Source organism: Colwellia sp. Bg11-28, from assembly GCF_002836245.1.
In the GTDB taxonomy this organism is placed as follows: Bacteria; Pseudomonadota; Gammaproteobacteria; order Enterobacterales; family Alteromonadaceae; genus Colwellia; species Colwellia psychrerythraea_A.
This window is the reverse complement of the sequence record NZ_PJBA01000004.1, coordinates 288,358-372,510: the sequence shown is the minus strand read 5'-3', so window position 1 is coordinate 372,510 and position 84,153 is coordinate 288,358. Positions and strand designations below refer to the sequence as shown.

The following is an 84,153-nucleotide window of genomic DNA, read 5'->3' as shown; positions in this document are numbered from 1 at the left end:
TCAAGATAAATCAAGAAGTAGATGAGAGTCGCATTCGCTCTTCACCTTAGCTACATTAAGTAGCGTTGTTCGTTGCTATTGCCCCGAACTGGATGCGTATAATACGCTTCCAAGTTTTGATGTCAACGTTTAATTTAATTTAATTTTAAAACTTATTTTCTAATTAAAAACTTCACGTTAAGTTAACTAATCGACCTTAATAAGGTAATAGGTAACTTATCAAAACGTCCTCTTGGTTAAGGTTTTTGCCTGAACCCCTTGGAACTGGAGCGCATTGTAGAGAGTTTTTAGTTTTGATCAAGTGTTTTTTCACGCAATTATCAACTTTTTGTTCGATCGATTAATTATCAAACAAAAGTATTCCCTAATGAGTCAAATCGGTCAATAAAAGCGCGTAGAAACACATTGTCTGCCTAAAATAAACGCTACATACAAAGGCCACCATCTATTTCTATGACGCGCCCAGTGAAGAATTCATTTTCGAAGATGTATTTTGCTGTGTGGGCAATTTCTTCTGCTTCACCTAAACGCCCAACGGGTTTCATTTTCTCTAACCTGTCTTTCATCTCAGGTTTCATTGCATCTGTCATTGCAGTTCGTATGACTCCTGGTGCAATAGCGCCAACACGAATACCATGTCGACCAAGCTCTCTTGCCCATGTTGTTGTCATTGCTACAACACCCGCTTTTGCAGCAGCATAATTGGTTTGACCTATATTGCCACCACGGGCAATTGAGGACATATTGATAATGACACCTGATTTACCACCTTCAATCATATGAACAGCTGCTTCTCTACCACATAAAAAAACACCTGTTAAATTGACATCAATGACAGATTGAAAGCTTTCTAACGACATTTTCTTACTGACAACACCATCTTTGGCTTTAACAAACATACCATCTCGTAATATTCCGGCATTATTAACTAAGCCATCAATACCGTTAAAGTCTTTATTAATTTGTTGGAACGTTTCTTCAACTTCAATCTCTTTGCTTACATTCGCAAGGTAATACGCTACTTTTATTCCTTCAACGCCAGCTAATTCAATTTGCTTTACGCTTTCTTGAAGTTGCTTTTCATTTAAATCGATCAGTGCGATATTCGCACCCGATTGTGCAAAGCTGGTGGCCATAGTTAAACCTAGGCCTTGACCACCACCGGTGATGACGATTGTTTTATCTTGTAATTTCATTATTATCTACTTTCTGTTTGTTAAATATATTTATGATTCTGTAGGAGTCTTCCTACCTTACACTTTGTTAGATACATTGTTAAAGAAGATTAGTAACTGTAGAAGTTTTCACTGCTGGTATTAAACCTTTAGCTATAAGCAAGCCTTTGGCTTTAATTCGAGTAATATAACTCAGGATAATTAAGTCAACTTGGCCAGCGGATGTTCTGATTCTGACCAAGTAGATTCAAAAAACCAATTAAGTACTTTACCATCAATTAACTCCACCGATGAATAACGCCATTTAGGGCTATTATCTTTATCGATTAATAAGGCTCTGACTCCCTCTAGGAACTCACCGAAATAACCACATTTCACGGCTAAATTTAGTTCCATACGAAAACAATCGGCCAATGACATGCCCTTCCCTTTGGCTAATTGCGAATAAGCTAACTGTGCACTTAAGGCGCTTCCATTTTTTAATGATTTTTGTGCGCGGCTAAGCCACTTATCTTCAGTCTCAACACTTAAAATTGCTGCTAAAACATCTGTTAACGCTTGTTTTTCAACAAACGTACTTATTAACGGTTGATGCTCTTTTAAAGGTGACATTGGCAACTTACTTGCCGAGCTTCGTTCAAACTCTTGTAACAGTTGTGAGGTTTTGTCATGATTTAATGGGATTGTCTCTCCCCAATTAATCATTTTAAGTTGGATTAGCAAATCATCTTTGTGTTGTTGCTCAACGAAATAATCGGCAAGTCGACAATATTTAGCATCTGCAGCGTTGATAGATGCTCCTGTTAACGCTAAGAACAAACCACAACCGGGTGGCATTTTATTTAAAAAGTAACTAGCACCCACATCAGGGAATAAACCAATACTGATTTCTGGCATCGCTATACGTGAATTTTCAGTTACCACTCGATGACTTCCAGCAACTAGCATACCTAGCCCACCACCCATAACAATACCGCTACCCCAAACAATAAAAGGTTTGTTAAAGGTATGAATTAAAAAATCTAATTGGTATTCTTGAGTAAAATAATCTTTAATTTCTGGTGCAAATTGACTGCCTGCATTTAAATTATCAACTGAATTTTCATTACTGCTATTACTTTTCATAGTACTGTTTTTCATAGCACTATATAGATGTACGATATCTCCGCCGGCACAAAATGCTTTCTCGCCTTCGCCTTGCAAAAATACTGCAGCGATATCTTGTTGCTGCTGCCATGTAATCAACTGTGGATAAAGCAGCGCTACCATATCGCCACTTAAAGCATTCAGTGATTTAGGAGAATTGAGGGTGATTAAGCCAACCTTTTTACCGTTGTCACAATCAAGTTCTTGAAAAATAACTACATCTGTCATGATTTTCCCTTTATTAATCCTGTTTACTTTTAAATGTCTAATGACGTATTTAGCCAAACAGGTTTACGCTTATTTAGAAAAGCGGTTACGTATTCTGATTTGTCTTCAGGGTTAAATAACTCAATAAAACCCTGAAGTGCGCTCACCACATAAGAGCATGCACTTAGTTCACGCTTTATGATGCTATTAAAAGAAAAAAGTACTCAATGATGATAATCAATGAGTACTTTTAATAGTTAAATTGAGCTATTGTGCAATCAAATGTGTAATTACAACATTTCTAATGCGATTGCTGTCGCTTCACCGCCACCAATACAAAGAGAAGCAACACCTTTTGATAAACCTTTATTCTTCAATGCATGAATAAGGGTTACCATAATGCGCGCTCCACTTGCTCCTAATGGATGACCTAAGGCACAAGCACCACCATTAACATTAACTTTATTGATATCTAAATCCATTTCTTTAACAGCAAGCATAGTGACCATAGCAAATGCTTCATTGATTTCGAATAAATCAACATCTCTTGCAGTCCAACCTGCTTTATCTAGTAATTTATTCATAGCGCCTACTGGTGCTGCGGTAAATTCTGCCGGTGCTTGTGCATGTGTAGCATGAGCTACAATTTTACAAAGTGGTGTTAAACCACGTTTTTCAGCTTCTGATAATTTCATCATCACAAGCGCTGCTGCGCCATCTGAAATTGAACTTGAATTAGCTGCGGTAATGGTGCCGTCTTTTTTGAATGCTGCGCGTAATGATGGGATCTTATCTGGACGAGCATTTCCTGGCTGTTCATCGGTATCAATAATCGTTTCTTTACGTCGATTAACTACCGTGACGGCTGCAATTTCATTTTTAAAAGCGCCCGAATCAATCGCTTGGTTTGCACGACTCAATGAACGAATCGCGAACTCATCCATCGCTTCACGAGTAAAGCTAGATTCATCGGCAGTATCTTGGGCAAAACACCCCATAGAAATTCCGTCATAGGCATTTTCTAAGCCGTCTTGCATCATATGATCTATAACTTGACCATGGCCCATGCGTAAACCTGTTCTTACTTTCGGCAAAATATATGGCGCATTACTCATGCTTTCCATACCACCAGCAACTGCAACATCGATAGATCCTGCAAGTAATGAGTCATGCGCCTGCATAGCCGCTTTCATTCCTGAGCCACATACTTTATTGATTGTGGTACACACAGTAGATAAAGATAATTCAGCAGCAATTGCTGCTTGTCTTGCTGGCGCTTGCTTTAAACCTGCAGGTAAGACACAGCCCATAATGAGTTCATCAACTTGATCATTGGCTAAATTTGCTCGAGTAATAGCGGCTTTTATTGCGGTAGCACCTAAATCTGGCGTAGTTACCGGCGACAAACAACCACCAAAACCACCCATAGGCGTTCTTACAGCGGAAACAATAACAATAGGATCTGATAATGACATTGAACTCTCCAGTTTCTAAATGATGATAAATATAAATAAATTCGAAAAAATTGATAGCTTAGCCTAACCTAACATTTAAGTTTACGTCAACGGAACTTTAGTCTTAGGTTTGGCTAACGTAGATTAGATTGCATAAGACTTGTTGATAGTAAGGAAAATTATATATTCTTTTAACCAAATAAATATAGTTGTAAAACTCTCCTTAAAACTTACCCTTTACGTTAACGTAAACTTCATATAAGATAAATCAATAAATAGTTTTCAAGATTAGATACACGAGTAGATAAATGACCCAAAAAATTAGCCAAGCAAAATACTCTATCAGTGACTTATCAAAAGAATTTGATATCACCACTCGCAGCATCCGTTTTTATGAAGATCAAGGGCTAATCTTTCCGGCACGTAAAGGACAAACAAGAGTTTACAATCAAAGGGATAAGGTTCGTCTGAAGTTAATTCTACGTGGTAAACGACTAGGATTTTCATTAGCAGAAACAGGTCGTTTGTTTGAGCTTTATGATGTTGATAAAACCAGTGCCACCCAATTAAATACCATTATGACTTTAATCAGTGATAAGAAAAAAGATTTAAAACAACAGCTTGAAGATATCAACGCGATATTAATTGAACTAGATGACTTAGAGGATAATTGTAAAACTACCCTCAAAGCACTTGAAAACGGTTAATAGCACCGTAAAGATTTATTAATAATATAAGTATAACTAAACCCATTTAATCGTTCTAACTCACCACTGCTAAGCGGGACTGAGTTTCACAAAAAGGATAAAGCATGATTTCAAAATACAGCTCACTTAACTATAACTTAGGCGAAACCGTGGATATGATCCGCGAGACTGTAAACGCTTTTGCCCGTGATGAAATTGCTCCACGCGCTGAACAAATTGATATTGATAATGAATTCCCAGCTGATTTATGGAAAAAATTTGGTGATATGGGTCTTTTAGGTATGACCGTTGAAGAAGAATATGGCGGTTCAGGTTTAGGCTATTTAGAACATATCGTTGCTATGCAAGAGATCAGCAGAGCTTCGGCATCTGTGGGTTTGAGTTATGGCGCGATGTCAAACTTATGTTTAAACCAGTTACGTAAAAATGGCTCTCATGAGCAAAAACTAAAATACTTACCAAAGCTTTGTACTGGTGAACATGTTGGTGCACTAGCAATGAGTGAGCCAAATGCCGGTTCAGATGTTGTAAGCATGAAGCTTCGCGCTGATAAAAAAGGTGATAAGTACATTCTTAATGGTAATAAAATGTGGATAACCAATGGTCCAGATGCTGATGTTTTTGTCATTTATGCCAAAACAGATACCAGTGCAGGTTCAAAAGGTATTACCGCCTTTATTGTTGAACGTGATTACCCTGGATTTTCTCGCCATCAGAAATTAGACAAGTTAGGTATGCGTGGTTCAAATACCTGTGAGTTAGTTTTTCAGGATTGTGAAGTACCAGCAGAAAACATTTTAGGTGCTGAAGGAAAAGGCGTCCGTGTATTAATGTCAGGACTAGATTACGAGCGTGTTGTTTTATCTGGTGGTTCTTTAGGCATCATGGATGCTTGTATGGATTTAGTCGTACCTTATATTCATGACAGAAAACAATTTGGCCAATCTATTGGTGAGTTTCAATTAGTACAAGGCAAAGTAGCCGATATGTACACTCAAATGAATGCAGCTAAATCTTATGCCTACATGGTTGCTCAAGCGTGTGACCGTGGTGAAACTACTCGAAAAGATTCAGCCGCTGTTATTCTTTATGCCGCTGAATTAGCGACTAAAATGGCACTTGATACCATTCAGTTACTTGGTGGTAATGGTTATATCAATGAATTCCCAGCAGGTCGTTTACTCCGTGACGCCAAATTGTATGAAATTGGTGCTGGAACCTCAGAGATTCGTCGCATGCTGATAGGTCGTGAATTATTCAACGAATCTAACTAGTCATTCATCTGGTTGCTGTACCGCCTAATTAATTCGTCAAAAGTACTCATTGATAACTTTTTTGAAAGTTATCAACTCCATGCTTTTTCCTTTTAATTAAACCCTACAGCTTAAAGTTGAATCACTACTACTTCAGTGACAAAAAAGTAACTTCTGTAATAAGTAATTAAACAAATATTGAGTTAACCAGTAATTGTTTAGTTTGCAGCGGTTTAATTCAAATACAAAGTAAAAAAGCAGAGTTGACGTTAGTCAATGAGCATTTTTAAACGCAGTAGTTGAGTTAAACCGCAATAAAATAAATGATTACTATCAAATAAAAGGCTCTCTCCCGTGGCAAAAATAATAAGTAAGATAAACACTCGCAGCCAAGAATTTCTTGATAATGCTGCTCATATGCAAACCCAAGTTGATGATTTACGAGAAAAACTCGGTGAAATAAAACTTGGCGGTGGCGAACGATCTCGAGAGCGACATATCGGACGTGGTAAGTTATTACCAAGAGATAGAGTTAATGCTTTACTAGACGATGGCTCAGCATTTTTAGAGTTCTCGCAACTTGCCGCTTACCAGGTTTATGATGATAACGTACCTAGTGCCGGTATTATCACAGGTATAGGCCGAGTGGCTGGACAAGAGTGTGTAATTGTTGCCAATGATGCCACGGTTAAAGGGGGTACTTATTACCCACTCACAGTAAAGAAACATCTTCGCGCACAATCTATTGCAAAAGAAAACAACCTACCTTGTATTTATTTAGTCGACTCTGGTGGCGCAAACTTACCAAACCAAGATGATGTGTTTCCAGATAAAGAGCACTTTGGTCGAATTTTCTTTAACCAAGCGAATATGTCAGCCAATAACATTCCTCAAATTGCTGTTGTTATGGGCTCTTGTACTGCGGGTGGTGCATATGTTCCTGCAATGGCTGATGAGTCAATTATTGTTAAAGAGCAAGGCACTATATTCCTAGCGGGACCTCCACTAGTTAAAGCAGCGACAGGTGAAGTTGTGAGCGCTGAAGATCTTGGTGGTGCGGATGTACATTGTCGTACTTCAGGTGTTACCGATCATTATGCACAAAACGATCACCATGCTCTTGAAATAGCACGTTCTGCTGTTAAAAACTTAAACCGAGTAAAACCGGTAACAATAGATTTCAAACAAGTTGTTGAACCCGAATATCCAACTGACGATATTTACGGCATTATTCCTAAAGATACCCGTCAGCCTTATGATATACGTGAAGTTATTGCTCGTATTGTTGATGGCAGTGAATTCGACGAATTTAAAGCCCTTTATGGCAATACCTTAGTTTGTGGTTTTGCCAATATTTATGGCTATCCTGTTGGTATTGTCGCAAATAATGGGGTGTTATTTGGTGAGTCTGCTGAAAAAGGTGCACATTTTATTCAACTATGTGCACAACGAAAAATTCCTCTAGTATTCCTACAAAACATCACTGGCTTCATGGTGGGTAAGCAGTACGAATCAGGCGGTATAGCTAAACATGGTGCCAAAATGGTTACCGCTGTAGCTACGGCACAAGTACCTAAGTTTACCATTTTAATTGGTGGTAGTTTTGGCGCAGGAAACTATGGCATGTGTGGTCGAGCTTATGATCCACGCTTCTTATTTATGTGGCCAAATTCACGTATATCTGTGATGGGTGGTGAGCAAGCCGCTGGCGTTATGGCGCAAGTAACACGTGATAAAAAAGAAAAACTCGGTGAAAGCTGGAGCGAAGCCGAAGAGCAAAGCTTTAAACAACCTATCATCGATAACTATGAACACCAAGGTCATCCTTATTACGCCTCGGCGCGTTTATGGGATGATGGCATTATCGACCCTGCTGACACTAGACAAGTTTTAGGTTTAGCTATTTCAGCCTCATTAAACAAAACAATTGAAGAGACCAAGTTTGGCATCTTCCGTATGTAACCGTACAGAATAAAGGTAGAGCGTACTTATTATGAATACCAATAACGACAAGGTTTTGTTAGAAGTTAATGAGCAAGGTATTGCCACAGTTACTTTGAACAATCCTGATAAACACAATGCTTTTGACGATGCCATCATTAAACAGCTAACTGAGATTTTTAACGACATCAGTAAACGCGATGACATTAGCGTTATGATTTTAGCCTCAAACGGCAAGAGTTTTAGTGCCGGTGCTGACTTAGGTTGGATGAAGCGCATGGCAAGTTATTCGTATGAAGATAACTTGAAAGATGCCAACGCTTTAGCGCAAATGTTAAAAGCGTTAAACTTTTTGCCACAAACAACTATTGCCAAAATTCAAGGCGCCGCTTTTGGCGGTGCTGTTGGTTTAGCGAGCTGTTGTGACATTGTTATCGCGAGCACCAAAGCAAGCTTTTGTTTAAGTGAAGTTAAATTGGGCTTAATACCCGCAACTATCAGCCCTTATGTAGTAGATGCCATTGGTTTAAAAGCGAGTCGCCGTTACTTTCAAACTGCCGAACGTTTTTTTAGCGATAAAGCACAGTCACTTGGTTTAGTAGATGAAGTCGTCTCGCCTGAGCTGCTAACTGATGAAGTCAATAGTATGGTCGCCAAGTTATTAGTTAATGGTAGTCAAGCGAGACGACAGGCAAAAAAACTTAGCCAAGATGTCGCCTTTCAACCAATTGATGAAAACTTACTCAGAGACACTAGTGAGCGTATAGCAGCTATTCGCGTATCAACTGAAGGACAAGAAGGTTTAACCGCCTTTTTTGAAAAACGAGCGCCTAATTGGTAAGAGTAAGCGTCAAGTTCTCAGTTGCTAGTGATATTAAGTGATACTAAAAGAATAAAAGGATAAAAAAATGTTCAGTAAAATTTTAATTGCCAACCGTGGTGAAATTGCCTGCCGCATTATTAAAACAGCCAAGAAAATGGGTGTATTAACCGTTGCCGTTTATTCAGATGCCGATAAAGATGCTTTGCATGTTCATATGGCCGATGAAGCCGTTTACATAGGCCCTTCGCCATCACGCGAAAGTTACTTGTTAGGTGATAAAGTTATCGCTGCCGCCAAAAAGACAGGCGCTCAAGCAATTCATCCTGGTTACGGATTTTTGTCTGAAAATGCTGGTTTTTGTCGTAACTGTGCCGCTGAGAACATCACTTTTATCGGCCCTCCTGTCGCCGCCATTGAAGCGATGGGTTCAAAGTCTGCCGCTAAAAACATTATGGAAAAAGCCGATGTGCCATTAGTGCCCGGCTATCATGGTGACGATCAGTCACGTGATATTATCAAAAAAGCCGCTGACGACATGGGCTATCCGGTACTACTAAAAGCCACAGCAGGTGGTGGTGGTAAAGGCATGCGCCAAGTGTGGAGCGAAGCAGAATTCGATGAAGGTTTAGCCGCTGCAAAACGTGAAGCGATGTCATCATTTGGTGACGACACTATGTTGGTTGAAAAATACCTAACACAGCCTCGCCATGTTGAGATCCAGGTATTTTGTGATAATCATGAAAATGCTGTTTATTTATTTGAACGTGATTGTTCAGTACAGCGTCGCCATCAAAAAGTCATTGAAGAAGCCCCTGCTTTTAGCATGAGCGAAGAATTACGCGCTCAAATGGGCGAATCAGCAATTAAATCTGCTCAGGCGATAGGCTATCAAGGTGCAGGTACCGTTGAATTTTTACTTGATATCGACGGCTCTTTCTATTTTATGGAAATGAACACCCGCTTACAGGTTGAACACCCAGTTACTGAAATGATCAGTGGACAAGATTTAGTTGAATGGCAATTACGTGTAGCCGCTGGTGAATTACTGCCTAAAACACAAGAGCAACTTGTGCTCAATGGTCATGCTTTTGAAGCGCGAATTTATGCAGAAGATGCTAATAACGACTTTTTACCTGCAACAGGAAAGTTAAGTTTATTAAAAACACCTATTGAGAGCGAACATGTTCGTATAGATACCGGTGTTCGTCAGGGCGATGACGTCAGTGTCTATTATGATCCTATGATTGCTAAATTAATTGTATGGGATGAAAATCGTGAAAAGGCACTACAGCGCTTAGCAAAAGCATTGAGTGAGTACCGTATTAATGGTGTCACGACTAATATTGATTTTCTTTATAATTTAGCAACATCTGCTCCTTTTAAAGCCGCAGATATTGATACAGGTTTCATTGAAAAAAATCATGACCTGATTTTTCATAACGACGAAAAACCATTAGTCAATGAATTGCCTATAGCCGCTTTATTCCTTGTTCTATCTAAAGAAAGCAAGGCAAAACAGCAAGCGCAGCAAAGTAACGACCCACATTCTCCTTGGTACAATGCCAATGCATGGCGCCTAAATGAAGCTAATTTACATACGTTAGTGCTAGCGCACAATGATACCGAGCACACGGTGACAGTTGAACAAAAGCGTCAGGGTAATGATGCCTATTATTCAATTAATATCAATGGTGAAAAGTTTGATTGTCAAGGCGAAATTTTAACTACGCCACACAATGATGACACTATCGTAGCGACTGTTAACGGACATCGTAGCCAAACAACCTTTAATCATTTTGAAAATAACATAAGTCTATATAGGACTAATGGCGTATTTAACTTTACTCATATTCTGCCAGACTGTGGTCAGCATAACGAAGATGATAATCATGGCGGTTTAATCGCGCCAATGAACGGCACTATGGTGAGTGTTTTGGTTAAATCTGGCGAACAGGTTAGTAAAGACCAACCTTTATTGATCATGGAAGCGATGAAAATGGAACATACTATCAAAGCGCCAAGCAACGGTACTATTGATGAGATATTTTTCCAAGTCGGCGACATGGTAGATGGCGGTGCTGAGTTATTAGCGTTCACGGAACAAGAAAGTAGCAGTGAAGAGTCGGAGTAATCATGTTATCAAGCAAATTACCACAGCAGGTTAAAGTTGTTGAAGTTGGTCCTAGAGATGGTCTGCAAAATGAAGCAACGCCCATTGGTGCTAGCGATAAAATTCAGCTGATAGAAAAACTCAGCGATGCTGGCGTTAGTTATATTGAAAGTGGCAGCTTTGTTTCACCTAAATGGGTGCCACAAATGGCAACCTCTACTGAAGTGTTTGAAAAACTCAATCGCAATCAGAAGGTAACCTATGCAGCATTAACACCTAATATGCGTGGTTTTGAAGCAGCAATGGCAGTCAATGCTAATGAAGTCGCTATCTTTGGCGCTGCTTCAGAAAGCTTTAGCCAAAAAAACATAAACTGCTCTATTGAAGAGAGTCTTGAGCGCTTTGCACCTATTATGGAAGCGGCTAAAAAAGCGAATATCAAAGTCCGTGGTTATGTTTCTTGTGTATTGGGTTGTCCTTATGAAGGTGATATAGATCCAGAGCAAGTCGCTTTAGTCGCAGAAAAACTCTTTGCTATGGGTTGTTATGAAATTTCATTAGGTGACACTGTAGGTGTCGGTAATCCAGCAAGCGTAACAAAGATGATACAAGCCGTTAGTGCCCGTGTACCAACAGATAAACTAGCGGTTCACTTTCATGATACTTATGGGCAAGCGTTAACTAATATTTACGCTGCATTACAAATGGGTGTCAAGGTAGTCGATAGTGCTATTGCTGGTTTAGGCGGTTGTCCTTATGCTAAAGGAGCTTCAGGTAATGTAGCGACTGAAGATGTAGTTTACATGCTTAATGGTTTAGGTATAGCGACAAACATCGATTTCAAAAAGTTACTGCAAGCAGGTTGGTTTATTAGTGATAAGTTAGGTAAAGCACCTATATCTAAAGTATCAAATGCTTATTTAGCACAAGAGAAAGTTTCAGAAGAATAGCAATTTCTTCGCACAGAGAGAATGAAGGTAAAGCAGATTAATATAATGATGAATTATTTTATTTATTCTTTCTCTCTGTTAAATATATATAAAATATCAAACCAAATGAGGAGAATAAAATGGCAGGATTCGACAAAGTAGTGTCAAGCTATGAGGAAGCCATGGCTGGGCTAACAGATAACATGACCATTATCGCAGGTGGTTTTGGTTTATGTGGTATCCCTGAAAACTTAATCAGTGAAATCAAGCGCAAAGGGACTAAAGGTTTGACCTTAGTTTCAAATAATTGTGGTGTTGATGATTTTGGCTTAGGTGTTTTATTAGCTGATCGACAAATAAAAAAAATTGTTGCCTCTTATGTGGGTGAGAATGCTGAATTTGAACGCCAAATGATGGCGGGAGAACTCGAAGTTGAATTAACACCACAAGGTACGCTTGCAGAAAAGATGCGTGCTGGTGGTGCAGGTATTCCAGCTTTTTACACGGCAACAGGTGTTGGTACGCCTGTAGCTGAGGGCAAAGATGAACGAACATTTAATGGCCGTGAGTATATTTTAGAAGAAGCTATTACCGGTGATTTTGCGATTGTCAAAGCATGGAAAGCCGATAGATACGGTAATTTAGTTTTTAGAAAAACGGCTCGAAACTTTAACCCTATGGCAGCAACTGCTGGCAAGATTACCGTTGTTGAAGTAGAAGAAATAGTTGAAGTGGGTGAGTTAGATCCAGACCAAATCCATACACCTGGTATTTATGTTGATCGCTTAATTCAAGGCACTTTCGAAAAACGCATTGAACAACGTACTGTTCGTCCATCTTCAGCACAAGGAGCAAAATAATGGCGTTATCAAGAGAACAAATAGCTCAACGTGTTGCCCAAGAACTAAAAGATGGTTATTACGTTAATTTAGGCATAGGTATCCCTACCCTAGTTGCAAACTATGTTCCGCAAGATATTGAAGTGATGTTGCAATCAGAAAATGGTTTACTTGGCATGGGGCAATTTCCAACGGAAGAAGAAATTGACGCCGATCTAATTAATGCCGGTAAGCAAACTGTCACTATGGCAACTGGCGCATCTGTCTTTGACTCTGCAGAGTCTTTTGCGATGATACGAGGTGGCCATGTAGATTTAACTGTTCTGGGCGCCTTTGAAGTCGATGTTAACGGTAATATTGCTTCCTATATGATACCCGGTAAATTGATCAAGGGCATGGGCGGCGCAATGGACTTAGTGGCTGGGGCAGATAATATTATCGTTACCATGACACATGCTTCTAAGCATGGTGTTTCAAAACTACTTAAAAGCTGTTCTTTGCCATTAACGGGTAAAGGTTGCATTAAGAAAGTATTAACTGATTTAGCGTTTATTGAAATTAAAGAAGGTAAGTTTCATTTGCTTGAACGTGCCCCTGGTGTTTCTATTGAAGAAATAATTAAGTTAACTGAAGGCGAACTTGTTGTGACTGGTGACATACCAGAGATGAAGTTTTAATTCTATAGTACTTTGTAACTAAGAAAGACCTTATTTCGTAGTAAAAGCAAAGAGATACCTTTCTCTGAAACATTCAAATAAAGGTAATAGTTATCAAACTATTACCTTTATTCTTTACATGTTTAGTCTCGTATTATTTCCATTCTCATTTTCACTAACTGTTCTCTCGCGCCCATTTAGCTTGCACTTTGGTAACAATTACGTGATACTTATTTTTGACAAAGAAAAGGCAAAGCACGCGAAAACGTGTTACGCAAAACCACCGGTCTAAGGGTAAAGTTTAATTATTTATCTATGACAGCGGAGTCACCTCGTTAACAGGTACATCCCGTGGTTTTTTCTTTTATTAACTCCATTATTAAGGTTTATAAAATGAAAAAATTATTAATAGCTTCCACCATCACAGTTTTAACATTAGCGTCTGCTGTAACAACACCAAAGGCACAAGCTGCTGACATTGCGACAAGTATATGTGAGTACGTAGCGGCCGATGACAAGAAACGCATGCGTTCATTTTTAAAGACAAATAAACTTAAGATTCGTCGTATCTTCGACAATATTCAGTGTAATGGTAAGAACTTATTAGAGTTTGCATCAACCTCTGGCTCAGTAAAAACTGGTTCTTTGATGATTTCAAAATTACCAAAGAAAGTAGTTTCGGCTAACCTAGAGATGCTTCAAACTGGATCGCAACCATTGATAGACGCTGCCAACGCTCGCGTTAGCAGTTAAAAATTATTTAAAGTAGATGTTAATACCTTTTAGCAATAAAAACGGATGAGTAAAAGCTATACTATTTAATAATTCTATGTCATTTTAAAAAATCCAGCTTTGCTGGTTTTTTTTTGTCCTAAATAAAGTAATTAATGAGTTAAGTAGCTAGCGAAGTAAATCAAAAGCACATACACTTAAGTCATTGAAGTCGAGTAATAAATAGATACAATTCTGACGGTTTAAAAATAAAAAAATCATTCTCTATGACACTAAAAAGAAACTATCTGAATAATAAAAACGCTCTGGTGCTAACTGGTGGTGGTGCCCGTGCAGCCTATCAAGTTGGTGTTTTGTCCGCCATTTCAAAGTTCATCCCTAGAAACCATGGTATCCCCTTTTCAATCCTTTCAGGTACTTCTGCTGGAGCTATCAATACCACCTCATTAGCTTGTTATGCATCCTGTTTTCAATTAGGGGTAAAGAAACTGGAATGGGCCTGGAAAAACTTCAATATATCAAGTATCTACCATAGTAGTCCGATCAACGTATTTAGTCATATAAGCCAAGGTATGCTCGCTAGTTTCCAAGCTGATTATGCGAATAAAAATCCTCGTAGTTTACTTAACAACGCCCCTCTTAGAGCATTACTTAACCAAATCCTCGACTTTAATCGCATTGATAATAATATAGCGCGCGGATACTTATCAGCCGTATCAATTACAGCATCAAGTTATAGCAATGGTGACTCTATTAGCTTTTATCAATCCGATGGTTTAGCACTACCTTGGTCTCGCGTTAAAAGACGTGGAGAATTATGCCAGTTAAATACAGAACACTTAATGGCTTCAGCTGCAATTCCAATGGTTTTTCCTTCGGTTAAAATTAAGAACCAACACTTTGGAGATGGTTCAGTACATCAACTTTCTCCATTGAGTCCAGCGATACATTTAGGCGCAAAAAAAATATTTGTGATTGGAGTAGATCAGCCAAAGGAGCCTATGCATACAAGAGAAAACACACCACATCCGCCAAGCTCGGCAACTATTGCGGGTCATCTACTCGATTCCATTTTTTCAGATACCATGCATAGCGATCTTGAACGCATGGCACGAATAAACGAAACGCTTAAATTGATTTCAGCTCAAAATAGAAAAGAAAACGAAGGATTACAGCACATAGATAGTTTTGTTATTAATCCTAGTCATGATTTTAATGAGATTGCTGCTCAGTATTATTATGACCTACCTTTATCTATTCGCTTGTTATTGCGTAGCGCAGGCATAGGAAATGATTCTGAGTCGAGTATTATCAGTTATTTATTATTTGAGAAAAATTTTTGTGGTGAATTAATAAGGTTAGGTTTTGCTGATGCCATGGAGCAAGAACAGGCCATTAGAAGTTTTCTTGATATATGACCATCCTTGATAGATTGTGGAGTGGAGGTTTAACTATTAGCCTAAGAGCATCACCTTAGGGCCTATCTTTTTTAAACAACTCACTTTAGAGCTAACCATTTTAAGAGCAACTCTCACTTATTAAAAGATAGCGCTCTTATTCAGAATATAGTGTCTTTGCAAAGGAAAGCCCTAATTATTCTATTAAAAAACTACTTACCCTCTTGTACATAATGATCTGCTTTTTCAACTCCCCTAGGCTTTCCGCGAATAATCAATGTATCTTGTGCTTGTAAGACAGTGTCTTTCCCAGGTGATTCACATTCAATATCACCTCGGCGTAAAGCAACAACGTTCACTCGCATTTTACCGAGATTTAATGATTCAATGCTTTTACCACAACTAAAAGAATTATCATTTATTAAAATAGCGTGAGCAAATTCAATTCTATCTATAGCTTGTGGGCTCATATCAGTGTGCTCTCCCTGAAAGAAGCCGTGTAAATGGTTATAGTGGTTTTTACGCTCTCTTTGCACACGGCGCATAATGCGAGAAAATGGCACGCCCGTAAGCGATAGCACTTGCGAAACTAACATTAAACTACCCTCTAAGCTTTCCGGTACAACCTCATTAGCGCCCGCAGCTTGTAAAGCATCAAGTTGGTCATCATTACGAGTTCTTACCAGAATAGGAACTTTTTCATTCATACTTCTAACTTTTTGAATCACCTCAAGTGATTGCTTATCATCACCAAAAGCAATGACAACTAACTTAGCTTCAGATAAGTGAGCCGCATTAAGAACTTCAGTTTGCCTAGATGAACCAAAGAGTACTTTCTCACCTGCTTCTCTCGCTTTTTGAGTGCGAAGTGGATCAACATCAATGGCAACAAAATCAATTTCGTCTTGTTTTAAAAATCGACTGACTGTCTGCCCTACTCGGCCAAAACCGCAGATGACAACATGATTCTCTAAAACTTTATTTTCAGGTAATTGTGATAAATCAAGCGATTCTGGTGATTTTTCTTGACTCAAAAATAGTGCCCAAGATCTGGCGTTGTTGATCATAAAAGGAGTAATCGCCATACTGATAACACCTGCGCCAAGCAGCATTGAAGCAACATCTAGTGGCAATATTTGACTTTGGTTTGCTAACGCTATTAGTACAAAACCAAACTCCCCCATTTGCGCCAGCATTAAACCCGATGCCCAAGCATCTTTACTTGATTCTCCCGCTTTAACCGCAAGGATTTTGATTACCATAATTTTGACTAGCATAAAACAGAGCATCAAGCCTAATAAACTAAATGGTGATGATATTAATAAACTCACGTCGAGTTTCATACCAACAGTGATAAAAAATAAGCCGAGTAAAATATCTCGATAAGGCCGAATATCGGCTTCAAGTTGATGCTTATACTCACTCTCACTTAACATCATACCAGCAAGAAAAGCACCTAATGCCATTGATAAACCGAACCATTGGGTGAAAGCTGCGGCTAATAAAGTCACTAATAATGTGGTTAATACAAAGAGTTCATCAGTACGTACTTGCGCAATAATGTTAAATACTTTTGGGAGCAACCACTTACCAATTAATAATAATAATGCGACAACCACGACCCCTTTCACCATAGCTAGCATTAACGCCCAGACCATAGAACTTTGGCTATCCATAGCCAACATAGGAATAATGATTAATAACGGCACAACAGCGACATCTTGAAACAGTAAAATAGCGACCGATAACTGCCCCGATTTTCGTTTCATGGCACCCGTTTCACTCAGTTGCCTGATAACAATAGCGGTAGAAGAGAGTGCGAGTATACTACCAACAACAAAAGCTTCAGAAAAACTTAAACCAAAAAACAGTCCCGCAATTATAAAGACAAGTAGCGAAATACCGACTTGTAAGCTACCAACAGAGACCACTAAATGGCGCATCGCCATTAATCGCGGTAATGAGAATTCTAGCCCTAAAGTAAAGAGTAAAAATACAATACCCAACTCGGCAAAGTGATCATAATCAACTTGGTCCTGAACTAGATTTAAACCGTGTTGACCAACAAGCATGCCTGCAACTAAGTAAGCTAAAATCGCCGGTAAATTTAGCCGACGAAATAGCCATACCACAAATACAGCACAGGTTAATATCGCAAGTATTTCAAAATAACCGCTCACATAACTTCCTTTCGTTTGCTTTGATAATTTTTAGAGGTGGTCAATAACAGAACTAAGATTTAGGCTTATTTGCCAAGCGGCAAAATATTGCCGCCAACATTATGACTCAAGAGAAAAACTGATAATCTATTCATAGTTTACCTAGCCTTAAAGTATATTAACAACAAAAATAAATCACATTGCACTCAATGAATATATTTCATTTAAAATTAGTAACATTAACCTGAAAACAAACAAATTATAACTAAGTGGTACGTTTATTGCTTTTATCTTAATAGTTAAAAAATAGCGTCAAAATATGCTCTTAGAGCGATCATATTTATCAATTGACGTTATAAGATAAAGTTAATGAGGTTGTTGTATGCAAACACTAAACGTACTTGATAATAGGTTTTCTCCCTTTAATACCTATAGTACATTAAGCACTGATGCACTTGTTGCTGAAACTTTTACTAATACTATTTTTGATAAACGTCAGATCCTAGCGCTGATGACGCAGCTACAAACTACACTTGATATTGATGAACTATTAAGTATTTTTGCGGTAGAAGCTACCAGATATGTTGATTTTTCTGGGCTGTACTTTAAAAGTCAGAATTTGAATACTGTACTTTTTGGCAGCAGAAAAGCTAAAAAAGAACAATGTTTTGAATTAAAGATTGAAGATAATTTTATTGGTACACTCAGCTATGGTATCAATAGCCCTATCAGCTTAACTAACTTTAAAGTGTTAGAACAACTTCACCTATGCCTGTTACACCCGATTAAAAATGCCATTGCGTATCATACAGCAATGCAACTTGCTATGCAGGACGGTTTAACTGGATTAGGTAATCGCCGATATTTTGACGAACAATTAAAACGTTCAATGCATAACGCTAACCGACATCATAGCTTGGTTGGTTTAGTCTTAGGTGACTTAAATAAATTTAAGGCTATAAATGATACTCATGGCCACATTGCTGGAGATACCGTCTTACAAGAGTTTGCCAATGTACTACGCTTATGTACTCGTGACTCAGATAGCTTATTTAGATTTGGTGGTGATGAATTTGCCATAATCGTCGAAAATGCTAACGATAGTGCTTTAGCTATCATTGAAAACCGAATAAACCTAGCTTTAGCTAGTAATGTACAATTAAATAAATACCAACTAGGTTGCAGTATAGGTTCAACGTTTATGAACAGAGCCGATAATGAACTCAGCTTTTTTGAGCGTGCAGACGAAATACTTTACCGTCGTAAGATGCAAGTATCTTCGCACTTAAGTGTTGTCTAGGCTTCTATAGTTCGCAAGTAATCGAGAAGTAATCACTTACTTTTAGCGACTAGCGCCTTAAAAGCGATTTTACGCTCGTTTGCGCTAGCATTAACTAATAACCGACAAAAACGGACCGCTTGGGCAAATGATTTCTCATCAATACCACTATTGCCCAAGTGTTGTAAAACCGCGGTAACATAGTGTTCATCTAGTAAAAATATTTTTGCATAATGCGCAATAGCATCAGATAAAGAGGGGTACAAAACACCATCAAAGTTAAAGGTTTCGACTTGTAAATCCTCAAGATCAACCTCCTCAAGTTCAATACCATTAGCCACCAACGGCCAACCTAAATAACTTACCCTCGCCTTTGCTACTTCATACATAAACCAGGCACTTCGAGCAAAACCAGCAAAATTTCCTTGCTCAAATTCACTGGTTGCCAACTCTTGCTCTGTCCAATTAACACCGATAGCAAGATCTTTAGCATAGCGCTTTAATAGCTTTTGCTTTACATAACCTTTGACTGCCAAAATTGTATTTTCTTTGGCTTTATTCGCAAATTGTTGACACTCTCGGCAACTAGGAAGAGAGATTAATGGATGGGAACTAGAGAGTGATAAGTATTTATCACTCTCATAAGCAAAGGCGGAACTATAAGAAGGGAAAATAAAAACAACATGGCTAGGCTCACCACAAAACCAGCAACAATGCCTTTTATCAAAAGGCGTTTCTGTTATAACTATAGGTGCTATCACTGGTTTTGTTAACTTATTATTACCGAGTTTTTCAGACAAACTTTAACGTTTTTTCTGAATTTTATTATTGTATTTACTGTTCGTTCTTGCCGTTTTATTTTTACTTAAACTTTTAATTTTCACATCTTTTTTCGCTAAATTTTGATTCTTTTCTTGGGCTGCACGATACCTGTTTTTACTGTCGCGCTTTACCGTTGCTTCTTGGTATTCACTAGCTTCTAGGCGGTTAAACTCATAACCAGGAGCTACAATACGTTCAAACTTACGTTCAATTAATTGCTCTATGTTTTCTAAAAAGCGCTCATCTTTAGGGCTTACTAAAGAAATTGCCGTACCTGATTTACCCGCTCTACCCGTACGACCAACACGGTGGACATAATCTTCAGGTAAAAATGGTAAGTGAAAATTAACGACAAAAGCAAGATCGGGTATATCGAGTCCTCGAGCTGCAACGTCTGTTGCAACTAATACGCGCACTTTACCTTCACTAAACTGCTCTAATGCTTTATTTCTTGCGCCTTGAGTTTTATCGCCGTGACATAACGCCGCTTTTATTCCGTCAAGCTTTAATTCTTTTGCTAACGTATTTGCACTTTCTTTTGTTCCGGCAAACACCAGTACTTGCTGCCAATTATTAACACCAATAAGCTCTGAAAGTAATTCTCGCTTACGTTCTTCGGTAACCCAATAAACGGCTTGCTTTATTTTACCCGAAGTCGTGTTTTCTTTAGAAACACTGATTGTTTTTGGTGATTTCAATAACTGATTTGCTAACGACTTTACGCGGTCTGAAAAAGTTGCAGAAAACATCAACGTTTGATGCTTATGTTTAACAGCTAGCAATAATTTTTCAATATCCGTTAAAAATCCCATGTCTAACATGCGATCAGCTTCATCAAGTACAAGAAATTTCACTTGTGATAAATCAACATTGCGTAGAGCTAAGTGCTCTAATAAACGACCCGGTGTTGATACTAACACATCAAGGCCTTGTTTTAGCATCTTTGTTTGTGATGCCATTTTACCGCCACCATAAACCACACCACTTTTTATCGGTAGGTATTGGCTAAACTGTTTGATGTTATCAGCTACTTGATTGGCAAGTTCACGAGTAGGCGTCAATATTAACGCTCGAATTGCTTGTCCTGATGCACTTTTTTCTTCTGCAGAGTTTTCATCTGTAGAAGTAGTCGAACTCTTGGCGGCATGATTGGCTTTAGCAATTGCATCTAAAATAGGTAAGCTAAAAGCAGCTGTTTTACCTGTACCTGTTTGTGCGCTTGCTAAAAGGTCAACGCCTTGGCGAATAACTGGAATTGCTTCTTGTTGAATAGGGGTTAAATTCTTATAACCACACGCCTTAACCGCTTTTAATAAATCTGCTGATAAGCCAATTGAATCAACACTCATATGTCACCTGAACCCTAAATAAACTTGTAAAATACTGAAATAGCATAATTGGCGCGGATTATAATACAAATTGTCGTTAAAAGCAGAACTAGTCTTGAAAAAAATTAGTTTAGATATTTGCTAAGAGGAGTGATTTTCTGGGTGGATAAGTATGAATTATGGCAAAAAACATACTTCAATCTATTTAAGGGATTATTTACTGCATTGGCTTTATCAAAATAGAGCGACTACTTAATCTAAGTTTTCGCACTAAGTGCGAATGAATAAGGTAAGTAATACCAATTCTATTAAATTTATTCCCAACTCAGAGCTATCATTAGCGAGCTTAGAACAAGTGAAATTGATTAAATATAGTTATTTTATACTTCACCAATTTCGTGATGTTATCAGTTTGCTAATGAGCTCCCGATGGGCGAGTTTAAAAGGCTTATATACTGTGTTATTGATTTTGATAAGGGAATAACCATTCTCTTCTATCAACGCCTTGCTTCTATGCCTTTTAATTCTCGCTGAGCGGGAAATAACTTAATAGACTTGGTATAATGCGCCATTCTTATCAATTCTTTCACAATGAATTGATAATAAGTTTATTGTTATTTTTTGCTGTTTAAAATAAAAGCATCAAACTAGAGATAATGGTTCGGTTTTAGTAATTGGCGCACCAACCCCTGCAGCAACATAAGGAATAACTCGCTCAATAACACCCGCTATATCTAACTTATTGTCGAAATCATTTTGAGCAATATCAATCAAAGCTTCACTTGATGACATGGTAAAAACTATAGTGCCCATAGTAAAATGCAATCGCCAAAATATTTCTTCTGCACTTAATTCAGGGTAAGCAATGTTAACGGCTTTGGTAAAGTTAGTAAAAACATCAGGATATTGAGTTGTTAAAAACCAACGTAAAAAGCCTTGGCTGTCGGTATAACCGCGCCCTAATAATTGCAAAAAGGTACTGGTACCGTTTTCTTTAAATTCATTAAGGTGTAAAAGTGGCCCTATAAAAGCAGAAAACACTTCATGCAAAGTTGGTTTAAGCTCAGCTTGGCAAATGAGTGACAGTGCAGACTCCAATCGAGGAGATAGTTCATCCATATAGCGAGACATAACCGCTTTAATTAACTCTTTTTTAGAGCCAAAATGATAGTTTACTGCCGCTAAATTGACATTAGCCTGACTCGTAATTTCTCTTAGGGACGTACCATTAAAGCCTTTATTGGCAAAAAGTACATCGGCGGCATCTAATATTTTATTTTTGGTACTCATACTTCAACTTCTAACTGCTTGCTGTTTTAATTATTTAATGATTTAGCATATATCCCTTTTACCAATCAAGATGCAGACTTCAGAGTGATGAGTGCATTTGAATGGTTATGGGTATAAACTAAACAACTAGTTTAAACACCTGTTTAAAATAGCGTATTCTTTGTAAATAGGTCAAGCTTTTAACAACCACTTAACCAGATTATTTCAGAATCTATTGTACATCAACTCTATTACAAATCATTACGCTATCTATACAGTAAAATACAGGCTGAGCATTTATCATTAACTCAGTTTCTAGCAAGCAGTGATTTTAAAACTCCCTGTTCTTATTAACTCCCTTATATATCATTGTTTTTGTTTATTATTGTTTTTATATCTCAACCCAGTTTCATGTTGTAGTTTGCTCATTCATTTTGAATGAGCTTTTTTTTGCCCTAAATTTAAGCGCTAAACCAGATTGTTTTCAAAATGCATTGTACATCACTACCATTACAAATCGTTACGGTATCTATACAGTAAAACACAGGGCAAGCATTTATTATTAACTCAGTTTCTAGCAAGCAGTGACTTTAAAACTCCCTGTTCTTATTAACTCCCCTATATATCATTGTTTTTGTTTATTATTGTTTTTATATCTCAACCCAGTTTCATGTTGTAGTTTGCTCATTCATTTTGAATGAGCTTTTTTTTGCCCTAAATTTGAGCTAGTTAATCCTAAGTAACTATTTTCCTTATAAACTTTGTATCAAGCAAACAATTTTATATACTAACCTCACCTAACAACTGCACTTTGATAATGATAATAAAATGAAAAATATTACGAAAACATTTAAGTTTACAGGTCTCGCATTAGTTATTGCCGCTTCTTTAACGGCATGCAATCAAGAGCCAAGCCAACAAGCCTCGGTAGAAAAAGCGGCAAAAATTAGCGCACAAGCAGCATTAACAGCCACAGACGCCCAACAGTTCTTAGATAATGTTGCTAAAGAAATGGTGACGTTAAACTTAGAAGGTTCACGTGCTGCTTGGATTTACGCCAATTTCATCACGGAAGATACCGCATCATTAGCTGCTGAAGCCGATCAAAAGTCCACTGATGCTGGCGTAAGATACGCCATGCAAGCTGCAACTTTTGATGACGTAGATGTTAACCCGACACAACGACGCCAATTAAATGTCTTAAAGCAAAATCTGGTTATGCCAGCGCCACAAGATCCAGAAAAGTCAGCTGAATTAGCGACAATAGGCGCTAAGCTTGGCAGTATTTACGGTAAAGGTAGCTATACCACTAAAGCAGGTGAAAAACTTAGCTTAGGTGATATGACGTCAAAAATGGCTAATTCTCGTGATTATGATGAATTACTTGAAATGTGGACCGGTTGGCGTGAAATCAGCCCAGAAATGAAGCCTCTTTACACTCGTCAAGCTGAGCTTGCTAACGAAGGTGCTAAAGGTTTGGGTTATCAAGATTTAGGCGCGATGTGGCGTTCTAACTACGATATGCCTGCCGATGATTTTGCCAAAGAACTCGATCGCTTATGGGGACAAGTTAAGCCTTTATATGATGATTTACATTGTTATGTAAGAACCGAGTTAGGTGAAACTTACGGTACTGATAAAGTGGCTCAAGACAAACCTATCCCAGCACATTTATTGGGTAATATGTGGGCTCAGTCTTGGGGTAACATTTATGATTTAGTCGCTCCAGAAGATGCCGATCCTGGTTATGACGTAACTAAGCAACTAGCTGAGCATAACTACGATGAGATAAAAATGGTGAGAGGCGCTGAGAAGTTCTTCACGTCATTAGGCTTTGATGCTTTACCAGAGACTTTTTATACTCGTTCATTGTTTACTAAACCTGCCGATAGAGACGTAACTTGTCACGCCAGCGCATGGGATCTTGATGCTAAAGACGATATTCGCATCAAAATGTGTATACAGAAAACAGGTGAAGAATTTAACGTTATTCACCACGAATTGGGCCACAACTTCTATCAACGTGCTTACAAAGACCAGCCAGTATACTTTCAAAATAGCGCTAATGATGGTTTCCATGAAGCAATCGGCGATACTATTGCCTTATCAGTTACCCCTAAATACTTAAAAGAAATTGGCTTAATTGATACGATTCCTGATGAATCAAAAGATATTGGTTTATTGATGAAACAAGCGCTTGATAAAATCGCTTTCATTCCATTTGGTTTGATGGTCGATCAGTGGCGTTGGAAAGTTTACTCTGGTGAAATTAAGCCTGAAGACTACAATACTTCATGGTGGGAATTACGTGAGAAATACCAGGGTGTTGCAGCGCCTATAGATCGTGATGTTGATGCATTCGACCCTGGTGCTAAATACCACGTACCAGCAGGTGTACCTTATAGCCGTTATTTCTTAGCACATATTCAACAATTTGAATTCCATCGTGCGTTATGTGAAATCTCAGGTAATACTGACCCTATTCACCGCTGTTCAATCTATAACTCAAAAGAAGCAGGTACTGCGCTTAATACCATGTTAGAAATGGGTTCAAGCCAGCCATGGCAGCAAGCTTATAAAGTAATAACGGGTAATGAGCAAATGGATGCTACCGCTATATTAGATTACTTTGCACCATTACATGTTTGGTTGAAAAACAAAAACCAAGGTAAACAATGTGGTTTTTAATGATTAATAATTAAAAAGTCCACATAATAAAAAGCCCCGTTATCATCTGGTATTAACCATTGATAACGGGGCTTTTTTAATGCTATATACCTAAGGCACTGCTGAATAAGTGACTTAACTATGTATGATTAAAGCTTTAGCTCATATGCACTAACATATGACTTGGCTTCTCTAGGAATGATTTCCATAGGTTACAAAAGCGAGCGATAGTGCCGCCGTCTATAACTCGATGATCACCAGACCAGCTCACTTGCATAATACTGCGTGCTTCTACGTCACCTTGCTCATTAAAGCGCGGTAATTTTTGTAACTTGCCTAGTGCAACAATAGCGACTTCTGGTTTATTGATGATAGGTGTTGCCACAGTACCGCCTATTGCACCAATATTAGAAATAGTAATAGTGCCACCTTTTAGATCTTCACTAGCAACACGTCCACTACGCGCATCATTTGTTAAGCGCATAATGTCGTTAGCTAAGTCTAATATTGACTTAGTTTGTACTTGTTTAATATTAGGAACAAGTAAGCCGACTTTAGAATCAACCGCCATACCAATATTATGATCATTAAAATAAGTCAGCTCTGTGCAATCATCATTTACTTTTGAATTTACCACTGGGTATTCTTTGATCGCTAATGACATAGCTTTCATAAAAAATGGCATCATAGTTAATTTAATATCTTGCTTAGCATAAACATCTTTAAGTTCTGTGCGTAAAGCGATAAGTTCAGTGAGGTCAATTTCTTCACAGTAAGTAAAGTGAGGAATAGTACTGACACTATTTTGCATCGCTGTTGCCATTATCTTCTTAATACCGCGAATGGGTTCTACGCTAGTGCCGCCGTTAACAACAGTAGGTATAACACTCGAGCCATTTTGACTATAAGCGACAACATCATCTTTATAGACTCGCCCTTTTTTACCGCTGCCCTCGACTTGATGGATATTAATATCTAGTTCACGCGCTACACGTCTAACCGCTGGGCTTGCTAATGCTTTGCTACCGTCGGTTTTAGTATTGCTAACAGCAGGTTCGCCTTTTACTGATGATGGAGCAACTGATGGTACTGAGATTTCTTTAGTCACAAGCTCAGTCTTTACGTTATCAACTTGTGCTTTAACTTCAGGTTCAGCGGCAACAATATCGTTAGTACTGTCATCACCTTCTGGAGTCATAGCAAAAAGAGGCGAATGCACTTTAGCAATTTCACCTTGTTTATAATAAAGCTTTTCTACAACACCTGAATGCATTGCCGGAATTTGTACTAAGGCTTTATCTGTCATTACATCAGCAATAGGCTGATCTTCAACAATAACTTCGCCTTCTTTAACTAACCATTCGACGAGCTCACACTCAACGATGCCTTCACCAATATCAGGTAATATAAAATCAATACTCATGTTCTGTGTCCTGCTAATAAGGGTTATCGTTAAAAATTAACGCTCTTTATGATTGCTTCATATACTTTTAAGTGATCGCTAACATACTCTTTTTCTAGCGCTAATGGGTATGGCGTATCTAGACCACATACACGAGCAATAGGCGATTCTAAGTGTAAAAAACACTCACTTTGAATAGTGGCGGCTATTTCACTGGCAAATCCAGCCGTTAGTGGTGCTTCTTGACTGATAAGCAAACGACCTGTTTTCATCACAGAATTGCTAATAGTTTCTATATCCCAAGGTAAAATAGTACGTAAGTCTACCACTTCACATGAGATACCATCGTTGCTAGCCATTTGCGCTGCTTTTTCAATTATTTCCATTTGCGCGCCCCAAGCAAGTAAAGTGATATCAGTACCCGTTTGTACTACTTCAGCTTTACCCAAAGGCAATTGATAATCTTCTTCTGGTACTTCGCCAACTGATGCTCGATATAAACGCTTTGGTTCAAAAAAGATCACCGGATTATCATCACGAATAGACGCAAGTAATAAACCTTTAGCTTGATATGGATTACGTGGAATAACTACTTTTAAACCTGGGGTATGGGCAAAGTAAGCTTCGGGCGATTGACTATGATACAAGCCCCCCGCAATACCACCACCGTATGGGCTACGAATGGTCAATTTACCAACATTGAATTCATTGCCGCTGCGGTAACGAAATTTAGCCGCTTCATTAACTATTTGATCAAAAGCAGGAAAAATATAATCGGCAAATTGGATCTCAGCGATAGCAACACTGCCTTGAGCAGCTAGACCATTAGCAAAACCAATAATCCCCTGCTCTACTAGAGGAGTATTAAAGCAGCGAGCTTTGCCATATTTTTCTTGTAGACCACTTGTGGCACGAAATACTCCACCAAAATGACCAACATCTTCACCAAAACATACCGTGCTTTTATCATCAGCCATGGCAATATCAAGTGCACTATTAATCGCGTGTAATAAATTTATTTGAGCCATGATTAAAGTTTTCCTGCTGCTGTAGTTGGGTAAGCTTCGTGAAAATAAGTGTTGATACCACACATTTGGTCAATATAGATTTGCATCATGATTAAAATTTCCCTGCTGATGTAGTCAGGTAAGCTTCATGGAAGTCAATGTTGATACTACACACTTGGTCAATATAGATTTGAGTCATGATTAAAATTTCCCTGCTGATGTAGTTGGGTAAGCTTCATGGAAGTCAATGTGGATACTACACACTTGGTCAATATAGATTTGAGTCATGATTAAAATTTCCCTGCGGTAAATGGGTAAGCTTCTGGGTATTTATTAACGTGAGCTTTGACTTCATCTAATTGTGCTTGTAACTGTGCTGATGGCACATCATAAACATCAGTTATCATGGTATCTATATGTGGTTTATCAATTTTCTCTGCTACTTTAACTGCCGCTAACACTTCTTCTCGATATTTTTCAAACAATGCAGTTTCTTGTGCTTCATCCCACCACTTTTGGTTTATTAACCAATTTTTCATACGCAAGATAGGATCATGACTTTGCCACTTAGCCTCTTCTTCTTTAGTACGATAACCCGATGGATCATCCGAGGTAGAATGTGCGCCCAGACGATAAGACATTGCTTCTATTAAGACTGGTTTATTTTCTTTTATTGCGTAAGCACGAGCTATTTGTGTTGCTTTAAGTACCGCAAGGATGTCATTTCCATCAATACGGATTGTTTTAATGCCGTAACCGACACCACGAGAAGCAATGCCATTACCTTTAAATTGTTCATCTGAAGGTGTAGAGATAGCATAACCATTGTTTCGACAGAAAAAGATAACCGGTGCTTCTTGTACTGCAGCCATATTTAGACCTGCATGAAAATCACCTTCCGATGCTGCACCTTCACCAAAATAACAAATGGTTACCGCATCAACACCTTGCAATTTTTGCCCATAAGCATAACCAGTCGCTTGCGGAATTTGTGTCGCAAGAGGCGAAGATACCGTCATACAGTTCAGCGCTTTAGAACCATAATGAATCGGCATTTGACGACCTTTCCCTAAATCACCAGCATTACTAAACAGCTGATTCATTAGATCTTTAAGATCAAAACCACGATATATTAAGGCACCTTGTTCACGATATTGCATCATGATCATATCTTGAGGTTTTAGTCCCGCAGCACCACCAACACTCGTCGCTTCTTCGCCTAATGCGGTCATATAAAAACTCAAACGGCCCTGGCGCTGTGAAGCCACCATACGTTCATCTAGTACACGATGAAAGGCAAGGCTATGATAAATTTTGGTCGCCAACGCTTGATCTATATCGGGTAAGTCAGCATTGGGATAAGTGACACCGTCTTGGTCTAAAATTCTCAATTCAGGAATTTCAACACTGGTCCCATCGATAAAAGTAGGTTGATGTACTACTGGTCCATCATCATAAATTTCTGTGCTCATAATGTTCTCTTCTATTACCTTAACTCGCAAGGTGCTGCGGTTAACGTCTGCGAAAGTTGATTAAATATAAAAACTATATTTAACAAATTTTTTTGTTGTAAGTACGCTCTTGTAACTGTGAGTTGTCAATAAATTAAATGGGTATTAGCCAGGCTTATTAATTTTTAGTATAGCCAATTTATACCTAAGTAAGGTATGCCGTAATAACCTGGATAAACTTTACCTTCACGTTAACTTACATTCAATAAACGAAGACAATGAGTTACCGTGTAAGTCACAAGAAGTGAGCAACATTCTTTACAGTGGTATTAGAATAAAAAAATAGAGGGGGTATACAGGAGTTAAAGAGTTATCACTATAATCAGTAATAACTCTTTAATAGCAATAACTTACAAGCCTGCAGCTTTGAATGAATCGCCAACAATAGCTTGTGCCTCACTAATGATGATTTCAAGGTGATCTTCATCAATAAAACTTTCAGCGTAGATTTTATAAATATCTTCAGTGCCAGAAGGACGAGCAGCAAACCAACCGTTATCAGTTACTACTTTTATGCCACCTATAGCGGCATTATTTCCTGGTGCATGTGAAAGTACATGAAGAATCTTATCACCCGCAAGGCTTTGTGCTTTAACATCGTTAGATGATAACGCTGTTAGCACGCGTTTCTGTTCAAATGACGCCACAGCTTCAACTCGGCCATAACATGGTTGACCTAGTGTTTTAGTTAGTTCGAGGTAATACTGATAAGGGTCTTTGCCAGTAACAGCAAGAATCTCTGCCGCTAATAAAGCCAATATAAAACCGTCTTTATCTGTGGTCCACGTACTGCCATCACGAGATAGAAAAGATGCGCCAGCACTTTCTTCACCACCAAAAGCATAACTTGCATCAGCTAAACCATCGACAAACCATTTAAAACCAACGGGCACTTCAGATAACGGGCGAGAGAGTTGAGCGGCTACGCGGTCAATCAATGAACTTGACACTAAGGTTTTGCCTATTTTACAACTTTTTGGCCAATCTCTATGCGTCATTAAATAATGAATAGCGACGGCGAGGTAATGATTTGGATTCATCAAGCCGCCACTTGACGTTACAATACCATGTCGGTCAAAATCAGGATCATTACCCACACTGATATCAAAATCATCTTTCATGGCAATAAGGCCTGCCATGGCATATTTTGACGAGCAATCCATCCGAATTTTACCATCTTTATCTAATGGCATAAAAGCAAAACTGGCATCGACTACTTCATTAACAACAGAAATATTCAGGTTATATTGCTCAGCAATAACAGGCCAATAAGCGATGCCTGAGCCGCCTAAAGGATCAACACCAATAGTGATGCCTGCTTTTGAAATAGCCTGCATGTCAATTACTTCATTAAGTTGACCAACATAATGACTAATAAAATCTTCTTTGGTGAGCAGAGATGATTTTAGCGCTTCAGGGTAAGATAGCTGTTTAACATCAATTAAGCCTGCGATAATGATTTCATTAGCGCGCTGCTCAATTTTCTTGGTAATACCACCTTCTGCAGGACCACCGTGAGGCGGATTATATTTAATACCACCATCACTCGGTGGATTATGTGAAGGCGTAATGACAATGCCATCAGCAAGTTTTTCAGAAGCTGATTTATTATGACAAATGATTAAACGAGAAATAACGGGTGTCGGCGTAAAGCCCTTTCCCGATAAAGAGTCACTTTGGATAACGACATTAACGCCATTAGCAATAAGTACTGATATTGCGTTAGCAAATGCAGGCTCAGATAACGCATGAGTATCTTTACCTAAAAAGAGTGGCCCATTGATGGCGTTTTGTTGACGATATTCCGCAATAGCCTGACATATAGCGATAATATGCTGCTCATTGAAACTACGCTTATTCGCGCAACCTCGGTGACCAGACGTGCCAAAGCTTACTTGCTCAGCAGCTAAACTTACATCTGGTGTTTGCAAAAAGTAGTCACTAACTAACTGACCAATATTAATTCTATCTTCCGGACGAGCTGGTTTACCCGCAAAAGGGTGGATACTCATGTCATCTTCCTAATTATTACAAGTATTATCCTAAGCTACTTCAATAGTCAGTACTAAAGTAACTCACGAATTTTTTCTACATCACTGTCACTATAACCCAATGAGATTGAGGCTTTAGTTAACATCATTTTTTTACGTGTGGTGTTAGAATTGGTTATGACCCAAAATGGACTTTCTGGTATTTGGCGAGGCTTAGTACTACTGCCACTTTCTGCTAATTTATTTTCACTATTAGCAAAATATAAGCGATCTCTACCACTTATATCTGTTACTACACCAAACTGTTCTGGATGAGCACGATATAATGCGGCAAGAATTAATAAAAACCGTCCCACAGCACCACGCTGCATTGCCAACTCTTCTTTATTGATAAAGTTAAAAACTGTTTCATGGCTCTCAGCGGTAACCTTAACAACAGCTTTACTTTTTGGTTCTTTAACCTCAGCAGTTTCAATTGTCACTGCCTTCTCTTCAGACTCAGGAAGAATATTTACTTCAACCACATCTGAAAGTTCATTAACGGTAACGGTTTCAAGTTTGGCTTCGACACCCAAATTTAGCAAACGACGTAAAATGGCAGAAGCACTCTCACCAATAAACTGAGTATTAGTGGCAATATATTGGTAAAGCTCTTCATCTATTTCGATGTTTTTCATTGTTACCCTTAACTTAAATAATTCGCGAAAGATTATATAGGGAAATGACAGTAGGTTGAACTCATTTATACCCATTACTATTCAAAGTTCATCATTTCAGTTGGAATTAACATCACTTCAGGCAAAAAATTTAATTTAAGCATAGTTATTCCATGCTTTGATTATTTAACGGTGATGTTTGCAAATAGTTGTTAAAAACATGACAATATTACCAATGATAGCCAAATAAAAACGAATAACATAATGACAAAAAAACCTGAAATACTAAACTATAAACAAGTTGGTACGGGCAAGCACATCGTACTAATACATGGTTTATTTGGTAGTTTAGAAAACCTTAATATGGTGGCAAAACCATTGGCACAAGACTATTGTGTTACCAGTGTCGACGTTAGAAATCATGGTGATTCATTTCATGCTAGCACTATGGAGTACTCCGAATTAGCGCAAGACATCATTAATTTGTTAGACCATTTAAATATTGATACTTGCCTATTATTAGGTCACTCAATGGGTGGTAAAATTGCCGTTCAAGTCGCGTTAGCGCAACCAGAGCGTATTACAAAGTTATTGGTTGCTGATATTGCTCCGGTTAGCTACCCGCCTCATCATTTAAAAATTATAGCCGGTTTGCAAGCGATCGATTTATCTCAAGTAATGAAACGCAAGGATGCTGATACTCAGCTAGCACCATTTGTCGATAACATCGGTGTTAGGCAATTTTTATTACGTAATTTAGCATTAAATTCACAGGGTAAATTTGCCTTTAAATGCAGTCTTGAAAATATCAGTTTATGCTATCCGCAGATAATGAAAGCGAATCAAATACCTGATAATAGCAAAGCTTATGCTGGACCAACTTTGTTCATCAAAGGAGGTAATTCTGATTATATTCAAACTGAACACAGAACAGCTATCGCTGCACTGTTACCCAACAGCAAAGCAAAAATCATTCAAGGCGCAGGACATTGGCTTCATGCTGAAAAGACTATTGCCTTTAATAAAATTGTCGCGGACTTTATTAAGGCCGAATTTCCATAAAACAAAGAAATTATAACAGCCGACTTCTATATCATTGATAAAGATCAAAATGCTTACTACTAACAATCGCTATTATTATTTACCTAATAGCAATAAATGCTAATGGTATGGCGTAAATCGTGTGTTATAATGCGGCCAATTTTTTTGGCCTTAGTCTTAGTATTAATTGGCCTTAGTGTATAAGAAACAAACAACCACTATGCTAGTAGAACATTTAGAGCTTATTGAGGCAATTGGCCTTAATTTATTTTTCCTTTTTATCTTTGGCTTTATTGGCCTTTCTATTTATGATGTGATGAATAGAAACGATGTACCAAGAATGGGTAAAGTGGTCGTTTATTTTGTTTTATTTTTAGGCTGTGCAGGCTTTATTGCGAAAGGTATTATCCAGTTTATCTGGGAAAGTCAGGGTGTTGGTTAACTCATGGCAAAAGAAATAACTGACTTAACCACTATTGACCTATTTAGTGATGAAAGACGTCCTGGGCGTCCGAAAACGAATCCTAACTCACGTAGCGTACAGATAAAGATTAACAAGCGAAATCAGGTAAAGCGTGACAAAAACAAGGGTTTAAAACGAGTAGAGTTTAAAGTCCATCACAGTTTGTTTGAACAATTAGAACAATTAGCTGAAACTCAACAAATGAGTCGTAGCGAATTAATAGAGTCGCTACTAATAGAATCATTAGCAGCACACATTAAGTAATATGAAAGCATAATAAGGTAATATTTCATGGCAATCGTAGGTTTATTCTTTGGCAGTGATACAGGTAACACTGAAGCAATTGGTAAAATGATCCAGAAAAAATTAGGTAAGCAAATGGTTGACGTCAAAGACATCGCCAAGAGCACTAAAGAGGAAATCGCAGAGTTCGATTTGCTTATTTTAGGTATTCCTACCTGGTATTATGGTGAAAACCAATGTGATTGGGATGATTTTTTACCTGATTTAGAAGCAATAGATTTTACTGATAAATTAGTAGCTATCTTTGGCTTAGGCGACCAAGAAGATTACGCCGAATACTTTTGTGATGCTATGGAGCCTTTACGAGATATCGTTGAGAGTAAAGGTGCTATCGTTGTTGGTAACTGGTCAACCGACGGTTACGAATTTGAAGCGTCAAAAGCTCTTGTTGATGAAAACACTTTTATTGGCTTATGTATTGATGAAGACAGACAAAGTGAATTAACTGAAGCACGTGTTGATAAATGGCTTGCTCAATTAAACGATGAAATGTGTTTAGCCGAATTCGCTTAATAACCTTGTTATAATCAAGGTTATAGTTAAAAAAGCCCATTTATTGGGCTTTTTTTTTCACTTTTACAGCCAAAGCGAACAATTTGTTCAAAGAATAAAACTAAAGCTTTTCTCTTCCTCTATAACCCCCTATAATTTTGCTATTGAATTACTTATCACTTTAGAGAGTTAATATGGCTGAACAAAACGAAGAACTTAAAAGAGCTGGATTAAAAATCACCCTGCCTAGAATAAAGATCCTCAGTATTCTTCAACAGCCAAATAATCAGCACATCAGTGCAGAAGATGTTTATAAAATATTATTAGAACAAAATGAAGAAATTGGTTTAGCGACTGTTTACCGAGTATTAAACCAATTTGATGATGCTGGCATTGTTACTCGCCATCACTTTGAAGGCGGTAAATCAGTATTTGAATTAGCCCATAAAGCTCACCATGACCATTTGGTTTGTTTAAAATGTGGCAAAGTTGTTGAGTTTGAAGATAATGTCATTGAACAAAGACAAAGTGATATTGCTGTAGCACATAAAATTAAGCTAACTAACCATAGCTTATACTTATATGGTGAATGTGAAGATCAAGTAGCTTGTGAATCTTTTAGAAAAAAGAATCAATAACAAAAGTTGATCCATTAAGTTGAAGGAATAAGTTGATACTATAATTAACTTAACCTTGCTTGATTTAGTGTTTTGTAAATAGACTAATAAATAAAAACGCTGTGATATAACTATCACAGCGTTTTTTTATGTCTTAGTTTTACTCGTTCAAATAGCTAATTGAAATATATGCAAACAGTTAAGATTAAGCTTTTTTCAAATAAGCAGACACCAATACAATACGAGTGCCATTGACCTTACCTTCAATATGTTCAGGATTATCCGTTAAGGTAATACCGCGTACCATGGTACCTTGCTTGGCGGTAAAGTTTGCCCCTTTAACTTTTAAATCTTTAATCAAGGTAACATTATCGCCATCTTGTAATTCTGCACCATTACTATCGCGCGTTGGTCCATTACTGCGCTCTGCAGCAATACCCTGCTCTGCCCACGTTTTCACTTCATCTTCTAAATAAATCATGTCTAAAGCATCTTGAGCCCAACTCTCAGACGAAAGTTTGTGCAGCATACGATAAGACATAACTTGTACTGCTGGCTCTTGATTCCACATGCTATCATTTAAGCAACGCCAGTGATTCAGATCTAATTCACTCTGCCCGTCAATTTGTGATAAACAATTTTGACATAAGTAAATAGATTGCTGAGCACTTAAATCACTCGTTGGCGGTACCGGATAAACTACCAAGGTGTCTGTACTAGTACAAAGTTCGCAGCTATTGTTGCTACGGTTTTTTAATGCTTGTTCTGTAGGCATAGTTTTTCCAAAGATAATCGTTGTTTTAATGGCGTAATTATACTCGCATCATCTTATATTTCTATGAAAAAACTCGCTTTAACGCTTAATTATCCTCGTTTAGCGAATAGCTGTAGACAATGCCTATTCTTCAATGATAAAACTCGCTCATATTAAAAACCTTAAGTAGCAGACTTACCTATGACCAGCGAAAAACCCCAAAACGAATCTTTTATTCAAAAAATAAAGTCAACTAGTTTGGTTAGCCAAATAATTGTCGCTATTATTTTAGCTAGTTTACTAGCTGTAATATCACCCGAGTCAGCTAAAGCATTTGGTATGCTCGGCAGCTTATTTGTTAACGCCTTAAAAGCAGTTGCCCCTATTCTGGTGTTGGTATTAGTTACCTCAGCGATAGCTAATCAGAAAATGGATAGCAGTGCTGAGTTAAAACCTATTGTTGGCTTATACTTTTTAGGTACCTTAAGTGCCGCTTTGGTTGCCGTATTATTAAGTTTTGCTTTTCCCACAGAGCTTACCTTAGATCTTGCTGGAGCGACTGCAAATCCTCCGCAACAATTAACCGAAGTATTGGCTACACTCGCTTTTAAAGTGGTTGAAAATCCTGTGACGGCAGTTGCTAGTGGTAACTTTATAGCTGTGCTTGCTTGGGGTTTAGGCTTAGGCTTTTCATTAAAGCATGCAAGTGAATCTAGCAAGGGGATGGTACATGATTTAAGCGAAGCTATTTCAAGTGTTGTGCGTATCGTAATACGTTTTGCTCCACTAGGTATCTTTGGCTTAGTTGCAAATACAATTGCGACTACGGGTTTTAGTGCTTTGGGCGAATATAGTCATTTGGTAGCAGTACTACTTAGTGCCATGTTAATTATCGCCTTGCTAGTTAACCCTTTAATTGTGTTTATCATCACTAAGAAAAATCCTTATCCTTTAGTTTTCACTTGTCTTAAAGAATCTGGTATTACCGCATTTTTCACCCGTAGCTCAGCCGCAAACATTCCCGTGAATATGGCCTTATGTAAGAAATTAGATTTACATGAAGATACCTACTCAGTTTCGATCCCACTAGGTGCCACCATCAACATGGCTGGTGCAGCAATTACCATTACCGTTTTAACTTTAGCTGCGGCCTACAGCTTAAATATTGAAGTGAGTTTTGCGACAGCAATTTTATTGTCTGTGGTAGCCTCCATTTCAGCTTGTGGTGCTTCTGGTGTGGCTGGTGGCTCACTATTACTTATTCCATTGGCTTGTAGCTTATTTGGTATTAATAATGATGTCGCTATGCAGGTTGTTGCTATTGGCTTTATTATTGGCGTTATTCAAGACTCGGCAGAGACGGCTTTAAATAGCTCTACTGATGTTGTATTTTCAGCGGCAGCATCACACCATATAACTAAAGAGTAAGGTGAGTAAGCTGATATAGCTGGCATAAACAGTTCATAAAAAAAGGCGCATAGTACTCTTGGTACTATGCGCCTTTTTCTTTATTTAAACGTTCAGCTTGTCAACTTAGCATGATCTATTTGCATCCCTAGCTTAGGGTCACTCTCAATAAATGGTTGGCAAATGAAATGGCCTATCGCCGCTACCAATTCATTGTCGTAATACAAAAATGCAATACGTTTACGTTGCCATGGCGCTATATTTAACTCCTGCAGTACTTTTTTAACAGTACGGGAGTGTTGCCTAAAATGAGGCAAGCATTTGGGGTTTTCATGGCAAAAGCGAACACTGACTTGCTGTCCTGGCATAGGTAAGGAAATGCGGGGCAGATTTATGCGCGAATCAGTGTTTATCACGACATTCGTATTAAAGCTCAATTCGCCCAACTTATCCGGTAAAACCAGTACATTATTGCCAAACATCAGAGTATCTTGGAACAAGTCAACTTGCCCTTGCCAATTGCTAATATCACTATATTCCGGCGTTAAAAATAATGTGTTTTTAAAACGTCTAAAAACCTGCTCTGCCACTTTAATTTGAGGGCTTTTATCTTCATCAGCCTGCAGTTGAAGTCTTACTTGATTAACTTGCTCTGTACTTGGCATCAAGCAACCTTGTTGTGCCATAAAAAAACGTATTAGGTTATTAAAGCGTGCTGATGATAAGGTCGTTAACGCTGGAACATGTAAACCCGAGTCTCCCGTTTTACAAACGGTTAAATCTTGTTCGGCAAGTTCATCTAATAACTCTTGTCCTGCTAAGCAATGGCTAGCACTTCGATTAATAGTGTTATTTATACTAGGCCAACGCTCACGTAACAGTGGGATTATTTTTTGTCTGATAAAGTTACGGTCAAAACAAGTATCAAGATTAGATTCATCTTCCACCCAACTAAGCTGATGATTTTCAGCATAATTCTCTATTTCTTGACGAGCAACGTTCAATAAAGGTCGAACCAATAAATGTTGGCCCAGCTTTGTTTGTACCGACATTGCAGATAAGCCTTTTAAACCAGCCCCCCGTTTAAGGGCGAGTAAAAAGGTCTCACTTTGATCATCACTGTGATGCCCAGTTAATACGACAGATTTTTTCTCCCTCAAAGACTTAAGGGCATCATATCTGGCATCACGTGCCAGTGCTTCCAATGACTGTTGTGCTTTTGACCGCACATTAACACGCTTAACAATAAGGTTAACTGACAGTTTAATACACTCTTGTTCGGCAAGTTTTTGCCAACGCTCAGCATTACCACTCAGTCCATGGTTAACATGACAGACCGTAATTTCATTATTGATAAGTTTATTTTGCTTTAATTGCACTAAAGCATGTAAAAGCACCTGCGAGTCGATACCGCCACTATAGGCAATAATTAACTCAATATTTCCGTGCGTTTCGAAAAGGGTCTTGAGGGTATTTTGAAGGGCTGAAGTTATAATATTCATAGAAAAAAGCCGACAGCAGTTAACTGCTGTCGGCTAGGTTATTTAACAGTAACCAAATGACATTAATCTATCGTAACGTTGTTCGATAAGCTCATCTTTACTTAAGCCTTCTAGCTCCGACAAATCTTTTTTGATTGCTTGTTTAAGGTGTGCAGCCATCACATCCATATCACGATGAGCTCCGCCTAGTGGCTCCTCAACAATGCTATTTATTAAATCTAGCTCTTTGATACGCTGTGCTGTAATACCCATTGCCGCCGCAGCTGTAGGAGCTTTCTCGGCTGTTTTCCATAAAATAGACGCACACCCTTCAGGTGAAATTACTGAATATGTAGCGTATTGCAACATATTCACTCTATCACCAACACCAATGGCTAATGCGCCACCAGAGCCGCCTTCACCAATAACGGTACAAATAATAGGTACAGATAAACGCGCCATCACTTTTAAGTTGCGAGCAATAGCCTCACTTTGACCACGCTCTTCTGCGCCAACACCCGGATAAGCACCCGGAGTGTCAATAAAGGTGATGATAGGCATATTAAAACGTTCTGCCATTTCCATTAGACGTAGCGCTTTGCGATAACCTTCTGGACGAGGCATACCAAAATTACGCTTAACTTTCTCAGCAGTTGAACGACCCTTTTGATGACCAATGATCATCACTGGCTTACCGTCCAAACGTGCTGTACCGCCAACAATAGCATTGTCATTAGCATAAGCGCGATCGCCTGCTAATTCATCAAACTCGGTGAAAATACGCGGTATGTAATCTAGCGAATATGGGCGTTGTGGATGACGAGCTACTCTAGCAGTTTGCCATGCATCTAAGTTCGAAAAAATTTTCTTCGTTTGCTCTTTATTTTTTTCGCGTAATTGAGAGATTTGATCTTCGATATCAAGATCAAGCTCTTGGCCGTTATTTACTAACTGTAGCTCTTCTATTTTTGCATCAAGTTCAGCAATAGGCTGCTCGAAATCTAAAAAGTTTAATGACATGCTTATTTTTACCTAATAAATCTAGTTAATTTTTTAAAATCGTTTTTCACTACTTAACCAAAATACCTTGAGTTTAGTACCTTAAGCAATACTTAAAATAAAGTATTCTTACTCAATATCTTAAGCTAAGTAGTTGTTATTTAAATTCCATGGCGACACGTTCTTCACCAAGCAATGTTTTTAATTCGTATAGTAACATATCGGCAGGCGTTACTCGCCATTGAACGCCTAACTCAAGCATAGCTTGGGCTTCTTCGCGCTGATAAAAAACTCTCACTGGACAGGTACCTTCTTTAAAAGGTGTTAATACCTGAGTAAACTGTTCGATAAAATCATCTGCTATCAAGCTGTTATCAACTTGAATATCAATGGAGCTAAGATAATTTTCTCGCGCATCAGTGATTGTCATTATATCCCGAGCTGTCATTGTATTACCACCAGAATAATCATCAAAGCTGACCTGTCCACTACAAACCAAAATAGCGTCATTTACCAGCATCTCTGCAAAGCGATCATAGTCATCTGGAAAAAGACGAATATCCATACGAGCACTCTTATCATCTAGCGTCACTAATGCCCAGCGACGCCCGCGTTTATTGACAAGGACGCGTACGCCTATCACTAAACCAACAGCAACAGCTTGCCTATCTCGACCCGTTGGTTGCATAACAACTAGACGGCTCGAAGAATATTTTTTTATTTCAGTCAAGTAGCGATTAATGGGATGGCCGGTTAAATAAAGCCCTAAAGTTTCTTTTTCACCATCTAGCCACTTTTCCTCAGGCCAAGCTCTGACTTCTTTAAACGTTTGTCTGGAATCAGTTTGTTCATCATTAATTAAACCAAAGAGGTCATTTTGACCTAATGATTCTGCTTTCGCATGTTGCTCTGCTGCTTTAATTGCTTCTGGTAATGTTTCAAAGAGAGCCGCTCGATTAGCGCCCTGCTCTTTTGCTTTCCCTTGTACATACTTAGGACCAAGACTATCCATAGCGCCTGATTTAATTAATTTTTCTAAAACACGTTTATTAGTTTTTTTAAGATCTAGACGTGCACAGAAATCAAATAAGTCAGTGAAAGGGCCGTCTGATTGTCGAGCACTAATAATGGCTTCAATAGGGCCTTCACCAACCCCTTTAACAGCACCAATACCATAAACAATTTGATTATCATTATTAACGGTAAATTTATATTGTCCAGCGTTAACATCGGGTGGCAATAAATCTATTTCCATATTGCCACACTCATCAACTAAAGTGACAATTTTTTCAGTGTTGTCCATATCAGCAGACATTACTGCGGCCATAAACGGTGCAGGGAAATGTGTCTTCATCCATAACGTTTGATAAGACACTAAGGCATAAGCCGCAGAATGCGATTTGTTAAAACCATAACCAGCAAATTTTTCAACCAAATCGAAAATTTTCATGGCAAGTTCGCCATCAACACCACGATCTTTCGCACCCTGTTCAAAACCGGCGCGCTGCTTAGCCATTTCTTCTGGCTTTTTCTTACCCATTGCACGGCGAAGCATATCTGCACCACCGAGTGAGTAACCTGCCAGTACCTGCGCAATTTGCATTACTTGCTCTTGATACAAGATAATGCCGTAGGTAGGCTCAAGCACCGGCTGTAAATCTTCATGCTGCCAAGTGGCGTCAGGATAACTGACTTCTTCACGGCCATGTTTACGTTCAATAAAGTTATCAACCATGCCTGATTGTAATGGCCCAGGACGAAATAACGCCACTAATGCGATAATATCTTCAAAGCAATCAGGTTTTAATTTATCAATTAAAGACTTCATACCGCTAGATTCAAGCTGAAAAACTGCTGTGGTTTTCGAGGCAAGTAATAGCTTAAAGCTTGCTTTATCTTCGAGATCAATTTTGGTGATATCGATTGGCTCTTTGCCGGCTTTTAGCAATTTTGCATCAGCCATTTCAATGGCCCATTGCAAAATGGTCAGTGTTCTTAGACCTAAGAAATCGAACTTAACTAAGCCAGCATCTTCTACATCATTTTTATCAAATTGGGTTACTGGGTTTTTACCTTCATCATCACAATATAAAGGGGCAAAATCGGTAATAGTAGTCGGTGAAATAACAACACCACCCGCATGCTTACCTGCATTACGTGTGGTACCTTCTAAGATACGACACATATCAATGAGATCTTTGACATCACTATCTTGTGCATAAACTTCTGGCAGCTTTGGCTCTTCTTCAAATGCTTTAGCTAAGGTCATGCCAGGTGTAGGCGGTATAAGTTTTGAAATTCGGTCGACAAAACCGTATGGGTGGCCAAGTACACGACCAACATCACGGATAACCGCTTTTGCCGCCATAGTACCAAAAGTAATTATTTGCGAAACCGCATCTCGCCCATAAAGCTCAGCCACGTGATCGATTACTTCATCACGTCTATCCATACAGAAATCGATATCGAAATCAGGCATAGAGACACGCTCAGGGTTTAAGAAGCGCTCAAAAAGTAAATCATATTCAAGTGGATCGAGATCGGTAATATCTAGTGCATAGGCAACTAAGGAACCCGCACCAGAACCACGACCTGGGCCAACGGGGATATTATTATCTTTACTCCACTGAATGAACTCCATAACAATCAAGAAATAACCGGGGAAGCCCATGTTATTTACCACTTCTAGCTCAATTGCTAAACGTTCATCATAAGGTTTTCTTATTTCGGCAAAATTATCCGCTTGACGGTCGAATAATTGATCAAGTCGTTTTTCTAAACCTTTTTCAGATACTTTGATAAAAAAGTCATTTATCTCCAAACCTTCCGTGGGAAAGTCTGGTAAGACGTATTCACCTAAGGTGACCGTGACATTACAGCGTTTAGCAATTTCGACACTATTGGCTAAGGCTTCAGGGATGTCACTAAAAAGCTCGCACATCTCCTCTTCACTACGTAAATATTGCTCAGAGCTATAACGCTTAGGTCGACGTTTATCATCTAAGGTAAAGCCGTCATGAATAGCAACGCGAATTTCATGGGCATCAAAGTCATTTGGGGAAAGAAACATCACCTCATTAGTTGCAACTACTGGCAGATTTTCTTTTTCGGCTAGCTCAACGGCAAGATGGATATAATTTTCTTCATCATTACGACCTGTTCTGACTAACTCTAGAAAATAACAACGATCGAAATGTTGCTGATAAAAACTCACCATTTCATCAACTAATTCAGTATTCCCTTTTAATAAGGCTTTACCTATATCACCTTCTCGGCCACCAGAAAGTAAGATTAAGCCTTCTTTATATTCAACCAGCCACGACTTATCTATCACAGCTTTATTTTGTATGTGTCCACGCATGTAGGCTTTTGAGATAAGTTCAGTTATATTTTTATAACCTACATTGTTAGTAGTAAGTACAACTATACGTGACAGTTCATCTTCCAACTCATCACTTTTCACCCAAAAATCACAACCTATAATTGGTTTAATTCCTGCGCCATGAGCAGCGTGATAGTACTTAACTAGACCACATAAATTAGTCTGGTCAGTTAAGGCAAGTGCTGGCATATTAAGCTCAACAGCTTTCGCAACTATCGGCTTTACTTTCTTCAAACCATCACACATAGAGTAATCACTATGTACGCGTAAATGAATAAATTTTGGCGGTACAAAAACGCTTGGTTCTGCTTCTGTGGCAATTTCTCCGCTAAGCATATCAGTCATGGTATGTACCTAATACTCTAGCGACAGGCTTAAAGCTTTGTCGATAACAATCCAGTACGCCATGCTCGATAATTTTTTCTAAATGAAGTTTAGTTGGGTAACCTTTGTGCTTGGCGAAACCATATTCAGGATGGAGTTTGTCTAAGGCTATCATTTCATTATCGCGAGCTACTTTAGCAATAATAGACGCAGCACTTATTTCAGTAACTCTAGCGTCACCTTTCACTACCGCTTGGCTAGCAATTTTTAAATTTTGTTGGTTACTTTCACTGACATTGCATAAGAATGTTGGACAACGATTACCATCAACAAGCACAAAGTCAGGTTCAACATTCAGTCCTGCAACAGCTCGCTGCATCGCAAGCATAGTGGCGTGTAATATATTCAAGGTATCAATTTCTTGTGGAGAAGCACGCCCTAATGACCAAGAGATTGCCTTTTCCTTTATTTCAAGGGATAACAAGTTACGCTTCTTTTCTGATAATTTTTTCGAGTCCATCAATCCTTCAATCGGGTTATCGGGATCTAAAATTACCGCCGCTGTAACCACATCACCAACTAAAGGACCACGACCGACTTCATCAACACCCGCAATGCAATACGCGATAGGGTATTCAAAATCAGGGAAAGTTTGCTTACTCGCCATATTATTTACTCGAGATAAGGTATTCTTATCTTATTGGTTAGTTATTATTTATTATTGCTTAAAAGTTTCGAAGATAAAACATCAAGTACAGCCTTAGCTGCTTGTTTACTCGCATCACATTTTAGTTGTTGATGTATTGCAGTAAAACTATCATTCAATTGGCTTTGATCCTGATATAGACGCTCTTTAACCAAAGGCACAATATTTTCAGGGCAAACATCCTTTTGCAATAATTCAGGGACTAAAGATTTATTTGTTAATAAGTTTGGTAAAGAGAACCATTTCAACTTAACAAACCTACGGCCTAAGAAAAAGGTTATTGGGCTAAATTTATAACAAATAACCATGGGTCGTTTAATTAAAGCAGCTTCTAAGGTTACTGTACCCGAAGCGGTTAATAAACAATCACTGGCAGCCATTACCTCTTGCGTTTGATTAAGTACAATCTCTACCACTAAATCTGGAGCAAGTTCAGCTTTAAGGGCATTAAATTGATCGGCCCGCTGCTCACTGATCATGGGCGCGACAAAGAGTAGTTCACTATCTTGAGCTTGTAATTGTTTAGCACTTTCAAAAAAATCTTCAAGTAAACGTGATAACTCACCACCACGACTACCTGGCATCAATGCCAAGATTTTTTTATCTTGTGCTAAACCAAGCTTGTCTCTGGCTAAAACTTTATCACTTTGCATCGGAATATCATCCGCAAGTGGATGACCAACAAAAGTACAAGGAACATTGTGCTTATCATAAAAAGCTTTTTCGAAAGGCAACAAGGCTAAGACCATATCAGTAGCTTTGGCGATTTTAAAAATACGTTTTTCACGCCAAGCCCAGACTGACGGACTAACATAATGAACCGTTTTAATACCTTGTACTTTAAGTTTTAATTCTAGACCGATATTAAAGTCAGGCGCATCAATACCAATAAACACATCAGGTTTATTGGTAATAAAAAAATCGGTTAAGGTTTTACGGACATGTAATAAACGTCTGATTCGGCCAAGTACTTCGACTAACCCCATGACCGATAACTCGTCCATAGCGAATAGGCTTTCAAAACCTAAGGCTTGCATTTTGGGTCCGCCAATACCGATAAATTTAGCATGCGGATGAGTCTGTCGTAAGGAAGTGATCAGGCCTGCGCCGAGCGTATCGCCTGAATGTTCACCAACAACCATTGCAAAAACAGTTTGTTGGTGAGTGTTTTGATTTTGAGTAGTCATAGACGTTAAAGGTACTTAAAGTTAACTGTACCTATATACCCAAGCCACTTGAAGATACGTGTTTCAGGACGCTTGAGCGATTCATGATCAAGGAGCCTCATTTTATTAAGGGTTATTCCCTTAAAAAAGGAGGCAACGAAGAACATGGTTTGCTCAGACGTCCCCGCAGGGCTGGTTTAGAAACGCTTTATGCTGCGTTATTGATTTCGACAAGGGAACAACCCTTCTCTTCAATCAATGCCTTGCTTAAAGGCTTTCTAATTCCAGCTGAAACCTGCATATTCAGGTAGCTTGGGTATAATAACGGTACTGGTATTAACGGCACATGTTTAACATATTAAGTTTAACGAATGATACCGCGATTAGATTCTTTGATTGAATTACAAAACGCTTGTAATTCTGGAGATTGGGCTGGCATTTCATTGATAGCGCTTAATGCGTCTTCAACAGAAAGCCCTTGTCGGTACAACACCTTGTAAGCACGTTTTATCGTTAGAATGGTTTCTTTATCAAAACCACGACGTTTTAAACCTTCACTGTTTAAGCCAAAAGGTTTAGCCGGTTGACCTGAAGCCATAACATAAGCAGGAACATCTTTAAGTATTAGGGCATTACCAGCAATAAAACTATGTGCGCCAATATGGCAGAATTGATGAACACCTACCATACCACCAATAATAGCGTGGTCACCTACATGGACGTGACCAGCAATAGAAGCATTATTTGCGAAAATGCAATGACTTCCAACAATACAGTCGTGGGCCACATGGGTATAGGCCATAAATAAATTATTACTGCCAATTTGAGTAATACTATTATCTTGAATCGTGCCACGATGAACAGTACAAGATTCTCGAAAGGTATTGTTATCACCAATGATCAATTCAGTTGGCTCACCGTCATATTTAATGTCCTGACAGTCTTCACCAATACTTGCAAATTGAAATATACGGTTACCTTTACCGATACGGCTTGGGCCATTAATGACCACATGCGAGCTGATTTCACAGTTATCGCCAATCACAACATTACTGGCAATATAAGTCCATGGACCTATAGACACATTTTTGCCAATAACGGCACCTGGTTCAATAATAGCTTGGGGATGAATCATACGTTTAATCTTCTAATAGGTAAGTAAGCTTTTTGTTCTAAATAATATTTGTAATAGGGGTCTATAAAGGGCGACGTGCACACATAAGGTCAGCACTACAAACCACTTTGCCATCAACTCTAGCTTCACCATAAAACTTCCACATTCCTCGACGTTCTTTGAGAAATTCAACATGTAAGTGCATGGTATCACCTGGTAACACAGGTTTTTTAAATTTTGCTTTATCTATTGAGGCAAATAAATACATTTCATTATCACCACGCCCTTCTGTGCTTTTAAAACCAAGAATACCTGTAGCTTGTGCTAATGCTTCTAAAATTAAAACACCGGGAAAAATGGCTAGTTCAGGAAAATGTCCTGTAAATACAGGCTCATTTATTGTGACATTTTTAATAGCATGTAAGGTTTTACCTGGTTCATGATCTATTACTTTATCAACTAATAACATTGGGTATCTGTGAGGTATTAACGTTTTTATTTCGTTAAGATCGATAGGTTTTTTTACAGTTTCCAAATGAATATTCCTTGTTAGTTAACGCAGTTAGTTAATGGTTAACTAACTAACTGCTTACTATATTTGCGTCAGCTTCATGTTGAGCGACAGAAAGACTTTGGAGTATTTTACGCATTGGCGGGGTTAATAGCTAGTTTTTAGCGAGTAATTTTTCTAACTCTTTCACTCGTTTAGTCAAGCTATCAAGTCGCTTAACTCTGGCATTAGTTTTATTCCATTCTTTATTTTGTACTACTGGCATACCAGAAGAATACACTCCTGCTTGACTGATATTCTTGGTTACCATGGACATGCCAGTAAAAACACAATTATCAGCAATAGTAATATGACCATTAACTCCGACCAGACCGGCAATAGTACAATTCTTACCTATGACAGTGCTACCTGCAATGACGGTACAACCTGCGATGGCGGTATTCTCGCCAACAATAACATTGTGAGCAATTTGAATTTGGTTATCTAAAATTACACCGTCTCTTATTTCGGTATTATCCAGTGCCCCTCGGTCAATAGTAGTACTAGCGCCAATCTCAACATGGTCGCCAATAATGACGCTGCCTAATTGCGGGATTTTATGCCATTTATACTGCCCTTTTACCGGCGCATAACCAAAACCGTCGGAGCCAATAACGGTGCTAGCTTGAATTAAGCAATGATGACCAATCTCTACTCTGTGATAAATAGTAATATTTGCCCAGAGTATCGTTGATTCACCAATTTTAGCCCCATGACCAATAAAGCAACCGGCACCAATACTTACATTATCAGCTAGTTGCACACCTGACTCAATAACAGTATTAGCGCCAACACTTACATTTTCACCGATTAAAACATCATCGGCAATAACAGCATTGGGATGAATCCCACAAGACACTTTTGGCGTACTATCAAGTAAACTAGCTAGCATGGCATACCCCATATAAGGGTTATCCATGACAAGTGCACTGACCTGACAGGCCTCTACGGCATCAGGGGAGACAATCACCGCACTCGCATTAGTTGAGCTAAGTTGTTGCTGATACTTGCTATTGGCAAGAAAAGCCACTTGCCCTGTACCCGCCTTTGCTAAAGTTGCTAAGCCACTGATTTGAGTCAGTGCTTCGTTTTGCTCATCTAGTGCAGCTGGTACTATCAATTTAGCATCTAGTTTGATAGCAATATCAGCTAACGTGTAAGTCATAATAATGCCTTTACCGCGATGAGTAATAAATTATTTATCTTAATGATAACTAAGCAGCTTACTTAAGTTTACTTACTTGCTCTACTACAATTTCAGTAAGGCTAGCATCGGGTTTAGCATAAACAACCGCTTGTTGAGAAAGCACTAAGTCATAATCTTGTTTAACAGCAATATTGTCTACCGCTTGACGTACTAAGGCTATGATTTTATTAGTTTCTTGGTTTTGACGTTGACTAGCTTTGTCTTGTAAAGCTTTGCCTTTTACCTGGTATTCTTGAAATAGAGATTTAACTTTTACATTAAGCTCTTCTTTTTCTTTTACACTCATTAATGAACCATCACGCTTGAGTTTTTCTTGGTAATATTTAATGTCTTTTTCAAGTTGGGTAATGATAGCTTTTTCGTCTTTAAATTCAGCTTCTAAGCTTTGCATTAGCGCGGCCGTTTGCGGTATTTTACTCATCACTTCTTGAAAATTAACTACCCCAATTTTTTGATCTGCTGCCATAGCTGAACTTGCTAATAACATACCTGATGCTGCTACGCCCATAACCATAGTTTTAATAACTTTATTCAACGTTGTTCCCCTTTATTTATTATTTGTTACTTGCGATTTTCACAGGTAAATATTTCTGTCGGTTAATATAGCAAGATTAATTCATTTAACGCAGCTAAAATCTGCATTTTAAAATGTTTTTCCTATGTTAAAGCTAAAGAATGATAAATCATCACCCTCTTCTTCTCTAACGGATCTAGCGAAACTAAAAATCATTGGTCCCATTGGCGAAAGCCATTGCAGTGAAATACCTGCAGAGCTACGAAAACGTCCCGGATCTGAATAGTCGTCAATTTTAGCAAACTCTTCAGGCGCTAAATTTGAATAACTTGCCATGTTAAATTCTGTATCCCAAACAGTACCTGCGTCCCAAAAAATACTGGTACGTACACTGTTTGAGTAACTTTCGTCTAAGAAAGGTGTTGGTACTATCAACTCTAAGCCTGCAAGCGCCATAGCATTACCACCAACAGAGCTTTGTGATACCGCAATAGAATCATTGTCAGGACCTAAACAACACCCCCCACCAGGTAGTTGCTTCGGACTACGATATATAGCACGAGGTCCAACACTGTTATTCTCAAAACCTCTTAAAGAATCTGAGCCACCTGCACTAAAGTTCTCCCAGAAAGGTAATAATTGATCATTGCCATCAACGGTCCCGTAACCATTGGCGTAGCCTAACTGTATACGAGTTAATACTGACCATTTTTGACTGCGGGTTAATGGGAAATAAAATTTAGCATCATAGTTTAGTTTGAAGTATTGCAAATCAGACTTTGGTGACGTCATTTTCGCATTAAATCGTTGTTGTGAACCTGACGTAGGGAAAGTACCACGGTTTAGTGTGCTTCGCGATAAACCAGCATTTAGATCTAACGTTTTAAAGGCTAATTGACCATCGGGATCGTTAGGATCAGCATAGATATCATAAAAATTTTGAATTTGATCATACGCTTCTAATTGCGATATTTGGTTATACTTCCAACCTACACCAAAATTTAAGCGAAGATATTCATTGACTGGAAAACCCCAGTTAAGACCTAGGCCGAAGGTTTTGTTCTTATATTCAACCAAGTTGGCATTACCAGCATCATATTCACTGTAATAAACTTGTCCACCAAGAGAGACAGCATCAACGGTAAAGTAAGGGTCAGTGTACGAGATAGTGGCATTTTTTTGATAACTATTTCTGGCTATGTTTAAGCCAAGTTGATTACCCGTACCTAAGAAGTTGTTTTGTTGTACACCCGCGTTAAGGCTTAACTTTGTTTCTGAACCATAACCTATACCGGCATTAAATGATCCAGAAGGCTGTTCTTTAACAGTAAAGTCGATATCGACTAAATCATCTTCACCTTCAATTTGCTTAGTTTCAAACTCAACGGTCTCCATATAAGGTAGTCGCTGTAACCATGACTTTGAAGATTCAACTACACTGTTAGATAACCAAGCACCTTCCATTTGTCTCATTTCACGGCGTAATACGTTATCAGCAGTAACATGATTACCTGTGAAGTTTATGCGATTTACATAAACACGCTTTCCTGGATCAATCGAAATTGATAATTTAACGGTATGGTTTTCGTCATTAACTTCTGGAATGGTTCTCACTTTAGGATAAGCGTAACCATAGCGCCCTAAAAATTTACTAATAACTTCTTCAGTATAAGTAACTTCTGCACCGTTATATAACTCGTCCGCTTGTAATGGGTTAATAGCACGGATGGTATTTTCAAAACCAGCCATGTCACCGACAAAGTCAACTTCACTAATGTTATAAGTTTCACCTTCACTCACATTAAGGGCGATATAGACCGCTTTTTTATCTGGGGTCATTGATACTTGTGTGGAGTCTACTTTAAAGCGTAAATAGCCGCGATTAAGATAATAACTATTAATCGTTTCCATATCCCCTTGTAACGTTTGTTTCTGATATCTGTCTTGCGCCATAAAATTCCACCAAGGGGAATCATACGTTAGCTCAATTTTATCCAGAATTTCTATATCAGAAAAAACTTCGTTACCAACAATATTTATTTGTTTGATAGCAGCAGAGTCACCCTCAACAAATGAGAACTCTAAATTAACGCGGTTTCGTGGTAAATGGGTTACTTTAGCGGTCACTTTCGCATTGTATTTACCAACACTGTGATAGAAGTTCTCTAAGCCCATCTCTATACCAGAGATGACGGTGCGATCAAGAGTTTCACCGACACGAATATTACTACCATCAAGACTTTCTGTTAGCTGCTCATCTTTAAGATCGCTATTACCATCAAAAATAATTTCGTTTATTGTTTCTCGTTCTCTAACACGATAAACCAAGCGATTACCATCTCGGTAAACTCTAATATCATTAAAGTGACCGGCTTGGTATAAGGCCTTTATAGATTGTGAAATTCGAAAGTCATTGAGTTCGTCACCGACATTGAAAGGTATATGCGTTAACGCGGCCCCTAAAGCAACACGTTGAAGACCTTTAACTTCGATGTCTTCAACTTGAAAGCTTGATGCAGCTTGAGCAATAGGTACTGATGTTCCTAGCGCACCTAATAGTAGGGCTAAGGCAATTTTTTTCATGATCATATATTATAAACTTCGTTACTTCTTTTTATAAAAACGGTTAGCTACACACTCAATATACAGCAGTGACTCTAACATTAGACTGAGTTCAATAAACGACTCATAGCCAATAATATTAAAGTGTTAAGGTATTTACCTTAAAATTAGCCTCTTCGACTTTCTTTATCCATCCGTTGAAATCTCATAAAGCTTGATAGCAATAAGGAGTGTATCCTTTCTTCAAACGATTTAACTTAAAACTTTTATTATCACTTTGTTAAAAATTTTCAGTGACTTCTTTGTGCGCTCTTTTTTATAAGCGTAATATTCGCAGAAATAATTATTTACCCAAGAACCCGACTAAAATCATTAAATAAGCCAATAGCCATCAACATCAATAATGCTAAGGCACCAAACTTAAATCCTGCCTCTTGCGTTTTCTCTGGCACTTCTTTACCTGTAAAAAGCTCTATAAGATAATAGAGTAAGTGTCCACCATCAAGTACTGGAAGCGGTAAAAGGTTAATTATTCCCAAATTAATACTAATTAACGCTAAAAAGCCTAGAAAGTATACAAAACCATGACTTGCACTATTACCTGCACCTTGAGCAATACCGATAGGACCGCTTAGGTTTTTTACCGATACATCGCCAGTAATAAGTTTCCCTATCATACTAAATGTTAAACTTGTCAAATTCCAAGTACGCTGTGCGCTTTCTTGGAGAGAATCAATTGGTCCGTAACTTAATTCAACTAATAACGATTTTGGCCATGCATCAACTTTAGGGGCAACACCAATATATCCAATAACCTTTCCTGCTTGTTCAATACTGTTTGGTATCACTAGGGGGGTTAGTATTTCATCATTACGCTTAATAGTGATTGATACTTCTTTACCCGGATACTGTTTTATCTCTTTTGCAAAAGCTACCCAATCGTCCGTTAAGACATCATTAACAGCGATGAGCTTGTCACCCACTAAAAGTCCGCCTAACTCAGCAGGGCTTTTTTCTGCCACAGCCGCCAATTCATTGTGTACTTTAGGTCTATAAGGCGAAATACCTAAGCTAGTTAAAGCCGACGTTCTATCCGGTGAGAATTCCCAATTACTGGTGTCTAAAGTAAAGCTAGATATATACTGGCTATCACTATTTTTAGTTTTAATTGTTATTTCTTGATTACCAATTTGTCCTATTAGCGCAAGGTTAACTTCTTGCCAATTACGTGTTTTATCGCCTGCGATACTAACAATCTCACTATCTTTTGTTAGATTAGCTTCCGCTGCAATTGAGCTTGGACTAATATTTCCGATCATTGGTTTTACACTTGGAACACCAATAAGAAACATTATATACAAAGCAAATAAAGCAAAAATAAAGTTAGCTAAGGGTCCTGCTGCGACAATCGCTATACGCTGGTAAACTGTTTTAGAATTAAAAGTTTTATCTTTATCTTCGGGCTTAACATCATCAATACGCTCATCTAACATTTTGACATAGCCACCCAGAGGTATCATCGCCAAAACATATTCAGTGCCATCTTTTCCTGTTTTTCGCCAAAGTGCTCGACCAAAACCGACAGAAAATCGCTCAACTTTTACGCCATTTTTTCTAGCGACCCAAAAGTGACCATATTCATGTACTGTAACTAGGATACCTAATGCGATAACAAAAGATGCTAGGTTCCACAAAAAGTCCATCATGTTATTTATTACCCTTTTGCGATAGCGCTTCAGTTTGCAAAAAATCTGCTAACAATGTTTGTGCAAATGAACGCGCTTGCTTATCTAGGGCAATAACCTCATTAATATTATCTACCTTTTGTGAGACAAATTTTTTCACAGAAGTTTCATTTATTTTATAAATATCGGTAAATTTTATTTTTTCGTCTAGAAATGCAGCAACAGCAATTTCATTGGCAGCATTGAGCGCAGTACAAGCAGCTTGACCTTGCTTACACGCTTTAATTGCAAGTTCCAGATTAGGATATCGTTCAAAATCAACGGGTTGAAATTCAAAAGAGGGAGTATTAAAAAAATCTAGCTGTGCTACGCCTGATTCAATACGTTCTGGAAAGCTCAAAGCATGGGCTATTGGAGTACGCATATCTGGATTGCCCATTTGCGCAATTACAGAGCCATCTTTGTACTGTACCATTGAATGTATGGTGCTTTGGGGGTGCAAAACCACTTGAATATCTTCAGCTTCAACATTAAAAAGCCACTTAGCTTCAATAAATTCAAGACCTTTATTCATCATAGTGGCAGAATCAACGGATATTTTTCGTCCCATATCCCAGTTCGGGTGAGCGCACGCCTGTGAAGGTGTCACTGATTCTAGGGTATCAATAGCTCTAGTTCTAAAAGGCCCGCCAGAGCCAGTTAACAATATCTTACTGATGCCATTGGCAAGAAGTTGGCATTCACCTATTTCAGCTTGCTGCTGGGATGGCAAGCACTGGAAGATTGCATTGTGCTCACTGTCGATAGGTAAAAGCTCTGCGCCTGAGGCTTTTACAGCAGCCATAAAAATAGCGCCTGATGTTACTAAGGCTTCTTTATTCGCTAATAACACTCGTTTTCCCGCATTCACTGCGGCGAGCGTCGGTAACAAACCAGAGGCACCGACAATAGACGCCATCACTGTATCTGAATTTTGACACTCGGCAATATCAATTAAAGCTTGTTCACCTGATAAAACAGTAATATTACTAACATTTGCGTCATTTAATTTTTGAGTAAGTAGAGCTGCGTGTTCACTAGAGACGAGTACTACTTGCTGTGGCTTAAATTCAATACATTGTTCGAATATCACATCAACGCTAGTATAAGCAGCTAAACTGATGACTTGGAATCGTTCAGGATGAAGTCTTACTACATCGAGAGTACTACAACCAATTGAGCCCGTTGAACCTAATATACAAAGTTGACGTTTAGACACGCATTTACCCCAATTAATTTATTAAAATGCTCGAAAATACAGAGATTATCAAGCAAGTAATAGGTAACAAAGAGCAAAAACAGGTGCAGTTGCCGTTAGACTATCTATTCTATCTAAAATACCGCCATGACCGGGTAAGATAGAACCACTATCTTTAACACCCGCTTGACGTTTAAACATACTCTCCGTTAAATCACCTAACACAGAAATTGAGGTGATCAATAGGGTAACTAACAAAGCCGTTATAAACTTATCATTTGACCATTGTAATGAAACCCCCACTATCCCGGTTAAGATAGCTGCACAAACGACACCACCCAGAAATCCTTCAATGGTTTTTCCAGGACTAACATTGGGCATTAGTTTATGTTTACCTAAAGATTTCCCGACAAAGTAAGCACCTACATCAGCACTCCACACTAGCATAAACAAGTACATCAATAACTGCGCACCTTGAAATTCATCTAATACATAATTATTTGTACGTAAAACCATAAAGGCAAGCCATGTAGGTACTAAGGTTAACCAACCAAACATTGCAATTATAAATTTATTATTAGACCAAAAAGCACTCGACTTAGGATATGAAAACATTAATAAAGCAGCAAATAACCACCAAATAACACTTAACCACAACAGTGACGTTATTTCATGTTGTACACCTGTTATGACTAACCAAGTTTCATCTACTGGTAATAAAAACCATAGAGTAGCGATTAAAGCGCTAGTGATTACGACATAACCTAAACGTTGAATGGTATTGACCAAACCCATAAAGCGGGCCCACTCCCATGAACCTATGGCGATAATTGCCATTAGAAGCCCGGCAAAGTAGTTAATGGGCAAATAGAAAATTGCTGAGATTGCAGCTGGTGCTAATATTAAAGCCGTTATAATTCGTTGTTTTAACAAGGGCTACCCTTTTTAGTAATGGACTATATGCTAGTCAGGCAAGCTCTGAGTAAGGTTACTCGGCTTACTATTCTTAATTATATTTTTAGTAAGTTTTCAACTATATTTTATCGTTTCTTGCTTGTTCGCCTGTTTTGCCAAAACGACGTTCTCGGTGATCAAAGCAGCTCATGGCTTCTAAAAATTGTACTTCATTAAAGTCAGGCCACAGCGTATCGGTAAAATAAAGCTCTGCATAAGCAGCTTGCCACAAGAGAAAATTACTAATGCGATAATCACCACCGGTACGGATAAGTAGATCTAATGTAGGTAGGTTTGCTAAACAGGTATGTTCATTGAGTGTTTCTTCATTAATATCATCAAGGGACATAGTACCTTGTTTGACGTCACTAGCTAATTTTTTAGCCGCTTGAGCGATATCCCAACGACCACCATAATTTGCCGCTATGGATAATACTAATCCAGTATTATCTGCAGTAAGCTGCTCTGATTTAGCAATGTTTTTTTGTAATTTATCAGAAAAACGGCTTAAATCACCAACCACTTGAAAGCGAATATTATGTTTATGTAAACGCTTAACTTCTTTAGTTAGCACATACATAAATAAATCCATCAGTACACTGACTTCTTTTGCCGGTCGCTGCCAATTTTCACTACTAAAAGCAAAGAGTGTTAACGCTTTAACATTAGACTTTCGGGCCGTAGCAACAACCTGTCGTACTGATTCAACGCCAGCCTTGTGTCCTGCAACTCGTCCCTTGCCTTGCAGTTGCGCCCAGCGGCCATTACCATCCATGATGATAGCAACATGTTGAGGGATGCTTTTATTATCAGTTTGTTCAACCAATATGTCGGTATTATCCACTTAACAATTTTCCATTAATTATTTAAGTTTTCGTATTTATAAAACGCTATTAATAAAAAACGCCAGTTGGCTAAACAGCAACAACATGGCGTTTTGTAATAAACGAACTTATATTTCCATTAGTTCCGCTTCTTTTTTCACAAGCACTTCATCCACTTGCTTCACAAATACATCTGTTATCTTTTGAATTGAATCTTCAGCTTGGTGGTGATCATCTTCACTGATTTCTTTTTCTTTTAACAAGCTTTTAAAATCAGAGTTCGCATCACGACGAATATTACGAATAGCAACTTTTCCGCCTTCAGCTTCACCACGAACAACTTTAACAAGGTCTTTACGACGCTCTTCTGTAAGCGGTGGTAATGGAATGCGAATTAACGTGCCATTTGATTGCGGGTTCAAGCCTAAATCAGATTTCATAATAGCTTTTTCAACAGCTGAAATCATACTTTTATCAAAAACTGTAATCGAAAGATTTCGTGCGTCTGGCACTGAAACATTACCGACTTGGTTTAATGGAGTATCCATACCATAATATTCAACAACAATATTATCTAATAATGAGGCATGAGCACGACCAGTTCTGATTTTAGTCAAGCTAGTTTTTAAAGCTTCAATGCTTTTACCCATACGGTCTTGAGCATCTTCAATTATTTCATCTATCACGATAATTTCCTAAATATTAATAAGTTAACTTAAGTCAGGCTTTAAACATCCTGACTTACTCACCCTTAGTTTTGACTTAAGTTTCAGTACGTTTCTTGTGTGAAATCACTGTGCCTTCAGTATTACCCATGATGACAGATTTCAAAGCACCTGGCTTATTCATATTAAACACACGAATAGGGATGTTGTGATCTCGTGCTAAAGTAAAGGCAGCTAAGTCCATTACTTTTAATTCTTTATCAAGCACTTCATCATAACTTAGTTCGCTATAAAGTTCGGCTTCTGGGTTCTTGGCAGGATCTTCTGAGTATACACCGTCAACTTTAGTCGCTTTTAACACGGCATCAGCTTCAATTTCGATACCACGTAAACACGCGGCTGAATCTGTGGTGAAAAATGGATTACCTGTTCCTGCTGAAAAGATTACCACACGGCCAGACTTTAACAAACTAATAGCATTTGCCCAGTTGTAACGTTCACATACGCCCGCTAAATCTATGGCAGACATCAAACGTGTATTTACAAAGGCACGATGAAGAGCATCACGCATTGCTAAGCCGTTCATTACGGTCGCAAGCATACCCATTTGATCGCCAACAACACGGTTCATACCGGCTTCAGCTAAACCTGCGCCACGAAATAAATTTCCACCGCCGATAACTAGACCTACTTGAATACCCATCTCTACCAGTTCTTTTATTTCTTGAGCCATACGGTCAAGTACTTTTGGATCAATACCAAAACCCTCGTCTCCCATCAGCGCTTCACCACTGAGTTTTAATAGAATTCTTCGGTAAGCAGGTTTTGGATTGGTTGTCATAGGGAGAAATTCCTGTCGCGGTTAAAGTAATAAAATTTAAGCACAAAAAAAGCCGAGGTCAAAAGACCGCGGCTATTTTAATACGTTTAGCTCACACACGATAGTCTAAACTGAAAAAACTCTATTTTTATTATGTAAATATTATGAACAGGTGACTTTTCAAGGTTAAAATCCATTTAACTTAAAGTGATTTTATTCTCGGTATGAGTTTTATAGTATAGTCATTCGATGCAAAAAATAATTAAAGTGGAAAAATTGCGATAAAATGAGCAAAGTGTAGCGTTTTTATTGCTACTTGGCAGGTAAATACATTATCCAACCTTTATACAGTCACTCCACTTTTTGTACTCTGCCCTACCCTTCAACAAATGAACGACTACCAGTGTAATAACGAAAGAATAGCAGACGCTAAATAGTAGGCATAAAAAAACGCCTACCTAGGTAGACGTTTTTTGGTAATTCAAGCTATTTTATTTTGCTAGTAATAAAACTAATCCATCAAATAAAACGAATTAAGCTTTAGCAGCAGCAATTTGTGCTTCAACTTCAGCAGCGAAATCTTCTTCTTTCTTCTCGATACCTTCACCAACTTCTAAACGTACGAAGTTAGAAACAGTGATACCTTTCTCAGTAAGAATTACACCAACAGTTTTCTTAGGTTCCATGATGAAAGCTTGACCAGTTAAAGAAACTTCACCAGTAAACTTCTTCATGCGGCCTGTAACCATCTTCTCAGCGATTTCTTGAGGCTTGCCTTCGTTCATCGCCATTTCGATTTGAATGCGCTTTTCATTGGCAACAACATCAGCTGGAACGTCATCAGGAGTTAAGAACTCAGGCTTGCTTGCAGCAACGTGCATAGCAATGTGCTTAAGTGATTCTGCATCACCTTCACCAGCAACAACAACACCGATAGTAGCGCCATGGCTATAAGATGCTAAATTAGCACCTTCAACGTATTCTACGCGACGAATATTGATGTTTTCACCAATTTTAGTCACAAGCGTAATACGCTTTTCTTCGAATTGTGCTTGAAGCTCTGCGATTGTTACTTTAGAAGCAAGTGCAGCGTCAGCAACTTCGTTAGCAAAACCTAAGAAGTTATCATCTTTTGCTACGAAATCAGTTTGACAGTTAACTTCAACTAAAGCAGCAAGGCCATCAGTAGTTTTAATTAAAATTGCACCTTCAGCAGCTATGTTACCGGCTTTCTTAGCCGCTTTAGCTTGACCGTTCTTACGCATATTTTCAATCGCAAGTTCCATGTCGCCTTCAGCTTCTACTAAAGCATTTTTACAATCCATCATGCCCGCAGCTGTGCGTTCACGAAGTTCTTTAACCATTGCAGCAGTAATTGCCATGAGTTAATTCCTCAGTTTTCTGTTATCCCCATATTTGAATTATCACTAAATCAATTTTGGGCATAAGTATTAAATAAGTTGCCACAAAAGCGTACTTTTGTGGCAATAGAAAATAAACGTATTGTTAACTGAAATTATTCAGCTTCAACAAAACCGTCTTTTTCAGCTTGTACTACGATGTTTTGCTCACGGCCGCTAAGCACAGAGTTAGCAACAGCATCACAATATAAAGTGACAGCACGAATTGCATCATCGTTACCTGGAACAACGTAATCAACGCCATCAGGGTTTGAGTTAGTATCAACAACAGAAATTACTGGGATACCAAGGTTGTTTGCTTCTTTAATAGCAATGTGCTCGTGATCAGCATCAATGATAAATAAAACGTCAGGTAAACCACCCATGTTTTTGATACCACCTAAGCTTTTATCAAGCTTTTCCATTTCACGAGTACGCATTAACGCTTCTTTCTTAGTTAACGCTTCGAAAGTACCGTCAGTGCTTTGAGATTCTAAATCTTTTAAACGTTTGATAGATTGACGAACTGTTTTCCAGTTAGTCAACATACCACCTAACCAGCGGTGGTTAACGTAGAATTGGTCAGACTTAATAGCAGCATCTTTGATTGCATCACTTGCAGCACGTTTAGTACCAACAAATAATACTTTACCTTTTTTCGATGAAACATTGTTTACAAAAGCAAGTGCTTCATTGAACATAGGAACTGTTTGTTCAAGGTTAATGATATGAACTTTATCGCGAGCACCAAAAATGAATTGCTTCATTTTAGGATTCCAGTAACGAGTTTTGTGACCGAAGTGAACACCTGCTTTAAGCATATCGCGCATTGAAACGTTTGACATTTTTCTTTTCCTTTATGGGGTTAAGCGTTCATACACCCAATATACACGACTCCTTTGTTTCGACTTTATAGTCAAAAGCTGAGCACCCCGGTATACCTTTAATAGATGTATGTGAGTTTATAATAATGACTTAATAAGCCAAAAAACTAACAAGTTTCTTGATCGAATAGTCGATTTAAATTGTCACTTAACCAAGCTAAACTATTTATTGTCGTTTATAAAAAAGACAACTCAGATTAACTAAAAATTAAGCGCCGCATTTTATACCATAAAAAGGATCCTTTAGCGAGGTAAAAATCATTTGTCATCAAATGTCGATTTATAGTGGGATAATCGGACAAGGCGAGTTAAAATCATCAGATATATACCCGTTTCACTTAAAGATGCATGATTCAGCTGGCATTAGAAACGCCTTTAGGCAAGACATTGATTGAAGGGAATAGTTATTCTATTGTCGACATCAATAACGCAGCATAAAGCGTTTCTAAACCAGCCCCTTGGGGAAGGCTGAGCAAATCACACTCTGCGTTACATTTCTTTTTAAGGGAATGACCCTTAATAAAAAAATGTGCCTTGATTATGAATCGCTCAGACTTCCTGGAACGAGCATCTTCAAGTGAAGCGGGTATAGATATATTTAATTAAAATCATCAACTTTTGTAGAGTAAATAATGGCAGCAGAATTATTTTTCATTTATGACAGTCACTGTCCGTGGAGTTATGCAGCAACTCCCTTAGTGAATGCGGTAAACCAAGCGTTACCAGAAGTGGCTTTGAACTTATGGCATTGTGCCTACTTTTCAGATGCCGACGGCGAGAATATAATAACTAAGCAACAAATAGCTCAAGTTAAAGAATTATCTTCTGTTAATTTTTCACCTGATTATATGAGTAAGTTGTCACAAGGAAAAGATTCTACCTTATGCGCAAATCTCATGACTTGGGCTGTAGGTAAAACACCACAGCAAGCATTAGGATTATTAAACGCTCTACAAACGGCACACTTCTCAGCGGGTAATGACTTAAGTGAGCCAGCAGATTTGAGCGACATCATTGATGAGTTCAAATTATCTGTACCAGCAAAAGTGATTAATAAAACCAAGTTAACCACTGATGCTGCAGCACAAGTACATGAAATTTATGCACTTCAAGATATAATAGGAACTCAAGCTATTCCTGCATTATTATTAGCTATAGATGATGAACTCATCCTACTTAATCACAATTTTTACTTAGAAGATCCTAATGCCATCATTGATGCGATAAAATTAGAGTTAAATAAGTACAGTTAACTTGCTATCTTATTAGCACGTTGCTCATCGATATCGATGAAACCATACCAATGACGTTAATTATGGGTTATAGCTTTCATTGTAAATAAGCAATGATGATAAATCTTCAAAAGCAAGGCGCTTGATTGAGTAATAGCTGACTATTACAATTGAAAGCAACAAGGTTATTGATATTTAGACCACTTACAAATGGTCATTTAGTTAGTGTTATTGGTATTAAAATTAATTGAAAGCTCAGTCGCAAGTAATACTGTGGCTAGCGCAAACTAAAAGAGATTGAACAAGATGGCCATCACCATAAAAAGCCAAGACGAAATAGCCAAAATGCGAATTGCTGGACAATTAGCTGCTGACGTTTTAGAAATGATCGCTCCGCATGTAAAAGCGGGGATTAGCACTGATGAACTTAATACCTTATGTGCCGATTACACAGAAAATGTTCAACATGCTATATCTGCACCACTGAACTATCATCACTTCCCTAAGTCTATTTGTACTTCTGTTAACCATGTTGTTTGCCACGGTATTCCTGATGCAACTGTGTTAGCCGACGGCGATATTATTAATATTGACATCACCGTAATTAAAGATGGTTATCATGGTGATACTAGTAAAATGTTTGTTATTGGTGAGCCCTCCGCTGAAGATAATCGCCTCTGTCGTATTACGCAAGAATCACTTTATTTAGCACTCAAGAAAGTTAAACCAGGCGCCACGTTTGGTGAAATTGGCGCAACTATTCAAAAGTTCATTAAAAAATCAGGTCGTTATTCTATTGTTAAAGATTATTGTGGTCATGGTATCGGTAAAGAGTTTCATGAAGAACCACAAATTATGCACTATAAAAATAATGACAAAACTAAAATGGAAGTAGGCATGTGTTTCACCATTGAGCCTATGGTTAACTTAGGCCGCGCAGGTACTACTTTAGACAAAACTGATAACTGGACTGTTTATACAGCCGATGGTAAAAGATCTGCTCAATGGGAACACACCATTGTAGTAACTAAAACCGGTTGTGAGATTTTAACATTGCGTGAAGAAGAAACGATTGCGCGTATATTACATAATTAGTATCGATATCCGTTAACATTCAAAGTGCGGGAACCATGCATATTGATTGATAATGGGTACAATATATTAAAAACTACAGATTAATCGCTATAGATAAAAGGTAAGCTCTTGACTAGTCATCCCGTATCCGTACATATAGTTCCGTCACACTTTATTAATCAGCTGGCTATTAGTGCTGACTTTTTATCTACTCGAGACATCTGTCAATTAAGCCAATCATTTAATACTTGGTTAAAAGACGTTTTTATTGAAAACGATATAAACGACTTATTATCTGCACGAGCTGTTTTTGTAGATGCTATTTTAAAGAAGCTTTGGTGCCAGCACCATCTTGATGAATTTCAAATCACCCTGATTGCTGTTGGTGGCTATGGTCGCGGGGAGTTACATCCCCAATCTGACGTTGATATATTATTATTAACCCAAGAAGAAGTAGACCTAGAACTTGAAGAAAAAATATCAAGCTTCATTACCCAGCTTTGGGATATAAAACTTGATATTGGTCACAGTGTTCGTTCTATTAAAGAGTGTTTAAAACAAGCGGTAAAAGAAGTAACCGTTGCGACTAATTTAATGGAAATGCGACAGGTTGCCGGTAATGAAACGCTTACCCAACAATTAACGCCTCTGTTAAGTGAAGACGTTTTTTGGACCTCTGAGAAATTCTTTATTGCCAAATGTAAAGAACAAGAAGCAAGACATCAGCAATACCGAGGGGCAGCATATACCCTTGAACCAAACTTAAAAGCAAACCCCGGTGGTTTACGTGATATTCAAACTATCGCTTGGGTGGCTAAACGTCACTTTTCAGCCGACTCCTTAGAAGAACTGGTTGAACACGACTACCTCTACCCAAATGAATTTTTTGAGCTATTAGAATCACAAGATTATCTATGGCGCATGCGTTTTGCACTGCACTTCGTTGCTGGCCGTAGCGAAAATCGCCTTTTGTTTGACTATCAAGCTGATGTTGCGAAAATGATGGGCTTTGGTGACGAAGGTAAGGCCCCTGTAGAACGAATGATGAAACGTTTTTTTCGTATCATTGCACGGGTTACTGAATTAAATACCATGCTGTTACAGCATTTTGAACAAGCTATCATTAAGAAACCCGAGCTAAGTAATATTAGTATTATTAACCAAGATTTTGAGCTGGTTGATAAATTAATCAATACCAGAAATGATCGCATATTTATGCGACCAGTCAAAATGATTGAAATGTTTTTGATTATTGCGCAAGAACCCGGCATTAAAGGTATACACTCGCACACCATGAGGTTAATGCGTAATGCACGTAGACGATTAATTTCCGGATTAATCGATTATGCAGAATGTCGCCGAATGTTTATGGCTATTATTCGTCATCCACGTGGTTTGGGTTTAGCATTAACTTTGATGCACAGACATAGCATACTAAGCTCATATTTACCGCTGTGGCGAAATATCGCGGGGCAAATGCAATTTGACCTATTCCATGCATACTCAGTGGATGAACATAGCTACCGAGTCATTAAGAATTTACACCAATTCAGTCAAAAAGAGCATAATCATAAATTTCCGTTATGTAGTAAAATAGTACAAAAAATTCGTAAACCGGAAGTCCTTTACCTTGCTGGATTTTTCCATGATATTGGCAAAGGTCGTGGTGGTGACCATGCTAAATTAGGGGCTGTTGATGCCTTAACTTTTTGCTTGTCACATCAATTAAGCAAACACGACAGTAATATGGTGGCATGGCTTGTTGAGCATCATTTATTAATGTCTGTTACTGCTCAGCGTCGTGATATCAATGACGAGAATGTCATTCGTACTTTTGGTGAAATAGTTCGAGATGAAGCACATTTAAATTACCTCTATTGTTTAACCGTTGCTGATATGCGCGGAACCAACGAAAGTCTTTGGAATAACTGGAAAGCAAACTTGCTTGAAGAGCTTTATTTTAATACCTTAAGTGCATTCCGACATGGTTTAGAAAAACCGGTAGAAGTTCGTTCTAAAATTAGAGAAAATCAACAACAAGCCTTGGCTTTGTTAAACGAAAATAATGTTGATGAGCAAAGTATTAAAGCCTTATGGCGTGAATTTAGAATTGACTATTTTTTACGTTATTCACCTGAGCAAATAGCCCGACAATGTCAGAACATTGTCGAGCACGATAGAGAAAAACCACTGGTACTCATTAGCCCGATACCTTATAGAGGTGGCACGGAAGTATTTATTTTCACAAAAGAAAAAAACAACACCTTTGCCAGTACAGTTTCATTTTTGGTAACAAAAAAATTATCGATTCATGATGCAAAAATTATCACAACTAAAACTGGCTATACAGTAAATACGTTTGTCGTGCTCGACAGTCGTAATAAACCTTTAAGAGAACGTTTCTATACCAAAGAAATGAGTCAAGCGTTGGTTGATAGATTACAGCAAGTGAATATCTGCGAGCTTCCTGAACCAAAGCTAGCGAGACACATGAAAAAATTTAAAGTGCCGCTACGCGTTAACTTTATTAAAATACATGCAAAAAATCGAACAATGATAGAGATTATAGCCTTAGATAGACCCGGTTTATTGTCCAACATTAGTCAAGTATTTTTAGAAGCACGGGTTAATATCCACTCAGCCAAAATAACAACCTTTGGTGAAAAAGCTGATGATGTATTCACTATTTCAACCGAAGAAGATGATGCGCTAACCACTCAAGAAAAAGAGGCCTTAGCACTGCGATTAACGCAAGAGATTGATTAACTAACTTACAGCCCTATATCATACAAATAAATAACACTAATAAATTTCAAATAGGAAAGCCTAATGACAGATTTAAAACACTTAGCTAGTGTAATTGAACAAGCCTTTGAAGAAAGAGCCAGTATTTCTCCTGCAACCGTTTCAAGTGAGATTAAAAACGCAGTGCTTGATGCGTTAGCCGCATTAAATAACGGCAGTGCACGCGTAGCAGAAAAAGTAGATGGCAGCTGGCATGTAAACCAATGGCTTAAAAAAGCGGTATTACTTTCTTTTCGTATATGGGATAACCAAGTAATTGATGGTGCAGAAAGTACTTTTTTTGATAAAGTACCGATGAAGTATGAAGGTTATACGCAAGCAATGTTTGAAGCTGACGGTGTTCGTGTAGTCCCTGGCGCAAGTGTTCGTACTGGTAGTTTTATTGGTAAAAATGTTGTGGTAATGCCGAGTTTTGTCAATATTGGCGCTTTTGTCGATGAAGGCTGCATGGTAGATGCTTGGGCAACAGTGGGATCTTGTGCACAAATTGGTAAAAATGTGCATTTATCTGGCGGTGTCGGTATTGGTGGAGTGTTGGAGCCTTTACAAGCTGGACCAACCATCATTGAAGATAATTGTTTTATTGGCGCACGTTCAGAAATCGTTGAAGGCGTTATAGTAGAAGAAGGTGCAGTAATTTCTATGGGCGTCTATATCGGCCAAAGCACTCGTATTTTTGACCGTGAAACAGGTGAGGTACATTATGGACGAGTACCTGCTGGCTCAGTGGTAGTGCCAGGTAATTTACCTTCAGCTTGTGGTACATACAGTTTATATGCTGCAATTATCGTGAAGAAAGTTGACGCAAAAACGCTAGCTAAAGTTGGTATCAACGAATTATTACGCGCAGTATCAGAAGAGTAATAATTAAAAAAATGAATAGCTAAAAATTTGACGCTATTTAATATAATCAAGCTCGTTCAATACTTATTACTAATAAATAAGCATTAAACGAGCTTTTTTATGAACTAAATAAAAATAACTAAAATATTATAGCTACATTTTAGTTAATATTTTCATAGTATTATAATTTATAACCCTCCCTTATTTATAAAACTTAACTTTCTGGTATAACACTTGCTGTATTGATAATAATTCAATCGCATTATTTATCATTAGGTTTGTTATGAAAGTATTTAAAATAGCAGTCTGCTTACTTTGTTTTCTGGTACTCGGCGCTTGTTCTAATACCGCGCAAGTAGAGCCAAGCAGTGAAAATAACCACTACTTTGCTAAAGAATTTAGCCATAATGAATTTATCACTTACCAAAAAGATTCTGTTAAGAAGTCAGCATCATCAGATCACGAGTTAATGCTTTCATTGCTAAACAGACCCATGCCTGAAGATCAGCGAATGATGTTAGCCTTTGCTCAACGTCAAGCGAATTACTTTCCTGATAGCACTATTATTGGTGTGCAAATAAAGGGTGATAAAAAAAATCGAAATATAAGTACGAGAACAAGATCACAATATGCGCAGACTATTGCCCAGGATATCAATGCAGTGACCATTAGCACTTTGCCAAAGTAACACTATTGACGGTAATTATGCCTTCGTATTATTTGAATCTAAGTTTAACTAAATTAGCTTATAAACAATTAAATACTGTTCACCTTTGATCTTTATTTCTCACCCTAACCACAACGAATAAACCTACTCATTATTGCCTATAACGATTCCTCATAAAATTTCTAAAACAAACCGTCATAGTTGTAACTAACCTTTAACTATCAGAATATTTTAGTGTTATAATTGCCTTTTATAGCCTTTAATACCAATCGAACTAATTTATTGATCACTTAGCGAGAATTAAAAGGCTTAGAGGCAAGGCATTGATTGAAGAGAATGGTTATTCCCTTGTCAAAATTAATAACGCCGCATGTAAGCCTTTTAAACTCGCCCTTTGGGAGCTCATTAGCAAACTGATAACATTACAAAATGAATGAAATATAGACTAACTATGTTTAACTCATTTTACTTGTTTTAAGCTCGCTAACGTAACTCTAAGCTGACCAATAAATTAGTCCGTTTGGTATAAGGCTTATTGGCACTCACTTTACTATTACCCACTTATATCCAGTTAAACGATAATAGTTTGGTAACAAGGCATATAACATGACTCAAGATGAAATGAAAAACGCAGCCGCCATTAAGGCATTAGAATTCATTGAAAATGATACTATCGTCGGTGTTGGCACTGGCTCAACAGTTAACTTTTTCATTGAAGCTCTAGCCTCTATGAAAGATAAAATAGCAGGTGCTGTTTCTAGCTCAGAAGAGTCAACTAAGCGGTTAAAAGCACACGGTATTGAGGTATTTGATTTAAACAGTGTTGATGTTTTAGATGTATACGTTGACGGTGCCGATGAAATCACTCGTCATATGTCGATGATCAAAGGCGGTGGCGCAGCATTAACCCGTGAAAAAATCGTGGCGGCAGTCGCCAAGAAATTTATTTGCATTGCCGACGATTCCAAACAAGTAAAAGTATTGGGTAACTTTCCTTTACCTGTTGAAGTAATACCTATGGCGCGGAGTTATGTCGCACGTGAATTAGTTAAATTAGGTGGCGACCCAGTTTACCGTCAAGGTGTGACCACAGATAATGGCAACGTTATCCTTGATGTGTACAATCTCGAAATTCTTGATCCAAAAGCACTAGAAACTCAAATTAACGCTATTGTTGGCGTTGTGACTAATGGTTTGTTTGCACTTCGTGGCGCTGACATATTAGTACTTGGTAGCAAAGATGGAATTCAGGTTATCCAATAATTTGTTAGACACATCTAGTTTTAAGTAAAAAATCAGATTTTCAGCATATTTATTCTATAAAGTGCTCAATAAATCCTTTAGAGTTTATACACTATATGATATGTTAAACCTCTATTTAGATATCTAGCCATCTAAACGAAAGTATATTTAGCCGTTTAATTTTGATAAGTGAAGCCAATTTATGATCATTGCCAACCAAAACTCATTAGCAAAAAGTAAGATTAAAATTTTATTACTTGAAGGCTTGCACCCAAGCTCTCTAGAAGAATTGAAGCTAAAAGGTTATTCAAATATTGAATCACTTAAAACCTCGCTCTCAGAAAGTGAGTTAATTGAAAAAATTGCAAATGTTCACTTTATTGGCATTCGCTCACGTACTCAGTTAACTGAAAAAGTGCTAAGTCATGCGAATAAGTTGGTTGCTATCGGTTGTTTTTGTATTGGCACCAATCAAGTTAATTTAAAAGCAGCTCAAACTCGCGGTATCCCTGTTTTTAATGCTCCATTTTCAAATACTCGTTCAGTTGCTGAGCTTGTTCTTGGTGAAACGTTATTATTACTACGTGGTATTCCTGAGAAAAGTGCAAAAGCTCATCGTGGTGAATGGTTGAAATCAGCGGTTGGTTCAGTAGAAGCCCGTGGCAAAGTATTAGGTATTATTGGTTACGGTCATATTGGCATGCAATTAGGTATTTTAGCTGAAACATTAGGTATGAGAGTACGCTTTTACGACGTAGAAACTAAATTACCTTTAGGTAATGCAAGTCAAGCGCCGTCATTAGATGCATTACTTGGTGAGTCTGACGTAGTGAGCTTACATGTACCTGAAACAGCGCAAACTCAAAATATGATTGCACAAGCTCAATTCGAAGCAATGAAACAAGGCGCTATCTTTATTAATGCTTCTCGAGGAACTGTGGTTGATATCCCTGCTTTAGCACAAGCTTTGGATAGTAAAAAAATTGCAGGGGCTGCAATTGATGTTTTCCCTGTTGAGCCAAAGAGTAATAATGACGAGTTTATCTCAGCGTTACGCGGATTTGATAATGTTATTCTAACGCCACACATTGGTGGTAGTACAAAAGAAGCACAAGCCAATATCGGTTTAGAAGTAGCAACAAAGCTAGCTAAGTATTCTGATAATGGTTCAAGTCTATCTGCGGTTAACTTCCCTGAAGTGTCTTTACCTGATCACTCTTTTCCAGGTCAGAAGAATACCAGCCGTTTATTACATATTCACCATAACCAACCAGGTGTTTTGACTCAAATTAACCAAGCATTTGCTGAACACAATATTAATATTGCAGCACAATACTTACAAACCGATGACAAAATTGGTTATGTGGTTATTGATCTTGATTCAGAAGATAGTAGTTTAGCGTTAGAACAGTTAAAACATGTTGATGGCACCATACGCGCTAGAATATTGCATTAATTATTTAAAGATTTAAAGATTTAAAGATTTAAATCTCCTTTACTTAATAATTTACAACACAAAATAAAGGCCCGTTTATAAAGTTATAAATGGGCCTTTTTGTATGTAAATTTGGTTAACTGCTTCCCCCTAATACATGAGCTAATACTATATTATACCAAACGGATTAATTTATTGGTCAGCTTAGAGTTACATTAGCGAGCTTAAACAAGCAAAATGAGTTAACCTAGTTAGTCTATATTTCATTCATTTTGTGATGTTATCAGTTTGCTAATGAGCTCCCGAAGGGCGAGTTTAAAAGGCTTACATGCGGCGTTATTGATTTTGACAAGGACGCTGCATGGATGCAGCTTATTAGAGAATGCAGGAGCTTATTCTCCTGAATAACCATTCTCTTCAATCAATGCCTTGCCTCTAAGCCTTTTAATTCTCGCTAAGTGATCAATAAATTAGTCCGATTGGTATTAAATTAAGAATATCCCCGTCACCAATCAGTAATCAGTAATCAGAGGCTTTATCGGTATGTCTTTGCTAGAAAACTTTGATAGTTTTCAATGGCATTAACATTACCTTTATTACGTTGACAGACACCTTTTTGATATTGGAAATTGAAAACATCAAACCATAAATCGAGCATGTGAGCATTAGTAGTTTCACCATGCATATCTAATACTCTAGCCGCAACCTCAGCAGTTGAAAATTGATGTTCAAGCTCAGTTTTTCTAACTGTATAACGAGAGTCCTGACCAACTGGGGATAATTGACTATTGTTCTCACTTTGACAATTACCACTGACTGCTTGAATTGCTGTTTTCACGTCAAATGACACCATTGGAAATCTATCTAAATATGGGCTTTTACGAAACATTTTTTTAGCTTCACGCCAACTACCATCAAGCATAATAAATAATGGCCGTTTACCTTCAGGGCAGATAACATTATTAGTGAATACTTTACGTTCATCATCAGCATACTCTTGCGGAAAAACAACGAGAGGAAACCATTTTTCATCATTAATTACCGCTAATAAATCAGGATTTTCTTGCGTTCTTGACCATAAAAAAGCAAAGGTATCCGGAATTAGATCTGCAATAAGTTTACCGGTATTACTCGGTTTTAATACTTCCGTGTCATACATTAATAACAAAAACCCTGCCGTTGTCTCAACGTTCTCCTTAAGGGGGGATATTTCACAAATACAGAATGGCTTAGCAAGTTGACAGAGTTGACAGCGAATTACCCGCTGTCCTCGTGATTTGTAAGTGGTTGTACTTAGGCTTTTACGATATTGGTGTAATTGATGAACAGCGTGCATGTTTGACAAAATATAAGGATAAAAAGACCCAGCAATTATAACAGTGCTAGGTCAGTGTGTTGATCATTATTCTTGGTATTAACTAACGAGACTAATTAATAGTTACTTTGCTGTAGGGTGTGATTCTTCTTCATAATTTTTTTGTGTCACAGTAAAAACATTAATACGAGCAAGAGGCTCTATTTCAACTTTTAATTGCTCTTCTAGTGCATCAACCTCAGCAATACTTATACATAGTGCCTCAGCCTTCTTCTCTATTATCGCAGATCTTGTTGTCATCTCATGTTCGATATTTTCACCAAAACTTTCCATACGTGTTTCAAAGTTTCGATCGTCACCTTCTGAAGCAACCATTTGTTGACCGATGGCAATTAAGATACTGCCCATTGAATTTAGCACGGCTTTTTCAACCGCAGACTCTATACGCTTGTCAAAGTCTTTTCCGAGTAATCCTTCACTTTCTAGACCTTCGACACCAACAGAAACTCCATGTTCAATAGATAGGTTTGTGGATACTTGTTCTCGAATTAACGTTAGCTCTGTCGTTAAATCTGCTGCGACGGCATTACCCTCACCAAGTAGACCATTAAACGCAAGATTTACACCTTCAATAGCCATATCAACACCTTCAATGGCAACATTTTTAACTTGAGGCACTAAGCGTCGTATTTTTTCATCATACTTTTTCACAAGAGCTTGTTGATCATCAGATAAGTCAATATGCTGGTTGTCGACCAAAAGTTTTTTACCTTCAATTATTTTATACAAACTGAGATTTTTCTCATCATTTCCAGCTTCATCTTGCAAAAATTCAATCGAATTAACGTTGATTGAAAGCCCTGCTGACAAATCAACATTGCATGATTTATTGGCGTAAACAGCCGATGATGCAAAAGATACAGTGAGTGCGCTAGCGATTAATGTTGCGTGAAAATAAGTCATTATTTATCCTTAAGATATTTATTATTGTTTGCTGTTGAGTCATTTATTACGATTAATGAACGTTATTAACTAGGATTACTTTTACAAGTAGTAACGATGACCTATATAAGTAACTACAAATTAGTCATCATCAACCTAGTAATTATTAGCATAACTGTTACAAACATAGTGCCAACTTTACTTATCCATATTTATCAATAAGATAAGTATTTACAGCTAATGAATGAGCAGTTGAAAATAAATGATTTAGTCAAATTAGCTAGTTAATCGTATTTTATACAACTTATGAGCTTTGTTGCATTTCAATTAATCGAGACTGACAGCGTTCAAACTCAAAAGCAAGTTGCTGCCCTTGATAAAGTTCAAATATATCAACTTGGGCGCTAACGATTAATTTGACATTTTGATCGTAAAATTCATCAACTAACGCAATAAACCTTCTCGCTTCATCATCAAGCTGCTGTAACTCTCCCATTAAAACGCCACTGCGTTGATAACTGTCCTCAACCCCTGAAAAAACCGCTGGCACTAACTCACCAGAAAACTTAGGGACGTTGGCAATACATACTGTATCGAAGTCTTTCGCTAGTACCATATAATCTCGCTGGCTTCGAGGGCCAGAGCATAAAGCAAAAAAATCAAAGAAAATAACATTAGCACTTTGCGCTAAATAGCAGAGTTGTCTGTGATTAATTTCTATCTCACCAGAAACCAACATTTCTGCATCAGTCAAGCTTTGAAAACGTTCAATTAACTTTTCATTCCCCTCGTTGGCTAATAAAAAATAATTATTATAGCAGCTGTTTTTTGAAAGTTTAGTGCGGCGGTGATCAACGTCACCATTAATAGAAATAATCTGACAATGTTGATTGATTAAGGCAATCGTAGGTAAGAAACGCTCCCTTTGCAACCCATTACGATAAAGCTGCTCAGGTTGACAATTTGAGGTCGCAACAAGGGTCACCCCTTGTTTAAATAGCGCTGAAAATAGACCACTCAGTAACATGGCATCACCAATATCACTCACATAAAACTCATCAAAACATAACAAATCGATGTTTTGTGCCCACTTGGTAGCAATATGGCTAAGGGGCTCAGACTGCCCAGTTAGTTGGGCCAGTTGCTGATGAACACTTTCCATAAAGTGATGGAAATGAATGCGTTTTTTATTTTTAATGGCTAAGTGCTGATAGAATAAATCCATCAGCATAGTTTTCCCTCGACCTACTCTGCCGTGAAAATATAATCCAGGGATATTTTTTTTTAACTTTTCGGGCAAGTGCTGTTGAGCTAACAACTGCTCAGATAACAGTATTAAAGCATCGACAGCATGAGTTTGAGCGGTATCAATATCGAGCTGCTTGTTAGTAAGCAGCTCTTGGTAGGCATGTTTCATTACGTTTTTTAATCTAGTAACTAATTAGTTAAATGGCGAGCATTAAAGGTACGACCTTTCATTTTGCCCTTAGATATTTTTTTCAAGGCTAAGTTCAAAGCCGCTTTAGTAACGGCAACATAGGCCTTATTATCAAGCACTGAAATTTTGCCAACTTGTGAACCTTGCACACCATTATCGCCAGTAAGTGCTCCCAAAATGTCTCCAGCTCTAACTTTTTGCTTTTTACCGCCATCAATTTGAATGGTTGCCATTTTAGCTTGCGGACGTTCATTAGAAAGTACCGCTAATGAAGGCAATGGCTCAGGGGTAATAACAGCTTCAAGGTAGTCTTCTAGTAAGCCAACTTTATAACTTTCTTTGTCACTAAACAGTGAATAAGCGATACCCGTACTGCCTGCTCTACCTGTTCGGCCTATTCTATGCACATGCACTTCACTATCGCGGGCAATGTGATAATTAATAACTAAGTCTAAGCTATCAATATCCAAGCCTCGTGCAGCAACGTCAGTCGCAACAAGAATTGAAGCACTTTTGTTGGCAAAGCGTAATAATGTTTGGTCTCTATCGCGTTGCTCTAAATCGCCGTGTAACGCTAATACGCTAAAACCATCAAAGTGTAAGGCATCAGCGACTTGTTGGGTCTCTTTTTTGGTATTACAAAAAATAGCGGTCGATTCAACTTGATTATCTAGTAACAATAAACGTAACGCGTCTAGGCGATCGTCATCATTACCCACTTTAAAGAATTTTTGACTGATAGTTGATTGGTCTTCACTTGAAGCAATTTTAACCATCACAGGATCTGTCATGATACTTTCGCTAATAGACTTAATTTGGTCAGGAAAGGTAGCACTGAAAAGTAATGTTTGACGATCAAGTGGTGTACGTCCAACAATATTATCAAGTGCGGCTTGGAAGCCCATTTCTAGCATACGGTCAGCTTCATCGAGCACTAATAAGTTTAAGTTATCTAATTGTAAGGTGCCTTTTATAACATGTTCTTCAAGGCGTCCTGGAGTACCAACAATAACATGTGCGCCATGCTCTAAAGAACCAATTTGTGGACCAAAAGGGGTTCCGCCACAAAGTGTCAATATTTTTATATTATGAATACCACGCGCTAGTTTTCTCAACTCTTTCGCGACTTGGTCAGCCAGTTCTCGGGTTGGACAAATAACCATGGATTGAATGCGAAACTTTTTAACTTCTAATTTGTTAAGTAATGCTAAACCAAAAGCAGCCGTTTTACCTGAGCCTGTTTTCGCTTCGCCAATAACATCTTTTCCTTTAAGCAATTCAGGTAAGGTTTTAGCTTGAATAGGTGTCATTTGCTCATAGCCAAGCGACGATAAGTTTTTAACTAAATCCTGTTTTAAGCTCAACGAAGAAAAAGCTAACGATGAAGTAGTTGTATTAGTACTCAAAATAAACGCCTCTGGTTTATAGCGACTTAGTCAAAAACTAAGCCAAAAAATAAGAAAGCTATCAATACAAAGATAAGAAAACTTTCATGAGATAGATAATGCGCGCATAATAACAGTAATTTTTGTACAACCCCAGTATATTCAACCTATGACAACAGTTTCAAAACAGTTATTAGTAGAGCAATGGCAAACTTTACACAACAATCATGAGAATTATGAAAGTTATGCGTTAATAATCAAGCTTGTTGCAACGGCTATCACCCTGTTTGCTTTTACTTTTTCTGTAGCAACTTTTGTTACATTCCTAATATTGGCAACCCTGTGGTTACAAGAAGGTATATGGAAAACCTTTCAGCAGAGAACAGCAAATGCGATAATAGCAATAGAAAACAAATTAGACATTCATAATGATGAACAATCAAACGAATCGATGAAGCCTTATTTAGTGTATAAGCAATGGCAGGAAAATCGCCCAAATACACAGGTGCTCATTGTAGAGTATGTCAGTAATTCGTCGAAACCAACGGTAATGTACCCCTACTTACCATTGATGCTTATAGTCCTTATATTTTAGTGACTAGCAGCCAAAATAATTTTTAGTTTAGATATCGAGATAAGAACATGAACAGAAAAAAGAAAATGAACAATATTTTGAAAAAGAAAGTAAAAAAAACCAACTCAAAGTTACATACTAGCAACAAACCAAAATATATATCGAAAGCCGAAAGAGCTAAACTTGCAGAAGAAGATAGCAGCCAAGAACAAGAGTAGCTGCTAATCAAGAGAGTCGATGACATCACTATTTAGTTTTAATTACCTGTTATAAGCAATAGTTATTCATATCAGATGATAACGTAGCATAGTGATATAAATATGTTATGAGACAACAAATAAAAAAGGGCACATATTATGTGCCCTTTTTGTTGCGCGATTATTCGATGAACCCCTAGGTCACATCTGGTTTACCTTTAATTTTTTCTCGCATACGTTGAATCAATAGGTAGAAGTAAGGTACAAGTAAAGTACCAAATAGTGTGGCTGCAATCATACCAGCCAATACCGTGATACCTAAAGAAACTCGGCTTCCAGCTCCTGCACCCGTTGCAAAAACTAGTGGTAGAACACCTAATATAAACGAGAAGGCTGTCATCAATACCGCACGAAAACGCATTTTAGCCGCATTAAGTGCCGCATTCATTATCGTTTCACCAGCCGCTCTTTGTTCCATGGCAAATTCAACAATCAAAATGGCAGTTTTAGTCGAAAGACCTATTAATAAGACCAAACCAACTTGTGCATAAATATTATTAGCCATGCCTACTGTATAAAGCGCCAACATAGCACCAAACAAGGCTAAAGGTACTGCGGCAATAACTGAGAACGGAATAGTCCAGCTTTCATACTGTGCCACTAAAAATAGGTAAACAAAGATGATAGCAAGACCAAATAATATGGGTGCTAGATTACCCGCTTCTAATTCTTGTTTCGACTGCCCTGACCACTCATAAATATACCCTTGAGGTAATGTACTAGCTAATTCTTCCATCACATCAATAGATTGCCCTGAGGAATATCCTGGAGAAGCATTACCTGTGATGCTAGCACTACGGTATAAGTTAAAGTGACTAATCGTTGTAGGCCCTAAGATAGGCTTAACACTTGCTAGAGTAGTTAGCGGTACCATCTCGTCGTCTTTATTTCGAACGAAGTAATATCGAAGATCTGAAGGTTCAGCTCTATACTGACTTTCTGCCTGAATTGTCACACGGTAAGTACGACCAAACTGACTAAAGTCATTAATATATAAAGAGCCTAACTGTGCTTGTAAAGTCGCAAAAATATCAGACAAAGCGACACCTTGTGCTTTCGCTTTGTTGCGATCTACTTCTAAAAAGTACTGCGGTACATTGGCGCGATAAGTACTAAACACACGTGATAATTCAGGTCGCTGATTGGCTTCATAAATAAGGCCATTCATTACTTGTGCTAATTCGGCAGGATCTCGCCCTTCACTGTCTTGTAATTTAAAATCAAAACCTGAGCTATTACCTAAACCGGGAATAGGTGGCGGATTAAATACCATAATTTGAGCATCTGGCATAGTCCATAATTGCCCCATCAGACGAGGAATTATCTGCTTCAATCCAAGTTCTGGTGTAGTACGTTCTTCCCAATCTTTAAGAAGGATTATGGCAAGACCATTATTCGAACCGGCACCACCAAGTAATGAGAAGCCTGATACGGTGATGATATCCTCAACAGCAGCATCATTTAAAATAGTGGGTGTTATTTTATCTAATACGGCTTGAGTCCGATTACTTGACGCGGCATCTGGTAACTGAATATCCACAAAAAGATAACCTTGATCTTCCGCAGGTAAAAATGCCGTTGGAACGGCAGTAGTTAACCAACCTGCACCAATGAAAATTAAACCGACAAAAAGTCCAACTCTGGTAAGTCGCTTGAGCATAAAGCCAACAGTCTTAGTATAACCTCCTGTTGCCTTAGTGATAAGGCGCTCAAAAGGTAGTAACCAAGTGATTGGTTTCATTTTTTCTGGGCTTAAAAGCACAGTACATAACGCAGGGCTCAATGTTAGTGCATTTAATGAAGAAATCAGTACCGCGAAAGAAATAGTCACAGAGAATTGCTTGTATAACTCCCCCGTTATACCTGGCATAAAGGCAACAGGCACAAATACAGCCAGTAAAACCAAGGTGGTCGCAATGATAGGACCAGAAACTTGGTCCATTGCTTTAGTTACCGCTTCTTTAATGGGAAGTTGTTCTTCTTTTAATATGCGTTCAACATTTTCAATAACGATAATGGCATCATCAACAACGATACCAATGGCGAGCACTAAACCAAATAACGTAACCGTGTTAATTGAATATCCCATCAAAACCATAAAAGCAAAAGTACCAATAAGAGATACTGGAATTGCAAGGGTGGGAATAATAGTCGCGCGCCAATTTTGTAGGAATAAAAAGACAACTAAGATAACTAAGACGATTGCTTGAAATAAAGTAACCACAACCTCTTCAATTGAGCGATCAATAAATTTAGTGGTATCGTAAGGAATAACATATTTTAGACCGTCTGGAAAACGTTGAGAGAGTTCTGCCATTTCAGCTTTGACTAAAGAAGCAACCTCTGTGGCGTTAGCATCAGGTAATTGATAAATAACAAGGAAAGCTGTTTCTTTACCATTTAGTCTTGCTTGTGTTGAATAATCTTCTGCTCCAAGTTCTAAACGAGCAATGTCATTTAAACGAATAAAATTACCATTGCGCTGAGCTCGTATTATCGTTTGACCAAATTCCTCAGGTGTTTGTAAACGACCCTTTGCTTGGATAGAATACTCAAACTGCTGATTTGGTAACGTGGGGCTAGCACCTAACTTACCTGCAGCTACAATCATATTTTGCTCTTGAAGTGCTTGTTGCACTTCAGTAACGGTAATACTGAGTGATGACATACGTTCTGGGTTTAGCCATGCGCGCATGCTATAAGTCATTTCACCCATCACTTCTGCAGAAGCAACACCCTTAATGCGTCCTAACGGCTCAGTTAGATAATTAGTCGCATAGTTACTTAAGAAAAGCTGATTGATACCTTCTTGTTCAGAAAATAGATTAATACCTAATAACATCGAACTGGATTTTTTCTTAACATCAACCCCTTGGCGTGTTACCTCTGAGGGTAATGAACTCGTTGCCAGTGCGACTCTGTTTTGCACATTAACCTGCGCAATATCGCCATCGGTACCCACTTTAAAAAATACCGTGATTACAGCACTACCATTATTGGAAGCTGAAGATTCAATATACATCATATCTTCAACACCATTGATTTGTTCTTCAATAGGCCTAATGACTGATTCTTCTACAATTTGCGCACTTGCTCCGGGATAGACAGCTGAGATTTGAACCTGGGGCGGTGTTATTTCCGGGTACATGTTTACGGGAAGTACACTCATGGCAATTAAACCAGCAAGTGTAATAACGATAGATATTACAAACGCAAATTTAGGCCGATTGATAAAAGTTTTACTGATCATAAAATCGTCCTTGATTACTTATCAGTTGTAGCACTAGGGCTAATGGTTGGTTCAGTCACTTTTGAAGAGTCCACTGATTTATCATCAATATCTGATATTGTACCGACGAGTGGATCAACATGCTTTTCAACGCCTCTAACTTCAACTCCAGAACGAACTTTTTGTAATCCTTCAACGATGACTTTTTCACCAATAGAGACACCCTTTTCTGCAACCCACATGGCATTAATTCTTCTACCTAGCACTACGTGACGTTGTTTTACTGTATTATTTTCATCGACAATTAAAACAAACTTTCCTTGTTGCCCTTCTTGTACTGCCGCTTGTGGAATTAACGCCATTTCTTCTTTACTTTTACTTTCAAGAATCAAGGTAACAAACAAGCCTGGAATAATTATGTTATGAGGATTCGGGAAAACAGTTCTCAGCTCGACTGTTCCCATGCCTTCGGAAATTTTAGTATCAGCAAAATCTAACTTTCCATGCTCTGGATATTCTGAATTGTTAGGTAAGCGCAAAGAGATATCAAATTCACCTCCTTCGTCACTATTCGACCCCTGATGCTCTTGTTGATATGAGACGTAGGTGCTTTCTTCCACTTGAAAACTAACAAAAATAGGATCACTAATAATGAGAGTAGCCAAAGTATTACTCGTAGGGCTAACAATATTTCCCACGTTGTAATTCACTTTACCAATAAGGCCACTAAAAGGGGCTGTGATTGTGGTGTAGCTTAAATCAAGTTCAGCTTGTTCAAGTGCAGCTTGTGCAGACTTAACAGCCGATTTTGCTTGTGACTCTTCTGTTGTTAATCGGTCAAAGTCTGATTGTGAAATGTAACCATCATTAATAAGATCATTTGCTCGCTTTAAATTACGTTTGGCATTTTCTTCACCAGACTCTTTCGAACTTAAATCAGCTTTTGCAGATGATAAGGCCGCTTCATAGGCAGCTGGATCTATTCTTAATAACACTTGACCCTTTTCAACAAAACTCCCCTCACGAAAACGACGTTCAAGTAATTCGCCTTCAACTCGAGCTCGTAAATTAGCTTCTTTAGACGCTTCTGTACGTGCGACAAATTCACGATAACCGCCAATAGATTGGGATTGGATTGAGTAGACAGAAACTGCAGGTGCTGGAGGTTTAACCTTAACTTCTTCCTTACTACAAGCCGTAAGTGTTAGGGATAAAAGTCCAAAAACTACAAACTTACTCGTTGTTAGGTTAGATCGGGTAGTGTTTTTAAAAAAGCGCTTGAGCATCAAATTATTCCTTTTAAGGTTAATGCTTTATTATGAATTATGTTGATTATTACACAGGCTGTATTCAATACAGTAATTATTTGTACTAATACCAATAGTATTAATTTATTGGTCAGCTTAGAGTTACATTAGCGAGCTTAAAACAAGCAAAATAATTTAAACATAGTTAGTTCTATATTTAATTTATTTTGTGATGTTATTAGCATGCTAATGAGCTCCCGAAGGGCTAGTTTAAAAGGTTTACAAGCGGCGTTATTGATTTTGACAAGGGAGTAACCATTCTCTTCAATCAATGCCTTACCTGTAAGCCTTTTAATTCTCGCTAAGTTATCAATAAATTATTACCATTGGTATAACTAGAGAATAGTATAAATTATTGACAAAAAAAAAGCTGCGAACAAAGTTCAGCAGCTTTTTTATGATGTACACTTTTTTAGCTTTAAGCTAAGTTCATTTCTTGAACTTTTTCATGAGCAATTTCAGGTGTAGTAGGATCTGGTTTGGTATGTAAGTTGGCTTTTAGTTGACCCTTTCTATGTTTAAGCGCCGCATCTAGTTTTTTTGCTGCACTAGCAATAGCGGGATACATAACTTCATCAGTACCTGTGGCGGAAATACGGCCACCCTCATAAGTTGTAGTTAACTCAACTTGATGTTTATGGTGTTCTTTAGAAATAATTACGTCTAAGGCAATTAGTGTTGGAAAGTGGTTTGCTATTTTAGAGAATTTTTCTTCGATATGCTCTTTGATTGAATCGTTAACTTCTACGTGATGACCAGAAAGATTTATTTTCATAGGTATTCCTTTTTTACTATTACTTAAAGACTAATTTACCTAAATGACATTTTATCAAAATAACAATGTGTCACTTAATAATAGACCTGAGGGCAAGTTTTGCTAAAACAAGTCAGTATGTAAAATATTTATAAAATACTAACACCAACCGATTTCGGAGCATCACAAATCACCTAGCATTAAAAATAGCGCAAAAGCAGCTAAAATACTATTGATCTAAAATAAAGAAATGAAGAAAATGACAACTATTGTTAGATCGGGGGGCTAGATATTTTTCAGGTTGAAATTTATTTAATGCAAATTGATTTAAATGAACACAAAGGATAGTGCTTGTTTTAAATATCAACAAGCCTAACCTTTTGATTTTTTATATAAGAACAGAACGATTACCAAGGAATAGTTAACTCGTTAGAAAATAATATGCATAATGCCTAGTGCAAATAATCCAGCCAACACGTCGTCAAACATAATACCAAAGCCGCCAGTTAGTTTTTTATCTGCAACAGATATCGGCCAGGGTTTAGCTATATCAAAAATTCGAAATAAGATAAAGCCGACTAGAACACTCTGCCAACTTACCGGTATCATAAACATAGTTATAAAAAAACCAGCAAATTCATCCCAGACAATTGCACCATGGTCATGAACGCCAACATCGCTTGCCGCTTTACCACAAATATAAATACCTGCGATACAAACAATGAATACAAGTGAACCATAGAGTAATGGTGATAAGCCGCTCATTAATAAAAATAATGGCACCGCCGCAAGTGTACCAAAAGTACCGGGTGCTTTTGGGGCTAGGCCACTACCAAAACCTAATGCTAAAAATTGAACTGGATTAGCGAGGTTAAAGTTAACTTTTGTATTTTTACCCGACATATAATAATTGCTTAATGATTAATGATTAATATATTACAAAGAAGCTATTCGGAAAAATGCTCAAAACCTGCAGTATTAATCGGAACTGGCTTATTATTCAATGTGGTCGAAATAGTCTGCGATGCGTTTAATTGACCAATGCATGTCACAGGTGTACCAGCATGAGACATTGCCGTTTCCATACCCACTTTGTTATCTTCGTTCACTGTAAATAATAGTTCATAATCATCACCGCCTGATAAAGCCAAGGTAATGGCATCATCCGTAAGTAAACTATCTCGCATAATATTAGACAGGGGTAAAGCATCAAGAACAATATTCGCGCCAACATTAGAGGCTTGACATATGTGACCCAAATCGGCAATTAGTCCATCAGAAAGATCAATGGCCGAAGAAGCATATTCTCGAAGTGTTTGCCCCGCTAATACACGCGGTTTGGGATAATCGAGCTTATTTTTTATAATATCGATAAACTGTGGTTCAATATCTACTTTACCGGTTATTTGCTGTAAAGCTAACGCGGCGTCACCGAGTTCACCAGTGACATAAAGCCAATCACCCGATTTAGCACCAGAACGAGATAAATAACTACCTTCAGGGGTAAGACCTTGGGCAGTAATAGTTATACTTAACGGACCTTGTGTGGTATCCCCACCAATGAGCTCCACGTTATAAAACTCACATAATTCAAAGACACCTTCACAAAACTCAATTAACCAAGCTTCATCTATGTTAGGTAACGTTATTGCTAAAGATAACCAACTTGGCTTAGCTCCCATCGCAGCAATATCAGATAAATTAACTGCAACGGCTTTATGACCTATAGCTCGTGGGCTAGTATCAAATGGAAAGTGTACTCCAGCAACTAATGTATCTGTTGTTACCACTATATTTTGATTCTCAATAGGTGATAAAACAGCACAATCGTCCCCAATACCAAGCACAACATCTTTCCGTTTAACTGCTTGTTTAGTGAAGAAATGCTTTATTAACTCGAACTCTTTCATGCTAAGCCTTTAGTTACTAATAGTGTAATACTAGTAACTTATTCTTGAGGGCGAATTAATTTAACGGTTTTATCTAAAACACCGTTAACAAACTTATGACTATCATCCGCTGCAAATGATTTAGCTAACTCTATAGCTTCATTAATCACTACGCGATAAGGTACATCGGTACAGTCTTTTAATTCAAATACTGCCACGCGTAAGATAGCCTTTTCCACTTGGTCAATATCATCAAGGGGACGGTCTACATAAGGAATGATAGCCTCATCTATTGAACCAATATTGGTGGTTACGCCACGCAATAATAATTGAAAATATTCAATATCAAAACGACGTTTACTGTTGTCTGCGATAAAGTTAACTTCAATATCATTTACAGGATTTTTACTAACTTGCCATGAATATACTGCTTGTACAGCTAGTTCACGGGCTTTTCTTCTAGGAGAAGGTTTCACAATATATTTCCACTTTTCTTAAGTTTAGGAATAAAGTTCAGAAAATTAAATTTGAGCTAATACATTAACCATTTCTAATGCACCAAGAGCAGCTTCAGCACCCTTATTGCCAGCTTTAGTACCTGCACGTTCAATGGCTTGTTCAATAGAGTCTGTTGTAATCACACCAAATGAAACTGGAATCTCAGATTCTAAACAAACTTGTGCTAAACCTTTATTAGATTCACCCGCAACAAAATCAAAGTGCGGAGTGCCACCACGAATAACAGCACCGATGGCAATAATTGCATCCGCCTCGCCTTTTTTAGCAATTTTTTTAGCTGCTAGAGGTAACTCATATGCACCAGGTACTCGAACGATAGTAATATCTTCGTCATTAACATTACCATGACGTTTAAGGGCATCAACAGCGCCGTCTAATAAACTATCAACTATAAAGTGATTAAAACGCGATACAACGATAGCAAATTTCTTGCCTTTTGCTTCAAACGAACCTTCAATAATATTCATTTAATAATTCCAATAGGGTGTGTATAAAAAATTGCCGCAATTCTAACAAATAGTTATCGGCATAGGTACTCGTTTATTCTAAAATTAGTCTATATCATCAAATTCATCGAGAAATGCGTCTATTTCAGCTTCTTCAGCTTCATTAATTATGATCGGTGGATTACCATCATAGAGTTTAAAATTCATATTTTGAAAGTATGCATTTTTAATAAACTCATAAGGGTCCTCAGACTCGACTATTAATTGTTCTTGGTCTCGTACTGCCGATCTTTTCTCTAATGCTAATATCCCTAGACGAACAATGTTAGGCCAAAAATCAATGACAGCTAACGGCCAATAAAGACGATCCACATAATCACCTACCTCCTCACGAACAGAGCTTGGGCCTAAACCAGGAACAACTAAATATGGTCCATCGCCAATGCCATAACTTCCGAGGACCTCACCAAACTCTTCTTGTTCACCAGACCAATCAAAATCACTAGCTGGATCATAAAAGCCAAATAAACCAATAGTTGAGTTCAGCACAAACCTACCGGTACTTTTCGCCGCGTCAGTGAACTTTAATTGGAGCACATTATTAATAATGCTCGCAGGTTCATTTAAATTGAGTGCCATATTGTACAAACCAGTACGTAAAAATGGTGGCGTATAAGTGGTGTATACATCTGAAGCAGGTTTAGCTATATATTTGTCAACGTAATCCCAAGTAAACGTCCAAAATGGCCTATTTATAATTTCAAAGGGATCTCTTGGATCGCTGACATCAGCAGATTCAGTTACCTCACCTTGAGATTGCTGCTCTGGCGTGGTTGAACATCCAGAAAGAATGAGAATCGAAACTAATATAAGAAGTCGAAAATATAGCGTTATAGCTGAGCTCACAGGGCTTAAGTCCTTGCCGTTACATAGAGGTGTAATAAAAACGATGGCACTTTAACATATAATGCACAGTTGAGTGAATAACGTTTGAGTACAGATTTACAATATTTATTACATTAGGTATGACAATAGGTATTGGTGGGGACAATTATTTACTTGGAGCGAGCACGTTGCATGTAAACTGAAAGTAGCATTTCAACTTCTGCTCGTGGTAGTTCGCATTCACTCATAATCTCTTCAATATCAGCTCCCTTTGCCGCTAATTTAAAAGCACGATTATAAAACTTATCCTGTCCTTGGCTTTCTTGCCATTGTGTTATTAGCTGTTGTTGCTCGATAGCTTGGTGCTGTAAACTTCTAATCCGATGTTCTAACTGTTTTGAGACTTGCTCATTTTCAGCAATACGTTTTTCATTATTGCCTGCCATTTCATCAAATTCATGCTGCAACTTACTATTTACTATTTGTAATTCATCCACCTGTAAACAAGTACTTTGCATTTGTACATTAAGTATTTCAATTTTACTCTTAAGTTTATTTATATAAACAAATAAAAATATACTAGTGAGCAACACGAGAAATAAGGCTAGCACAGCAATAATTGGTACGGCTAATAATGACATTAAGAACGTTTGCCTTGAATAAAATTAAACGAAATATTGCATATCTGCATAATTACAAAATAAAAAGTCTGCAAATACAGACTTTCTTCTGTCAAATAATCATAGACATGAAGTAAGGAAATAATTAGAACTGTTTAAGCTCATCCCACTCATCATCAGAAAGTAATTTATCTAAGTCGACTAATATAAGTAACTCGCCATCACGATTAGACACTCCTTGAATAAATTGAGCGCTTTCTTCATTGCCAACATTTGGTGCTACA

Annotated in this window: 72 protein-coding genes and 1 riboswitch (1 of these 73 only partly in view); of the genes, 27 read left to right on the top strand and 45 right to left on the bottom strand. The window is 38.0% G+C overall.

The genetic code is table 11. From position 1 onward, the window contains the following. Positions 1-425: 425 nt before the first annotated feature. The 3 genes from CXF79_RS05460 to CXF79_RS05450 form a co-directional block, all read right to left on the bottom strand. The gene (locus tag CXF79_RS05460; RefSeq protein ID WP_011042444.1) at positions 426-1,196 is read right to left on the bottom strand and encodes an SDR family oxidoreductase; all 771 of its coding nucleotides are present in this window, start codon (positions 1,194-1,196) and stop codon (positions 426-428) included. A gap of 180 nt (positions 1,197-1,376) precedes the next feature. Beyond that, on the bottom strand, positions 1,377-2,549 hold the full coding sequence (locus tag CXF79_RS05455; RefSeq protein WP_101154251.1) for an enoyl-CoA hydratase/isomerase family protein: 1,173 nt from the start codon (positions 2,547-2,549) through the stop codon (positions 1,377-1,379). Positions 2,550-2,818: 269 nt separating this feature from the next. Then, on the bottom strand, positions 2,819-4,003 hold the full coding sequence (locus CXF79_RS05450; protein WP_101154250.1) for an acetyl-CoA C-acyltransferase: 1,185 nt from the start codon (positions 4,001-4,003) through the stop codon (positions 2,819-2,821). 287 nt (positions 4,004-4,290) lie between these two features. Here CXF79_RS05450 and CXF79_RS05445 point away from each other — a divergent pair, with 287 nt between their 5' ends. The 10 genes from CXF79_RS05445 (at position 4,291) to CXF79_RS05400 (ending at position 15,390) form a co-directional block, all read left to right on the top strand. Further along, positions 4,291-4,689: a MerR family transcriptional regulator gene (locus CXF79_RS05445; RefSeq protein ID WP_011042440.1), complete on the top strand. Its 399-nt coding sequence runs from the start codon at positions 4,291-4,293 to the stop codon at positions 4,687-4,689. A gap of 104 nt (positions 4,690-4,793) precedes the next feature. Then, positions 4,794-5,963 (top strand): isovaleryl-CoA dehydrogenase, encoded by a 1,170-nt coding sequence (locus tag CXF79_RS05440; protein ID WP_011042439.1) that lies wholly within the window; start codon positions 4,794-4,796, stop codon positions 5,961-5,963. 333 nt (positions 5,964-6,296) lie between these two features. Continuing rightward, positions 6,297-7,904 carry a carboxyl transferase domain-containing protein gene (locus CXF79_RS05435; RefSeq protein ID WP_101154249.1) on the top strand — a complete coding sequence of 536 codons (1,608 nt, stop codon included), beginning with the start codon at positions 6,297-6,299 and terminating at the stop codon, positions 7,902-7,904. 31 nt (positions 7,905-7,935) lie between these two features. Beyond that, positions 7,936-8,724: an enoyl-CoA hydratase/isomerase family protein gene (locus tag CXF79_RS05430; RefSeq protein WP_101154248.1), complete on the top strand. Its 789-nt coding sequence runs from the start codon at positions 7,936-7,938 to the stop codon at positions 8,722-8,724. Positions 8,725-8,791: 67 nt separating this feature from the next. Next, on the top strand, positions 8,792-10,837 hold the full coding sequence (locus tag CXF79_RS05425) for an acetyl/propionyl/methylcrotonyl-CoA carboxylase subunit alpha (RefSeq protein ID WP_101154247.1): 2,046 nt from the start codon (positions 8,792-8,794) through the stop codon (positions 10,835-10,837). 2 nt (positions 10,838-10,839) lie between these two features. Beyond that, positions 10,840-11,766, top strand: coding sequence for a hydroxymethylglutaryl-CoA lyase (locus tag CXF79_RS05420; RefSeq protein WP_101154246.1), 927 nt, complete (start codon positions 10,840-10,842; stop codon positions 11,764-11,766). A 119-nt stretch (positions 11,767-11,885) separates the two neighbouring features. Continuing rightward, on the top strand, positions 11,886-12,605 hold the full coding sequence (locus tag CXF79_RS05415) for a CoA transferase subunit A (RefSeq protein WP_101154245.1): 720 nt from the start codon (positions 11,886-11,888) through the stop codon (positions 12,603-12,605). After that, complete coding sequence (locus tag CXF79_RS05410) at positions 12,605-13,261, top strand: 3-oxoacid CoA-transferase subunit B (protein ID WP_011042433.1); 657 nt, start codon at positions 12,605-12,607, stop codon at positions 13,259-13,261. Before CXF79_RS05415 ends, CXF79_RS05410 begins: the two co-directional genes overlap by 1 nt. A 218-nt stretch (positions 13,262-13,479) precedes the next feature. Beyond that, positions 13,480-13,575, top strand: a riboswitch (cyclic di-GMP riboswitch). 58 nt (positions 13,576-13,633) lie between these two features. After that, positions 13,634-13,993, top strand: a complete 360-nt coding sequence (locus CXF79_RS05405; protein WP_232769080.1) for a DUF3718 domain-containing protein — start codon at positions 13,634-13,636, stop codon at positions 13,991-13,993. Positions 13,994-14,238: 245 nt separating this feature from the next. After that, the gene (locus tag CXF79_RS05400; RefSeq protein ID WP_011042430.1) at positions 14,239-15,390 is read left to right on the top strand and encodes a patatin-like phospholipase family protein; all 1,152 of its coding nucleotides are present in this window, start codon (positions 14,239-14,241) and stop codon (positions 15,388-15,390) included. A gap of 191 nt (positions 15,391-15,581) precedes the next feature. Here CXF79_RS05400 and CXF79_RS05395 read toward each other — a convergent pair whose 3' ends face one another. Continuing rightward, entirely contained in the window at positions 15,582-17,549 is a 1,968-nt protein-coding gene (locus CXF79_RS05395; protein ID WP_011042429.1) for a monovalent cation:proton antiporter family protein, read from the bottom strand. A 361-nt stretch (positions 17,550-17,910) separates the two neighbouring features. Between CXF79_RS05395 and CXF79_RS05390 the strand changes: the two genes are divergently transcribed. Next, the gene (locus tag CXF79_RS05390; RefSeq protein WP_101154244.1) at positions 17,911-18,828 is read left to right on the top strand and encodes a GGDEF domain-containing protein; all 918 of its coding nucleotides are present in this window, start codon (positions 17,911-17,913) and stop codon (positions 18,826-18,828) included. A 32-nt stretch (positions 18,829-18,860) separates the two neighbouring features. Here CXF79_RS05390 and CXF79_RS05385 read toward each other — a convergent pair whose 3' ends face one another. From CXF79_RS05385 to CXF79_RS05375, 3 genes are all read right to left on the bottom strand, one after another. Next, positions 18,861-19,607, bottom strand: coding sequence for a hypothetical protein (locus CXF79_RS05385; RefSeq protein WP_232769079.1), 747 nt, complete (start codon positions 19,605-19,607; stop codon positions 18,861-18,863). 3 nt (positions 19,608-19,610) lie between these two features. Then, positions 19,611-20,978: a DEAD/DEAH box helicase gene (locus CXF79_RS05380; protein WP_101154243.1), complete on the bottom strand. Its 1,368-nt coding sequence runs from the start codon at positions 20,976-20,978 to the stop codon at positions 19,611-19,613. A gap of 621 nt (positions 20,979-21,599) precedes the next feature. Beyond that, positions 21,600-22,247 carry a TetR/AcrR family transcriptional regulator gene (locus tag CXF79_RS05375; protein ID WP_011042422.1) on the bottom strand — a complete coding sequence of 216 codons (648 nt, stop codon included), beginning with the start codon at positions 22,245-22,247 and terminating at the stop codon, positions 21,600-21,602. Between the two features lie 807 nt (positions 22,248-23,054). Here CXF79_RS05375 and CXF79_RS05370 point away from each other — a divergent pair. Continuing rightward, a complete protein-coding gene (locus tag CXF79_RS05370; RefSeq protein ID WP_101154242.1) occupies positions 23,055-24,914 on the top strand; it encodes a M2 family metallopeptidase in 1,860 nt (619 codons plus the stop codon). 136 nt (positions 24,915-25,050) lie between these two features. Here CXF79_RS05370 and CXF79_RS05365 read toward each other — a convergent pair whose 3' ends face one another. From CXF79_RS05365 to seqA, 5 genes are all read right to left on the bottom strand, one after another. Then, positions 25,051-26,316 (bottom strand): dihydrolipoyllysine-residue acetyltransferase, encoded by a 1,266-nt coding sequence (locus tag CXF79_RS05365; protein WP_101154241.1) that lies wholly within the window; start codon positions 26,314-26,316, stop codon positions 25,051-25,053. Between the two features lie 29 nt (positions 26,317-26,345). After that, entirely contained in the window at positions 26,346-27,323 is a 978-nt protein-coding gene (locus tag CXF79_RS05360) for an alpha-ketoacid dehydrogenase subunit beta (protein ID WP_011042419.1), read from the bottom strand. A gap of 269 nt (positions 27,324-27,592) precedes the next feature. Next, positions 27,593-28,774 (bottom strand): thiamine pyrophosphate-dependent dehydrogenase E1 component subunit alpha, encoded by a 1,182-nt coding sequence (locus tag CXF79_RS05355; RefSeq protein WP_101154240.1) that lies wholly within the window; start codon positions 28,772-28,774, stop codon positions 27,593-27,595. A 389-nt stretch (positions 28,775-29,163) separates the two neighbouring features. Further along, a complete protein-coding gene (gene pgm, locus CXF79_RS05350) occupies positions 29,164-30,825 on the bottom strand; it encodes a phosphoglucomutase (alpha-D-glucose-1,6-bisphosphate-dependent) (RefSeq protein ID WP_101154239.1) in 1,662 nt (553 codons plus the stop codon). 53 nt (positions 30,826-30,878) lie between these two features. Beyond that, a complete protein-coding gene (seqA, locus tag CXF79_RS05345; protein WP_101154238.1) occupies positions 30,879-31,481 on the bottom strand; it encodes a replication initiation negative regulator SeqA in 603 nt (200 codons plus the stop codon). A 243-nt stretch (positions 31,482-31,724) separates the two neighbouring features. On the opposite strand from seqA, the gene CXF79_RS05340 reads away from it, so the two are divergent. The 5 genes from CXF79_RS05340 to fur all read left to right on the top strand — a co-directional run bounded on the left by CXF79_RS05340 (position 31,725) and on the right by fur (position 34,397). Further along, positions 31,725-32,522: an alpha/beta fold hydrolase gene (locus CXF79_RS05340; RefSeq protein WP_101154237.1), complete on the top strand. Its 798-nt coding sequence runs from the start codon at positions 31,725-31,727 to the stop codon at positions 32,520-32,522. Between the two features lie 199 nt (positions 32,523-32,721). Then, positions 32,722-32,943 carry a DUF2788 domain-containing protein gene (locus CXF79_RS05335; protein ID WP_011042414.1) on the top strand — a complete coding sequence of 74 codons (222 nt, stop codon included), beginning with the start codon at positions 32,722-32,724 and terminating at the stop codon, positions 32,941-32,943. A gap of 3 nt (positions 32,944-32,946) precedes the next feature. Next, the gene (gene ybfE / locus CXF79_RS05330; protein WP_011042413.1) at positions 32,947-33,228 is read left to right on the top strand and encodes a LexA regulated protein; all 282 of its coding nucleotides are present in this window, start codon (positions 32,947-32,949) and stop codon (positions 33,226-33,228) included. A 27-nt stretch (positions 33,229-33,255) separates the two neighbouring features. Further along, positions 33,256-33,780, top strand: coding sequence for a flavodoxin FldA (gene fldA / locus CXF79_RS05325; RefSeq protein ID WP_011042412.1), 525 nt, complete (start codon positions 33,256-33,258; stop codon positions 33,778-33,780). A 173-nt stretch (positions 33,781-33,953) separates the two neighbouring features. Then, a complete protein-coding gene (gene fur / locus CXF79_RS05320; RefSeq protein ID WP_011042411.1) occupies positions 33,954-34,397 on the top strand; it encodes a ferric iron uptake transcriptional regulator in 444 nt (147 codons plus the stop codon). 184 nt (positions 34,398-34,581) lie between these two features. Here fur and CXF79_RS05315 read toward each other — a convergent pair whose 3' ends face one another. After that, the gene (locus CXF79_RS05315) at positions 34,582-35,151 is read right to left on the bottom strand and encodes a PhnA domain-containing protein (protein WP_011042410.1); all 570 of its coding nucleotides are present in this window, start codon (positions 35,149-35,151) and stop codon (positions 34,582-34,584) included. Positions 35,152-35,331: 180 nt separating this feature from the next. Between CXF79_RS05315 and sstT the strand changes: the two genes are divergently transcribed. Beyond that, positions 35,332-36,558: a serine/threonine transporter SstT gene (gene sstT, locus CXF79_RS05310; RefSeq protein ID WP_101154236.1), complete on the top strand. Its 1,227-nt coding sequence runs from the start codon at positions 35,332-35,334 to the stop codon at positions 36,556-36,558. Between the two features lie 92 nt (positions 36,559-36,650). On the opposite strand, the gene tilS is transcribed toward sstT, so the two are convergent. The 18 genes from tilS to rpsB all read right to left on the bottom strand — a co-directional run bounded on the left by tilS (position 36,651) and on the right by rpsB (position 58,972). Next, positions 36,651-38,039 (bottom strand): tRNA lysidine(34) synthetase TilS, encoded by a 1,389-nt coding sequence (tilS, locus tag CXF79_RS05305; RefSeq protein WP_101154235.1) that lies wholly within the window; start codon positions 38,037-38,039, stop codon positions 36,651-36,653. Between the two features lie 42 nt (positions 38,040-38,081). Continuing rightward, entirely contained in the window at positions 38,082-39,038 is a 957-nt protein-coding gene (gene accA, locus CXF79_RS05300) for an acetyl-CoA carboxylase carboxyl transferase subunit alpha (protein ID WP_011042407.1), read from the bottom strand. 136 nt (positions 39,039-39,174) lie between these two features. Continuing rightward, entirely contained in the window at positions 39,175-42,735 is a 3,561-nt protein-coding gene (dnaE, locus tag CXF79_RS05295) for a DNA polymerase III subunit alpha (RefSeq protein WP_101154264.1), read from the bottom strand. A 1-nt stretch (position 42,736) separates the two neighbouring features. Further along, on the bottom strand, positions 42,737-43,390 hold the full coding sequence (gene rnhB / locus CXF79_RS05290) for a ribonuclease HII (RefSeq protein ID WP_101154234.1): 654 nt from the start codon (positions 43,388-43,390) through the stop codon (positions 42,737-42,739). Between the two features lie 44 nt (positions 43,391-43,434). Next, entirely contained in the window at positions 43,435-44,616 is a 1,182-nt protein-coding gene (lpxB, locus tag CXF79_RS05285) for a lipid-A-disaccharide synthase (RefSeq protein ID WP_101154233.1), read from the bottom strand. Positions 44,617-44,959: 343 nt separating this feature from the next. Beyond that, positions 44,960-45,730, bottom strand: coding sequence for an acyl-ACP--UDP-N-acetylglucosamine O-acyltransferase (lpxA, locus tag CXF79_RS05275; protein WP_011042401.1), 771 nt, complete (start codon positions 45,728-45,730; stop codon positions 44,960-44,962). Between the two features lie 61 nt (positions 45,731-45,791). After that, the gene (fabZ, locus tag CXF79_RS05270; protein ID WP_011042400.1) at positions 45,792-46,244 is read right to left on the bottom strand and encodes a 3-hydroxyacyl-ACP dehydratase FabZ; all 453 of its coding nucleotides are present in this window, start codon (positions 46,242-46,244) and stop codon (positions 45,792-45,794) included. Positions 46,245-46,374: 130 nt separating this feature from the next. Continuing rightward, entirely contained in the window at positions 46,375-47,430 is a 1,056-nt protein-coding gene (gene lpxD / locus CXF79_RS05265; RefSeq protein WP_198560040.1) for a UDP-3-O-(3-hydroxymyristoyl)glucosamine N-acyltransferase, read from the bottom strand. Between the two features lie 52 nt (positions 47,431-47,482). After that, on the bottom strand, positions 47,483-48,001 hold the full coding sequence (locus tag CXF79_RS05260; protein WP_011042398.1) for an OmpH family outer membrane protein: 519 nt from the start codon (positions 47,999-48,001) through the stop codon (positions 47,483-47,485). A gap of 108 nt (positions 48,002-48,109) precedes the next feature. Continuing rightward, positions 48,110-50,563 (bottom strand): outer membrane protein assembly factor BamA, encoded by a 2,454-nt coding sequence (gene bamA, locus CXF79_RS05255; protein ID WP_011042397.1) that lies wholly within the window; start codon positions 50,561-50,563, stop codon positions 48,110-48,112. Positions 50,564-50,889: 326 nt separating this feature from the next. Beyond that, positions 50,890-52,248 carry a sigma E protease regulator RseP gene (rseP, locus tag CXF79_RS05250; protein ID WP_101154231.1) on the bottom strand — a complete coding sequence of 453 codons (1,359 nt, stop codon included), beginning with the start codon at positions 52,246-52,248 and terminating at the stop codon, positions 50,890-50,892. 1 nt (position 52,249) lies between these two features. After that, on the bottom strand, positions 52,250-53,485 hold the full coding sequence (gene ispC, locus CXF79_RS05245; RefSeq protein WP_101154230.1) for a 1-deoxy-D-xylulose-5-phosphate reductoisomerase: 1,236 nt from the start codon (positions 53,483-53,485) through the stop codon (positions 52,250-52,252). 48 nt (positions 53,486-53,533) lie between these two features. Continuing rightward, entirely contained in the window at positions 53,534-54,397 is an 864-nt protein-coding gene (locus CXF79_RS05240; RefSeq protein WP_011042394.1) for a phosphatidate cytidylyltransferase, read from the bottom strand. Between the two features lie 100 nt (positions 54,398-54,497). Next, the gene (gene uppS / locus CXF79_RS05235) at positions 54,498-55,262 is read right to left on the bottom strand and encodes a polyprenyl diphosphate synthase (RefSeq protein WP_101154229.1); all 765 of its coding nucleotides are present in this window, start codon (positions 55,260-55,262) and stop codon (positions 54,498-54,500) included. 108 nt (positions 55,263-55,370) lie between these two features. Then, complete coding sequence (frr, locus tag CXF79_RS05230) at positions 55,371-55,928, bottom strand: ribosome recycling factor (protein ID WP_011042392.1); 558 nt, start codon at positions 55,926-55,928, stop codon at positions 55,371-55,373. Positions 55,929-56,004: 76 nt separating this feature from the next. After that, positions 56,005-56,748, bottom strand: coding sequence for a UMP kinase (gene pyrH, locus CXF79_RS05225; RefSeq protein WP_011042391.1), 744 nt, complete (start codon positions 56,746-56,748; stop codon positions 56,005-56,007). 512 nt (positions 56,749-57,260) lie between these two features. Continuing rightward, entirely contained in the window at positions 57,261-58,109 is an 849-nt protein-coding gene (gene tsf, locus CXF79_RS05220) for a translation elongation factor Ts (protein ID WP_011042390.1), read from the bottom strand. Positions 58,110-58,243: 134 nt separating this feature from the next. Next, a complete protein-coding gene (rpsB, locus tag CXF79_RS05215; RefSeq protein ID WP_011042389.1) occupies positions 58,244-58,972 on the bottom strand; it encodes a 30S ribosomal protein S2 in 729 nt (242 codons plus the stop codon). Between the two features lie 671 nt (positions 58,973-59,643). On the opposite strand from rpsB, the gene CXF79_RS05210 reads away from it, so the two are divergent. The 7 genes from CXF79_RS05210 (at position 59,644) to serA (ending at position 68,330) form a co-directional block, all read left to right on the top strand. Next, a complete protein-coding gene (locus CXF79_RS05210; RefSeq protein ID WP_101154228.1) occupies positions 59,644-60,264 on the top strand; it encodes a hypothetical protein in 621 nt (206 codons plus the stop codon). A 285-nt stretch (positions 60,265-60,549) separates the two neighbouring features. Beyond that, positions 60,550-61,338: a type I methionyl aminopeptidase gene (gene map, locus CXF79_RS05205; protein WP_101154227.1), complete on the top strand. Its 789-nt coding sequence runs from the start codon at positions 60,550-60,552 to the stop codon at positions 61,336-61,338. A 108-nt stretch (positions 61,339-61,446) separates the two neighbouring features. Continuing rightward, complete coding sequence (gene glnD / locus CXF79_RS05200; RefSeq protein ID WP_011042385.1) at positions 61,447-64,083, top strand: [protein-PII] uridylyltransferase; 2,637 nt, start codon at positions 61,447-61,449, stop codon at positions 64,081-64,083. A gap of 63 nt (positions 64,084-64,146) precedes the next feature. Beyond that, entirely contained in the window at positions 64,147-64,986 is an 840-nt protein-coding gene (dapD, locus tag CXF79_RS05195) for a 2,3,4,5-tetrahydropyridine-2,6-dicarboxylate N-succinyltransferase (protein WP_011042384.1), read from the top strand. Between the two features lie 262 nt (positions 64,987-65,248). After that, positions 65,249-65,653: a hypothetical protein gene (locus tag CXF79_RS05190; protein WP_101154226.1), complete on the top strand. Its 405-nt coding sequence runs from the start codon at positions 65,249-65,251 to the stop codon at positions 65,651-65,653. A 585-nt stretch (positions 65,654-66,238) separates the two neighbouring features. Beyond that, positions 66,239-66,895, top strand: coding sequence for a ribose-5-phosphate isomerase RpiA (gene rpiA, locus CXF79_RS05185; protein WP_011042381.1), 657 nt, complete (start codon positions 66,239-66,241; stop codon positions 66,893-66,895). A gap of 181 nt (positions 66,896-67,076) precedes the next feature. Continuing rightward, a complete protein-coding gene (gene serA, locus CXF79_RS05180; protein ID WP_101154225.1) occupies positions 67,077-68,330 on the top strand; it encodes a phosphoglycerate dehydrogenase in 1,254 nt (417 codons plus the stop codon). A 514-nt stretch (positions 68,331-68,844) separates the two neighbouring features. On the opposite strand, the gene CXF79_RS05175 is transcribed toward serA, so the two are convergent. The 4 genes from CXF79_RS05175 to dbpA all read right to left on the bottom strand — a co-directional run bounded on the left by CXF79_RS05175 (position 68,845) and on the right by dbpA (position 73,410). Continuing rightward, the gene (locus CXF79_RS05175) at positions 68,845-69,645 is read right to left on the bottom strand and encodes a tRNA-uridine aminocarboxypropyltransferase (RefSeq protein WP_011042379.1); all 801 of its coding nucleotides are present in this window, start codon (positions 69,643-69,645) and stop codon (positions 68,845-68,847) included. 102 nt (positions 69,646-69,747) lie between these two features. After that, positions 69,748-70,587, bottom strand: coding sequence for a DUF2884 family protein (locus CXF79_RS05170; protein ID WP_011042378.1), 840 nt, complete (start codon positions 70,585-70,587; stop codon positions 69,748-69,750). 283 nt (positions 70,588-70,870) lie between these two features. Continuing rightward, a complete protein-coding gene (zapE, locus tag CXF79_RS05165; RefSeq protein ID WP_101154224.1) occupies positions 70,871-71,983 on the bottom strand; it encodes a cell division protein ZapE in 1,113 nt (370 codons plus the stop codon). Positions 71,984-72,003: 20 nt separating this feature from the next. Next, a complete protein-coding gene (dbpA, locus tag CXF79_RS05160) occupies positions 72,004-73,410 on the bottom strand; it encodes an ATP-dependent RNA helicase DbpA (protein ID WP_101154223.1) in 1,407 nt (468 codons plus the stop codon). A 148-nt stretch (positions 73,411-73,558) separates the two neighbouring features. Here dbpA and CXF79_RS05155 point away from each other — a divergent pair, with 148 nt between their 5' ends. Together CXF79_RS05155 and CXF79_RS05150 are read left to right on the top strand one after the other, a co-directional pair. Next, entirely contained in the window at positions 73,559-73,984 is a 426-nt protein-coding gene (locus tag CXF79_RS05155) for a hypothetical protein (RefSeq protein ID WP_101154222.1), read from the top strand. A 47-nt stretch (positions 73,985-74,031) separates the two neighbouring features. Further along, complete coding sequence (locus CXF79_RS05150; RefSeq protein ID WP_101154221.1) at positions 74,032-74,181, top strand: DUF2986 domain-containing protein; 150 nt, start codon at positions 74,032-74,034, stop codon at positions 74,179-74,181. Positions 74,182-74,356: 175 nt separating this feature from the next. Here CXF79_RS05150 and CXF79_RS05145 read toward each other — a convergent pair whose 3' ends face one another. The 10 genes from CXF79_RS05145 to CXF79_RS05100 form a co-directional block, all read right to left on the bottom strand. Beyond that, on the bottom strand, positions 74,357-77,470 hold the full coding sequence (locus tag CXF79_RS05145; RefSeq protein ID WP_101154220.1) for an efflux RND transporter permease subunit: 3,114 nt from the start codon (positions 77,468-77,470) through the stop codon (positions 74,357-74,359). A 14-nt stretch (positions 77,471-77,484) separates the two neighbouring features. Further along, positions 77,485-78,735 (bottom strand): efflux RND transporter periplasmic adaptor subunit, encoded by a 1,251-nt coding sequence (locus CXF79_RS05140; RefSeq protein WP_101154219.1) that lies wholly within the window; start codon positions 78,733-78,735, stop codon positions 77,485-77,487. Positions 78,736-79,174: 439 nt separating this feature from the next. Then, positions 79,175-79,531, bottom strand: a complete 357-nt coding sequence (gene hpf, locus CXF79_RS05135; RefSeq protein WP_011042371.1) for a ribosome hibernation-promoting factor, HPF/YfiA family — start codon at positions 79,529-79,531, stop codon at positions 79,175-79,177. A gap of 408 nt (positions 79,532-79,939) precedes the next feature. Further along, positions 79,940-80,413 (bottom strand): phosphatidylglycerophosphatase A family protein, encoded by a 474-nt coding sequence (locus tag CXF79_RS05130; protein ID WP_011042370.1) that lies wholly within the window; start codon positions 80,411-80,413, stop codon positions 79,940-79,942. Positions 80,414-80,457: 44 nt separating this feature from the next. Beyond that, positions 80,458-81,420: a thiamine-phosphate kinase gene (thiL, locus tag CXF79_RS05125; RefSeq protein ID WP_011042369.1), complete on the bottom strand. Its 963-nt coding sequence runs from the start codon at positions 81,418-81,420 to the stop codon at positions 80,458-80,460. A gap of 38 nt (positions 81,421-81,458) precedes the next feature. After that, positions 81,459-81,875: a transcription antitermination factor NusB gene (gene nusB, locus CXF79_RS05120; protein WP_011042368.1), complete on the bottom strand. Its 417-nt coding sequence runs from the start codon at positions 81,873-81,875 to the stop codon at positions 81,459-81,461. A gap of 45 nt (positions 81,876-81,920) precedes the next feature. Then, positions 81,921-82,385 (bottom strand): 6,7-dimethyl-8-ribityllumazine synthase, encoded by a 465-nt coding sequence (ribH, locus tag CXF79_RS05115; RefSeq protein ID WP_011042367.1) that lies wholly within the window; start codon positions 82,383-82,385, stop codon positions 81,921-81,923. Between the two features lie 84 nt (positions 82,386-82,469). Beyond that, positions 82,470-83,270 carry an MlaA family lipoprotein gene (locus CXF79_RS05110; RefSeq protein ID WP_101154218.1) on the bottom strand — a complete coding sequence of 267 codons (801 nt, stop codon included), beginning with the start codon at positions 83,268-83,270 and terminating at the stop codon, positions 82,470-82,472. Between the two features lie 149 nt (positions 83,271-83,419). Then, a complete protein-coding gene (locus CXF79_RS05105) occupies positions 83,420-83,890 on the bottom strand; it encodes a DUF2802 domain-containing protein (protein WP_101154217.1) in 471 nt (156 codons plus the stop codon). Between the two features lie 124 nt (positions 83,891-84,014). After that, a protein-coding gene (locus CXF79_RS05100; RefSeq protein ID WP_011042364.1) for a chemotaxis protein CheW crosses the window boundary here: on the bottom strand, positions 84,015-84,153 show its final stretch. 356 nt of this gene lie beyond the right edge of the window; only the last 139 of its 495 coding nucleotides appear in the window; the start codon falls outside the window, past its right edge; its stop codon occupies positions 84,015-84,017.

Coding starts and splice junctions, on each gene's coding strand:
- CXF79_RS05335 (WP_011042414.1), top strand. CDS start 32,722: ATGCTAGTAGAACATTTAGAGCTTATTGAGGCAATTGGCCTTAATTTA.
- CXF79_RS05390 (WP_101154244.1), top strand. CDS start 17,911: ATGCAAACACTAAACGTACTTGATAATAGGTTTTCTCCCTTTAATACC.
- dapD (WP_011042384.1), top strand. CDS start 64,147: ATGACAGATTTAAAACACTTAGCTAGTGTAATTGAACAAGCCTTTGAA.
- zapE (WP_101154224.1), bottom strand. CDS start 71,983: ATGAAACATGCCTACCAAGAGCTGCTTACTAACAAGCAGCTCGATATT.
- accA (WP_011042407.1), bottom strand. CDS start 39,038: ATGTCATTAAACTTTTTAGATTTCGAGCAGCCTATTGCTGAACTTGAT.
- fur (WP_011042411.1), top strand. CDS start 33,954: ATGGCTGAACAAAACGAAGAACTTAAAAGAGCTGGATTAAAAATCACC.
- CXF79_RS05460 (WP_011042444.1), bottom strand. CDS start 1,196: ATGAAATTACAAGATAAAACAATCGTCATCACCGGTGGTGGTCAAGGC.
- CXF79_RS05400 (WP_011042430.1), top strand. CDS start 14,239: ATGACACTAAAAAGAAACTATCTGAATAATAAAAACGCTCTGGTGCTA.
- CXF79_RS05370 (WP_101154242.1), top strand. CDS start 23,055: ATGAAAAATATTACGAAAACATTTAAGTTTACAGGTCTCGCATTAGTT.
- pyrH (WP_011042391.1), bottom strand. CDS start 56,748: ATGACAACCAATCCAAAACCTGCTTACCGAAGAATTCTATTAAAACTC.
- CXF79_RS05170 (WP_011042378.1), bottom strand. CDS start 70,587: ATGACTTATTTTCACGCAACATTAATCGCTAGCGCACTCACTGTATCT.
- CXF79_RS05415 (WP_101154245.1), top strand. CDS start 11,886: ATGGCAGGATTCGACAAAGTAGTGTCAAGCTATGAGGAAGCCATGGCT.
- CXF79_RS05425 (WP_101154247.1), top strand. CDS start 8,792: ATGTTCAGTAAAATTTTAATTGCCAACCGTGGTGAAATTGCCTGCCGC.
- ybfE (WP_011042413.1), top strand. CDS start 32,947: ATGGCAAAAGAAATAACTGACTTAACCACTATTGACCTATTTAGTGAT.
- hpf (WP_011042371.1), bottom strand. CDS start 79,531: ATGAAAATAAATCTTTCTGGTCATCACGTAGAAGTTAACGATTCAATC.
- CXF79_RS05210 (WP_101154228.1), top strand. CDS start 59,644: ATGGCAGCAGAATTATTTTTCATTTATGACAGTCACTGTCCGTGGAGT.
- tilS (WP_101154235.1), bottom strand. CDS start 38,039: ATGAATATTATAACTTCAGCCCTTCAAAATACCCTCAAGACCCTTTTC.
- rpiA (WP_011042381.1), top strand. CDS start 66,239: ATGACTCAAGATGAAATGAAAAACGCAGCCGCCATTAAGGCATTAGAA.
- dnaE (WP_101154264.1), bottom strand. CDS start 42,735: ATGCTTAGCGGAGAAATTGCCACAGAAGCAGAACCAAGCGTTTTTGTA.
- CXF79_RS05410 (WP_011042433.1), top strand. CDS start 12,605: ATGGCGTTATCAAGAGAACAAATAGCTCAACGTGTTGCCCAAGAACTA.
- CXF79_RS05405 (WP_232769080.1), top strand. CDS start 13,634: ATGAAAAAATTATTAATAGCTTCCACCATCACAGTTTTAACATTAGCG.
- CXF79_RS05145 (WP_101154220.1), bottom strand. CDS start 77,470: ATGATCAGTAAAACTTTTATCAATCGGCCTAAATTTGCGTTTGTAATA.
- fldA (WP_011042412.1), top strand. CDS start 33,256: ATGGCAATCGTAGGTTTATTCTTTGGCAGTGATACAGGTAACACTGAA.
- CXF79_RS05380 (WP_101154243.1), bottom strand. CDS start 20,978: ATGAGTGTTGATTCAATTGGCTTATCAGCAGATTTATTAAAAGCGGTT.
- map (WP_101154227.1), top strand. CDS start 60,550: ATGGCCATCACCATAAAAAGCCAAGACGAAATAGCCAAAATGCGAATT.
- seqA (WP_101154238.1), bottom strand. CDS start 31,481: ATGAAAAACATCGAAATAGATGAAGAGCTTTACCAATATATTGCCACT.
- CXF79_RS05155 (WP_101154222.1), top strand. CDS start 73,559: ATGACAACAGTTTCAAAACAGTTATTAGTAGAGCAATGGCAAACTTTA.
- CXF79_RS05360 (WP_011042419.1), bottom strand. CDS start 27,323: ATGGCTCAAATAAATTTATTACACGCGATTAATAGTGCACTTGATATT.
- rnhB (WP_101154234.1), bottom strand. CDS start 43,390: ATGGCGAGTAAGCAAACTTTCCCTGATTTTGAATACCCTATCGCGTAT.
- CXF79_RS05340 (WP_101154237.1), top strand. CDS start 31,725: ATGACAAAAAAACCTGAAATACTAAACTATAAACAAGTTGGTACGGGC.
- CXF79_RS05375 (WP_011042422.1), bottom strand. CDS start 22,247: ATGAGTACCAAAAATAAAATATTAGATGCCGCCGATGTACTTTTTGCC.
- serA (WP_101154225.1), top strand. CDS start 67,077: ATGATCATTGCCAACCAAAACTCATTAGCAAAAAGTAAGATTAAAATT.
- tsf (WP_011042390.1), bottom strand. CDS start 58,109: ATGGCAATTACTGCTGCAATGGTTAAAGAACTTCGTGAACGCACAGCT.
- CXF79_RS05130 (WP_011042370.1), bottom strand. CDS start 80,413: ATGTCGGGTAAAAATACAAAAGTTAACTTTAACCTCGCTAATCCAGTT.
- CXF79_RS05365 (WP_101154241.1), bottom strand. CDS start 26,316: ATGAGTATTGATTTTATATTACCTGATATTGGTGAAGGCATCGTTGAG.
- bamA (WP_011042397.1), bottom strand. CDS start 50,563: ATGAAAAAAATTGCCTTAGCCCTACTATTAGGTGCGCTAGGAACATCA.
- CXF79_RS05105 (WP_101154217.1), bottom strand. CDS start 83,890: ATGTCATTATTAGCCGTACCAATTATTGCTGTGCTAGCCTTATTTCTC.
- pgm (WP_101154239.1), bottom strand. CDS start 30,825: ATGAGTATCCACCCTTTTGCGGGTAAACCAGCTCGTCCGGAAGATAGA.
- CXF79_RS05175 (WP_011042379.1), bottom strand. CDS start 69,645: ATGCACGCTGTTCATCAATTACACCAATATCGTAAAAGCCTAAGTACA.
- rpsB (WP_011042389.1), bottom strand. CDS start 58,972: ATGTCAAACGTTTCAATGCGCGATATGCTTAAAGCAGGTGTTCACTTC.
- CXF79_RS05455 (WP_101154251.1), bottom strand. CDS start 2,549: ATGACAGATGTAGTTATTTTTCAAGAACTTGATTGTGACAACGGTAAA.
- CXF79_RS05440 (WP_011042439.1), top strand. CDS start 4,794: ATGATTTCAAAATACAGCTCACTTAACTATAACTTAGGCGAAACCGTG.
- CXF79_RS05190 (WP_101154226.1), top strand. CDS start 65,249: ATGAAAGTATTTAAAATAGCAGTCTGCTTACTTTGTTTTCTGGTACTC.
- CXF79_RS05150 (WP_101154221.1), top strand. CDS start 74,032: ATGAACAGAAAAAAGAAAATGAACAATATTTTGAAAAAGAAAGTAAAA.
- CXF79_RS05140 (WP_101154219.1), bottom strand. CDS start 78,735: ATGCTCAAGCGCTTTTTTAAAAACACTACCCGATCTAACCTAACAACG.
- lpxA (WP_011042401.1), bottom strand. CDS start 45,730: ATGATTCATCCCCAAGCTATTATTGAACCAGGTGCCGTTATTGGCAAA.
- CXF79_RS05450 (WP_101154250.1), bottom strand. CDS start 4,003: ATGTCATTATCAGATCCTATTGTTATTGTTTCCGCTGTAAGAACGCCT.
- lpxB (WP_101154233.1), bottom strand. CDS start 44,616: ATGACTACTCAAAATCAAAACACTCACCAACAAACTGTTTTTGCAATG.
- thiL (WP_011042369.1), bottom strand. CDS start 81,420: ATGAAAGAGTTCGAGTTAATAAAGCATTTCTTCACTAAACAAGCAGTT.
- CXF79_RS05420 (WP_101154246.1), top strand. CDS start 10,840: ATGTTATCAAGCAAATTACCACAGCAGGTTAAAGTTGTTGAAGTTGGT.
- CXF79_RS05355 (WP_101154240.1), bottom strand. CDS start 28,774: ATGAGCACAGAAATTTATGATGATGGACCAGTAGTACATCAACCTACT.
- CXF79_RS05430 (WP_101154248.1), top strand. CDS start 7,936: ATGAATACCAATAACGACAAGGTTTTGTTAGAAGTTAATGAGCAAGGT.
- CXF79_RS05315 (WP_011042410.1), bottom strand. CDS start 35,151: ATGCCTACAGAACAAGCATTAAAAAACCGTAGCAACAATAGCTGCGAA.
- ribH (WP_011042367.1), bottom strand. CDS start 82,385: ATGAATATTATTGAAGGTTCGTTTGAAGCAAAAGGCAAGAAATTTGCT.
- sstT (WP_101154236.1), top strand. CDS start 35,332: ATGACCAGCGAAAAACCCCAAAACGAATCTTTTATTCAAAAAATAAAG.
- CXF79_RS05445 (WP_011042440.1), top strand. CDS start 4,291: ATGACCCAAAAAATTAGCCAAGCAAAATACTCTATCAGTGACTTATCA.
- rseP (WP_101154231.1), bottom strand. CDS start 52,248: ATGATGGACTTTTTGTGGAACCTAGCATCTTTTGTTATCGCATTAGGT.